Origin of the sequence: Mesorhizobium sp. M0074, from assembly GCF_040322975.1 — a bacterium.
GTDB lineage: Bacteria > Pseudomonadota > Alphaproteobacteria > Rhizobiales > Rhizobiaceae > Mesorhizobium.
The window spans coordinates 1-112,634 of record NZ_JAMYUM010000024.1; the positions used below are offsets into that span (position 1 = coordinate 1).

General features: G+C 59.7%; 105 protein-coding genes and 13 pseudogenes (1 of these 118 running past the window's edge). 61 read left to right on the forward strand and 57 right to left on the reverse strand.

The window, feature by feature from the left end; genetic code table 11:
- Window positions 1–165: 165 nt before the first annotated feature.
- Window positions 166–303: pseudogene (locus tag NKJ73_RS26765) on the forward strand (recombinase zinc beta ribbon domain-containing protein); the annotation flags it as partial.
- Window positions 304–399: 96 nt separating this feature from the next.
- A complete protein-coding gene (locus tag NKJ73_RS26770; protein ID WP_352571733.1) occupies window positions 400–1,293 on the forward strand; it encodes a helix-turn-helix domain-containing protein in 894 nt (297 codons plus the stop codon).
- A 331-nt stretch (window positions 1,294–1,624) separates the two neighbouring features.
- Here NKJ73_RS26770 and NKJ73_RS26775 read toward each other — a convergent pair whose 3' ends face one another.
- A complete protein-coding gene (locus NKJ73_RS26775; protein WP_352571661.1) occupies window positions 1,625–2,809 on the reverse strand; it encodes a glycosyltransferase family 9 protein in 1,185 nt (394 codons plus the stop codon).
- Window positions 2,810–3,127: 318 nt separating this feature from the next.
- Here NKJ73_RS26775 and NKJ73_RS26780 point away from each other — a divergent pair, with 318 nt between their 5' ends.
- Complete coding sequence (locus tag NKJ73_RS26780) at window positions 3,128–3,400, forward strand: hypothetical protein (protein ID WP_031212413.1); 273 nt, start codon at window positions 3,128–3,130, stop codon at window positions 3,398–3,400.
- On the opposite strand, the gene NKJ73_RS26785 is transcribed toward NKJ73_RS26780, so the two are convergent.
- From NKJ73_RS26785 to NKJ73_RS26795, 3 genes are all read right to left on the reverse strand, one after another.
- On the reverse strand, window positions 3,392–5,458 hold the full coding sequence (locus tag NKJ73_RS26785) for a carbamoyltransferase family protein (protein WP_023679092.1): 2,067 nt from the start codon (window positions 5,456–5,458) through the stop codon (window positions 3,392–3,394). The two genes, NKJ73_RS26780 and NKJ73_RS26785, sit on opposite strands and share 9 nt — an antisense overlap.
- 920 nt (window positions 5,459–6,378) lie before the next feature.
- Window positions 6,379–6,801, reverse strand: a complete 423-nt coding sequence (locus tag NKJ73_RS26790) for a type II toxin-antitoxin system VapC family toxin (RefSeq protein ID WP_352480554.1) — start codon at window positions 6,799–6,801, stop codon at window positions 6,379–6,381.
- Complete coding sequence (locus NKJ73_RS26795) at window positions 6,798–7,064, reverse strand: type II toxin-antitoxin system prevent-host-death family antitoxin (RefSeq protein ID WP_023679089.1); 267 nt, start codon at window positions 7,062–7,064, stop codon at window positions 6,798–6,800. The genes NKJ73_RS26790 and NKJ73_RS26795 overlap by 4 nt, the downstream gene beginning before the upstream one ends.
- Before the next feature lie 387 nt (window positions 7,065–7,451).
- Between NKJ73_RS26795 and tyrS the strand changes: the two genes are divergently transcribed.
- Window positions 7,452–8,711 carry a tyrosine--tRNA ligase gene (gene tyrS / locus NKJ73_RS26800; RefSeq protein ID WP_031212411.1) on the forward strand — a complete coding sequence of 420 codons (1,260 nt, stop codon included), beginning with the start codon at window positions 7,452–7,454 and terminating at the stop codon, window positions 8,709–8,711.
- 50 nt (window positions 8,712–8,761) lie between these two features.
- Here the strand turns inward: tyrS and NKJ73_RS26805 are convergent.
- Window positions 8,762–9,139, reverse strand: a pseudogene (locus NKJ73_RS26805) (IS30 family transposase); the annotation flags it as partial.
- Window positions 9,140–9,144: 5 nt separating this feature from the next.
- Between NKJ73_RS26805 and NKJ73_RS26810 the strand changes: the two are divergent.
- A pseudogene (locus tag NKJ73_RS26810) lies at window positions 9,145–9,462 on the forward strand (integrase core domain-containing protein); the annotation flags it as partial.
- Between the two features lie 977 nt (window positions 9,463–10,439).
- Here NKJ73_RS26810 and NKJ73_RS26820 read toward each other — a convergent pair.
- Window positions 10,440–10,827, reverse strand: a pseudogene (locus NKJ73_RS26820) (Tn3 family transposase); the annotation flags it as partial.
- Window positions 10,821–11,036, reverse strand: a pseudogene (locus NKJ73_RS26825) (leucine zipper domain-containing protein); the annotation flags it as partial. The pseudogenes NKJ73_RS26825 and NKJ73_RS26820, both read right to left, overlap by 7 nt.
- A gap of 140 nt (window positions 11,037–11,176) precedes the next feature.
- Here NKJ73_RS26825 and NKJ73_RS26830 point away from each other — a divergent pair.
- On the forward strand, window positions 11,177–12,838 hold the full coding sequence (locus NKJ73_RS26830; RefSeq protein ID WP_156937414.1) for a tannase/feruloyl esterase family alpha/beta hydrolase: 1,662 nt from the start codon (window positions 11,177–11,179) through the stop codon (window positions 12,836–12,838).
- A 254-nt stretch (window positions 12,839–13,092) separates the two neighbouring features.
- Here NKJ73_RS26830 and NKJ73_RS26835 read toward each other — a convergent pair whose 3' ends face one another.
- From NKJ73_RS26835 to NKJ73_RS26845, 3 genes are read right to left on the reverse strand one after another with little or no spacing between them, the layout of a single operon-like run.
- Window positions 13,093–14,226 carry a site-specific integrase gene (locus NKJ73_RS26835; RefSeq protein ID WP_352571662.1) on the reverse strand — a complete coding sequence of 378 codons (1,134 nt, stop codon included), beginning with the start codon at window positions 14,224–14,226 and terminating at the stop codon, window positions 13,093–13,095.
- On the reverse strand, window positions 14,223–14,609 hold the full coding sequence (locus NKJ73_RS26840; protein WP_352571663.1) for a type II toxin-antitoxin system VapC family toxin: 387 nt from the start codon (window positions 14,607–14,609) through the stop codon (window positions 14,223–14,225). The genes NKJ73_RS26835 and NKJ73_RS26840 overlap by 4 nt, the downstream gene beginning before the upstream one ends.
- Entirely contained in the window at window positions 14,609–14,866 is a 258-nt protein-coding gene (locus NKJ73_RS26845; protein ID WP_031195575.1) for a type II toxin-antitoxin system VapB family antitoxin, read from the reverse strand. The genes NKJ73_RS26840 and NKJ73_RS26845 overlap by 1 nt, the downstream gene beginning before the upstream one ends.
- Before the next feature lie 169 nt (window positions 14,867–15,035).
- Here NKJ73_RS26845 and NKJ73_RS26850 point away from each other — a divergent pair, with 169 nt between their 5' ends.
- Window positions 15,036–15,992, forward strand: coding sequence for a DUF1403 family protein (locus NKJ73_RS26850; protein WP_352571664.1), 957 nt, complete (start codon window positions 15,036–15,038; stop codon window positions 15,990–15,992).
- 2 nt (window positions 15,993–15,994) lie between these two features.
- Window positions 15,995–16,675 carry an SMC-Scp complex subunit ScpB gene (gene scpB, locus NKJ73_RS26855; RefSeq protein ID WP_352571665.1) on the forward strand — a complete coding sequence of 227 codons (681 nt, stop codon included), beginning with the start codon at window positions 15,995–15,997 and terminating at the stop codon, window positions 16,673–16,675.
- A 218-nt stretch (window positions 16,676–16,893) separates the two neighbouring features.
- Here the strand turns inward: scpB and NKJ73_RS26860 are convergent, their stop codons facing one another.
- Both NKJ73_RS26860 and NKJ73_RS26865 read right to left on the reverse strand, forming a co-directional pair.
- Window positions 16,894–18,045: an ImmA/IrrE family metallo-endopeptidase gene (locus tag NKJ73_RS26860; RefSeq protein ID WP_352571666.1), complete on the reverse strand. Its 1,152-nt coding sequence runs from the start codon at window positions 18,043–18,045 to the stop codon at window positions 16,894–16,896.
- Complete coding sequence (locus NKJ73_RS26865; RefSeq protein WP_224596501.1) at window positions 18,042–18,341, reverse strand: hypothetical protein; 300 nt, start codon at window positions 18,339–18,341, stop codon at window positions 18,042–18,044. Before NKJ73_RS26865 ends, NKJ73_RS26860 begins: the two co-directional genes overlap by 4 nt.
- Window positions 18,342–18,512: 171 nt before the next feature.
- On the opposite strand from NKJ73_RS26865, the gene NKJ73_RS26870 reads away from it, so the two are divergent.
- The 7 genes and pseudogenes from NKJ73_RS26870 (at window position 18,513) to NKJ73_RS26900 (ending at window position 23,945) form a co-directional block, all read left to right on the forward strand.
- On the forward strand, window positions 18,513–18,995 hold the full coding sequence (locus tag NKJ73_RS26870; RefSeq protein ID WP_352571667.1) for a hypothetical protein: 483 nt from the start codon (window positions 18,513–18,515) through the stop codon (window positions 18,993–18,995).
- Window positions 18,988–19,488: a DUF7665 family protein gene (locus NKJ73_RS26875; protein ID WP_352571668.1), complete on the forward strand. Its 501-nt coding sequence runs from the start codon at window positions 18,988–18,990 to the stop codon at window positions 19,486–19,488. The genes NKJ73_RS26870 and NKJ73_RS26875 overlap by 8 nt, the downstream gene beginning before the upstream one ends.
- Window positions 19,442–19,957 (forward strand): hypothetical protein, encoded by a 516-nt coding sequence (locus NKJ73_RS26880; protein WP_352571669.1) that lies wholly within the window; start codon window positions 19,442–19,444, stop codon window positions 19,955–19,957. Before NKJ73_RS26875 ends, NKJ73_RS26880 begins: the two co-directional genes overlap by 47 nt.
- Before the next feature lie 5 nt (window positions 19,958–19,962).
- Window positions 19,963–21,309: a BilD N-terminal domain-containing protein gene (locus NKJ73_RS26885; RefSeq protein WP_352571670.1), complete on the forward strand. Its 1,347-nt coding sequence runs from the start codon at window positions 19,963–19,965 to the stop codon at window positions 21,307–21,309.
- A gap of 128 nt (window positions 21,310–21,437) precedes the next feature.
- Window positions 21,438–21,626: pseudogene (locus NKJ73_RS26890) on the forward strand (metallophosphoesterase); the annotation flags it as partial.
- Window positions 21,627–21,708: 82 nt separating this feature from the next.
- Complete coding sequence (locus NKJ73_RS26895) at window positions 21,709–22,401, forward strand: metallophosphoesterase family protein (protein ID WP_352571671.1); 693 nt, start codon at window positions 21,709–21,711, stop codon at window positions 22,399–22,401.
- Window positions 22,402–22,568: 167 nt separating this feature from the next.
- A complete protein-coding gene (locus NKJ73_RS26900; protein WP_352571672.1) occupies window positions 22,569–23,945 on the forward strand; it encodes a hypothetical protein in 1,377 nt (458 codons plus the stop codon).
- Here the strand turns inward: NKJ73_RS26900 and NKJ73_RS26905 are convergent.
- The 4 genes from NKJ73_RS26905 to NKJ73_RS26920 form a co-directional block, all read right to left on the reverse strand.
- A complete protein-coding gene (locus NKJ73_RS26905; RefSeq protein WP_352571673.1) occupies window positions 23,942–24,664 on the reverse strand; it encodes a DUF7002 family protein in 723 nt (240 codons plus the stop codon). The two genes, NKJ73_RS26900 and NKJ73_RS26905, sit on opposite strands and share 4 nt — an antisense overlap.
- The gene (locus NKJ73_RS26910) at window positions 24,642–26,195 is read right to left on the reverse strand and encodes an adenylosuccinate synthetase (protein ID WP_352571674.1); all 1,554 of its coding nucleotides are present in this window, start codon (window positions 26,193–26,195) and stop codon (window positions 24,642–24,644) included. The genes NKJ73_RS26905 and NKJ73_RS26910 overlap by 23 nt, the downstream gene beginning before the upstream one ends.
- A 215-nt stretch (window positions 26,196–26,410) precedes the next feature.
- Window positions 26,411–26,938, reverse strand: a complete 528-nt coding sequence (locus NKJ73_RS26915) for a hypothetical protein (protein ID WP_352571675.1) — start codon at window positions 26,936–26,938, stop codon at window positions 26,411–26,413.
- 911 nt (window positions 26,939–27,849) lie between these two features.
- Entirely contained in the window at window positions 27,850–28,101 is a 252-nt protein-coding gene (locus NKJ73_RS26920; protein ID WP_352449758.1) for a DUF6074 family protein, read from the reverse strand.
- A 75-nt stretch (window positions 28,102–28,176) separates the two neighbouring features.
- Between NKJ73_RS26920 and NKJ73_RS26925 the strand changes: the two are divergent.
- From NKJ73_RS26925 to NKJ73_RS26940, 4 genes and pseudogenes are all read left to right on the forward strand, one after another.
- Window positions 28,177–28,356: pseudogene (locus NKJ73_RS26925) on the forward strand (transposase); the annotation flags it as partial.
- Window positions 28,357–29,040: 684 nt separating this feature from the next.
- The gene (locus tag NKJ73_RS26930) at window positions 29,041–29,202 is read left to right on the forward strand and encodes a hypothetical protein (RefSeq protein WP_352571676.1); all 162 of its coding nucleotides are present in this window, start codon (window positions 29,041–29,043) and stop codon (window positions 29,200–29,202) included.
- A 663-nt stretch (window positions 29,203–29,865) separates the two neighbouring features.
- A complete protein-coding gene (locus NKJ73_RS26935) occupies window positions 29,866–30,093 on the forward strand; it encodes a hypothetical protein (RefSeq protein ID WP_352571677.1) in 228 nt (75 codons plus the stop codon).
- A gap of 271 nt (window positions 30,094–30,364) precedes the next feature.
- Window positions 30,365–30,583, forward strand: coding sequence for a hypothetical protein (locus NKJ73_RS26940; protein ID WP_352571678.1), 219 nt, complete (start codon window positions 30,365–30,367; stop codon window positions 30,581–30,583).
- Between the two features lie 738 nt (window positions 30,584–31,321).
- Here NKJ73_RS26940 and NKJ73_RS26945 read toward each other — a convergent pair.
- The 4 genes from NKJ73_RS26945 to NKJ73_RS26960 form a co-directional block, all read right to left on the reverse strand.
- Entirely contained in the window at window positions 31,322–31,567 is a 246-nt protein-coding gene (locus NKJ73_RS26945; RefSeq protein ID WP_352479079.1) for a hypothetical protein, read from the reverse strand.
- 83 nt (window positions 31,568–31,650) lie between these two features.
- The gene (locus NKJ73_RS26950) at window positions 31,651–32,352 is read right to left on the reverse strand and encodes a Crp/Fnr family transcriptional regulator (protein ID WP_352571679.1); all 702 of its coding nucleotides are present in this window, start codon (window positions 32,350–32,352) and stop codon (window positions 31,651–31,653) included.
- A 647-nt stretch (window positions 32,353–32,999) separates the two neighbouring features.
- Window positions 33,000–33,212 (reverse strand): hypothetical protein, encoded by a 213-nt coding sequence (locus tag NKJ73_RS26955; RefSeq protein WP_352571680.1) that lies wholly within the window; start codon window positions 33,210–33,212, stop codon window positions 33,000–33,002.
- 588 nt (window positions 33,213–33,800) lie between these two features.
- Window positions 33,801–34,154 (reverse strand): hypothetical protein, encoded by a 354-nt coding sequence (locus tag NKJ73_RS26960; protein ID WP_352571681.1) that lies wholly within the window; start codon window positions 34,152–34,154, stop codon window positions 33,801–33,803.
- Between the two features lie 204 nt (window positions 34,155–34,358).
- Here NKJ73_RS26960 and NKJ73_RS26965 point away from each other — a divergent pair, with 204 nt between their 5' ends.
- Window positions 34,359–34,631: a hypothetical protein gene (locus NKJ73_RS26965; protein ID WP_352571682.1), complete on the forward strand. Its 273-nt coding sequence runs from the start codon at window positions 34,359–34,361 to the stop codon at window positions 34,629–34,631.
- Window positions 34,632–35,123: 492 nt separating this feature from the next.
- Here NKJ73_RS26965 and NKJ73_RS26970 read toward each other — a convergent pair whose 3' ends face one another.
- Entirely contained in the window at window positions 35,124–35,546 is a 423-nt protein-coding gene (locus NKJ73_RS26970; RefSeq protein ID WP_352571683.1) for a KTSC domain-containing protein, read from the reverse strand.
- Window positions 35,547–36,820: 1,274 nt separating this feature from the next.
- Here NKJ73_RS26970 and NKJ73_RS26980 point away from each other — a divergent pair.
- From NKJ73_RS26980 to NKJ73_RS27035, 12 genes are all read left to right on the forward strand, one after another.
- On the forward strand, window positions 36,821–38,848 hold the full coding sequence (locus NKJ73_RS26980) for a conjugal transfer protein TraG (protein WP_352495884.1): 2,028 nt from the start codon (window positions 36,821–36,823) through the stop codon (window positions 38,846–38,848).
- Between the two features lie 120 nt (window positions 38,849–38,968).
- The gene (locus NKJ73_RS26985; RefSeq protein WP_352541492.1) at window positions 38,969–39,382 is read left to right on the forward strand and encodes a CopG family transcriptional regulator; all 414 of its coding nucleotides are present in this window, start codon (window positions 38,969–38,971) and stop codon (window positions 39,380–39,382) included.
- Window positions 39,379–40,347 (forward strand): P-type conjugative transfer ATPase TrbB, encoded by a 969-nt coding sequence (trbB, locus tag NKJ73_RS26990; protein ID WP_352571684.1) that lies wholly within the window; start codon window positions 39,379–39,381, stop codon window positions 40,345–40,347. Before NKJ73_RS26985 ends, trbB begins: the two co-directional genes overlap by 4 nt.
- 11 nt (window positions 40,348–40,358) lie before the next feature.
- Window positions 40,359–40,667 carry a TrbC/VirB2 family type IV secretion system protein gene (locus NKJ73_RS26995; protein ID WP_023680310.1) on the forward strand — a complete coding sequence of 103 codons (309 nt, stop codon included), beginning with the start codon at window positions 40,359–40,361 and terminating at the stop codon, window positions 40,665–40,667.
- Window positions 40,667–40,939: a VirB3 family type IV secretion system protein gene (locus NKJ73_RS27000; RefSeq protein ID WP_352571685.1), complete on the forward strand. Its 273-nt coding sequence runs from the start codon at window positions 40,667–40,669 to the stop codon at window positions 40,937–40,939. The genes NKJ73_RS26995 and NKJ73_RS27000 overlap by 1 nt, the downstream gene beginning before the upstream one ends.
- A complete protein-coding gene (trbE, locus tag NKJ73_RS27005; RefSeq protein ID WP_352571686.1) occupies window positions 40,933–43,383 on the forward strand; it encodes a conjugal transfer protein TrbE in 2,451 nt (816 codons plus the stop codon). Before NKJ73_RS27000 ends, trbE begins: the two co-directional genes overlap by 7 nt.
- The gene (gene trbJ, locus NKJ73_RS27010) at window positions 43,380–44,105 is read left to right on the forward strand and encodes a P-type conjugative transfer protein TrbJ (RefSeq protein ID WP_023718720.1); all 726 of its coding nucleotides are present in this window, start codon (window positions 43,380–43,382) and stop codon (window positions 44,103–44,105) included. Before trbE ends, trbJ begins: the two co-directional genes overlap by 4 nt.
- 36 nt (window positions 44,106–44,141) lie before the next feature.
- Window positions 44,142–45,464 (forward strand): P-type conjugative transfer protein TrbL, encoded by a 1,323-nt coding sequence (gene trbL, locus NKJ73_RS27015; RefSeq protein ID WP_352571687.1) that lies wholly within the window; start codon window positions 44,142–44,144, stop codon window positions 45,462–45,464.
- Complete coding sequence (gene trbF / locus NKJ73_RS27020) at window positions 45,465–46,196, forward strand: conjugal transfer protein TrbF (protein WP_352571688.1); 732 nt, start codon at window positions 45,465–45,467, stop codon at window positions 46,194–46,196.
- Window positions 46,186–47,214 carry a P-type conjugative transfer protein TrbG gene (trbG, locus tag NKJ73_RS27025; protein ID WP_352571689.1) on the forward strand — a complete coding sequence of 343 codons (1,029 nt, stop codon included), beginning with the start codon at window positions 46,186–46,188 and terminating at the stop codon, window positions 47,212–47,214. The genes trbF and trbG overlap by 11 nt, the downstream gene beginning before the upstream one ends.
- A 10-nt stretch (window positions 47,215–47,224) precedes the next feature.
- On the forward strand, window positions 47,225–48,439 hold the full coding sequence (locus NKJ73_RS27030) for a TraB/TrbI/VirB10 family type IV secretion system protein (RefSeq protein ID WP_352571690.1): 1,215 nt from the start codon (window positions 47,225–47,227) through the stop codon (window positions 48,437–48,439).
- An 11-nt stretch (window positions 48,440–48,450) separates the two neighbouring features.
- Window positions 48,451–48,723, forward strand: coding sequence for a DUF2274 domain-containing protein (locus NKJ73_RS27035; protein WP_352483803.1), 273 nt, complete (start codon window positions 48,451–48,453; stop codon window positions 48,721–48,723).
- A 355-nt stretch (window positions 48,724–49,078) separates the two neighbouring features.
- Here NKJ73_RS27035 and NKJ73_RS27040 read toward each other — a convergent pair whose 3' ends face one another.
- Window positions 49,079–49,450 carry a helix-turn-helix domain-containing protein gene (locus tag NKJ73_RS27040; RefSeq protein WP_352571691.1) on the reverse strand — a complete coding sequence of 124 codons (372 nt, stop codon included), beginning with the start codon at window positions 49,448–49,450 and terminating at the stop codon, window positions 49,079–49,081.
- Between the two features lie 46 nt (window positions 49,451–49,496).
- On the opposite strand from NKJ73_RS27040, the gene ybiA reads away from it, so the two are divergent.
- Complete coding sequence (gene ybiA, locus NKJ73_RS27045; protein ID WP_352571692.1) at window positions 49,497–49,991, forward strand: riboflavin biosynthesis intermediates N-glycosidase; 495 nt, start codon at window positions 49,497–49,499, stop codon at window positions 49,989–49,991.
- A 7-nt stretch (window positions 49,992–49,998) separates the two neighbouring features.
- Here ybiA and NKJ73_RS27050 read toward each other — a convergent pair whose 3' ends face one another.
- The 7 genes from NKJ73_RS27050 to NKJ73_RS27080 form a co-directional block, all read right to left on the reverse strand.
- Window positions 49,999–50,961, reverse strand: a complete 963-nt coding sequence (locus tag NKJ73_RS27050) for a PfkB family carbohydrate kinase (RefSeq protein WP_352571693.1) — start codon at window positions 50,959–50,961, stop codon at window positions 49,999–50,001.
- On the reverse strand, window positions 50,958–52,898 hold the full coding sequence (locus tag NKJ73_RS27055) for a hypothetical protein (protein ID WP_352571694.1): 1,941 nt from the start codon (window positions 52,896–52,898) through the stop codon (window positions 50,958–50,960). The genes NKJ73_RS27050 and NKJ73_RS27055 overlap by 4 nt, the downstream gene beginning before the upstream one ends.
- Window positions 52,895–53,935, reverse strand: coding sequence for a hypothetical protein (locus NKJ73_RS27060; protein ID WP_352571695.1), 1,041 nt, complete (start codon window positions 53,933–53,935; stop codon window positions 52,895–52,897). The genes NKJ73_RS27055 and NKJ73_RS27060 overlap by 4 nt, the downstream gene beginning before the upstream one ends.
- A gap of 49 nt (window positions 53,936–53,984) precedes the next feature.
- Entirely contained in the window at window positions 53,985–55,898 is a 1,914-nt protein-coding gene (locus tag NKJ73_RS27065) for a hypothetical protein (protein WP_352571696.1), read from the reverse strand.
- Between the two features lie 4 nt (window positions 55,899–55,902).
- On the reverse strand, window positions 55,903–57,057 hold the full coding sequence (locus tag NKJ73_RS27070) for a phosphoribosyltransferase-like protein (protein WP_352571697.1): 1,155 nt from the start codon (window positions 57,055–57,057) through the stop codon (window positions 55,903–55,905).
- A gap of 631 nt (window positions 57,058–57,688) precedes the next feature.
- Entirely contained in the window at window positions 57,689–58,387 is a 699-nt protein-coding gene (locus NKJ73_RS27075) for a thermonuclease family protein (RefSeq protein WP_352571698.1), read from the reverse strand.
- 123 nt (window positions 58,388–58,510) lie between these two features.
- Window positions 58,511–58,780 carry a hypothetical protein gene (locus tag NKJ73_RS27080; protein ID WP_352571699.1) on the reverse strand — a complete coding sequence of 90 codons (270 nt, stop codon included), beginning with the start codon at window positions 58,778–58,780 and terminating at the stop codon, window positions 58,511–58,513.
- Window positions 58,781–59,699: 919 nt separating this feature from the next.
- On the opposite strand from NKJ73_RS27080, the pseudogene NKJ73_RS34335 reads away from it, so the two are divergent.
- Window positions 59,700–59,959 (forward strand): annotated as a pseudogene (locus NKJ73_RS34335) (integrase core domain-containing protein); the annotation flags it as partial.
- Between the two features lie 139 nt (window positions 59,960–60,098).
- Here the strand turns inward: NKJ73_RS34335 and gmd are convergent.
- The 3 genes and pseudogenes from gmd to NKJ73_RS27100 form a co-directional block, all read right to left on the reverse strand.
- Window positions 60,099–61,169 carry a GDP-mannose 4,6-dehydratase gene (gene gmd, locus NKJ73_RS27090; protein ID WP_352571700.1) on the reverse strand — a complete coding sequence of 357 codons (1,071 nt, stop codon included), beginning with the start codon at window positions 61,167–61,169 and terminating at the stop codon, window positions 60,099–60,101.
- 141 nt (window positions 61,170–61,310) lie between these two features.
- A pseudogene (locus NKJ73_RS27095) lies at window positions 61,311–61,627 on the reverse strand (nodulation factor ABC transporter ATP-binding protein NodI); the annotation flags it as partial.
- Window positions 61,628–62,056: 429 nt separating this feature from the next.
- Window positions 62,057–62,461, reverse strand: coding sequence for a hypothetical protein (locus NKJ73_RS27100; protein ID WP_352571701.1), 405 nt, complete (start codon window positions 62,459–62,461; stop codon window positions 62,057–62,059).
- Window positions 62,462–62,708: 247 nt separating this feature from the next.
- Between NKJ73_RS27100 and NKJ73_RS27105 the strand changes: the two genes are divergently transcribed.
- From NKJ73_RS27105 to NKJ73_RS27125, 5 genes are all read left to right on the forward strand, one after another.
- Window positions 62,709–62,864 carry a hypothetical protein gene (locus tag NKJ73_RS27105; RefSeq protein ID WP_352571702.1) on the forward strand — a complete coding sequence of 52 codons (156 nt, stop codon included), beginning with the start codon at window positions 62,709–62,711 and terminating at the stop codon, window positions 62,862–62,864.
- A gap of 379 nt (window positions 62,865–63,243) precedes the next feature.
- Entirely contained in the window at window positions 63,244–64,248 is a 1,005-nt protein-coding gene (locus NKJ73_RS27110; protein WP_502905404.1) for a nodulation protein NodZ, read from the forward strand.
- A gap of 123 nt (window positions 64,249–64,371) precedes the next feature.
- On the forward strand, window positions 64,372–65,787 hold the full coding sequence (locus tag NKJ73_RS27115) for a mannose-1-phosphate guanylyltransferase/mannose-6-phosphate isomerase (protein ID WP_352571704.1): 1,416 nt from the start codon (window positions 64,372–64,374) through the stop codon (window positions 65,785–65,787).
- Window positions 65,788–65,919: 132 nt separating this feature from the next.
- On the forward strand, window positions 65,920–67,023 hold the full coding sequence (locus tag NKJ73_RS27120; RefSeq protein WP_352571705.1) for an IS5 family transposase: 1,104 nt from the start codon (window positions 65,920–65,922) through the stop codon (window positions 67,021–67,023).
- Window positions 67,023–67,367 carry a hypothetical protein gene (locus tag NKJ73_RS27125; RefSeq protein ID WP_352571706.1) on the forward strand — a complete coding sequence of 115 codons (345 nt, stop codon included), beginning with the start codon at window positions 67,023–67,025 and terminating at the stop codon, window positions 67,365–67,367. The genes NKJ73_RS27120 and NKJ73_RS27125 overlap by 1 nt, the downstream gene beginning before the upstream one ends.
- A 1,078-nt stretch (window positions 67,368–68,445) precedes the next feature.
- Here NKJ73_RS27125 and NKJ73_RS27130 read toward each other — a convergent pair.
- The 5 genes from NKJ73_RS27130 to NKJ73_RS27150 all read right to left on the reverse strand — a co-directional run bounded on the left by NKJ73_RS27130 (window position 68,446) and on the right by NKJ73_RS27150 (window position 72,536).
- Window positions 68,446–69,216: a DUF3800 domain-containing protein gene (locus NKJ73_RS27130; protein WP_352571707.1), complete on the reverse strand. Its 771-nt coding sequence runs from the start codon at window positions 69,214–69,216 to the stop codon at window positions 68,446–68,448.
- A 1-nt stretch (window position 69,217) separates the two neighbouring features.
- On the reverse strand, window positions 69,218–69,946 hold the full coding sequence (locus NKJ73_RS27135) for a DUF4145 domain-containing protein (RefSeq protein WP_352571708.1): 729 nt from the start codon (window positions 69,944–69,946) through the stop codon (window positions 69,218–69,220).
- A gap of 836 nt (window positions 69,947–70,782) precedes the next feature.
- Window positions 70,783–71,967, reverse strand: a complete 1,185-nt coding sequence (locus NKJ73_RS27140; RefSeq protein ID WP_352571709.1) for a tyrosine-type recombinase/integrase — start codon at window positions 71,965–71,967, stop codon at window positions 70,783–70,785.
- Window positions 71,967–72,218: a helix-turn-helix domain-containing protein gene (locus NKJ73_RS27145; RefSeq protein ID WP_023680045.1), complete on the reverse strand. Its 252-nt coding sequence runs from the start codon at window positions 72,216–72,218 to the stop codon at window positions 71,967–71,969. The genes NKJ73_RS27140 and NKJ73_RS27145 overlap by 1 nt, the downstream gene beginning before the upstream one ends.
- A gap of 66 nt (window positions 72,219–72,284) precedes the next feature.
- The gene (locus NKJ73_RS27150) at window positions 72,285–72,536 is read right to left on the reverse strand and encodes a hypothetical protein (RefSeq protein ID WP_031212899.1); all 252 of its coding nucleotides are present in this window, start codon (window positions 72,534–72,536) and stop codon (window positions 72,285–72,287) included.
- Between the two features lie 293 nt (window positions 72,537–72,829).
- On the opposite strand from NKJ73_RS27150, the pseudogene NKJ73_RS27155 reads away from it, so the two are divergent.
- The 7 genes and pseudogenes from NKJ73_RS27155 to NKJ73_RS27185 form a co-directional block, all read left to right on the forward strand.
- Window positions 72,830–73,285, forward strand: a pseudogene (locus NKJ73_RS27155) (IS1 family transposase); the annotation flags it as partial.
- 55 nt (window positions 73,286–73,340) lie between these two features.
- Complete coding sequence (locus NKJ73_RS27160; protein ID WP_352571710.1) at window positions 73,341–73,520, forward strand: hypothetical protein; 180 nt, start codon at window positions 73,341–73,343, stop codon at window positions 73,518–73,520.
- 446 nt (window positions 73,521–73,966) lie between these two features.
- Window positions 73,967–74,863: an adenylate/guanylate cyclase domain-containing protein gene (locus NKJ73_RS27165; RefSeq protein WP_352571711.1), complete on the forward strand. Its 897-nt coding sequence runs from the start codon at window positions 73,967–73,969 to the stop codon at window positions 74,861–74,863.
- A complete protein-coding gene (locus NKJ73_RS27170; RefSeq protein ID WP_352571712.1) occupies window positions 74,863–76,428 on the forward strand; it encodes an ATP-binding protein in 1,566 nt (521 codons plus the stop codon). The genes NKJ73_RS27165 and NKJ73_RS27170 overlap by 1 nt, the downstream gene beginning before the upstream one ends.
- Window positions 76,389–77,345, forward strand: a complete 957-nt coding sequence (locus tag NKJ73_RS27175; protein ID WP_352571713.1) for a hypothetical protein — start codon at window positions 76,389–76,391, stop codon at window positions 77,343–77,345. Before NKJ73_RS27170 ends, NKJ73_RS27175 begins: the two co-directional genes overlap by 40 nt.
- 76 nt (window positions 77,346–77,421) lie before the next feature.
- Complete coding sequence (locus tag NKJ73_RS27180; RefSeq protein ID WP_023680039.1) at window positions 77,422–78,018, forward strand: 2-hydroxychromene-2-carboxylate isomerase; 597 nt, start codon at window positions 77,422–77,424, stop codon at window positions 78,016–78,018.
- 733 nt (window positions 78,019–78,751) lie between these two features.
- A complete protein-coding gene (locus NKJ73_RS27185; RefSeq protein WP_352458777.1) occupies window positions 78,752–79,213 on the forward strand; it encodes a hypothetical protein in 462 nt (153 codons plus the stop codon).
- 95 nt (window positions 79,214–79,308) lie between these two features.
- On the opposite strand, the gene NKJ73_RS27190 is transcribed toward NKJ73_RS27185, so the two are convergent.
- Window positions 79,309–79,530 (reverse strand): hypothetical protein, encoded by a 222-nt coding sequence (locus tag NKJ73_RS27190; protein ID WP_023680037.1) that lies wholly within the window; start codon window positions 79,528–79,530, stop codon window positions 79,309–79,311.
- A 551-nt stretch (window positions 79,531–80,081) separates the two neighbouring features.
- Here NKJ73_RS27190 and NKJ73_RS27195 point away from each other — a divergent pair.
- Both NKJ73_RS27195 and NKJ73_RS27200 read left to right on the forward strand, forming a co-directional pair.
- A pseudogene (locus NKJ73_RS27195) lies at window positions 80,082–80,847 on the forward strand (IS110 family RNA-guided transposase); the annotation flags it as partial.
- 410 nt (window positions 80,848–81,257) lie between these two features.
- Window positions 81,258–81,569 (forward strand): DUF736 domain-containing protein, encoded by a 312-nt coding sequence (locus tag NKJ73_RS27200; protein WP_023680034.1) that lies wholly within the window; start codon window positions 81,258–81,260, stop codon window positions 81,567–81,569.
- A gap of 82 nt (window positions 81,570–81,651) precedes the next feature.
- Here NKJ73_RS27200 and NKJ73_RS27205 read toward each other — a convergent pair whose 3' ends face one another.
- Entirely contained in the window at window positions 81,652–82,185 is a 534-nt protein-coding gene (locus NKJ73_RS27205) for a Ros/MucR family transcriptional regulator (RefSeq protein WP_023680033.1), read from the reverse strand.
- Window positions 82,186–82,634: 449 nt separating this feature from the next.
- Entirely contained in the window at window positions 82,635–82,805 is a 171-nt protein-coding gene (locus NKJ73_RS27210; RefSeq protein WP_245274835.1) for a hypothetical protein, read from the reverse strand.
- Here NKJ73_RS27210 and NKJ73_RS34340 point away from each other — a divergent pair.
- Window positions 82,804–83,205 carry a hypothetical protein gene (locus NKJ73_RS34340; RefSeq protein ID WP_245274834.1) on the forward strand — a complete coding sequence of 134 codons (402 nt, stop codon included), beginning with the start codon at window positions 82,804–82,806 and terminating at the stop codon, window positions 83,203–83,205. The genes NKJ73_RS27210 and NKJ73_RS34340 overlap by 2 nt on opposite strands.
- Here NKJ73_RS34340 and NKJ73_RS27220 read toward each other — a convergent pair.
- The gene (locus NKJ73_RS27220) at window positions 83,202–83,564 is read right to left on the reverse strand and encodes a hypothetical protein (RefSeq protein WP_352571714.1); all 363 of its coding nucleotides are present in this window, start codon (window positions 83,562–83,564) and stop codon (window positions 83,202–83,204) included. The genes NKJ73_RS34340 and NKJ73_RS27220 overlap by 4 nt on opposite strands.
- 527 nt (window positions 83,565–84,091) lie before the next feature.
- Between NKJ73_RS27220 and NKJ73_RS27225 the strand changes: the two genes are divergently transcribed.
- Window positions 84,092–86,230: a DUF3363 domain-containing protein gene (locus NKJ73_RS27225; protein ID WP_352571715.1), complete on the forward strand. Its 2,139-nt coding sequence runs from the start codon at window positions 84,092–84,094 to the stop codon at window positions 86,228–86,230.
- A gap of 43 nt (window positions 86,231–86,273) precedes the next feature.
- On the opposite strand, the gene NKJ73_RS27230 is transcribed toward NKJ73_RS27225, so the two are convergent.
- Together NKJ73_RS27230 and NKJ73_RS27235 are read right to left on the reverse strand one after the other, a co-directional pair.
- Window positions 86,274–86,504, reverse strand: a complete 231-nt coding sequence (locus tag NKJ73_RS27230) for a helix-turn-helix transcriptional regulator (protein WP_352457838.1) — start codon at window positions 86,502–86,504, stop codon at window positions 86,274–86,276.
- Between the two features lie 399 nt (window positions 86,505–86,903).
- Window positions 86,904–87,941, reverse strand: a complete 1,038-nt coding sequence (locus NKJ73_RS27235) for an IS110 family RNA-guided transposase (protein WP_352457839.1) — start codon at window positions 87,939–87,941, stop codon at window positions 86,904–86,906.
- Between the two features lie 178 nt (window positions 87,942–88,119).
- On the opposite strand from NKJ73_RS27235, the gene NKJ73_RS27240 reads away from it, so the two are divergent.
- Both NKJ73_RS27240 and NKJ73_RS27245 read left to right on the forward strand, forming a co-directional pair.
- A complete protein-coding gene (locus NKJ73_RS27240; RefSeq protein ID WP_352571716.1) occupies window positions 88,120–88,704 on the forward strand; it encodes a hypothetical protein in 585 nt (194 codons plus the stop codon).
- Between the two features lie 225 nt (window positions 88,705–88,929).
- A pseudogene (locus NKJ73_RS27245) lies at window positions 88,930–89,253 on the forward strand (substrate-binding domain-containing protein); the annotation flags it as partial.
- A gap of 126 nt (window positions 89,254–89,379) precedes the next feature.
- Here NKJ73_RS27245 and NKJ73_RS27250 read toward each other — a convergent pair.
- From NKJ73_RS27250 to NKJ73_RS27265, 4 genes are all read right to left on the reverse strand, one after another.
- The gene (locus NKJ73_RS27250; protein ID WP_352571717.1) at window positions 89,380–90,900 is read right to left on the reverse strand and encodes a sugar ABC transporter ATP-binding protein; all 1,521 of its coding nucleotides are present in this window, start codon (window positions 90,898–90,900) and stop codon (window positions 89,380–89,382) included.
- Window position 90,901: 1 nt separating this feature from the next.
- Window positions 90,902–91,873, reverse strand: coding sequence for an ABC transporter permease (locus NKJ73_RS27255; RefSeq protein ID WP_352571718.1), 972 nt, complete (start codon window positions 91,871–91,873; stop codon window positions 90,902–90,904).
- A complete protein-coding gene (locus NKJ73_RS27260) occupies window positions 91,870–92,910 on the reverse strand; it encodes an ABC transporter permease (protein WP_352571719.1) in 1,041 nt (346 codons plus the stop codon). Before NKJ73_RS27260 ends, NKJ73_RS27255 begins: the two co-directional genes overlap by 4 nt.
- A 132-nt stretch (window positions 92,911–93,042) precedes the next feature.
- Entirely contained in the window at window positions 93,043–94,068 is a 1,026-nt protein-coding gene (locus NKJ73_RS27265; protein ID WP_352571720.1) for a sugar ABC transporter substrate-binding protein, read from the reverse strand.
- Window positions 94,069–94,217: 149 nt separating this feature from the next.
- Between NKJ73_RS27265 and NKJ73_RS27270 the strand changes: the two genes are divergently transcribed.
- The 3 genes from NKJ73_RS27270 to NKJ73_RS34345 all read left to right on the forward strand — a co-directional run bounded on the left by NKJ73_RS27270 (window position 94,218) and on the right by NKJ73_RS34345 (window position 96,235).
- Entirely contained in the window at window positions 94,218–94,967 is a 750-nt protein-coding gene (locus NKJ73_RS27270; RefSeq protein ID WP_352571721.1) for a GntR family transcriptional regulator, read from the forward strand.
- Window positions 94,954–95,733: an SDR family NAD(P)-dependent oxidoreductase gene (locus NKJ73_RS27275; protein WP_352571722.1), complete on the forward strand. Its 780-nt coding sequence runs from the start codon at window positions 94,954–94,956 to the stop codon at window positions 95,731–95,733. The genes NKJ73_RS27270 and NKJ73_RS27275 overlap by 14 nt, the downstream gene beginning before the upstream one ends.
- Window positions 95,734–96,112: 379 nt before the next feature.
- A complete protein-coding gene (locus NKJ73_RS34345) occupies window positions 96,113–96,235 on the forward strand; it encodes a hypothetical protein (protein WP_502894702.1) in 123 nt (40 codons plus the stop codon).
- Window positions 96,236–96,354: 119 nt separating this feature from the next.
- Here NKJ73_RS34345 and NKJ73_RS27285 read toward each other — a convergent pair whose 3' ends face one another.
- Window positions 96,355–97,323 (reverse strand): oxygenase MpaB family protein, encoded by a 969-nt coding sequence (locus NKJ73_RS27285; RefSeq protein WP_352571723.1) that lies wholly within the window; start codon window positions 97,321–97,323, stop codon window positions 96,355–96,357.
- A gap of 131 nt (window positions 97,324–97,454) precedes the next feature.
- Between NKJ73_RS27285 and NKJ73_RS27290 the strand changes: the two are divergent.
- Window positions 97,455–97,532, forward strand: a pseudogene (locus tag NKJ73_RS27290) (short-chain dehydrogenase); the annotation flags it as partial.
- 84 nt (window positions 97,533–97,616) lie between these two features.
- On the opposite strand, the gene NKJ73_RS27295 reads toward NKJ73_RS27290, so the two are convergent.
- Entirely contained in the window at window positions 97,617–99,092 is a 1,476-nt protein-coding gene (locus tag NKJ73_RS27295) for an ROK family protein (RefSeq protein WP_352571724.1), read from the reverse strand.
- Between the two features lie 36 nt (window positions 99,093–99,128).
- Window positions 99,129–100,034 (reverse strand): tagatose-bisphosphate aldolase, encoded by a 906-nt coding sequence (locus NKJ73_RS27300; RefSeq protein WP_352571725.1) that lies wholly within the window; start codon window positions 100,032–100,034, stop codon window positions 99,129–99,131.
- Window positions 100,035–100,316: 282 nt separating this feature from the next.
- Here NKJ73_RS27300 and NKJ73_RS27305 point away from each other — a divergent pair, with 282 nt between their 5' ends.
- The 4 genes from NKJ73_RS27305 to NKJ73_RS27320 all read left to right on the forward strand — a co-directional run bounded on the left by NKJ73_RS27305 (window position 100,317) and on the right by NKJ73_RS27320 (window position 104,620).
- Window positions 100,317–101,222: a sugar-binding transcriptional regulator gene (locus NKJ73_RS27305; protein ID WP_352571726.1), complete on the forward strand. Its 906-nt coding sequence runs from the start codon at window positions 100,317–100,319 to the stop codon at window positions 101,220–101,222.
- A 491-nt stretch (window positions 101,223–101,713) separates the two neighbouring features.
- On the forward strand, window positions 101,714–102,691 hold the full coding sequence (locus NKJ73_RS27310; protein WP_352571727.1) for an ABC transporter substrate-binding protein: 978 nt from the start codon (window positions 101,714–101,716) through the stop codon (window positions 102,689–102,691).
- A gap of 119 nt (window positions 102,692–102,810) precedes the next feature.
- Window positions 102,811–103,872: an ABC transporter permease subunit gene (locus tag NKJ73_RS27315; protein ID WP_352457852.1), complete on the forward strand. Its 1,062-nt coding sequence runs from the start codon at window positions 102,811–102,813 to the stop codon at window positions 103,870–103,872.
- Complete coding sequence (locus NKJ73_RS27320; RefSeq protein WP_352571728.1) at window positions 103,865–104,620, forward strand: ATP-binding cassette domain-containing protein; 756 nt, start codon at window positions 103,865–103,867, stop codon at window positions 104,618–104,620. Before NKJ73_RS27315 ends, NKJ73_RS27320 begins: the two co-directional genes overlap by 8 nt.
- Before the next feature lie 84 nt (window positions 104,621–104,704).
- Here the strand turns inward: NKJ73_RS27320 and NKJ73_RS27325 are convergent, their stop codons facing one another.
- The 7 genes from NKJ73_RS27325 to NKJ73_RS27355 all read right to left on the reverse strand — a co-directional run bounded on the left by NKJ73_RS27325 (window position 104,705) and on the right by NKJ73_RS27355 (window position 112,163).
- Window positions 104,705–104,911 (reverse strand): hypothetical protein, encoded by a 207-nt coding sequence (locus tag NKJ73_RS27325; protein ID WP_352457853.1) that lies wholly within the window; start codon window positions 104,909–104,911, stop codon window positions 104,705–104,707.
- A gap of 446 nt (window positions 104,912–105,357) precedes the next feature.
- Window positions 105,358–106,203, reverse strand: a complete 846-nt coding sequence (locus NKJ73_RS27330; RefSeq protein WP_352457854.1) for a carbohydrate ABC transporter permease — start codon at window positions 106,201–106,203, stop codon at window positions 105,358–105,360.
- Between the two features lie 6 nt (window positions 106,204–106,209).
- Window positions 106,210–107,148 carry a carbohydrate ABC transporter permease gene (locus NKJ73_RS27335; RefSeq protein WP_023680290.1) on the reverse strand — a complete coding sequence of 313 codons (939 nt, stop codon included), beginning with the start codon at window positions 107,146–107,148 and terminating at the stop codon, window positions 106,210–106,212.
- Between the two features lie 98 nt (window positions 107,149–107,246).
- Window positions 107,247–108,500: an ABC transporter substrate-binding protein gene (locus NKJ73_RS27340; protein WP_023680291.1), complete on the reverse strand. Its 1,254-nt coding sequence runs from the start codon at window positions 108,498–108,500 to the stop codon at window positions 107,247–107,249.
- 626 nt (window positions 108,501–109,126) lie between these two features.
- Window positions 109,127–110,272: an ABC transporter ATP-binding protein gene (locus tag NKJ73_RS27345; protein ID WP_352457855.1), complete on the reverse strand. Its 1,146-nt coding sequence runs from the start codon at window positions 110,270–110,272 to the stop codon at window positions 109,127–109,129.
- A 148-nt stretch (window positions 110,273–110,420) separates the two neighbouring features.
- A complete protein-coding gene (locus tag NKJ73_RS27350) occupies window positions 110,421–111,359 on the reverse strand; it encodes a PfkB family carbohydrate kinase (RefSeq protein ID WP_352571729.1) in 939 nt (312 codons plus the stop codon).
- 3 nt (window positions 111,360–111,362) lie between these two features.
- Window positions 111,363–112,163: a beta/alpha barrel domain-containing protein gene (locus tag NKJ73_RS27355; RefSeq protein ID WP_352457857.1), complete on the reverse strand. Its 801-nt coding sequence runs from the start codon at window positions 112,161–112,163 to the stop codon at window positions 111,363–111,365.
- A 230-nt stretch (window positions 112,164–112,393) separates the two neighbouring features.
- Between NKJ73_RS27355 and NKJ73_RS27360 the strand changes: the two genes are divergently transcribed.
- Window positions 112,394–112,634 carry the 5' portion of a DeoR/GlpR family DNA-binding transcription regulator gene (locus tag NKJ73_RS27360; RefSeq protein ID WP_352457858.1) on the forward strand. Its footprint extends 521 nt past the window's final position, so the window shows 241 of its 762 coding nt (coding positions 1–241); it begins with the start codon at window positions 112,394–112,396; the stop codon falls past the right edge of the window.

The following is a 112,634-nucleotide window of genomic DNA, read 5'->3' on the forward strand; positions in this document are numbered from 1 at the left end:
AAAGTCACCATAGAGGCCGGACGCAAACGGATTTTGCGTGGGATCAGGCGCGATCGCGCCGACTGGGAGGTCTTGCTCATCGACCATCACGAAGGTTACCTGAGCTGGCACGATTTTGAGAGGAATCAGCGCCTGATCACGGACAATGCCACAAGCAAAGGCCTGGTGCCGCGCGGTGCTCTTCGCCGGGGCGAGTTGCTGCTCGGCGGTCTCTTGCGCTGCGGCCATTGCGGCCGCAAGCTGCATGTCTCCTATTCCGGCAGCAACGGCAATACGGGGCGCTATCATTGCCGCGGAGCGCAGGTCAACCACGGAACCGACCCGTGCATCGGCTTCGGATCGTTGCGGGTCGATCAGGCGGTCAGCGCGGAGGTTCTTCAACGCCTTCAACCGCTCGGCATGGAAGCGGCGATCAAGGCCATCGAGACCTCCACCGTGCAGGCTGGAGAGAAGCGGCGCCATGTGGAGCTCGCACTCGAACAGGCACGTTATGAAGCCGCCCATGCACGCCGCCAGTATGACGCCGTCGACCCGGACAACCGGCTTGTAGCAGGCGAACTGGAGCGACGCTGGAATGCCGCGCTCGTAGCCGTCCGCGAGCGTCAGGACGAGCTTGACGCGCTCGACCGCCACAAGCCTGAGGCTCTGGGAGAAGAGGAACGGCGGAGCCTGCTGCGCATGGGCGCCGATCTCGAACTGGCATGGCATCATGCCAACGCCACCGCCATCACGCGCAAGCGGATCATCCGTGCCGTGATCCGCGAGATTGTCGTCGCCATCGAAGACGACCACATCAAAATGCTGGTGCATTGGCAGGGCGGCGACCATACCGCGCTTTCGGTCAGGAAGAACAAGGCAGGCCATCACCGTTGGGGCGCCCCGCCGGACATCGAGGACCTGATCCGTGCCCTGGCACGCCAATTGCCGGATAGAGCGATCGCATCGCTTCTCAACCGGCTCGGCAAAACCACGGGTCGTCTGAACGGATGGACGCAGTCCCGTGTCTGCACTTTCCGCAACCAGCACGACATCGCCGTCTACAAAAAGGACGAACGGTCGGAGCGCGGCGAGTATACATTGCAGGAAACGGCTGCGAAGCTCGGCCTGCGGCCAATGACCGTGCTGCGCATGATCCGCGCCGGCGATCTGAAGGCCGAGCAGTATTGCAAGGGTACGCCCTGGATCATCCGTCATGAAGATATCGAGCAACTCGATATCCAGCACCATTCCGGCAGGAGCGGACACAGTCCATTATCACAATCACAGGATCAGCAGATCCAGCTTTTTCAATAACATAGCGAGGTGTGCATTATGTCGTGGGATCGGTCTGCCCGGTGATGACGAGGTTTTCATGCGCCTTCAGCCAGGCGCCTTGGGCCAGCTGTCGCTTGGCACTTAATTGGGGTCTCCCTCACTTTGTGTGGTTCATCTGCTGTTAGTGGCGCTGTCGCTATGGACGGGCATGCGAACGAAAACGAAATGGTCGCCCGGCCCAGGGGGTGACATCGCCACTGCGGTCCTTCGACCAAGTCGATTCAATTCTGAATTTCGGCCTTTAGATGTTTGTAGCGATTGAATCAGCGACCAAGATCCGGGCAATCGCGGTTATGGTGACCGCGAGCCACTAAGCTTGTGCCGTACCCTTACAATGATTCATCAAGGCGTTTACCTCGGCAATCACGAGATCCGGCGTGATGTCGAACTTGCATCGGACTTTGACCGGACAATGCCGCACTTGGTCCAGACCACACCCGCGACATTCAATAACACTCATAAGCATGCTGACCAGGGGACCTCGAAACCCCCAAATCTCCGGTAGATGTGACGCCGTGAAAATGCCGATAGTAGGGCGGCCAAGCTGGGCAGCGACATGCCCGGTGCCTGAATTGTTCGAAACGACGAGCGCGGCCGAATTCACGAGATAATTGAATTCCAATTCCGACAAGTCGACAGCCGTCCGAATGTTCGCGGCTCCACGATCCCGAGCTATGTTCGCAACCTCCTCAAGCGCTTCCAGGCATTCGCCACGGGCAACGAGGACCACCTCACCACGGGTCGAAAGAGCAGCGACAACTTTGCCAAAACTTTCAATCGGCCAATCTCGCAGGCTGGAATTGGAGAACGGAGCCACGACAATCGGGGCATTGCCTGTAGTCGAATTCTGTGGGTGACCCGCTCCGCTTTCGAAATAGGCAGCTGCCTTTGCGACCAGAAAGAGGAGGATTTCTGACACATGCTGGAGACGCACCTGCTTGCGGTCAATGAACCAATCAAGCCATCTACGAGGGATTTTGTTAGCAAGCCCTATTTTTTGGACCAGCTTGTAGAGGATGGTTCTGCGCAGTTTCAGATTGAATGGCGCTATCGCAATATCGATCTGATGCATGCTGTACGGATCAACTATCGCCGCACGGTGCCTGGCGGGGACTTCAAGCAAGATGGGCCTTGTTTCTTCCGGAACACGCATATCAATGGCAAGATCAAACTCGCCGGTCAGCAGCGGCCTTATGTCGGCGGCTTTTTTGCGCGTTTTGACTTTTGGGTTGCGAGGAAAAAAGTCAAAAGCAATGTGATCGTCGGCGAGGTCGAACTGTTTTGCAGTAGCGATGTTCCAGCTTCCCACCACCAGCGTAATGTGGGCATGCGCAAAACGCTGACGAAGGTCCTTTAGGGGCCCTAGAGACATCCAAAAGTCGCCGACATGATCAAGCTTGAGGACCAAAATTCTCATCCTTGCGCTTGACTGTTCCGGCTCTTCCCAGCTGCGGTATATAATTTGATTGCGGTCGTGCTTTGTAAAATATGCCATTGCCATTCCGAAGATTATACGGTCAACACTGATAGCCAGTGACGCGTGTGTAGGGTTGGAGTGCTCCCCACTTGTCCGCGTCTCCGCAAGAATTCTGCCATCAGATCCAAACCGCGCTCCAGCAGGAGCTGTCGGGCGAAGTCTGCATCTCTAGCGGTGGTAGCGCGCCAAGAAGCCAGCTATGTCCCGACCCGCAATGTGAAGGGCTTCGTCACGGTCTTGCATGCAGTGAGTTCGAGAAACGCCGAGTAGACGGCGATCGCCAAGCCGCCGTCCCCAGATCTCGAGCATAACGGCAGTGGCCTCGCTCTTTGGTCGATGCTGATCCTGAATGAGACCGTCGCCGCCGGCGACGACATCGCCGGCCGGATTGACCGTCTCCGGCACGCCCTGTCGCTGTGGTCCCGCATCATGGTGGTTAACAAAGGACCCGCCGCAGGCGCTTTTTTCTGCGCGTCCGGGTCGTCCAACATGAAGTGGACGAATCAACCCTGTGATGAAGTCGACCGCCTGCCAGCAGTGAGCTGGCAGGCGGCGTCGATGAACACGTTTATTCGCCGAGCTTGGATAGCGGCATCGCTATCACGCTGAGAGCCTGTTATGCTGGTCCAGCGTTTGATCGCAGTCTTGATCCGTGCGAGCAGCTTGTGAGGGATGCAACCGAACGAGGCGCTGCTCCCACAGTCGTCGCAGGCCCTCCATCACAGCGTCACGCTTAGCCTGATCCGGCGCAATTGTATTGAGGAGATCTCCCAACATGGCTTCGCCCTCAATCCGCATCAGCAGATTAAACAAGTCGTGTGAAATTCGCACACTGTCACTGTTGAAGTGGGTCGTGCTGATCTCGCAGTGAGTTTCCCGACGATCTGGCGCTTTGTAAGCGCGGGTTTGATGGAGGGACACATAGGGCGGCAACGAAACCGCAAGCGCAGTCCAATCCTGCAGCGTTGCAGCCCGCTTTTTTACCAGGAAGGGCCCGACCACAAGTCCATCCAGCTCTGTCGTCAGAAAGGTGGCAATCGCGTCTGCAACCGAATCCACGATCGGTTCGGCATTGTTGTTAAAGGACGTATTGAGCAGAATTGGAGTGCCTGTGCGCTTCTTGAACGCATTGATGACCTCCCAGTACGCGGGATTGGCGTTGTGCGATACTGTTTGCAGGCGAGCGGTACCGTCGACGTGCGTGATGGCACCGAGCAAGGCGCGCTTTGAGTCACGCACGCGAACGACGAAATTCATGAATGGAAATTCGTGCCTACCGTCCGGGAGGTCGAAAAATTCGCTCGCATCCTCCTCCAGCACAGATGGCGCGAAGGGCCGATAGCCTTCGCGCTTCTTGACCATCGCATTGATCCGGTCCTTGTTTGCGGCGGGCCGAGGGTCGGCAAGAATGCTGCGGTTGCCCAGCGCACGTGGCCCAAACTCCGAACGACCCTGCACCCAGCCGATCACGGCGCCGTTGGCGATCCAGTCGGCTGCACTGCTTGCCACGTCATCAGAGCGTTCAACCTCGAGATGTCCGGCCCATGCATTCAGTTCCTGTTGCACGGCGCGCTCGCTCCCGAGATCAGGACCCCAATAGACCTCCTGCAGTCGCTCACACGGCGCGGGGCGGCCCATCTCGTTAGAGACTATCAGCGCAGCTCCCAATGCGCAGCCAGCGTCGTGAGACGCGGGTTGCACGAAGATGTCTTCGAAAAGCCCTGAATACAGCAGCTTACCGTTCATCGTACAGTTGTGGGCCACCCCCCCCGCCAGGCACAACCGCTTCATGCCGGTGGCCTCACGGTGATGCCGGAGAATGTGGAACACGATCCGCTCAAGCGCTTCCTGCAGTGACGCACTCACATCTCGATGCTGCTGGGTGAAGGGCATTCCCTTTCGCCTGACCTCGATATTGCGGAGCAACGCCGGACCGATGCGGTCGAGGTGAACACGGTAGCCACCGCCGTTGGCGGAGAGCTCGTAGAACTGCTCGAAGAGCTCGCGATAGGGAGCGGGGTCGCCGTAGGGCGCGAGTCCCATTACCTTATACTCGTCGAACAAGCCGTAGCCGAGATAGCGGATCGTCTCGAGATAAAACAGCCCAAGAGAATTGTTCTCGGGGAAAGCCTCGAGTTGCGTAATTTCTGTGCCAGACCCTACCGCCAAGAGGCCCGATAGGAAATCACCAGAGCCATCAATCGCTAGAATGAGACTTTGTTCGAAGCCCGACATTGCAAAGGCGCTCACGGCGTGCGCCTGATGATGACTTACGAATGAAATACGCGAACTGTCCAACTTAGTGCCGAACTCACGCGTTAACAGATCCTGCACCAACGTTTTAGCATCCAACGGAATGGAGAGAATGTCCGGGTGGGATGCGGACATACCTTCAAGCATGGCGTTGGCATAGGGCTCGCTGGCGTAGAGCGCGACACGATCAATGTCGTTGAGCTGAACCCCCGCCGCTGACAGACAGTATTGAATCGAACGAATTGGGAGCTTGTTGGAGTGTTTCATCCGATTGAGGCGTTCCTCTTCGACGGCTGCTATCACCCGTCCGTCTCGGACGAGCACCGCGGCGCCATCGTGCATAAAGGCGTTCCGAAGCTCGAATCGGTTTTCATGGACTTGGTCAAGTCCGCCGCTAATTCCTAGACACAGCATTTCTTTCTCCACATAGTGACGGGCAAGCCAAATTGGCCTGCCTCCGTTTCCAACTAAATAGGCCGCATTGTCGCTTGCAGCTGCAACCGCCTGTCAGGCATCACCGGCATCAAAGAACGCCTCATAAGGGGTCCGCCTGAATCAACATGAGATGCTTCGATCGTGGCGCCTGCCGTTCCATGACGCCGAGAGCTTGGCTGGATCACCGCGCCGTGAACTGGCCCGATTTCATTCCCCGAAAGACCGTCGCACAGCGAGTGACACGTGCTGCACTGTCCACCTGCTTCCCGGTCGCACATCCGATAACGCCTTCGGCTGTGCAGGAGGCCGCATCGCGTCATGCGTCGGCCAAACATGGCACCGACTGGAAGCACGGCAATACCGCGTAGATGTAAAGTGCGCTGATGTTGTATGGTAGCGCTGCCGGCCGGGTCTCCAATCCGCTGCCCAGACGAGCCGACCGGATCTGCCTGCGGCAATAAGCCCGCCCACAAGCAGAATCGCGCTGGGCAGCGGGCTCGCCTGCAAGACTTCGCAGCTCAGGAACATTGGGGACGACTAGCGTCGAACCGCCGACATGGTCGGCCAGTTGCGACTCACTTCTCGGCACGACCTCCACTGCACGTCAGGGCGCATGGAAGATTTCTCCTTGGATGGGTGATCGGTGCGGACGTGCTTTTGTCCATGCAAGATTTCCGAAGAGTTATGAAATCGTTTGTTTCGATCAAAGTCATCCACGCTATGAATAGCTGACGGACATGCGCTTCAAAGGGCTTCAGGCTTCCTGGATGGCTACTCCGATTTGAAGCGCGTGGCATTCCATGCGCTCTGTCACAACATTTCAGCAAAGGGTATGAGAGCAAACCCACACTTCTTTTTCGAAATTCGCTTCGAGCATTCGGGATGAGGTGCTGGGCGATTCACGCAGTCCACGGATCGAAGAGCTCTATTCCGAAGCCTTCGAAATCCTTCATATTACGCGTTGCCAGAGTGAGCTCCTGGGCAATCGCTGTGGCTGCGATCAATCCGTCCATTGACGTCAGCCCGCGGCCGCGGCGCTTCGCAAGACCCATCAGATCGCCCCAGGCCAGAGCAACCGGCTCGTCGACGGGGAGGACTCTCTGCTCGAAACGCTGAGGCAGGTCTCGGGCAAGCCATTCGGCCAGCGCCTCACGCTTCCGACCCTCGCCCATGAGAGCAACGCCGCGCCGGATTTCCGCGATCGACACCACGCTGATGAACGAGCGATCCTCGTCGAGCTTGTCCAGCCATTCCAGAACGCGTGCGTCCGGCGCCGGCCTTGTCACCTCGGACAGGACATTCGTGTCCAGCAGTAGCCTCACAGCGGCAGATCACGCGGTTCATCGCGTTGACGCTCAAGGTCGAGTTCCGCGCCGCGTAGCGGCGACTCCAGCAGAAACTCCGCAAGCGTACCCTTGCGCACCGTCTTGCGTTGCCATTCCTCGGCGGAGACGACAACGACGCTTGGCCTACCGTTGCGCGTGATCGTTTGCGGCGCCGCCTGCGCACGCTCGATGACTTCCGACAGCCGCGCCTTGGCCCGAGCGACGGTCCAGTTGGCATCCTCTTTTGGAGCAGACTGCATTCTGGCCTCCGTGACCATTGTGACTACGGTGACTATATAAAAATGCATAGTGACCGCAACAGGGGAGGGGGACTTTTTTCTAGAGCCCGGACGCCTTGGTGAGATGTTGTCGCAAAAGTTGAGTTCTGCGACGGTGCAAAAGTCAGTTGCAAAATCGTCGCGACAAAGGCTCGGCAGCTCCCCGAAGTAGCCATTTCAGATTGCTTGCAGGTGCGGATAAAGTCCTTTATGCATCGGCACATGATCAAGTCCGCGCCCATCGCTGCAATCTATTATGCGACGCTTCCATAAGGAGCGGCGCGTTTCGATCATGCCTTGAAACAAGCCGCCGTCAGGCGGCTTGTTCATTGAGAGGACCCCCTGGCGGCAATACCAGGAGGATTCCCTATGGCACTTCCCGATTTATCAACCGGTCATTCCGAACCATGTTCGGCCGCTTTGAAGACGCTCATTGAGCGCGGCTATGTAAATCAAGGGACCGACCTGCCGGGTGTCGATGCCGCCTTTGAAGCAGGCGTCGTACCCGCTTACGCTGGTTTCGATGCGACGGCTGACAGTCTTCATGTCGGCCATCTTCTTCTGATCATGGCGCTTCGTCATCTTCAGCAGACTGGCCATAAACCCATCGTTCTCATTGGGGGTGGGACCACCCGCATCGGCGATCCCAGCTTCCGTTCGGAGGCGCGGCCGATGCTGACGGACGACCGGATCGCCGCCAACATTGAAGGGATCAGAAAGGTCTTTGACCGTCTCCTTGTCTTCGGAGACGGCCCGACGGATGCCGTGATGGTGAACAATGCCGACTGGCTGGACAGCATTCGTTGGATCGACATGCTGAGAGACGTCGGCAGGCATTTCTCCGTCAATCGGATGCTCTCTTTCGACAGTGTGAAGTCGCGGCTGGAAAAGCAGGAGAACCTGAGCTTCTTAGAATTCAACTACATGATCCTCCAAGCGTTCGACTTCCTTGAGCTATCCCGCCGGACCGGTTGCCGTCTGCAGATGGGTGGAGCCGACCAGTGGGGGAACATCATCAATGGCATCGACTTGATACGGCGGACGGATGGAAAGGAAGTCTTCGGAGTGACTACGCCGCTTCTGACGACTTCTTCAGGTGTCAAGATGGGTAAGACGGCTGCCGGAGCTGTGTGGCTCAACGAAGATCGCCTTTCGCCATACGATTACTGGCAATTCTGGCGTAACACGGAAGACGCTGATGTCGTTCGGTTCCTGAAGCTTTTCACCGATCTGCCGATGGACGAGATCGAGCGATTTGGACAGGCTGAAGGAACCGAGCTAAACGCCGTCAAAGAACGTCTGGCCAACGAAGCTACGGCCCTGGCACATGGAACTAACGCCGCCAAACAGGCGGAGGCCACGGCTAGCCAAGCATTTGGGCAGGGCGAAGCCGCAGAGGGGCTACCGACGCTTCATCTAAATGACGCCGAGGGCTTGGCCGGAGTAGCCCTTGTGGATTTGCTGGTACGCGCCGGATTGACCTCCTCCAAAGGGGAAGCGCGAAGGGCGATCTCGGGACGAGGTGTGCGGATCAACGGCAACTTCGTCGAGATTGATACAATGATATCGTCCCAAGACCTCCCGATCCGGCTTTCGCTCGGCCGGAAGCGCCACACTGTTGTAAAGTAGGGTTTCAGCAAATGCTGTCGCAGAAATTCTGCCCGCTTAGCGGGGTGGGTTCAACTGATCCCTGCAACACACTCCGCGAACTTTTCAGCTGGGGTTTGATAAAGCAAGGTCTTTCGCGGCCTCTCATTGAGCTGCCGTGCGATCGCGCTGAGCTTAGTCTGGCTGTGCAGGGATAGATCGGTTCCGCGCGGCAGATATTGGCGCAGTAATCGGTTGGTGTTTTCGTTGGAGCCGCGCTGCCACGGCGACCGCGGATCACAGAAGTAGACCTCGACGTCGGAGGCCAAGGTCAGGCGCTGGTGATCGGCGAGCTCTTTACCTCGGTCCCAGGTCAACGACTGGTACAGTTCGCCGGGGAGTTTCCGTGCCTGTTTGATCAGTGCCGAGACGACGCTTTCGGTATCCTTGTTGGCGACCTTGACCAGCATCCCTTCAGCACATCTTCGACGGCATCTGCGACGAACATGGCATCGAGCACCGGCTCACAAAGATCAACCATCCCTGGGCGAACGGCCAGGTCGAGCGGATGAATCGGACCATCAAGGACGCCACCGTCAAGCGCTTCCACTATGACGATCACGATCAACTGCGCCGGCATCTCGCCGACTTCATCTTAGCTTACAATTTCGCGCGCCGGCTTAAGACCTTCAAGGGCCTAACACCCTACGAGTTCATCTGCAAAATCTGGGCAAAAGAGCCCGAACGGTTCCGACTCGATCCCACCCATCAAATGCCGGGACTAAACACCTAGCCTCCACCTTCGTTGCTTCATTGCTAATGAGCTTAGCAGGTGTTCGATGGTAAGCTCGCTGGTTTCTGCGGGTATCGCCCCGAGCGGCTTGAACGCACACGCCACAGAGCAGAGATCGGTCCATTTTGTTACGAACGAACATCTTGCTTCCGGTAGAGCTTTCTCGAACCAAGGTCCGAAAAGGGTCGCGAGCTGTCCGGTTCCCATCTGTCTCAGTAGGGTGGACAACCGACATGCAGCGGTTACCCGCCCATGCTCGTGTGTTGTTGGTTTGAAGGCTGAGGGTCTGTCACTATCCACTTTCCAATCATACGAATCGGATCACTGTCTTCGTGGTCGATATGGCAGGGCTGCTCGTGTCGTCCTGCACACTCGCGATCGTTCCCAACTTGTCCCGGGGAGCCCGTCTTTACGGGGTAATCGAAAACGTCGTGACAGATGCCAACCATCGCCGGACTGGGCTACTGGGCTGGGCCGCGCCGTCCTTCATGCCGCGCTCGACAAAGCATGGAACGCCGATTGCTACAAGGTTCTGTTGGCGACTGGATCTCGGAGGGAGTCCACTCTGCGCTTCTATGAAGGTGCAGGGTTCCAGCAAGGCGGAAAACTTACTTCGAAATTCGCCGCTTGGAGGACGCTTTGGGTCGATTTTCCACCTTCCCTGACGGCCCGGAGGGGTGGGAATCGGCCGCTCGCGTCGTCCCGGCTGCCTAGCGTGGCGGATGAATTAACAGCCAGCGATTTGGCTCTTGCTCGACGAACTCTTTCTGGACGTGCCTGAGCACGTTCCGCTGCCCGGCAAACGGAACCATGTTGACCGCTTGATCGAAGGGGACCCACTGAAACTCGCTGTGTTCGGCATTCAGTCGCACCGTCTCTGTCGACCCCGCGAAACCCACGAAAACCGGCAGGAGGCTAATGGCGTCGCGGTCCGCTTCATAGAATTGCTCGCATATGTCGGCCGAATAGAGCCTCTGCAGCGTCAAGCCCGTTTCCTCCTTAGTCTCTCGCCAGGTCTTCCTTACGATCCGGTCATGGGTCTCGACCACGGCATCGGCGACCGCCGCCTCCCATTCCACGGCGCAAACGGCAAGGATCGCCCAGCGTCGATCCGAGCTGATATCGCGCAAGCCATCGGTGAACATAGCGCTCACCCTGCCGACGCAGGCGAGCGATGCGGTGTTGCGGATGCCGGCGAGCACTTGCGGATCAAGACCCACCGCGCAGGAACTCCAGTCGGTCAAGCAGCCGGTTTGCCGCCGCGGAATTGTTGCCGAGCTCGAACTTGCGAAGCAAGATGAAGCGGCTTATGTTACCGGCCAACATTTCGGTCAGAAACCCATCCAACCGCTCGCGCGCACCAGCGTCGGCCGGCGCAGCCGATGAGGGCGAGATGAGCGATCCCGCAATCCTGGCATTTCCTCGGCGCGATACCGGTCGAGCCATTTGCGAACCGTCCGCGGGCAGACGCCTGCGGCTTTGGCGACGGCCTCAGGCGTCTGTCCGCTCTCGACCTGCATTACAATTCGCTCTCGACCGAGCGGCGTCAGACGGGTACTCTTATGGATGTTCATCCGGTCCCACTGGAATCACTGAAGCTTCGACAACCTCAGCTTTCCCGGTTCGGACCGGATGGATAACCTTCTGAAAGCTCACAACTAGCTACCAATGCGATCAGCTTTCGGGCTATCGGGGGCATCCAGGGAGGATGGGTATGTTCTTGGCTAACGGGCTCAAGCTGCGGGACCGCGGGTGCACCCTGGCACTGATTTTGGCGATCATATGTGTATGTGCGCCTGCACTGGCGGCAAACGCGTCGGATCAGGCGTGCCGGTCCATCGCCAAGCTCACAATTCCAAGCGTGATCTTTACCGAGGCTAGCCTTCAAAAGCCGCAGGAGATCCCCGCAGATCCCTTCACTGCATTCACCGGCGCCTCGCCTCAGGCGGTAAAAGTGGGCGGGCACTGCCTTGTCCGAGGTGTTATCGGGAAACGCCAGGGGGTCGATGGTCAATCATATGGCACCCGGTTTGAGGTGCGTCTTCCGACGACCTGGAACGACATGTTCCTTTTCCAGGGCGGCGGCGCAGTTGATGGCTTCCTGGCGCCGGCCGTCGGGACCATTCCTTGCCGGAACTCGACCGCGGCTCCCGGGCTCTTGCGCGGCTACGCTGTTGTAAGCATGGATGGCGGGCACCCAAGCCCCGATCCGGCTTTCGGGGTCGATCAAGCCGCACGCATTGATTTTGCGTACGCCTCCATTGGCAAAGTCACTTCGGTCTCGAAGCAGGTGGTGGCCAAGTTCTATGGGGCGGCTCCGAAAAAGTCGGTGTTCATGGGATGCTCGAATGGCGGTCGTGAGGCGTTGATAGCGGCTCAGCGATATCCGCTCGAGTTCGACGGGATTGTTGCAGGTAGCCCGGGTTTTCGTCTCAGTGCCGCCAACATTGCCCAAGCCTGGGATACTCGCGAGTACATGAGCATCGCTCCCAAGGATGAGGCCGGCCATCCCATTCTATCCCGCGCCTTCTCCCAGCAGGATCTGAACCTCGTCGCCAACGCGGTTCTCGCTGCCTGTGATGCCCGCGATGGCATTGAGGATGGCGTCATCAACGCCTGGCAGCAGTGCCGGTTCGACCCAAAGGTCCTGTCCTGCCAAGGCGATAAGACGGACAGCTGCCTCACGGCTGGTCAAGTGCAGGCCATGAGCCGCGCGTTCGCGGGTCCGGAAAGCTCCGATGGCGAAAAGCTTTACAGCGATTGGCCATATGATACGGGCGTTGCGGGCGCGGACTGGAGAATGTGGAAGCTGGGCAAATCCCCCACTTCCCAGTCGGATGCAAACAACATCGTTCTGGGAGCCCGCTCGCTTCAATACTACTTCATGACGCCCCCGGCGCCGAATTTTGACCCCCTGAAGTTCGACTTCGACAAGGATCCGGCACGCGTTGCGGATACGGCCAAGCTCAATGATGCGACCGGCACGTATCTCGCCAGCTTCGCTGCCCACGGTGGAAAGCTGCTCTTGTTTCAGGGACTTTCCGATCCGGTCTTCTCGGCCAACGATCTGGTGCGCTGGTACAAGCAAGTCGTCGAGGTCACAGGCGGCGGCGATTTGGAAGCGACTCGCCGTTTCGTGCGCATGTTCATAATCCCGGGGATGACCCACTGCGGCGATGGCCAAGCCTTCGACGACTTTGATCCTTTGGCCGCCATCGAGGGCTGGATAAACCAAGACAAGGCTCCGGACTCTCTCGCGGCTGGCAGCAAGGCATTCCCTGGCAAGCACCAGCCGATCTGCGCTTATCCCACTCAAGCTGCCTATGACGGTAAGGGAAATCCCGATGAGATCGCGAGCTATTCGTGTCGGGGATAAGAGACCTCGTCATTTGTTCGCTTCAATCTGCGCGCATTCCCGGAACAGGTCTCCCGGACCAAGGATCGGTTGGAAAAGCTAAACCCGGAATTTGTGGGCCGTGCCATAACGCAGTTGATGATCATGCCTGACTACGAAGCGTCGGCCGCCGATAGTCTGGATACAGCGCTCGCTGTGCTCGATGAGGTATTGTTATCGCCTGAGATCTGACCGCCTCATCCCAGCGGACAAAACGGGGCAGGGGAGGGGGCTTTTCAGAGCCCGGACGCCTTGGTGAGATTGACGCGGAAACGATCGCGCCGGCGCTGATACTTTCGAGTCATCTCGGCCGAGGCGTGACCGAGCTGCTGTTGCACATAGCGTTCGTCGACCTCGGCCGACGAGGCGAGGCCGGCCCGCAGGGAGTGGCCGGCGAATTTCTTGGCCCGTTCGCCCTCCGACAGATCGCCGCGCACGCCGGCGGCCAGGGCCGCGCGCTTGACCAGGCGTGCGACCTCCTGGTCGTTCAAGCGATCGGCACCGAGGGCTCTGCCTTGACCAGCAACGCGCCGGAACAGAGGTCCGTGCGCAATGTGCGCCAGTCTTAGCCAGGTCTGCAGAGCGGCCACCGGGCAGGTGGCGTCGGAGGAGCCGCGGCCGACCTCGACCTCGCGCCAGCCGGTTTTGCCGCGCAGGGTCACCAGCACGCCCTTGTCAGGAAAAAACTCAATCCAGCCCGAAGAATCCTCGGTCTGGTCGCGACCAATGTCGAGCCCGACGATTTCGGATCGGCGAAGGCCGCCGGCAAAACCCAGAAGCAGCATGGCGCGGTCGCGCAGACCACGCAGCGTGCCGCGGTCGAGGGTCTCGAGCATGGCGATCAGATCCTCGGGCAGGATCGCTTCCTTCTGCCGGGGAGGGGAGGCGTGGGTGTTGCGAACGCCAGCCATCACCGTGGCGATATGCCGGTCCTTGCGGTCCAGCGGCTGGCCGCGCTGGGCAAAATTCCAGGAGAGCGACGAAAGCCGGCGCTCGATAGTTGAAACGGTGTTGGGCCTTTTGTGGCCAGTGGCCGTACCTGACGCGCAGGCGGTGATGTAGAGCCCGACGGTCTGCGGATCAGGTGGGAGCACTTCCAGACCCTGCCGGCGCGCCCAGGCGCAAAAGTGCTTCCAGTCGGCTGCGTAGGCGCGGCGCGTGTTGGCCGAACTCGCCGCCTCGATATAATCGCGCGCGCGGCCGGCGAGCGCCTCAAGATGCGCAGGCAGGCTGGGATTGGCAATGGCTGGAAGGGGAGGGGACGAGGCTAGGTCGGCATCGCCCATCTGCATGACGATATCGACGATGTCGGGCATGTCGTCCTCGCCGGAAGCAGCGGATGATCGTTGCGCGTCGCCAGCCATGCTCATGCCGCTTCGATATCCGTTTGAGAGAAGTCTTTGCCGACGAAAAGCAGCGGTTCATCTGCGCGCTTTGCCAAAGCATAGGACAGGCAATCGGCAAAATTCAGCGCCGCCGGGTGGTGGCCCTTGCCGTAGGTCAGCCAACCCTGGGTCGCCAGATCAACCAATTCGGAGTTGACAGGAATGATGTCGGCCTCGATTTTGCGCAGCCAAAGATCGATCTCGGCCAATGCGTGTTCGCCGCGCCTGCTGACCAGCACCATGCGTGCCTCGAGCACGCAGGTTGCCGGGACCAGACGGATTGGGTCCAAGACCAGCGCTCGTTCCAGCCTTGCTGCCTCAGGCTCGCTCCGAAGGATCGCTACAACGGCTGAGGTATCGATCACCATCAGTTAGGGATTCCATGCTCGTCATACCCGATGATCTCCTCGTCGCTGCGACTATCCAGTTCAGGCAATCGTGCAACTCTTTCTCGGATGGCGCGCAATTCTGCCAGCAGACGCTCCTGAGCGGTCTCTCCAAAGCCCAAGCGATGCAAGCGCTCGCTAAGGGCCTGATGAATGGCTGCTGTCTTGCTGATACCCTGGCGGCGCGCGAGTTCGTCGGCGAGAGCGACGGTGGCCGGATTTTTGATGTTCAGGGACACGAAAGACTCCAAAAATCTACCTTTCGGGTGTATTCTACCATGGTTCCCTAGGCTCGTAAACAACGAATGATAATGCAACATTATCATTCGTTTTATAACGCCGACAGCCTGTGCGTTTTGGTGCAAAGTTTGTCGCAAAAAGCGCACGGCTGCTTTACCCTCCACAATCATGATTCGCCTCGACCCCGCCGCCGCCGTTCCCGCTCTCTCGCCGGCCGTCCCGGCCTGGGCGCAGGAGAACGGCGCCGTCGTCACCGACGCCGACGCCGCCTTTTGCGCCGGCGCCGCCTTGGCTTCGCTCGACGTGCTTGCCCGCGCACTGCCTGCCTGGGCCGGCGCCTGGCGCCAGCGGCTGGCGCTGAAATGCGCTGCCGCCAGCATGCGGCTGGCCGGGCGCTCGGAGGACGAGGCCGCCTTGCGCGACGCCTGGCAGCTTTGCCCGGCCGGCGCCGATCCGGGCCCCGCCGGCGCGGTGCTTGGCGCATGGCGCCAGTTGGCACTGCAGCCGGTTGCCGCCAGCGCCGATCGGCTCGAAAGGATGGTCGACCAGCTCGGGCTCCATTGGGACGTTGAGGCGCTGGCCGCGGTTTGTGAACACATCGACGACCTGGCGCGCTCGGGGCGGCCGGCGCCGTTCGCCGCGGCGGCAATCGCCGCCCACGTCGTCGCCATGCAGTCCGACTCCGAGCTTTTGGCCTGGTGGCTCGCCGACCTGGTGCTGGCGCAAAACCTGCGCTGGCCGCGCCCGCTGCCGCTGCTGATGGCACACGCTTTTGGCCCGGCGTTTCGGTCCAAGCCTGGCTGCGGCAAGCGGATCCGGCCAGGCGGAAAAGGGTTTGAGCGGGCAGTGTGCCTGGCGCTGGCGCAGGCGGCGGCGGACGCCTGCCGGTTGGCCGCCGAGCTGTCGCGGCGGGCGGAGCGGCTCATCGCCGTCGCACCGAAGCTCAGGGCAAAGGGGGCGGGCGATGTGGTCCAAAGACTGCTCGACGACGACGCCCTCTCCGGATCGCTGACGACCAAAAGCCTGTCGCGGTTTGCGGCGCGCCGTCTGTTCGACCGGCTGCAACAACTCGATGCCGTGCGCGAGCTTTCCGGCCGCACCACCTTTCGTCTGTTTGGGCTGTAGGGATGAGCGAAGCGTCCACCCGCCTCAAGCCGAACCAACAGCCGGCGTTGCTCGACACCGAGCTCGAACATCTGCCACCGGAACTGCGCTGGCGCGAATGGATGGGCCGGGTCGAAGCGGTGATCTTTGCCGCCAGCGAACCGGTGACACGTAGTGTCCTCGCGCAGGTGGTGGGGAAGAACTGCAATCTCGAGCTGATCATCGACGACATCCGCGCCGAGCTCGCCGGCCGCCCCTATGAGCTGGTCGCGGTCGCCGGCGGCTGGCAGCACCGGACCAAAAAGGCGTTTGCCGACGTTATTCACTCAGCATTCGCAAGCACCGCGGGACAGGGGTCGAAAGAGCTGTCGCAGGCGGAGGCGCTCGTGCTGATGTGCATTGCCTACTTCCAGCCGATCACCCGCGGCGAGCTGTCGAGCTTCTTCGGCAAGGAGATCTCGCGTGACCTGATCGGCATGCTTCGCGCGCAGGATCTGATCGCCTCGGGGCCGCGCAGCCCGCAACCGGGCGCGCCATATACCTATGTGACGACGAAAACTTTTCTGTCGCAGTTCGGGCTTGACACGCTGCGCCAGCTACCGGATTTCGAGGCGCTCGAGGACGCCGGGCTGCTGTCGAAGGAAAAGCTGCTGGCCGGCGACATCATGCCCGAGTTTACCAGCGGCCAAAACGACCTCGAGTGAAGTCGATAGCCGGCTGCGTCCCCTGACGGTCGCTGAACTGCAAGGTGCCTATCGGCAACAACCTTCGTGAGCAAACAAGCAATAGAACAGCGCCTCAAATGTAATCCCAGGGTCGTCAAGCGCAAGACCGGTCGCACGAACGTAGCCGCGTCTTCCACGCATGCTGAGCCCGTTCCTGGAGCGCGTCAGAGGTGATAGATAGATCCGTCTTTGCCAGATTATTCCGCTGTCAGCGCTGCCTTCACCTGGCCAGGCCCCAAGAGCTTGGAGAACCGTCGATAATCCGAATATTGAAACCGCCATCTTCCGGCGGCGATTGCCGGATGAACTCCGGCTTCCTCCGCCACCGCGAGAAGGTCTTCCGAACGGCTCTCTTCGGTCACCCTTGCCCATATCTTTTCCGGAATGAGTGCGTCCGTCGCGAAGCGATCAGCCTGCTTTTCGACCTTGTCGTCGCTGGCCACATCCAGATCATCCAGAATTATCGGTGTCTCGCCACTGAGGTGACAAGCAACATGAGCGAACTCGTGGAGAAGCGTGAACCAGAAATTGTCCAGACGATCATGTCGAAGTGTAAGAGCAATCACGGGGGTTCCATCTGCCCTGCGCATGGCCGCGCCGTCCAGGTATGTTCCTGGCAAGTGCTCCAATATGATCAGGACAACACCAAATCCGTTGAGTGTTTTTTTCAGGTCATCGTGCCACCTATCGTTCGCGCTTACTTGAGCTAACTTCCTAGCGGCTGCTTCCCAATCGACTACCTTGACGTTTTGTTTAACAGAGACCTGTTCTGCGCGCAGCAGGACGGCCGCACACCATGCCTCCAGTGCAGATAGATCGGTTTTTGCGTTGGTTCGTTCTGTGCGCGTCTTGCGCAACATTGCTACCGCTGGCGCAACGATGTTGGCGCGCGAGACAAAGCTCGAGAGACTTTCAGTAGGTTTCATCATTCGAAGTGCGCGAAGCCTTTTGGCAGCTGCTAACGATGCAGATGATTGTCGCGTTGCCGGTTCATGCTTGGCCGATCCAACCAATGACCTAACCGGGATTTTCAGATGCTGATTTAGAGCTCGAATTTGATCTACCGTCGGCTGCCTCTGTCCATTTAGTATTTCGGAGACACGCGACTTACTCCCTAAATAAGGAATGAGATCTCGTGGACTCAAATTCAGGTGATTCATACGGAAGTGGATAGCTTGAGCTGGGGTCGCGCCCTCGATGCCGTGATGCTGCTTTTCCCATTTCTCAATCACAGCCTGGAGCACCTCCAGATCGTCAATTGATCGTTTATCATGGCGAACGATCAGTGAGTGAGCCTGTTCGAGCGCGGACTGGTAATCCTCGTCAGATCGAATTGGTCGTATCGTCATGCGGCCCTTCTCCCCTTTTTACGTACATGTTTGGACGCGGCTGCTGCGCCAGCGAATTCAATGAGCATCATCTCGGTTTCAAAGTTGACGATAAGGTCGGCGCAAAGCCCGTCCTCGATCGGGATATGAACGTGCGCGCCATCGACAATCGCTGACGGATAGGACCTGACGAGCTCGGCCGCGGTCGGCCATCGCCCATCTTCCAGTTCGGCGACGAGTGCCGACACCGCCCCGCTCACTTCTTCGCTGCAGGAGCAGGCCAGCTGCTTCAACTTCGATGTGCCCATCAGCTTCATGGCTACCGCCAACAAAGGTATCGTTCCCAAAAATGGAACCATCGCGGTTGCCAGCCGACGCAGCTTATGGCATATCAGACTCGTTCCACGGAATGGAACTATCATGTCACCGCGCCGGTGCCAAGCATCCGGCCCAACCCTCGATTATTGCCAACGAAAAGGAGGCGAAAAATGAATAACGACGACAAGAAGGTTCGCGTCGAGCTCGAGTTCGAGACGATCCCCGATGTAAAAACCGTCGAGATCGCCAAGGGCGATGTCGACGCTTTGCTCGTCATTGCTCGCGCAGTGGCCGGTTTCGAGCACGCACACGTGTTCGAACACGACAGCGACGACCCGTTGACCGGGATCGGCGATCGCCGCGCCATCGTGTTGCTGGTCCATCGCTGCCGCCATATCGCGGTAGAGATCCGCTATGACGGCGACACGAAGAAGCACAAATTCTCGCCTGCCGCGACCGTCCTACGCATCCTTCACTGGGCCACTGGCAAGCATGGTTTCAACCTCGACGCCAATGCCGCGGCCAAGGCAAACCTCATCCTGCCCGGAGCCGATCAGCCGCTGCCGAAAGACGCAATGATCGGCCGCTACGGAGATCACGCCGACTGCGCGGTCACGGTCGACTTGACGCTCAAGGACTTCACGAATGGCTGAGGAAAAAGAAGCTACGCCCTCATTGCAAACGCTGCTGAAGCAACTGGAGACGGTTCGCTTTCTCGCCGGTGTCGACCAGGGCCGGTGGACGGTGTTGAACGTCAATTGGCCGTGGCTCCTCGTCCGCGTTCAGTTCGTGACCAGTCCCGATAATTTTGCGTTCTCGCACGATTTCCGACTGGAGTGCTCGGGCTTTCCCGATCCGGGCCCGTATGTAGAGCGCTGGGCATATGCCGACGATGCCCAGGGCGGAGTGCGCCCGGCTCCGCCAACCTCAGGAGCCCCCGGCTTTGTCGAAGCCATGAAGGAATGGGGCAGCGCGCCGATAGGCGGCATCTACAGGGCCTGGAACCGCGGAGCAGCTCAGCACAACGACTGGGCAATGAAGCGGCCGGACGAAGCCTGGAATCGAACCCGCGAAATCTCGTTCATCATGGAGCAGCTCTATGCGTTGGTTGCTGAACAGGCTCTTTGGCTGGCTGCACGGGCCTGAGCCGCGAATCATATGCGATACGGCCGTGTGGATGGATGGGGCGGCTGAACTCGGCCGGCGCACCCTAGGGCGTCGTCGTGAGAGTGGCGCGTTTTTGATCGGCGAGGCTTCAGAAAGCGGTCCCAAGATCATCCGCGCCTTCATCTACTACGACGACATCGACGAGCATGCGCTCGACACCGGCATCGTGAAGTTCAACGGCAACAAGCTTCCCAGGCTTTGGGAAATATGCCGTGCGCGCGGCTATCGGGTCGTCGCCGACATTCATGTACACCCCTATGGCTACGGGCAAAGCCCTTCTGACAAGGCCGATCCAGTCATGCCGCGGGCCGGGCATTTCGCGTTCATCCTGCCGGATTTTGCCTCAGGGTCCGTTACGCCCGGCGGTATCGGTCAGTACGAGTATCGCGGCAACGGCGCATGGATCGACCATTCGCGCGCAAGCGCACCGTTTCTCATCTTGAGGTGACCTCGATGAACCAGATTCCCCACCTCGGCCGTTCCCGGATCGTGAAGGCCATCACCGATGCAAACGATTCCGACAAAGGCTTCGAGCAGGGTACCGCCATACTCGATGCGGTGCATTTTGCAGCTATCATCGATGCCGAACAAGCCGCGACGCCGGCCGGGCAGGCCGCCGTGCTGACGGCTGTCGTGACCGCCGTAAAGTGCTTCGGCAGCGCCACACTGGTGTGCGGCGACGATGTCGCTCTCACTCGTCGGTTTCGGCTGGACAGGACCCTTGTCGAAGCCGCTCGGCTGCACGGTGCGGAGATCGCGCAATCCATCCCCAAGGACGCAACTCACGTGGTCGCAATTGGGCAAGCCGACGCCGAAGAGGTGTTTGTCCGATGCTGGTGGAATGGTTGGATGTCTGGCGTCCTACCGGCCTTTGATGATGAGCCAATCGGTAATTCGGACAACCCACTCGCTGGCATTTTTGCTGGCGCACTTGCCGTGCGAGAGGTCTTTGCCAAGGCCCTTGGTCGGCGCCGTAGCATTGCGCGGCGTGCGACTATATCGCTCTGGAACCCCTGGCGGCTGAATGGCGATCAGAACCCGCCAACAACGCTCTCGCTGCCGGACAAGCTGTGGTTTGTCGGTCTGGGTCACCTGGGCCAAGGTTTCCTGTGGAGTCTCGGTTTCCTACCTGTTGCTGGTTGTCATGCGGTCCTGCAGGACGATCAGCTCGTGGGCAAGGAAAACGTCGCAACCGGGCTACTGACCAGTTCCCTCGACTTCGAGACCGAGAATCACAAGACCCGCGTGGCGGCCCGCTGGCTCGAAGCCGCGGGGTGGAAAACATCAATTCTTGAACGCCGCAACTTCGGCGATCTGCGGCTGACAAGTGAGGATCCGGTTATCATGCTGATGGGACTCGATGAACCGGCCGCTCGGATCGCAATCGCCAAAGGCTGCCACGACTTCGTGCTCGACGCCGGCGTCGGGTATGGCGCAATCGACTTCGAAATTGCCCAGATCCGCGTGATCCCGCGGGGCGTCGACCCAGAAACACTTTGGTCGCGCCCCGCTGCTCCCAAGAACGTCGACGCTGTGCTGGATAAGCCCGCCTACCGCGAGCATGCCCGCAAGCACGGCAATTGCGGCACATACAGCCTTGCTGAAGCCAGCGTGGCAGTGCCCTTTGTCGGCGCCGCGATAGGAGCGTTGACGATCGCACAGCTGTTGCGCCTTGCGGCCTTGCGTCCCACCAACCAGATCAGCCAGGTCGAGCTCGGCACGGTCGAGGCCGCGAGCGCTGGCGTCTTCAATCCGGTGCCTGGCAGGGGGCTGGGCGGCTTCGAGTTCTCCTTCGCGTAGCTTTGCCTTGTCCTTTGCCGGCAATTCTTGCTGAAGATCGTGGATGAAATACGCGCGGCGGCCGCCCGTCGTGATTTCATATGTCTTGCGACGGCGAAAGTCCTTTAGGCTCCACTGCGGAGGCATCAATGGTATTTCGATTCGTCCACACCGCCGACATTCATCTCGATTCGCCCCTGCGTTCATTGGCGATGAGAAACGCAACTCTTGCCGAACTCGTGGGAGACGCCAGCCGTCAGGCTTTCGTCGCAATCGTCGACCTTTGCCTGACGGAGGGCGTCGACGCTCTGGTCATTGCCGGCGATCTTTACGATGGCCGCCTGGAGACGGGTTCTTAAGCGTGCGTCTTGATCAATCAAGCCCGCGACGCTACCACTCCAAGTCCTGGCAGGAGACGGCATGTCCGGCAGTTCAGCCAGCCTGCTTGCCTTGCGTTTTATCTCCCCCAGGAGGGGCGCGGCGCGCGCATTTCGCTCGATCGTGGCGAGCCGCGCCGACAACGCCGCGCGTTCAGCCAAGCTGCGGTCATACTTCTCCTGGGCCTCCCCCCGTTCCATCGGGGTGCTGAACTCATGCACCATCGTTCAAACAGAATGGAGCGAGTACGGCTACATCGGCGACAGTGGAATCGACGCGTTGCGCGAACTCGGCGCCGAGCGGATCGATCGACCGACATACAAAATCATGGCCCTGCATCATCATTTATTGCCGGTAACCAATGTCGCGACGCTGAACAACAAGGGGATAACGCTTTCGGTAGATGCCCCACGAATTCTGGACGCTGCTCAGCAGGCCGGCGTGCAGCTAGCTGTTCACGGCCACGAGCATATGCCGCGGGTGGTCAAATATGACAATCAGCCACTCGCTGGTGCTCCGCAACAGGCGGCGATCTATGTCGTTTCACACGGCAGTACCGGCGTCTCGCCGGTGCGGCGTCCCGGCAACGAACGCAACACCTACTGTATCTTCCGCTTGAGCGACAAGGAAATGCACCTGACGATGCGCGAGCTGCGTCCCGATGGCAAAGTGGGTTTATCCCTCTTCAGTGGCAACTTAGATATCTCTCCCATTTTGCCTAAGGCGGCGGCCTAACCCTCATCCCTCGCGCGTCAAGGTGCGAATTTGAACCTACGGTGCAATTATTCGTAGTCTGTGCAAAACTGGCGGGAAAGCGGGGATCACTGGCTCGCCTATGTGGCGCGAAGGCCTAGTATGTGCCCATTACCGGGACGGCTTGCTGTTGCCATGAAGAAACGGGAATGGGTATCGCTTTGAATTTTCGCAAGGATGAATCGCTAGACGCGTTGGCTCGGGCGGGGAATGTTGCGCAATTTATCAGCTTCTTTCCCACGTCCGGTGGGGCCTTCTCTCAGAGCTACTCGCGAGTCTTCGGTTACCCTTCCAATCACCACTTCGGGGACGCCCAAGAGGCACTTGCCGCGCTGTTGGCCGCGAGTGTGGATGCCTCGATAAATCTGCGCAGCTACGCCCCGGACAGTCCGCGGAGCAAAGAGTTTGTCTACGGGGTACGCGACGTGCAGGAAGCCCTCGCCGGACTGAAGCGGCTTATTTCATTGGGCCTGTTCGTGATCGCCAATGAGACCATCGACATCAATGATGGTGGGGTTTCCGGGGTGATCCAGGGCGGCATTATGGAGTTCGCTCCTGATGACACACCGCGGTGCGTGGAGAAGCCCGGAGTGGCCTCCCTACCCGTGCCTTGGGCGCTTGATCTGCTCACGAAGGTCTATGGATTTCGACCTGAGCTAAAGATGCAGAGCAAGGGACGGCTCGAGTTCAGCATTCATCCTCGGCCACGCGGATGGAAGAACAGCCACACGCTATGCTGGGAGTCGGAGCCCGAAAATACGGTGGCGGCGACTGCCAGCATGAATTGGCCCAACCGCTTCAGCCGACATATCGGTGACAAGGCGTTCGGTCTGCTCATGGCCGAGCTCGTAGGCGCAAATGTGCCAGCTACCACTGTCTTCGGGCGGCGCGTTGCCCCATTCACCTTCGGAAAGCCGACGGGAAGTCACGAGGTCTGGACCCGCACCTGTCCGCATGAGCCAGAGCCAGGAAGGTACACAACCCTCAAGGGCTGGACTGACCCATTCAAACTTATGTCCGTGGAGGATCCCAACCACACTGCCATCGCTTCCGTAATTTGCCAGGCCGCGGTACCGGCTGCCTATTCAGGCGCTGCCATTGTCACGATCGACGGGACCCTGCTCGTGGAAGGTCGCTCCGGTGAGGGCGATGGTTTGATGCTGGGTATCGATCACCCCGAAGAGCTGCCATCTGCGGTCGCCGAGCAGATCGACGCGGTTTACGACATGTTGTCCCGCTCGCTTGGAGCCGTGCGCTTCGAGTGGGTCTATGACGGACAGACAGTCTGGGTGGTACAGCTCCATCGCGGTGCGACCCACACATCACAGGCTGTTCTGGTGCCGGGAGAGGCGGCCCACTGGCTGACCTTCGAAGCGGCCGAAGGGCTCGAGGCACTGCGAACATTCCTGCATGACATGCCGGCCGATGCGGGGGTGAAGATTCAAGGCGAGATCGGACTTACTAGTCACTTGGCCGACCTCGTCAGAAAGGCCAAGCGACCAGCCAGGTTGGCAGTGCCAGCCTAGAGGCCCTCGTGCGGATGGCTGCCTGGCTTCCGCCAAAGGTCCTCGATTTCGTCGCCGTTGACGCGTTGCGCTACCAAAAGGTGGCTGGCGGCATCCGGGACGCTGTAGGCGACCGTCAGCTCGACCAAGGCATTTTCCAACGGTCTCGTTTTCCTTCGCTCGGCAAACGGATAGTCGGCAATCTTCATGAACGTACTCTTCCCCCTCGGTTGGGGATTCATGATAGTGGACCCGCTGTTTATCGGGCTGAGGAGGATGCTGTCGCGGTGGGCGGCGACCAGGGACGCAGTGTCAAACGTCAGAATTGTGTGCGGCCGATCGCGGTATGCCTTGGCTGCCAGAAGCCTGTACAACCGCTTCTTGTGCAGCCAGAAGAAGGTTTTGCCATTGAGGATCTTGTACCACTGAAATGGTGTCAGCCCGTCCTGAAGGCACTTCTGGAGCGCGCTGTCGCTCATCGGCTTGTTGTCGCGGATGACGGCGTTGGGCAGTCCATCCTTTGCAATGTCGACGCTCTCGGGCCGAAGCCTCTCCTCAATGTCAAGTCGCTGATCGCCAGAAATCCCATAGGCATCGAGGAGCGCCGTCGCGCTCATCAGCCCGTGGTCACGGATCGACGGGAACGAACCGTCCTCCGCCATGTGGTACAGCCGCGGATAGATGCTGATCAATTCGTTTTCCTGCACCGGCAGCTCCTCAGTTCCACTGCCGCCGGTCAATGATGATGGCGTCCTTCCCGAAATCCTTGGAAATCAGCGACACCCGGGCGTTGGTGACCTTCTCCACCCGCTCGATGAAGTCCCTAGTGGTCGCGTTGAGTTCCTCGAAGGTTTTCGCCTTGCGATTGTCGATTCCGAGATAGTCGGCGAAGGTCAGCGCGATATCGGTTACCCCGTTGATGCTGGCGGCGCGCCGCACCTGCTCCCAGTCAAACTCGGCGATGCGGCGTTCCTTCCCGGAAACGGTGCCAACTTCGATCTTATGCAGGTCCGACGCCGGAATATCGCTCCGCGCGGCAATGTCCTCGACCGTAATCTCGTGCATCATCGGCCCCGACGTGCCGCCAACGCGGATAGGGTAGGTCCGCATAACCATTATCACCCGTCGGACTCTCGTTGGTCCTATGCCAGCATCGGCGAGGCAACCGGATGCTGTTGTCTCGCGCGAGGTTACGAATGGGTATTCCCCGTGATGCAGGCTGAGATCGGTTCCCTGAGTGCCCTCGAGGAGGACCGACTTGCCGGCAGCATAAGCCTTCTCGAGCTCGACCTTGGTGTCACGAATGAACGGCTTAAACTCCGCTATCTGTTTGGCGAGGCGGACGTTGCTGCCCCAGTACTCGTTGCCGTCTCGCCCTAAAATTTTCCGTGCCGTAGCAACTCCGACACCCTTTTTCGTCGAGCCGATCACCTCGAGGGTGCCCGCTTCCCGCGCGATGTCGCTGTCCTCGATGATGATGGCCTGCGGATCGATCGACAGCCTGTCTTCGGTGAGCTTGAGGTCAGTAATCTCCTTGAGCACCTGCTTGACTGAGAGGGTTGCGCCGGCGCCGATCAGGATCTTCGCACCAGGGTTGCTTTGCGTTCCTGATGGCAGCTGGATGTAGTCGTATTTGGGATCGGCGACCTTATGCCCGGCATTAGGTCCGCCTACCCGCACCAGAACATCGTAATCCCTGGCGATGAAGGCGCAGATATTGCCCTTCCCCTCGCTTCCGTACTGAGCACCGACCAAAACGTCGACACACCGGGCAACCTCGCGCGGAAACAGGCCCAGTCCCGCAGTTGCCTGGGCTAGCAACGATCGGGGGCTGGAACGGTGGGTTTCCAAAGCCACGTTAGCGACTTCCGCGAGCGCCTCGATCTTGCTTTCCGTCGCCCCGTGCTCGCGTGCCTCGTCGTAGCTGTTGAACTCCCGGATCTCCGCCTTGCGTGCTAGGTAACGCTCGCGCAACACACCAATCGGCGCGGTGAGGTGGACGTGAACGACCCTGTCACCGAATTCGTTTCGGAAGTGCTTAACTTGGTCCAGCGTCCGGACCGCATCCACCAGCCAGATCCGATCCGCCGGAGCCCCGTTCGTTTCAGCCAGAAACTGATCGAGGACCCACTTTCCGTTCGTCTCAATGTCGAGCTTGTCGCCAAGCTTGATCAGTGCGTCGCGCTCATCGGTATCGCTAGCGCGAAGCAATAGCGCCCGTGTAGATACGCGCTTCGCGTCGAAACGTGACGTCAATTGCTCGGTAAACATCGATTTTCCGACCGCAAGCGGACCGGACACCAAGAAAATTGGTTTCAGCGCAACCTCCTGCCACTAGAGAACCAGATCCTTCCCCGATTTCCATCGGCCCTAGGACTCAGGCTCTGCTTGTCGAAGAGATACGCATCGATTTCAATTCAATCTATAGCTCACGCGAAGTTTTCTTGTTGAGAAATGCCTGACTGAGTTTGTTTCTGCTGATAAATCTATTGCAAGACGTCATATCGCCGAAGGAACGCGCTCTTTGCTTCGCGCGGCGAAAGGAAGCGTACCTTTACTAGGGCGGGCGCAATCCGTTCGCGCTTAGCCCATTCGTCCGTGCCTGCCGGCATGATCTGAGCTTGCTCGGCGGCCAGCACACGCAGATCGGCTTGCTTGATTGCCGGGCTTGACTGAGTGCTAATACCAAACCGCTCAGCGATCGCGCGCTGCATCTCAGCTTCAATCTGCCTGTAATCCGGAAGCATCTGTTTGAGGGGACGCGTGATATCGCCGAGGAAAGCTTCCGCCGCATCGTGCAGCAAGGCGGCCAATGGATCCTCTTCCACAAGGTCGCTGACCAGCAGGCTGTGCTCGGCCACAGAATAGAAATCCAGACACTGGCCCGCGTAACGACACTGAAGCGCCAGGCCGTGGGCAATATCCTCGATGGTAAAGTCGCTAGTATGAGGCGACAGCAGGTCCAGCCAGGCGCCACTGTGCAACATTATCGAGGGTCCGACATCGACCTTCACTGCTGTTACCCGCTGCCTGCTCCACGCCATCCCCATCTCCCCTAAACTACCGCTCTGCTATCACAGATCAATGAACTTGCAAATTTGCAATTTCTATCTTATCCGAGATGGATGAGGCTGACAACTGAAGAAGCATCGAGAATAGCGAGAGACCTCAGGATTGCCTTAGCTGATCGGCGCCTCTCTGCAGCTAATGCAGCACGTCTGAGCGGGATGCAGCCCAGTCGCCTCAGCCGCATACTACGTGGGCAGTTTGCAACAGCAAATCCCAATGTCGTTCAAATTTGCACGTTCTTGGGCGTGACGCTCCCGCGGAGCCAGTACGCCGAGGGCGCTGCACGCATAATTGGCAGCGCTCTAGAGGTGTGGAACGGAAGTCTGGATGATGTCGAGGACGTGGTTAAGCTGTTTAATCAGATTGCCGCCCTGCGCCGTCGCTAGCGCAGCGCAAATGCAGCGCGAAATATTGGGGCTAGGGTTGAGCGCGGCGGGCAGTCCGCAATGGCCCCCCAATCGCGGCCATTGGTAATGCTCGCCGGAGCTGCGGAGCGGGCAGGGCTACTGACGACGAAAACACACGCCGTTCGCCTTTTGTGCTTCGAAAGTCGCATAAAAGGGCAGTGTGGAACTCAACGGCGGCTCATTGGTTTTGCGGGTTCAGCTCGTGGAAAAGGTCCGTCGGCCTTCATGAACGCGGGTTTCGGCATCGCCTACCTCGATTTGGTCGATGAACGCCGGACAGGCGAGGCGGAACCGTATCTCGCCCGAGAGCACATTCGCGCGCATGATTTCGACGAACGCGGCTATCTTTTCATCCGCAGTGAGAAACCTGCGTTTGACGGATGCAGTGGTGCTACGCTTGTGGAGCCCCGGGGCGTCTCTATGCGGCAATCCCTCATCGTGAGCCGATGCTATTGTGCAAGTTTCGCAGCACTGCGGGTGGCGATATCGCCTAAGACAGCATGAAGAAGCGTTCCAACTTCCTGTTCGGCGACCCCGGGTGCAATTCCTGATTCGGACAGTTGAACGAGAATTGCCTTGGCGGTGTTGCGCCAGAAGGCGTTCGCGTCCTCCCCGTTCTTGGATTCCAGGACCCGGGCGATCCCTTCGACCAACTTCCGCCGCCGATGCAGCGGAAACGCGCTAATGTTTGAATCACACATCGATCACCTCACCCCTTCAGTCGCGCGAATAAGCATTGGCGGGTGAGAAAATTTGGTTAACAGCGCTTTTGGACAATGGTCCGCAATGGAATAAAGCGTCTACCCAACAAGCCACGAGGTGTGCCGCGTGTTGATGATCGGCGCGTGCTGAACGGCATCTTCTGGGTGCTGCGCTCCGGTGCTCCATGGCGCGACCTGCCTCAGCGCTATGGGCCGCGCACCACCTGTTGCAACCGCTTCGTCCGATGGCGAAAGCAGGTGTGTGGCTGCGCAGTAACGAGTCTAAGGCCTAAGGTTTGCGGAGCCTCACGCCGGCGCGGCTGCCGTTCTGCGGGATGAACTCGACGCCGGCGGCCTAGAGGGCGATGCGCAAGGCAGCAACGGTTCGCTCTTGTGTGGGGCTCTGTCGGGCCGCGACATCTACTTAATGTCTACTTTAGACAGTCGCCGCGACCACTTTTGATAGCAAGTCAGGGTCGCGGGATGCCGAGCCGCTTGAAATACCGAGTTAGGTCCGGGTGCTCGCGATCGTCCTGCCTCAACCGCGTCGTCATCGCCGGCGAGCGCCATAACCAAACCGGGAGCGCTTATTCTCGACGGAGCACCGGGCATTCTCTGGTTGTGAAGACGGTGCTTGATCACCTGCCGCCTGAGTGTGTCTTCGCTTACGTTGTAGTCGTGTCTGAACAGATCAATGGCCCTCTGGACCGCGATCGCCTCTGCCCGTGGGATGTAGAGCGGCCGAAGCCGTTCGGCTGTTTCTGGCGCTGTTTTGACAGGGAGCGCATTGGTCATGCGGCCCATCGCGCTTTTCTGCGGCCCGCCGTTTCGCCCGACATCAGGGAACGATATCGCCTCCCATGTATTAGAAACCGATGGACACTCTGGAACCCCACGGCCACGGGATGGCGGCCGATCTTTTGACATCGGAAGTTGCCAATGCCAGGCAGCATCCACCGGACCGAGCTCGCGCTTCAACGCACTGAAGAAATGCTGGCCGAAAATCTCGCGCTGTGCAGCAGGATACGAACTGCGGTGGAGGCCGCAGACCGCTTGATGAAGATCAATCCCCCCAGCTTTGATGGAGGTCGCGCGGGTTGAACTGGGCCGGCGTTTCATTTTCGCGGCCTTGCGGCACCCTGCCGCAAGAGCCTGCCCTGTTGGCATCACAGCGTGAGCAAACATTGGACAGAAGCATTCCAACGTTCACGATGTGCAACACCGACGCTAGATCGACACGAATCTTCAGTTCAAAGAGCGAGGATTAATGCTGCGGCAAACGAAGGGGGCACGGGGGGCCTTCGCGCGAGCCAGCTATCCGATCTCCCGCTCAGAAATTTCTCCAAATATTCCGACCTCCTGATGGAACCCATTCGTTGCGGGCGAGTTGCGGCTCATTGGTCGGACTTCCCGAACATGACAACGAGCAACAAAGCAGACCATCAGTCTGTCTCCGAAGCGTTTCGGAAACTGATCCGTTCCGATGGCTATCGTCATCACGTACAAACGTTCTTAAATCTGGAGGTCGAACCAGAACTGCCGCCAACCCTCGTCATTACTTGCGGCTATTGATCGGGCCAAACAGGGCCCGACGGAAGAAGGTCCCTAGCCGCTGGCTGAGCGTCAGGTCAAAGAATATAGAAGCTCGCTTCGTGGCTTCTCCCCCTGATTCCCACTCAGAAGTTATCAAACATTCTGCTTGATTTTTCTCGACAGAGGATCATGAATGTTCCCTTGGGTTCTCGCTGAGGTGGGAGGCCTTGTATGAACGTTTGGACGAACTGCCGACCCGACAAAGTGACTGCCAAACACCTTGTTCACGAGCTGATCCTACAAGCCCGTCGCGGCCCAATCATCTCCGTCAAAGAGACTATCGCAGCGGTGCGCCGAGACGGGCCACATCTGGCGGAAACTGACTGCGAGCTGGTGGAGCTTATTGTCAATGTTGCCCCAGCCTTTGGCCTGTTCGTCGGGTTCGATCTTCGCGAATAGCCTCATGGCAACCCATTGGTTCTCGCCTGCGGTGTACGTCAGGACAGACCGACCTGGGATTATGGGAGAAAGGCGGCTCGAGGCGCGTCAATAGGATCGAGGAGGAGCATGAGGGTCTTCGCGAGCTGGTGTCCGATCCCCACCACAGAATTCTACAAAGATTCCTGACTGTCGCGGCCTAGCACCGTACAATTGTACGATTCGTACATGGCGTTGATGTCCGTCAGGAAGTGAGTAGATTCCCCTTCGGCGTGTCCCTGGGGAGGGCTGGATGAGCGTCGCGCAAAGGGTCGGTCCGCTTCTAGAGCAAGCAATCACTGTACTCCTCAACAGGGCGGACCGTCGCGACACGGTCTCGATAAAAGCGGCACTACGCGAAGCGCGGGAGACTGCGCCTTATTTGGTGGCCTCCGATGAAGAACTGACCGAGGCGATCGTCGAGGCAGCAACTGCCATGGGCCTCTGCGTGGCTTTCGACGGTCGCGAGTAGCTGTCAGGCAAGTTCGGTCACTATGGCATCGCAACGGAAGCGCGCCGTCCTGCGCCATTTTCCCATTTTCAAAAGTTAGAGGTAATCCGCAATTACCTTCGCAACCTGCTAAATCTGCCTGTAGAACGGGAGCTGCCGGCTGAGCGAAGGTATTTGCTGGAGGAACTTGATAAGGTCGACAAAGAGTGACCGCATGGCCCTCCACTGGTTCAACCCTTCCCCTTTATATAGGTCCCGATTGTCGGCAGCGATGAGCCGATCGCAAAGCCAATATGAGTTCTAATCCGCCAGCGGTCTGAACCACGAGGCCTAAAGGCGCAACCACGATTGTTAGCGGGGCCGTTTGCAACTTCGGCTAAAAGGAAACGGCAGAGTTGATCTCGAAGTGCTATATCAGGCGCGTTGCCGCCTGGCGGCTGTACGTGGGCCACAACCTGACCGCCCGTGATTGGGAGCCACATGGCTAAAGCGGCTGTTCCGCTATTGAGTCTCGACATGCGTTTTCGGGACCCACCCCGTCGGATTCAATCGCGAATCCCGCATCGATCGCGCTTCGCGCAATGAGATCGCCAAGTTGCCAGTCCGTGAGTTCGCAAAAGGGAAGCATTCTCCTCACGGTGTGGCTAACCTCGGATATCGAAATGCTCGGGCTGCCGATGTTGTCGATCAGGTGGCGGACAATCGCTTGGCGAACGTCCGATAAGGTAGGCGTCTGCGCGAGCGCATGCATCACCGGCCCTATGAATGGAGCCGTGGTTCTGCGGCCACGGCTGTTTTTAAGTCGAACGCGACTGGCACACCGTGAATAATGGATGCTGCCGCCAAGAGCTCCTCCAGCTCGCGGTCGGTGGCCCTGCATGCGGGCATGAGTGTTCGGATGGCGCGGATTGCCTGTGCTATCGAAAGGAAGTGGGCCTTGCCTCTGGAGAGAACATAGGCTTCGGCGGCTCTTTCAACCGTGACTGTGTCAAAAGTGGTGGTCATCGAGAATTCCTCCCTGAACCCTGACCCACACGATTTACGGCACGAATTCGGTAGCTTGCAAGGGTTTGTCTGATTTAGGACAATTAGGCGGAGGCTAGGCCGAAGTGACTTTGCTCCTCGTCGCCGTAGGCACCATGTGTGAGTTGTATCATTCCAACGCGGTCGACAATTGTGATCTCGCCGCGCCTGGCGTGAACCAGCCCCCGATACTCAAGCATTTGGAGGGCGGTGGTAACGCCCGGGCGCCGAGCGCCAAGCATGGTCGCCAGAAACTCATGCGTCAGGTAAATCTTGTTCCCTTCGACGCGGTCTTGGACCATCAGCAACCAGCGGGCCAGCCGCTCCTCGATTTTGGAGTGGCCGTTGACCAGTGCCGTCCGGGACGACTGGATGAGGAACGCGTGGGCATAGCGAAGCAGTGACTCGCGAAGGGATTGGCTCTCTGCAATCGCAGAGCGAAGAGGTTCAACCGGGAGGATCCAGCCATTACCTGCGACTTGGATATAGGTTTCATTGGGCGACTTGTCCTGGCCGAGAATAACGGCAACTCCTGTCATGCCGTCGTGGCCGACGATGCCGACCTCGCTTTGCCGCCCTCCGGTCATCGTAGCGACCACCGACGCGATGCCCATCTCTGGAAAATACACACGCTCGATCGGCTGATAAGAGACTTCCAGCTGGTCTTTGATGTTGAGTTCGACGTGATGCAGTGACGGCCTCAAAAGCGCGAAATCCTCCGAGGAGAGGGTTTTCAATACATGGTTGCGAAGAAGGGATTGGGGCATGGCTCTCTCTCCCATGCGGGCAAGAGCACGTACCTCTTACTGTCGGCTGCGTCCGACGCGCTGGCGGCCGATGTGGGAAGCATAGGCTTCAAATGTGCGGTTGGCAAAGAGTCCGTGCCTGGCGAAAGGCTCGGGGAATGTCGGCTTGAGTCCCGTAGGTGGTGGGCGCTTCTTATGACTTATGAGCCCGGTCACGAATGTCCGGAACCGGCCTAAGCAGATCGGCAGGTTTCGAGCATCGAGTTGGCAAAAGCAGTCGTTCAGCTCACGTGATGAGTTTCGGGCGCCGTCGCCTTGCGCTTACCGACATTGTGCTTCACCCGTTCCGGCCCTCTTCTTAAGCGCAGTAACTTTGAAACAAATCCTGCCGGCAGGCGTTCCAGCATGGCGGGCGGCGTTGCCGTTGCCGGAGGACCAATGCCCGGCGAATACAATGACATCGTCATCCCCCAAGACCACGATGCATCGCCACTTCGGGAGGAGGAGTATTTCGTCCTCTGCCCGGCGTGCGGCCAAGCGTTCGACATCAGGTGTATGGCAGAGGCGCTTCATCACAACGAGCTAGGCCACGAGCCATACGACCTCGACTCGTAGTCGGCAGTGATCGACGACCGTGGATGAGCGTTTGGAGATGTCCCTTCAGGCCTCTATACGAGCCGGGTCGAGACCAGCACCGAGGGTAAGCTCTCGCTCATCTGGCCGGTCGCGTTGCCGACCGATCGGCCTGACGAATCCCTGTCGCGAGGGCGGATCTTCGCCGGCACGCTATGTCTTGACGATACCTTGCGGGCTTTCAGCAGCGACTTGATGCCGTTGTGGTCGTCGTCGATGCGGCCGCGGCCGACCGAAAGCTTCGACAATGTATGCACCGCATGCGACAGTTGTTGTTCATCCAGGGCGACGGCGCCTACTCCACCGCAACCATGTCGCCCAGTTCTGTCACGACGCTCTGTTGCCGGCATCGGGTGCCGGGACCAACATGTGATCTCCATAATGCGTAAGAGCCGAAGGCCGATCGCCGGCAACAAGGCGCTCATTGCAGAGAAAGGTTAACGATCGATCGGATGCCCGCGTTGCCTTCACGCGCAATGTTGCTGGGCGCCTCCTTCGACAGCGCGCACATGCGACACGTCCTGGCCGCGCGCGCCGCCTGTTGCCGAGAGCGACGATCGCGAATGCGCGAACGGCTGGACGGCAGGTGAAGCGGGGTCGCGATAGGCGCACATCGGACTTGCTTCACCGGTAGTCCGAAGACGCCAGCGACGCTATCTGACCGAAAGCAAACAGAAGCGAGGCGTGCCCCACTGAAAGCACAAGCAAGCGCAAAGGTTACTAGACTGATGCTCGGCTGGCGGCAACTTGCTCGCCAGCCGAGTTGAGTTCACGCGGTGGTCGGGGGAGACTGGCCAGCCACACGCTAGTGATTCCAACCTGAGCCGATGTGCCAATCAGCAACCGTCGTCGGTCTTTTTCACCTGGCCTGGCGCCGCGGTATTGGCTGTCGTGTCCTGCTGACCAGGCGCAGCCTGCTGAGCGCTGCCAGTCTGCTGGCCGGGCGCGCAGTCCCTGGCCGAGTTCGGATTTGTGGTGCCGCTGGTGGTGGTCGTGTCGGTGCCCTGATCGCCGGACATGTTGGTCCCGCTGCCCGTCGTGCCGGTGCCCTGATCGGTCGTGCTGGGCATGGTTGTCGTGGTCGAGGTTCCGCTGGTCGAGGTTCCGCTCGAAGTTCCGCTGGTCGTCTGGGCAAAGGAAAGCCCGGCCGACACCGCCAGCACGGCCGAAGCCAAAAGGATGCGTTTCATCTTCTTTCTCCTGTCTGAATGCGCGGGGTGCGCTGGCAAATCGAACAGGCAGACAGAAAGAGCGTTCCCCGATGAAGTTCAACTTTTGTAACTCTGGTCGTAGGTCAGCCTTAGGATGGCGGGCGTATATTAGAAGCCTCTTGAAGAAGACGCTGCCCGCACCAGATCCATGGCATGGCTCGGGGAAGAGGCATTGGTGACCAAGTGTCGATTACTGCCACGGTTCGAAGGCGGATAACAGAGGACCGCGTAAGCGTCTCAATCCCAGGTTACGACTTCGCACATTCCATCATCGACCACACCAAGGTGAACCGAGGCCAGCAAATCGACCTGAAAGGCGAGGTCACGCGCATCGACGAGGACACCGTGACGATCGACCTCGGGCCATTGGTCACGGTCGACCGTGACAAGGTCCGGCTAATGGAGAAATATCGGCCGCCAAAACGACGAAAGGCACTTGTCGTTGCCCCGGATTAGAACCGACAACATCGCGACAGGCTATGAGGGCAGGCCGCATGACGGGCCGGTAGAGGACGAGTCGAAGCACTTTGTCTACTGCCCAGTCTGCGGCCAAACGTTCGACGCACGCGATCTTGGACAGGTCTTCCACCACGCTGAGCCGCAGCACCAGCCGCTTCCGGTCGAGCAATAGTCCAGCTAGTTGAGCTCCGGCGGCAGACCGACGTTTGAGACCCTTCAGCGCGCCACCGACGTACGTTGGATGAGAAAAGGGTGCTGCGTGCACCGCACCTTCCCCGCGCGCCGATGCTCCACCTGGACCGCAAAAAAGTCCCGCCGCACTGCCAGAACGGCGGGACCGATCAAACGCTTTGCACCAGGCGGGGGGATGCGGGGGGGTGGGCTTGCCAAGTGAGCGCGGACCGTAACCAACCCTAAGCGCCACAGCGGCAACGCGTCCACCAACCGCCGGTTGGAGCGACAGGACGATTGAGCCGCCGGCAGGTCAGGTCATCCCGGGTCGCTATCGCTCGCGACCAGACGGTAGCGGAAATTGTTGCGGATGTGGTCGTTGAAATAGCGGCCCTTGGCGAACGCGGCCCGGAACGCGGCAAAGGTTTCCGGCGGTACCCCCTCAAACTCGTACCGCTTGCCGCTGGCGACGAACCACACCGAGAGGGTCCTTCTATCCAGATCATATTCCATCTTGCGGATCGAAGTAGATGGCATGAGCACCACAGGCCGAGGCCCGCGCCTTGCGGCGAGCGCGGGCCGATCGGTATACCGATCTGCAGCAATACCTGGAGGGGAGGATTTGCTGCGTGCACCGAACTTTCGCGGCGGTCCCGTGTTCCCAATCGAGATACACAAAAAGTTAGCTGCACCTTTCGGCATCACGCGGACGTTGGATTTCTGAGAAAGCGCGAGCGTCAATACTGACTTCTGGTGATGGAATTTTCCCGTGAGATAGGCACGCTCCACGGCGAAAGGAGTGCCCCGCCCTGACCGTCCTCGCCTACGACCTTGCCAATGATATCAAGGGGTCGTGGAAAGTCGTCTTTGTGCCTGACGAACTGCATCTGTATGTCCAATTCAGTCCGCCAGGCGCCGACACAAACCCGGCTGATTGGATGAGCGTTGATGATTTCCTTGCATGGCGGCCGAAAGGCGCACTCCACGAGCGAGCGCGCGACAGCTTGGTTTCGCTCATTTGCAAGGCGCTGACAGGGCGATGAGACACGGGAAACCCGCACCGAGATCGAGTGCGAGCGCCGCGAGTGGGCCTAGGGCCCCACAAGCCAGTGCCACCCCGCCGCCGGCAAACCGCGGCGGGCGAGTGCCTCGGGACACGATGGTAGATTGCCAATGCGTTCGCGCGTGTGGCCTTAAGTCGCAAATTATTGGCTTCAGAAGCAGGGCGTAGGGCTTCATTGACGGTGCTACCAACACCATATGGTGATCCATAGCCCTCCAAAACGAGACAAGCTCGCCCCGACGGGTCGCACTGCGGCCGTCAGCCGGCAATTGCCATGAACTAGGAAACCATCATGCCTGAAAATATCAGATTAACTTCGAGAGATGTCCCCCTCATTCAGCTAGGCCTCTATCAGTGCCGCTTCCCGGTGAGCGAAGACCCGTCAGTACCCGGCGGTTATCGTTTTTGTGCTGGGCCAACTTCGCCGGATCGCGTCTACTGCGATCACCACCACAACATTGTGACCGCCGTGGACCCTCGTCGAGCCCGTTCGGGTCTTCACCTCGCTCAACGACGCGCCGCGTAAATCTGGCTGGCGGCGGCCTCCCGGCCAGGCGCTATGCGCTCCAAGGCCATGGCTACGACCTTTCCGTCGGCTCGGTCTGGCCCATCCTCCCTTATGCCGTCTTCGCCGATGTATCCCCCGTCGCCCGATTGAGAACGACGACTTCTCGCCGAGCCTTTCAGCTCGCTACTCGCACAAACGCGTCGGCTCCAAAGGTTTGTCTGTCAGCACATCTTCAATGTGCCCGCGCCTGAAGCCCCAACATCTTCTGCGACCAAACCGCGTACCTGGCACCGCCGATCGGTTGCTGCGGCGGATTTTCGCTGTTCGCAGCTGAACAATGCCTATCAACCTTGTCATCGCACCTAGTCGCACATAGCGGCCGTTCGAATTCTCATCGCTCGGCGCGATGTTTGGTCCGTCTGGCCAGAAGAGCGGAGCAAGCCATTGACACCCACGAAGTTGCTGATTGGGCAGATCGCTGTCGTATTCGCAATTGTCATTCTTGGCGTGTGGACTGCAACCCAATGGTGCGCCCACATGCTCTCCTATCAGCCGCCACTCGGCGCGCCATGGTTTGTGACAGTCGGCTGGCCGATCTACCAGCCGTGGAAACTGTTCGAATGGTGGTTCCAATTTGACGCCTATGCGCCTGAAGTCTTCGACAAGGCTGGCATACTTGCCGGAGCCAGCGGGTTCCTGGGCTGTGCCGCCGCGATAGCTGGGTCCCTCTGGCGCGCACGGCAGCGGGGGTTGGTCACCACCTATGGGTCCTCACGATGGGCCATGAAGCTGGAAATCGAGAAGGCGGGGCTGTTTCAGCCGGCCGGCGTTTTCCTTGGCGGACTGAATTATCGCTATCTGCGCCATGACGGACCAGAACACGTCATGGCCTTTGCGCCGACACGTTCGGGCAAGGGCGTCGGACTCGTTGTTCCAACCCTTCTTTCCTGGACCGGCTCGGCCGTCATTCACGACATCAAAGGCGAGAACTGGCAGCTGACCTCTGGCTGGAGGTCGAAGTTCTCGCACTGTCTCTTGTTCAATCCGACCGATCCGAGATCGGCGCGGTACAACCCGCTGCTGGAAGTGCGCAAAGGTCCAGATGAGGTCCGCGACGTTCAGAATATCGCCGACATTCTCGTCGATCCGGAAGGCGCGCTGGAGCGGCGGAACCATTGGGAGAAGACCAGTCATTCACTCCTAGTTGGCGCCATCTTGCACGTGCTCTACGCCGAAGAGGAAAAGACACTCGCCCGTGTCGCCACCTTCCTGTCGGACCCGCAACGCTCATTCGCTGCGACACTGCAGCGGATGATGACCACAAACCACCTCGGCACGGTGGACAAGCCCCAGGTCCATCCGGTCGTGGCCTCGGCGGCTCGTGAGGTGCTGAACAAGTCAGAGAACGAGCGCTCAGGCGTTCTCTCGACCGCCATGTCGTTTCTCGGGCTCTATCGTGATCCAACGGTGGCCGCGGCAACATCGGCCTGCGACTGGCGCATTGCCGACCTTGTGGATGCCGAGCGACCGATGTCGCTGTATCTGGTCGTGCCGCCGTCGGATATCTCGCGCACTAAGCCCCTGGTGCGATTGGTGCTCAATCAAATCGGCCGGCGGCTGACCGAGCGCCTGGAGGGCGATCCAAAGAAGAGCCGCAAGCATCAGCTCCTGATGATGCTGGATGAATTTCCGGCGCTCGGTCGGCTCGACTTCTTCGAGACTGCGCTCGCCTTCATGGCAGGCTACGGCATCCGCGCTTATCTGATAGCGCAATCGTTGAACCAAATCTCCAAGGCCTATGGCGAGAACAACGCCATTCTCGACAATTGCCATGTGCGGATTGCCTTTTCCTCAAATGACGAGCGCACGGCCAAACGCATCTCGGACGCGCTCGGTACCGCGACGGAACTCAGATCGATGCGCAACTATGCCGGCCATCGGTTGGCGCCCTGGTTGTCCCACGTCATGGTAAGCCGCCAAGAGACCGCTCGCCCCCTGCTGACGCCGGGTGAGGTGATGCAGTTGCCGCAGGCTGACGAACTAATCCTGGTTTCGGGATTGCCGCCGATTCGCGCCAAGAAGTTGCGTTATTACCAGGATCCGAATTTCACGGAGCGAGTGCTGCCTTCGCCGGTGCTGCGCGACGGTGCCTACGCGGATCGGCCCACGTCGCGCCCGGACGATTGGAGCGGACAGGTGCGCGGCGTGGATCGGCGTCTTGCTGGCGATGACGACAGTGCCGGCGCGGCAATCGAAGACGGAGGTGTCCAGCAGCAGCGCCATCCGGGCCTGCGCGAAGAACGGACCCTCGTCGTCCAGGAGCCTGATCAGGGCGATCTGTTCACGCCCGCAGACGATGACTGCGAGACGCTCGCCGACAAGCGCGTCATGGATCGGATTTCCACCGCCGCACGTGCGTACGGCCTCAACGAGGGAATGGGCGACGACAAGGACATCGTGCCCGGCTTCTGAACGGCGCGCCATACGCGGGCGCATCTCAGCGTAGATAACGGCCGTAAGCGATTTCGAGGATCTCGACGATGCTCGTTCCCGTCGCCGGTGCATCAGCGCCGGTCAGAGGGAACGAGCAGCATGAAGCCCCACCGCATTCGTCACCAGTTTTTGCTTGAACCCGAGTTGAGCGAGAAGCTGGAGAACCTCAGCCGCAATCCATCGACCACCAAATCGGCCATTGTGGCGCACGCGGTCGAGACCTTTATCGAGCGGCGTGGGGAGAATGAACTCGACCAGCGCTACGGCAAGAGGCTCGACCGTCTTTCCCGCGACCTCGGACATGTCAGGCGCGATGTCGAGATGATCCTGGAGAGCCTGGCGCTCTTCATCCGCTTTTCGATCACGCTTCATGCTCACACGCCGGTGCCGGACAGGGCCACGCAAGCAATTGCCCAGGAGCGCTTCGACAAATTCGTCGAACAGGTCGGCCGCCAAATCGCTTCCGGGAAACGGTCACTTGGCACCGACGATCGCAGGGGAGGGGAAGGATGAGTTCTAATCCGGAAGCCGACCATCGCCGCCGCGTCATGCTGCGCACCGCCATGGGTCCGGCGATCACCGAAGCCCTTGCCGATCCGACCGTCATTGAGGTGATGGTCAATCCCGACGGTGCGCTGCGGCTCGACCGGTTGGGTGAAGGCCGGGTCGACACCGGCGTGCACATGCATCCTTCTGAGGCCGAACGCATCATCCGCCTGGTCGCCTCCCACGTGCGCGCCGAGGCGCATGCTGACAATCCGATTGTCAGCGCCGAATTGCCATCGGGCGAGCGCTTCGAGGGTCTGCTGCCGCCTGTCGTGCTGGGGCCATGCTTCGCCATCCGAAAGCCTGCGGCGAAACTCTACACGTTGGCCGACTATGTCGCCGACCGCGTCATGCTGCCGCTGCAGGCCGATGCGCTGAAGAAGGCGGTCCGCGAGCGGCGCAACATCCTGGTCGCCGGCGGCACGTCGTCGGGCAAGACAACACTTGCCAATGCGCTGCTGGCACAAGCCGCCGATTGCGACGAGCGGGTGATCCTGATCGAGGACACGCGCGAACTGCAATGCGCGGCGAAGGATTGCGTTGCCTTGAGGACGAGGCGGGGGTCGGTCACGCTCGCCGATCTCGTGCGCTCGACCCTGCGGCTCAGACCCGACCGCATCATCGTGGGCGAAGTCAGGGGCGCGGAAGCCCTGGACATGCTGAAGGCATGGAACACCGGGCATCCCGGCGGCATCGCGACGGTTCACGCCAATTCGGCGCGCTCCGCTCTCTACCGTATCGAGCAGCTCGCCCAGGAAGCCGTCGTCACCGTTCCCCGCCGCCTCATCGCTGATGCGGTAGATCTGATCGTCTTCATCGCTGGGCGCGGATCCTCGCGCCGCATTGACGCGATCGCTGAGGTCACCGGTCTCGACAGCAGCGGTGATTACGCCGTCACCCCGCTCACGCTTCCGCAACTCCAGCAGTTTTGAAAGGTCACCTCATGCTCAAGAAGCTTCGCTTCCTTTCGTCCACCGCGCTCGCGTTTCTTCTCACCGTCCCGGCCCACGCAGCGGGCTCCGGCATGCCTTGGGAACAGCCGCTGCAGCAGATCCTTGAGTCGGTGCAGGGACCGGTCGCCAAAATCGTCGCGGTGATCATCATCATCACCACCGGCCTGACCCTTGCTTTCGGTGACACGGCAGGCGGTTTTCGCCGGCTGATCCAGATTGTCTTCGGCCTGTCGATCGCCTTCGCGGCATCGAGCTTCTTTCTCTCCTTCTTCTCCTTCGGCGGCGGGGCACTCGTCTGATGGCCACCGGAGAGCAGCATGTCGAGGGTTTCGAAGTCCCCGTTCACAGGGCATTGACCGAGCCGATCCTGCTGGGCGGCGCGCCGCGAGCGGTGGCGATCCTCAACGGCACGGTGGCCGCGGCAATAGGCCTTGGCCTGCAGCAGTGGATCGCCGGACTGGCGCTCTGGATCGCCGGCCACACCCTCGCGGTCTTTGCCGCTCGCCGCGATCCGGACTTCGCCAGCGTGCTTGTCCGTCATCTTCGCCTGAAGGGGTGGCTTGCATGCTGAACCTTTCGGAGTATCGCGGCAAAGCCGATCGGCTTGCCGACCATCTGCCCTGGGCCGCTTTGGTCGCGCCCGGCATCGTGCTCAATAAAGACAGTAGCTTCCAGCGAACCTTCCGGTTCCGTGGCCCCGACCTTGAAAGCGCGACCGAAGCCGAGTTGGTCGGCATCTGCGCACGAGCCAACAATGCGCTACGAAGGTTGGGCTCCGGATGGGGGTTGTTTTTCGAGGCCGAGCGCGTTGAAGCGCTGGGCTATCCGAGCTCGGCTTTTCCCGATGCTGCCTCATGGCTGGTCGATGAGGAACGGCGCGCGGCCTTCGAGGGCAAGGTCGCGCACTTCGAGAGTCGCTATCATCTGACCTTGGTCTTCATGCCGGCGCCAGATGGCCAGGCGCGGGCGGAAAGCGCACTGGTCGACTCGCATCACTCGGGAGGGGCTAGAGACTGGCGCCAGGAGCTGGCGTGGTTTCGCGACGAGACCGACCGCGTCCTGGATTTGCTGTCCGGCTTCATGCCGGAAGTGCGCGCCCTCGATGATGCCGAGACGCTAACCTATCTGCACGGCACAATCTCGACCTACCGCCATCCGGTCGCCATGCCGGGAACGCCAATGTATCTCGACGGTGTTCTGGTTGACGCGCCGCTTACCGGCGGCCTGGAGCCGATGCTGGGTGAGCAGCATCTGTGCACCCTCACCATCCTTGGTTTCCCGAACGTCACCCGGCCAGGGATCCTCGACGCGCTCAACCATCAGGATTTCGCCTACCGCTGGATGACGCGCTTCATCCCGCTCGACAAGACGGAAGCCACAAAGACACTGACCCGGTTGCGCCGTCAGTGGTTTGCCAAGCGCAAATCGGTCGCAGCCATCCTGCGCGAGGTCGTGACCAACGAACCCGTCCCTCTCGTCGATAGTGACGCCGACAACAAGGCGCTCGATGCGGATGCCGCCCTTCAGGCATTGGGCGGCGATCACGTCGGCTTCGGCTATCTCACCACAACGGTGACGGTATGGGACCAGGACCGACAGGCCGCCGCGGAAAAGCTCCGAGCGGTTGAGCGCATAGTCAATGGGCTCGGCTTCACCACGATCCGTGAAAGCATCAATGCGGTCGAGGCGTGGCTCGGCTCGTTGCCCGGTCATGTCTACGCTAACGTTCGCCAGCCGCTCGTTCACACGCTGAATCTTGCCCATGTCATGCCGCTGTCGTCGGCGTGGGCCGGTCCGGTGAATAACGAGCATCTCGCCAACGTGACTGGGACCGAATCCCCGCCGCTTCTCTTCGCAGAGACCAACGGGTCGACACCGTTTCGGCTTTCCACCCACGTTGGCGATGTCGGCCACATGCTGGTCGTAGGGCCGACCGGTGCCGGCAAGTCGGTTCTGCTTGCGCTAGTCGCTCTGCAGTTTCGACGCTATGCCGGGGCGCAGGTCTATGTCTTCGACAAGGGCAATTCGGCTCGTGCGGCAACACTGGCCGTGGGCGGAGAACACCACGCGCTGGGCGCGGATGGTGCGCTTGCCTTCCAGCCACTGAGCAATATCGGCGACCAGGCTACTCGCAGCTGGGCGGCGGAATGGATCGCCGGCCTCGTCGCCCATGAGAATGTCACCGTTACGCCGGAGGTAAAGGAGGCGATCTGGTCGGCACTCATCAGCCTTGCCACTGCGCCGGTGCAGGAACGCACGCTGACGGGCCTGTCGGTTCTGCTTCAGTCCAATGCGCTGAAATCCGCGTTGATGCCGTACACGCTCGATGGCCCGTTCGGGCGTCTGCTCGATGCCGATGAAGATCGGCTGGCTTTGTCGGATGTGCAGTGTTTCGAGACCGAAGAGCTGATGCACAGCCAAGGCGCTGTGCTCCCGGTGCTCACCTATCTGTTCCATCGTCTCGAGGAGCGGTTCGACGGACGGCCGACGCTGCTGATGCTCGACGAGGCGTGGGTCTATCTCGACAACCCTCTCTTTGCCGCCCGCATCCGTGAATGGCTGAAGGTGCTGCGAAAGAAGAACGTGTCGGTGATCTTTGCCACGCAGTCGCTTGCCGACATCGCTGGCTCTTCAATCGCGCCGGCGATCATCGAGAGCTGCCCACAGCGCATTTTTCTTCCCAATGACCGTGCCGTGGAACCGCAGGCGCGGGCAGCCTATGAGCGCTTCGGCCTGAACGAGCGGCAGATCGAATTGGTCGCCCGTGCCACACCGAAGCGCCAGTATTATCTGCAGTCGCGCCGCGGCAACCGCCTCTTCGAGCTCGGGCTCGGCCCGATCGCTCTTGCGCTCTGCGGCGCCTCTGATCCGGCCACGCAAGCTTTGATCGACAGCGTCCTGTCAGAGCACGGGCAGGACAGCTTTGCCTCCCGGTTCCTGAGTGCGCGCGGCCTCGATTGGGCTGCCGAGCTTCTTCAGCAATTCCCTCAACTAGACAAGGAGCAATCGTCATGATGCGGCGCCGCCTTCTCACCAGCCTGATCACCGTTTCCCTAATCGCAAAACCGATGGCCGACTACGTCCAGCCGGCCCACGCCCTAATCGTGTTCGATCCGTCGAATTATGCGCAGAACGTGCTGACAGCGGCACGTTCCCTGGAGCAGATAAACAACCAGATCCAGTCGCTTCAGAACCAGGCGACCATGCTGCAGAACATGGCGCGCAACCTTCAGCGCCTGGATTTTTCTTCCGTCGGCCAGCTCACCGGCTCGCTCCAACGGATCGACGGCCTGATGACCCAGGCCAGCGGCCTGAGCTTCGATCTCGACAAGCTTCAGAACCAGTGGCGTGTGCAATATCCGGAAAGCTACGACGCCACAATCAAGGTCAGCGATGTGGCGAGCGCCGCGCGCGAGCGCTGGCAAAACGCCATGCAGGCGTTCCGCCAAACCATGAGCGCGCAGTCGCAGATCGTGGAGAACGTGCGGGCCGACGGCGACCTGCTTACCGATCTCGTCAACCGCAGTCAGGGCGCGGCAGGTGCCCTTGAGGCAAGCCAGGCCACCAATCAGCTGATCGCGCTTTCGACCAAGCAGCAGATCCAGATCCAGACGCTGCTCGCGACCCAGTTCCGGGCTGAAGCCGAAGATGCTGCCCGCAAGGCGCAGTCCGAGGAAGCCGCCCGCGAGACGACGAAGCGTTTCCTGGGCACCGGAACGGCCTATCCCGGCAACTGATCAGCAGTTCTTGAAGACAACGAGGAAGGCGGCGACATGAATGACCTCGGCGTCATTGATCGCTTCATGGAGACTTTTACCCGCTATATTGATAGCGGGTTCGGTCTGCTTTCGGGCGACGTCGCCTTTCTCACCACCATCCTGATCGGCATCGACATCACGCTGGCAGGCCTCGTCTGGGCGTTCGGCGGCGAGCCCAATGTTCTTGGCCGGCTTGTCCGAAAAGTGCTCTATGTCGGCGCCTTCGCCTTCATCCTGAACAATTTTAGGAACCTCGCCGACATCATCTACCATTCCTTTGCCGGGCTCGGCATCAACGCATCGGCCGGCAATCTGTCCGCCGACAGTCTCCTGCGGCCAGGCCGCATTGCCGCGGCCGGCTTCGAGGGCGCCTGGCCGCTGCTCAATCAAGCGAGCCAGCTAGTCGGCTTCCCCGAGATCTTTGGCAACGCGCTGACCATCTTCGTGCTGCTTCTCGCCTGGTTTCTGGTCCTCATCGCCTTCTTCATTCTTTCAATTCAGCTCTTCATCACCGTCCTGGAGTTCAAACTCACCACATTGGCCGGTTTTGTTCTGGTGCCCTTCGCGCTCTGGAACCGCTCGGCGTTTCTGGCCGAGCGCGTGCTCGGCAATGTGATTTCGTCCGGCATTAAGGTCATGGTGCTTGCTGTCATCGTAGGCATCGGCTCTACGCTCTTCGGCGAGTTCGCTTCCGCGCTGCAAGGCAAGGAGCCGGACTTGGCCGCGGCCATGTCACAGGTACTGGGCGCGTTGGCGCTGCTTGGGCTCGGCATTTTCGGGCCGGGAATTGCCTCGGGTCTTGTCTCGGGCGCGCCGCAGCTTGGCGCGGGAGCCGCACTCGGAACCACCGCGGCGGCTGGCGGATCAACGCTCGTTGCCGGAGGTGCGGCGCTTGCCGGCGCGCGCATGGCAACCGGCGGCGGTCTCGCCGCCGTTCGAGCCGGCACGGCCATGGGATCGGCTGCTTCCACAGCTTGGCAGATGGGGCGTGCAACATCGCCCGAGTCCGGCCTCGCCGGCGTAGCTGCTGGACTGCAGGGCGTTGCCGGCGCAGCTGGCGGCGCCGCGATGCGGGGAATGCGATCTGCAACAGAACCATTCCGGCGCAGCGCCGATGCCGGCCGCGATGCCGCTTGGACCGCGACGGGCGGCACGCCGACCGCATCAATGACCGGAAACCCTGCCGCGTCAGGTGCCAATGCCGCGCCGGCGTGGGCGAGGCGCTTGCGTTCCCAACAGACCGCGCGCGCCCATCGCCACGCCGCCACGCAGGCCGTCCGCGATGGCGATCGGGGTGGAAGCGGGGCCAACCCCTCTCTCAACGATAAGGAAGACTAGATGCTCTTCAAGCGACCTGTTCAGCGTTACGGGAAGACGCCCCACCCCGTCACACCATACCAGAAGGCCGCCCAACTTTGGGACGAGCGCATCGGCGCTGCGCGCGTGCAGGCAAGGAACTGGCGCCTGATGGCCTTTGGCTGCCTCGCTCTGGCCATCGGGCTCTCTGGTGGACTCTTGTGGCAGTCGATGCAGGGCCGCGTCGTGCCTTATGTTGTCGAGGTCGACCGCTTCGGTGAAACACGGGCTGTCGCGCCGGCAATCCAAACCTACGAGCCCGACGATGCCCAGATTGCCTGGCATCTCGGCCATTTCATCCAGAATATCCGCTCCGTCTCCACCGATGCGGTGCTGGTGCGGCAGAATTGGCTCTCGGCCTACGACTTCGCCACCGACGGTGCAGCCCTCTTTCTCAATGAGTACGCTAAGGCCAATGACCCGTTCGGCAAGATCGGCACGCGCAGCGTCTCGGTGCAGGTGACGAGCGTGGTTCGAGCGTCCGACAACTCCTTTCAAGTCAAATGGACCGAGCAGGTCTTTGAGCGCGGCAGCCTCGCCAGCACAACGCGTTGGACCGGGATCCTCACCATTGTGATCCGGCCGCCGAACAATACCGATCAGCTGCGCAGAAACCCGCTCGGCGTCTTCATCAATGCCATCGACTGGTCGCGCGAGCTGGACAGCGCCGCGCCGACAACCGTTTCCCCGAAGGAGCCCGCCAATGACAAATAGAGCCCCATCGCTCCGCACCGTCCTGATCCTGTCGGCGTCGACCGCGGTACTTTCGGCCTGTGCCTCGAAGCCGGTGCCGCCACCGCAGATTTCCTATGACCATGCTGACTTCAAGCCGGCCGCGATTGAGAAGGCGCCGGAGAAGCCCGTCAAGGTCGTGGAAGTGCCGAAACCGCTGCCGCTGCCCGGCCAGTTGCAGCCCGAGCCGGGCAAGGCTGCTGAGGACAAGCGCTCGCCTGAAGAACGTGTCGCCGATGCCAACAAGGCGGCGACGCAGCAACCCACCAAATATGGCTATGTGAATGCGGTGCAGGTTTACCCTTTTGCCGAAGGCGCGCTCTACCAGCTCTATGCCGCACCGGAGCGCGTCAGCGATATCGCTCTGCAGTCAGGCGAGAAACTCCAATCCGTGTCGGCCGGCGATACAGTGCGCTGGGTAATTGGCGACACCGTCAGTGGCTCCGGCGATGACCAGCGCACCCATGTGCTGGTGAAGCCCTTCGCGCCAGGACTTGCCACCAATCTGGTGATCACCACGGACCGGCGAAGCTATCACCTGCAGCTTCAAAGCACGGATAAGACCGCCATGGCGGCCATCTCCTGGACTTACAGCGAGGACCAGATCATCGCGCTACGCCGGCGCAATGCGCAGGCCGAGGCTGCTATGCCACTGGCGTCGAATGTGGCTCTCGAAAATATTCGCTTCCGCTATTCGATTACGGGCGACATGCCGCCCTGGAGGCCGACGCGCGCCTTCGATGATGGCAGCAAGGTCTATATCGAGTTTCCGCGCCGCATCGATCAGGGCGAGGCTCCGCCGCTCTTCATCGTCGGTGCTGACGGGGACAACCAGCTCGTCAACTACCGCATACGGGGCAACTATTACATCGTCGATCGCCTCTTCGCCGCAGCCGAACTGCGCCTCGGCGCCAAGCAGCAGCAGGTGGTGCGCATCACGAGGACCGACGGCAGGCAAGCGCCGAGGCGGATATTGCTCTTTTCGCGTTCCAGCAGGTGAGGGACGGCCCATGACGGATACTTCCCGCTCCGATGCTCCACCGAAACTCGATCCAGAACAGCTGCAGCTGCGGGCCTCGCCTCGCCGCGCTGTGCGCTTCAAGCGCAGCATTATTGTCGCCATTGCTGCTGTTGGTTCCGGGACCGTTCTAGGCGTCACCATGATGGCGCTGCAGGGACCGGCGCTGCGCATCAAAGAGCAGGCTGAAGAGCTTTACAATACTGAGCGGAAGCCGACCGCAGGGGCTCTTGAAAGGCTGCCTAAGGACTATTCCGGGATCAAGCCGCCTCCGGTGCTTGGACCACCGCTGCCCGGCGACCTCGGCCGCCCCATCCTTGAGCACCAACGCCAGCTGGGCATCGCGCCGGGCCAGGAGGTCTCGGCGGAGGAGCAGCGCCTTGCACAGCAGGCGATCGAGGCGCGCGAATCGCAAGTCTTCTTCCGGATCGAAAATCGACCCCGGCAAGCGGATGCCGCCGGCAACGGGCAGGGCGGGCGTCCACCCTTTGAGGCAACTGCTCCAAAATCCGATGCCGCACGCGATTCAGCTTCCGTAGCACCGGCCGACGGCGACCAAAACAATCAACAGCGCAAGCTCGATTTTGTCAGCCAGCGGAACACAAGTGGAATCTACAATCTGCATGCACTGCAGACGCCGGCTTCGCCGTATCAGCTGATGGCCGGCAGCGTCATCGCAGCGAGCCTGATCACTGGCATCAATTCCGACTTGCCCGGCCTCGTCGTCGCACAGGTTACCGAGAATGTGCACGACACAGTCACCGGCAGCACCTTGCTCATTCCGCAAGGCTCTCGCCTGATTGGCACCTATGACAGCGTTGTTGCCTTTGGACAAAGGCGCGCGCTGCTGGTCTGGCAACGGATACTGCTGCCCGACGGCTCTTCGATCGAAATCGACAATCTGCCGGCGACGGACACCGCCGGCTATGCCGGGCTTGAGGACAAGGTGGATTTCCACACCTGGCAGCTGATGAAAGGCGTTGCGCTGGCCACGTTGCTAGGGGTCGGCACCGAGCTGAGCCTCGGGGAAGACGAAAGCGACCTGGTCAAAGCAATCCGCGAATCCGCTCAGCAGAACGTCAGTCGAGCTGGCCAACGCATCACCGAGAAGAACCTCAATATCCAACCCACCATCACTGTCCGGCCCGGTTGGCCACTGCGCGTCATCGTGCACAAGGATCTTGTGCTGCGGCCGTACCCGGATTGACTGGAGTCATCATGACCAATCTGAAACTCGGCAAACTTCCGGATCGGACACCTTCGAAGATCACCATAAGCGTAAGTGCAGACATGAACCAAGCACTGAAGGACTATGCGGCGCTCTATCGTCAGACCTATGGCGAGTCCGAATCGGTAGCGGAACTGATCCCGTTCATGCTGGCGGAGTTCCTGGAGAGCGATCGAGCGTTTGCCAAGGCCAGAAAGGAAGGGCTCCCTGTCGTCGACAAGTCAGAGAAATCGCGGCGGCAGCCAATTTCAGGGTCCGAATAAGTGACAGCGACCATTGAGTCCGAGGGGGCACCTTTCTAGGCGGGCAAATGCATTGAAGCAATTTGCCGGCGGCAAGCCGAAACATAGGGCACAATAGACGAGCTGATCTGCCCCGAATCAATGCCGGCTCTGCGCCCATGGTGGTCGTTCTGAAACGAGAGGCAGGATCCTGAAAGCTGCCATCCAATGTTTGGGCGCGAAAGGTCTGACAGGTTGGGACGCTCGGATGGGCCTGCAGACAATGCATAACCGCCGGTGCAGTTACCTTCAACGATCAGAATTTATCCAATTTCAGGCGTCGGCGTCTATCGGCCAGCAGGCTGACCCGGTCGCCGCCGCGCACTGCGGACGAAGGTCACCGCAATGGCCCAGCGTCATTCGGGGAATGAGAAGCGCGTAAATCAGCAATGGCGTCCAGCACTCGCCTGATGGTCATCGCGCCTTCCGGGGTCTCATCCCATATCCGACGAAGGCTGGCGTGGGCCTTCGCCCATTCCGTGTCCATATCGATTTCCTCCTCAAGGCGGGGAACTTTGACCTTCAGAACTTTGCATATTTGCACGACGTTGTTGCTGAACGTCTTGAAGTCACCCGCGCAAATTCTGCTGACCTGACTGGCATGTACGCGCGCCATCTTAGAGAGATCGGCATAGCTCAGATTCCTTTTCGCCCGAGCGCTTAAGATTCGCTTCTGGACGCCGCTTATTTGCTTGCTACTTGGTTTCATGCAAATTAGCATGCTATATGAAATGTGAATTTGCAAGGACGCAGCGATGCACGAAATCCACTTCTATCGGGCGAGTGAGAAACCCTACGGCGCGCTCAGCAACCTCTATCGGCGAGACATAGTATTCGAGGGGGAGGTTTTCGCTACCAGCGAGCATGCATATCAAGCGGGCAAGGCTCGCAAGCCGGCCGTGCGGAAATGGCTTATGGAGGCTCCGTCGCCCGCGCTCCTCGCGATGGCAGCTCACGGCCTCTACTACTGGGATATCGCGCCGGGCTGGTCGACGACCAAGTTCGACCGCATGCGGGCGGTCCTCCGAGCCAAATTTACCCAATACCCCGACCTGCGGGAACTGCTCTTATCCACGCGCGACGCCAGGCTCGTGGAGAGCGCAACCGTCGACAGCGAGGTCAATCGGCTGTGGGGCGAGGTCAACGGCGTAGGCCGGAACATGTTAGGCGTGCTGCTGATGGAAATCCGCGACGAACTCCGCCTCGCCGGTGCCGACGAAAGCAAAGCGCGTCTGGTCGCCGCTGAGTGATTGGCGCTTAAAACCTCGCGGAGCGCGTGCTCAGGATCTCGCGGACGTAGTTCGCGCCACGCTTCTTGAAGAGCCCGCGAGCGCCTGCAAAGGCGCAGTTTTCTGCGGCGAGACGCTGACCGGCGACGATGCCTTCCATCAGATCCTTCGCCTTCAGGTAAGCGGTCTCGAACTGCTTGGTCAGCAGCCAATCGATCACGCCCACGCTAACCATGTCGCCTGATCCGCAGGTGTCTAGGACCGCTGGCGCGTCAATCGCCTCGCACCAGATCGACTCGCCACGGTCGCGGACTTCAAGGCCGGCGGCGCCGTAGGTGACTATGCGGACGCAATCGGTCAGGCGGCCTGCGAGCCGCTCTCCCAGGCGGTCCTCAGAATATTTAAGTATGGTGGCCAGCCGGAGCGCCTCATCGAAAAGCTCACTCTCCTCGAAATCCGATGGCTCGAAGAATATGATGGCGCCCGCTTCACCCGCTGCCCTCATCGCTTCGAGGATGTTGTCCGATAGACGGTCGGAATAGAAGACGCTGCAATGAACCAGCATCGGTAGCGCGAACGCGAGCTCTGTCTCGCTGATCGGCTGATAGCGTGGCAGGTCCTCACAGGTCTCCGGGCAGACGAAGCTGAAGTCGTGGCGACCCGACTCGGTATCCAGCTCTTGTGCCAGGACGGGAGACCGTAAGTCGGCGCGCCGTGTGATGTAGCGGATAGTCGCTCCTGCCTGCATGAATTCGTCGATCAGACGCTTACCCGTGTCATCGTCACCGAGCGCCAAGACCGGTGCAACATGACGATGCAGCATGGCCAGCGAGACTAGAACGTTGCCGCAAGATCCACCTAGTGCTTCTTCCGTGAGGTCGCCATTGGCATAGACGCGGTCGAGGACCGTGAAGCCGGTCCCGACAACGTCGACACGATGTTCGTGATGGCAGGTTGAGTCTGGCATGTACCTTGTGTATCCGCTTTTCATCGCCTGTCGAGCCCAAGTGATGCAACGTCGAAGCGAATCCTGCCATTCTCGGATGGTACCAGGGCGCGAAGGATCTTGAGAAGGGCATCAGGACCGATCGGGCCTGCACCGAACAGAGACCAGCACCCGTTCGCCGCTCCGCAGACTTCACCGACGCTGATCCCGAACCGATGGGAGAGAAGTGCGTAATCATTGCCAGGGTGTGATCCGCTATCCCCGAAACAGAGCACTTCCGCCCAAGCCGGCAGTTGGGCCCGTAGGGCATCGACGACGACGAGCTTGCTCGAGGTCGACGGAATGATATCGTAGCTGTGGCCCGACCCAGTAACGCGGATCCGATCAGCGGCGAAGGGTGGGCAGGCCTCCATGTCGATGGGAAACCGGTAAGGGTGGCAGAGACGGTCCATGTCGACAGTGATCTGGACCTCGCGGTGCTTGAACTCATGCCGGAGAAAGAGTTCACCACGCTGGCGCAGCCACTCTGCGGTCTCTACAATCGCCGGATCGGCCAGCGGATGATCCTGGCCGATGTCGACGTCCGCTGTCCGGAGATAGCCTCCATTGTAGTAGCCGATCGGGATCGAAGGCAGGATTTCGGCCGGAAGGACCTTCCGAAGATCTTCGCCAGCCGAGCCGCCGCGGCCAGTCGCGAACCCGATCGCGAGACCTGCGCGGTGGAGGCGCACCAGTTCGTCGACGATAACCTGATCGGGAACCGACCAGCGACCGGCGGTGGTGACGATGGTGCCATCGTAATCAAAGACGGCGCCGCCGATATCGGCCTGCGACAGGAACTGCAAGCGGTTGCGTCCGATCGTGTCCAGGGAATCATCCGCAGGGTTGTGGACGTCCGACTTTGCGATCGCTGCGCGCTTATGGCGAACGTGCGCAGGCATCGCTTTGGCGAGGTCGGCAAGGGATCGGTCTTCATATATCGATCGCCCGAAATCGCCGATGCCTGGCTTGCCGGGATCGATCCCGAGGACCACTCCCATAGCCTCGATCATGCCCAGCCCGTCAACCAGCGACAAGACGTTATCGAGACGGCCGCCTGATCCGAAATCAAGCGTGAGACGGTGAAGCGAGGTCGGGAGTAAAGTTTCCATCGCCGCCCACGTCGCGCGGGAGTCGGTGCCGGTGAAGGCGAGGATGAGAGTCTCGTCTAGACGATGGTGAAGCCAGGCATGCCGGCCGTGGGCCAAGTTCCGGAAGTCGGCCGTCTGCACGTGGCATAGCGCGGCCTCCCAGATCGAGGTGTCGAATAATACCGCAGTCGGCCTGAGGAGGGGATCAGCAGTGACAACGACGGTGTCCGTGCGTCGCAGGTGTGACATTGCGACGGTGCGTGACGTCCTCGTGGCTGGATCGCGCATGTCCGTGAGGCACGAGGAGAGCGCATCTAGGAGGTGTAATGTTCCACGAGGATCCCGCGAAACTTGGTCGCAGGCGAGGAGTAGGCCGACGACGGAAGACAGAAGGGAATGGGTGGCGAGGTATCCGTCCTTAGGCTCGGCGACAGGCACGACATGCAGGTAGCCGCCGCCTTTTTCGACGATGTCGGCGGCGGCCCCGTCGGGATTGCGTGTGACGAGATGTATGCTCCGGGCTTTGCGATCAAGCGCTGCTCGCGAGGCGGCTGCAGCGTCGGGATTTTCGCCACCAGCGCTGAACAGCCAGACGTCGCTCTCGGTCAGGTCATGCTGATCCAGTACCACCTGCATCGGGGTCTGCACGGTCGTGGGGCCCAGACCAAGCGTATCCCGGCATCGAACGAGGTACTCCGCCGCAATCGCGGATCCGCCTGACCCGATCGAGAGCGCGTGGCACCGGGACCCAGCTGCCAAGGCCGTGGCCAGACCACCGGCGTCATATTCACGAAAGAGTTCGAGTGTAGCAGGCAGCGCGTCCAGCTTTGCGCTAAAGATCGGAGTCGTCATGACGGTCCTGCCGCTCGATCGTAGCCAGCGTAGAGCGGTCCGGAAAGGATTAGGTGGACTGTCATGTCCGGTAGGTCGGTCGGCGTCGGCTCGGGACGGAAGACGTAGCTCTCAGTCTCGAGATATTGCACGGCCATCTCGTGTTCTATGGCGGCCATCAGGGCACCGGCAGCGAGCACCTTGCTGCCGACGGGCGAGAGAACCATACGGGGTTCATAGGTCCCTTTCATAGTAAGGTCAAAACGAGTCTTCAAGGTCGACAGCGTGCGGAAGCAGTCAAGCGGGTTGCGCTCGGAGGCGTAAACGACATCCCTCGGATCCACCTCCCACTCGTCGACTAGCGCGGTCCGGTATTCGGAGAGCAGGTCGTCGGCGCGGCGCGGATTACGTGCCGGGAAGGGCAGGAGTGGGCAGATCTTATAACAGCGCCCGATTGCCGCGCCGATCTGGGTGAGCGCCGAGGTGCATCCGCGCGTGAGCTGCGGGATCCAGACTTGCGCCAGTCCTTGGTCGTCGGCCTCAACCGGAAGCGAGAAGCCCTTGACCGCCCCGGCTCGGCTCGACGGCACGCTCGAGATCTTGTCGTCCATTTCTGGGTTCGAGACGATCATGAGGTGGAAGGCGCGATTGCTGGCCGCTTCGCAATCCTCAAGAAGCATCCTGGCGACCGGAAAGCCGATCCCGATGGAAAGGGCGCTGAGGTCGAGGATCACGTCCGTCACATCGCTGGCGACTGGCTGTTGTCCGAGCAGCGATACGATACGCGAACCGCCGACCGGCGCTCCGTCGTCGGCGAAGACATCGACCTTTAAGACCGCGCACTTCTGGACAATAATCCTGAGGGCGCTCTCGTTTGTATCGGCCTCCTGAATCAACGCGTCGGAAGCTCCGGGTCGCTCCTCTCGGATGAACACCGCCGACAAGCGGTCGCCGAGAGTGTCGGCTAGCATCTGGGAGACGCGGCGCGACCGAGGGTCGAAACCCGCCGCCGCCACGAGCAGGACGCGGCGTGATGCGTCGGCAAAGTAGTCGGCCACGAAGGCATCTACCGCCTCGTCAAAATTGGCGATGCAGTTGTGCCAGTGCCTACGCATTCACAAGCCCCGTAACCCTTCGTAGATAGTCAATCTTCTGCGGCAGGAAGCCACCACGATTGAAGGTCAGGCCGTATACCAGTCCGACAGTGCCGCTGATTTCGATCAGCGCCCAGAGTTTGTTGCCCTGCCCGTAGTTGCGCTCGATAGTAATCGCGCCGTTGGCGATCGCGTATTTCAGTACCGAGCCAAGCTCGTCGTCGAAGGATAGCGCCGCCATTTCCTCCTCAAGGATGGCGATGGCGTTGGCCCCCGCCCCGAGTGGGGCATTGGGAAGAAGCGACTCCTCTCGGCAGTCATGGCCGATGGCATCCACCATGGCGCGCACACGCTGAGCGTGAGGAAACGCCCACGCGTCCATAATAGACTTCGCCTTATCGATCAGGATCGATTGCTGGTCGCGTGCTGACAGGGCCAGGGGATTGTTGCGGATCGCCCGGGTCTCGACGTTGGCAACGAGGGCGCCGGCGAACTGCAGGAAGACCTCGGCATTTTCGTTGCTAGCGTCGCAGACATCATCGACGCCATAGTGGAGTGGTCGACCGTATTCGTGATGAAGATGCAATCGAGCGCCGTGTGCGACGTCGGCATCGGCTTTGAGAGGCGTCTTAGGATCCGGGTCGATCTCTTCGAACAACGAGGGTGTCGAGCGTGCGACGCGAACCGAGTAGCGGTGCAGTAGTATGCGCTTCATCGCAAGCGCGACCTCAGGACCGTCGTCGTAGGATTTCGTGCGTCTGATGAAGTCATCGACGATTTCGTTGATTTCGTTGCGCCGCGTTGGTCCGATCTTTAGCTTGTTCTGGTCTCTGGCGACGCGGCCCTCGAGTTCCTTGATCTGGCCGGAACTCAGCTTCGGCGGTTCGCTGGGGACGAGACGGTCGATGTCAGTGGCGTTGCGATTGCGAAGACCCTCGACCATCGGCAGGTATCGCTTGGCCATGTCGCGCGCCATGGTCCGAAACTGGCGACGCGAGGCGTCCTTCTTCTCGTCGCCCTGCATGAGGATGTCGACGAAGTCGCGCCCGGTTGCGCGGTTGTGCGTCGGCTGGATGGCCGGCGAGCGCATGACTGCGCCGGGACTGAACGCGTCGAGCCGCATCATCATCCAACGGCCGAACTTCATCTCCCGGTGCGAGAGCATGCCGAACATGGCCTCAAGCTGATGATGGTGCAGCGCGTGGACGTCGTCGAGCATGACGAGCGGGCTCATCTCGATGGTCTCGCCATTCCACTCAATGCGAATTCGGCTGATAGCGTCAAACGGCGCGTAGGGAGCGGTGGCGTCGACCGGAAGATCCTCGAGCTTTGGCGCCCGCAGGCCCGCGCCGACGGCGTAGATGGCACGCTGGACAGCGAGCGCCCGGTCGCGGATGCCTAGGGCGGACAGGCCGCCAATCTGTTCTAGGTGGGCTTCGTAGTTGGCCCGCGGGATGAACTCGATGGCGTCAATATTCCGCGTCCTGTTCGCAGTAAGATTGCGGATGAGGCCGAGCATGGCTCGCGCCTGTACGAGCCAGAAGGCGAGCTTGGTTTTGACGATGGCATCGTAGGGGAGTTCCCAGAACTCTCTGTATTCGGATTCCATGGGGACCCGTACGGCGGCGACATGAGGCTTTCCATTCTTTAGAAAGCCTGCCTGTGCAAGGGCATCCGCCAGTGTGCGGTTGGTGGCGTTGGTCTCGTCCTTGAGAATTGTCTCAACCATCCGGAACTCGGCCAGCGTAGCGAGCATTGTCTTGCCGCTGCCCGGGGCGCCGATGATGCGGACTGGCACCTCGAACATGTCGTCCTTATTCCGGCTGATAGCTAGAAAGGTCGTAAGCGGGGCGGGACTAACGATCGAAAGGAAGGACTCGTCTTCCCGGACATATTCGGTCGCGCGGCGAAGGAAGGGATTGGCCATCGCGTCAACCGTGTCTGTCGCGGCGGAAATAGAGCGGATGCATCCGGTGCCCGAGCTTGCCGTCGGTCTCCGCCCAAAGGATCGGGATGGCATTGTTCGGTGTATTGTGCTCAAGGATTAGCGGCAGCGCGCAGTCGGCATAGCCGTATTTCATGTCGGTTTGTCCTGCCTCCGTGCAGTGCTTTTCGAGACGCATGTAGAGGTCGTGATCGTAGTAGCGCCCGCATAGATCTACGATGGGCTCATCGGCTTCGTAGGTCGGCGTCGCGACCCTAGTCGCTTTGTCGATCGTGGCAATCTTTAGGTCGCTCGGCAGCAGCATGCCCTCGGTGATAAGGGCGCGCCCAAAGCTCTTATTATCGAGCTTCTCGCTCGCCTCGGTAACCCGCTCGACGAGGGCGTCATGCGCTTGGTTGGTCGATACGTAATGGTGGATATGGATCGTGTAGCCCTCCGCCAAAGGGAAGTCGTCTTTGAGGCGTTTCTTGGCGTCCTGGACAATTTTCTCGAATTTGTGGAGCTTACCCTTGGGCTTGCCCTCTGGGAAGCGGATGAAGGTCGTGCCCGAGGCGGTGAAGTCGTCGATGAGGTAGACGTCGCTAAAGCGCGCGTTGCCCCCGAGCGCTTCCTTCAGGTCGTCGGCTAGGCTCTTCCACTTGTCGTGGTCGACGTTCATCATCGGGACGACCTGTTCTTGCGAGAGGCGCCCGGCGTTGGCTCGCCGGAGCACGTCGATCCGGCTGCCGTCGCTGAGTCCGACGAAGAGGCAGCCGCGCAGACGCCTCCTGAAGGCCGCCGCAGCTTCCGCTGTCTTCCACACCTCGTAGGGCTTGATGCCAAGCTCGTCGCCGACGGAGCCGCGTAGGTAAGGGGTTACCGTCTCGGGGATGAACGTTTCGATCACGCGCTGCATCTCGAGCGTCGAGATGTAGACAAGGCGGGTCTTAATAAACCGGTAGGCAATGGGACGATCGGCCTCAGCGAAATGGCGCAGCCATGACACGAGGCTTTCGAGGAAGCGGATTCCCGCGCGAAAGTCCGAATAGCCGTCGTATTTCATCGTCGAGATGAGGCGCAGCCATGCGTACTCTTCGGTGGCGACCTCGTTGTCCCATTTCATCACATCGGCTACGAGATTCAAGGCAAGCGTGTTGATCATCGAAATGATAATCTTTCGAGGCAAAATATTTGTTTTTCTTGGATCTTTCGAGAATCAGTCGGGATTCTTGCGCTCATACGTCACTTATAGGGCCGGGAACTGCCGTTCGACAATTCTGTCCAGGCATTTCGGAAGGCATTGGGCTAATCAATGGGTGCGACTGGCGTGCCGAGCAGGCCCGCGTCCTTCCAGATACTGCCGTTTTCTGCCCAGTAGAAATGTTCCGTCCGCGATACCCGGACCGGACGAGACCGTGCGGGTGATGAATGTCCGCTTATGGGGATGCCGGCATCAAAGCTGTCGGTCGGGAAACGGCCCCCTTTTTGGCATTCAGTCAGACGGTCCCGCAATGCGCGCTGCGGCCGAAATCTCTAGGGCCCAGGCACCACGGTAGGTCCACTGGCCATAGCTTGCCAGCTTTTGACTCATCACAGTCTGCATTTTACTCGCCCCCGACAGGGCAACATCACGCCTTGATCGCCTGTCAGCATACACTGAAAGATAATTATGTTAACGATTTTGAAAGTCTTGGTTAAGGCGTCTTCTCTCTATTGTCGCAATAGCTTTTTCTGCCCTTCAGATGATAGAATACCCGAACAGGCCGTAGCGCGCTTAGTCCGTTACATTTCAGCTAGCAGAGTGTTTCGCATGGGATCCCATCCTTGTCGCGATCGAGTTTTCCGCCCCATGAGCAGTTTTGCAGGTACCAGTTGGCTTCGTCGCAGGAACCGATCTGCTTGCACGTTCTCCGCGGCTCGCAAGAATAGCCGCTCTGCGCGACCAGCTTACGGCTGATGATGCCCAGCGGGCGACTCGACGGCGCCGCGCCGTCGGCGTGCGCAGCGCGCCATTCCCAGGGTGCCTGAAACGTCCCGGCCCACAGGCCGATCTTTGAGGCTTGGGCTTGCGCCTGCTGCCACGCATAGGCGCCCTGGCTGTAGTGAGGCCAATCCAGCGCCTGGCCGTGCTTGACCATCCAGGCGGCCACGCCCGCGCCGTCGGCGCGCCGACAATCGCCGATAAAGCGGTGGTAGCGATCCCACGTCACGAATGTGCATTCGAGCGGCCTCGACGCGGCCAGGAAAGTGTCCAGCGCTTCGGCCGATCGCCGGCCGCAAGGATACTCGGCGCCATTCGCATCGCGGCACAGCTGCCGGCTCTCTGGCGCGTCGATGCCGTTGAAGCGGACGCGCTGGCCGTGGATTTCGATCGTATCGCCGTCAATGACGGAAGCGACACCGGTAAGCGAGGCGGGCGCCGCCCTTCGTGGGCTGGCCTTTGATGCATCGTCGCTACGTTGCGCGCCCGACGGCGCCAGGCAGGCGGCCACTGCCGCCGCTGCCGTAAGACCGAGCATTGCCGGCACGCTCGCAAGTTGGCGCCGCCACAGCTTGGCACCGGTGGGTCTCTGCCACGGATTGAATCGATATTTGCGGTATGGCCTGCTCACCCGCTACGCCGACCAGCCCGGCCATGCGCTGTCGACCATGGGCAGGCCGGCGCAATAGTAGTCGTCAACGAACCGCCCGGTGGACCGGTCGCGGCAGCGCCAGATAACGCTGTAGTTCTGGCCATAGAATTGGTCCCACGCGACGCCATAGGTTTGTGGTGGCGGCCGGTAATATGTTCCGCCTCCATAGCCGTTGTTGGCAGCGACACCCACAGCTGCGCCGCCGACAGCCGCGATCGCTATGCCTGTCGCGACAGCATTGTCGGTTTGCACAAGCCTGGTGCACTTCTCTGCTGTTGCGCCCCTGCGCACTAGAAGGGCCGCTACCCGACTACGATACTGTTCGTCCGTGCTGCTGGCGAGAACGTGACATAGCGCAACGGTATTCATTGCCGTGAGACCGCTGTCCGACACGACAGTGCTCGTAGAGCAGCCGCTGACGCACAGGGCTGCACTTGCGACGAGTGCTCCAATTTTCATGTGAACTCCCCCAAACAAATATTGGGGCGAGTCCGACCTAGAAGTCCAGAGTTTTGTTTTTCACATTGCTACGATTCACAGCATGCTGCGGCTAGCTGGTATCCACTGCAACCAACCCTTCCGCCGGTCGTTGACTGATGCTGGGTTGATCTCAGCCACTCCAGAACTTGCCCGCTGGCTCAAAACCGGCGGGCTTTTTTTCCGCGACGCCGGAAGGCTCTATCTCGCCGCATGTTGTGGTACATCGGCACGCCGTCATCGGGCCGTGCCGTTGACCAAGGTGGTCCCTCCGCCATGGTCGGCCGGCGCAGCCTTGACCGTCCGCGCGGGCCATCCCAATCAAGCCCGCTGGCTTCGGTCGGCGGCTTTTTATTTGATCCCCGGCGCCGCCGGCTTGGTTCTAGATCCTCGCCAGTGCCGGATTTGAAGGTAAGCTGCGGCGGTAAGATGGCACTTCGCGCGGGACGGACCATTGGTGTGCAGCAAGAGTGCCGAGTTCATTCGGCCAAGATTCTGCACTAGGCCGAGGTAGGTGAAGGCAGATAGCTATCTGGTAATCGTGAGATATTGGAGATATGTTCCGCCATGGAGGTGTGTACCCGTATTATAACTTTCCAAACTTCAGTACGAACGCCGTGGACGAGCTGGTGTGTGCCCTTGCCGTAAATCGCTTCCGCGAGTTACAGTCAGAGGTTGGCTAGGACCCTAACGCGAGAGCTTCAACGGCCCCCTTCGCGATGAACTCCTCAACGAGACGCGGTTCACGTCCCTGGCCCAGGCCCGCGCGAGGCTCAATGTATGGCGCGCCGATTACAACGGCGCGCGTCCGCACTCGCACATCGGATGGCCAACGAATTTGCATCGACCTTCAACCCGCGACGGTCGCTCGCGCTGCGCAACGTGAAACGCTCCGCGCCAGCACCCGTCGCGTCCACCGCCCATCAGGGCAAATCCACCCCCGGAAACGAACTCACGACTGAAATAAAATTTGGGGGAAACGTCGGGGCGGCCATAACTTTGCAGTCTTCAGACGCGAGGCGGCGTACAACAGCGCTGCCCACCATGCTTGTGGCCCGCGACCCACACACGGCTTTTCCCTTCAGATCGTACATTATGCTTCCTTCATTATTACTGATGTCTGCATGACCTTGAGGTCTTCCCGCACCATTTCCGCGGCAAGCTCGCGCACGGATGTTTCATGCACCCAGCCGAGCTTCTCCTTCGCCTTGGTGGCGTCGCCCAGGAGAAGATCGACTTCCGTGGGGCGAAAGTAGCGTGGGTCTACCTGGACTAGGCATCTGCCGGTCTCGACATCATAGCCCTTTTCGTCGACTCCCTCACCACGCCATTCGAGCTCGACGCCGACATCTTCGAAAACCCATTCGACGAATTGGCGAACAGGGGTCGTCTTGCCCGTCGCCAGCACGTAATCATCCGGTTGATCCTGCTGCATCATCATCCACATACCACGCACGTACTCACGCGCATGGCCCCAATCGCGTTGAGCATCGAGATTGCCGAGATAAAGCTTGTCCTGCTTGCCGAGGTAGATAGCAGCGGCGGCGCGGGTGATCTTGCGCGTCACAAAAGTTTCGCCGCGCAGTGGGCTTTCATGATTGAAGAGAATGCCGTTGGAAGCATGGATACCATAGGCCTCGCGATAGTTGACCACGATCCAGTAGGCGTAGAGCTTGGCGGCGGCGTAAGGGCTGCGCGGATAAAAGGGCGTTGTTTCGTTCTGCGGTACGGATTGCACGAGGCCGTAGAGCTCTGAAGTCGAGGCCTGATAGAAGCGGGTCTTGTCCTTCAGACCGAGGAGGCGGATCGCCTCAAGAAGTCGCAATGTTCCGATACCGTCGGCGTTTGCTGTGTATTCCGGCGTTTCGAACGACACCTGGACATGGCTCTGAGCGGCCAAGTTGTAAATCTCGTCTGGCTGGGATTCCTGAACTACTCGGATGAGATTAGTCGCATCAGTGAGGTCACCGTAATGCAAAATTAGGCGCGGATCGGGATCGTGCGGGTCTTGGTAGATGTCTTCGATGCGACCCGTGTTGAAGGAAGAGGAACGTCGCTTAATCCCATGAACGATGTAGCCTTTTTCCAGCAGAAGACGCGTGAGATAGGCACCATCCTGTCCCGTTATGCCCGTAACCAGAGCAACTTTCCTGTTCTCGCTCATTTTCTTCCTGCTCTATGGTAGTTGAAGTTTCGAATCTGGCTCGCCACACCGCCAGCAAACTGCGGCCCGCCTCATACCCTATGGTAGGATTTCGACAGATGCGGCGCGGAGCTCGTCATTGACAGTGTCAGCCAGCGAGCACACCTGCTCCTGCTTGGAGGCATAGCAAAACAGAGTCTCGCCGCTAACCTGCCTAAGTCGCACATGCGGCCTGAGTGCCGAACTCAGCTCACGGGGTGAGCGACATAGATTTCAATCACGTCGCACCCGATTTGCTCATCAATCAGCGAGTTAGGACGCCCTTCTGGGGTTCTACATCCGTTCTCAAGCACGCACAGTCGGTTGCATAGCCGCTCCGCTTCTTCCACGAAGTTGGTGGCCAGTAGAATCGTATTGCCCTGCGCCAGCAGGGCACGTAGCCGTTCCCAGATAAAATGGCGAGCATGTGGGTCCAAGCCACACTAGAACCACCATCCCTCTTTTGCGCTGACAAGTAATCTTTGCCTGCTTCAGCGTCTTCTAATGGAAATTGTTTTGATCAGTGAAATCGATTGTTTGGATGAGGTGCATCCATAAAATGGATTGTTTGACAGGGGCGGCGCGGCACATCGGCGGCACAAAGTCGTGGGCGCGAGGTTTCGCTCCGCGTGAAGACAAAGTTCGTGGCAGTCGGGGGCTTTGGGCGAACCGCACATCTGAGACGGCGGCGAAAAGCCGGGTAGGGCATTACTCCAAGGAATTTCGGGCGCGCTAGCCCGAAAAAACGGTGGCTGGGCTTCAACGATGGGCGGGACGAGGCGACCATCAAACTGTGTTTCATACTGTAGGCGATCGCAGTGCGTCGAATTTGAACGGCCGCCTTTGCCAGCCCTCGCCATCGCATCCGGCTACAGGTGCCGAAGATCTTCTCGATCCGAGTACAAATTCTGTGGATCGGTTGATTCCAGGCGTCGAGCTTTCGGCCTCGTCGCGCTCCCACATAGCGGTTGCGACGATGCGTGGCCTTCCACCCTTGGCGCGCACCGCGTCGCCGAGATGATTGCCTCGGTAGGTGCTGTCGGCAAACACTTCGCCGGAATTGTCGGGCAGAGCATCAGGAACGGCGTTGCCGTCCTGGGTGTGGGCGCCGTGACCGCGATCTCCTCGACAAGGGCCGTATCGGCGTAGACACCGAAATGGGCTTTGAAGCAATGAAACGCTGGTCGGCGCTTGTACTTGACCCAATGGCCCTCTTCATCATCTTCGCTGGCCGAGGCGATGATCGCCGCATCGACAGGCGTGCCGATCTTCACCTGGATCGCTGAACTGGCGGGTGATCTCGGCGAACAACAGGGTCATGAACCTCAAGGGCCTGTCGAAAACGGACGAGAGCGGGTTCGCACAGGTGTCGGCTCTGACACCGAGAACCCGCAGAACCGTCGGAACGATCCTCCACATGGCTGCAGACGCCAAAATTCCTCTCTCGGCCATCGTCGCACAGCATCGCGTGCCAGTCGCTCAGTCCAGCCGGCTCGAAAGCTATCCGGCAGGAGTTGCGCCATGTTGGCGCACTTGAAAGCGCCAGAGGGCGCCGTGTCGCATCTTTCGATGGGACCGGACGCCATGATGGCCATAAATGACGTGGATGGCCTGCGCCTGACATTCGACGGCTGGCGGGTCCTGCACATCCGTCCTTCAGGAAACGCCCGCAAATGACATGTTACGTTGAGGCAGTTAAGAATTGGACTTGAAAAAGGGACTTTGTGGACTGCCTCGACCGGCTGTTTCGCTTAGCAAAGCCCAGCCCCACGTCAGCAGAGGCTCATGGTCAAGGAACGCCTTAGTATCAATCACATGGATGGGCCACATTCACGCAATCAATTTTACACATGTCGCCGGGCGCATTAGAGAACGCTGAATTTAAACCGGAAGCGAGTGTACCCGGCGTCAAGATTTGCGAGCGTCACAGAGATAAGGATAGGCAGTGCTGAGGGAGCTCTTCTGCCCCACGCGCAGCCTCTACCAAATCGCCCGGCGTAACGGTCGACTAGTATCGATTAAGAGATCCCAAGCCAGATGCAACCTCGTCTCTGAAATGAGATTTCCGAAAATGCAGGTCAGTGGATTGGTAAAGCGCCGGTTCGTCGTCTCTCAGAGGCGTACGGGGTTCGGTGATTGTCTGTGGTCGCTGGCGGCCGCTTGGCGCTACGCTCAGCGGTCGGGACGAACGCTAGCCGTCGACTGGCGCGGGTCCTGCTATCTCGACCAACCCTTCACAAATGCCTTTCCGGTGTTCTTCCAACCGATCAATGACATCGCTGGCGTACCGGCTATTTGCGACGACCGGATCAACGACTTTTCCTTCCCGGGTCCATTCTTCCCGGAGTGGTGGAATAGGCCAGCGATCGACTGCCTTTACCGCCCAGATGAGCAGATTTTCCAAGAGCGCGACGAGTTGGGCGAGCTCTTTCAGGCCGAACACGATGTCGAAGCGAACACAGTAGTGTGTGACGCTTGTTTGATGTGGCGCTGCGATGAGGATGCCGAGCGGCAGGTCTTCCAGAGTGTCAAGCCTCGGTCTGAAATTCAAACACGCATAGATGCCATTTACCAAGAATGTTTTGAGGGGCACAGCATCATCGGGGTTCATGTTCGACATGGTAACGGTGAAGACATCATGGACCATGCGCCCTACTGGGCCGATCCGGAGTTCGCCGTTCGACAAGTGTGCACTGCGGTTGATAAGGCTAAAGCGTTACCGCACCCCAAGCCTGTGCGGCTGTTCTTGTGCACGGACAGCGCGCAAATCCTGGATCACCTGTCGGCCAGGTTTCCCGATCTTCTCACCGTCCCCAAGCGTTTCCGATCCGATCAAGATGGCCCCTTGCACACCGCAGCACTCGGGATTGACGGCGGAATTTCCGCCCTCGTTGAGATGTATCTTCTCGGGCGCTGCGATACCGTAATTCGGTTTCCTCCGACGAGCGCCTTTACACGATATGCACGCCTTTTCGTACCGCGGGTAATTGAGTTCGATCTGAAGGACCCAAGTCGTTTGATTTTGATAGAAGGCAGCCAAAGAATCTCTCATCTTGATTAGGACCCGCTACCTGGGCAATTCGGCAGATGCAACGAACAGGCATAGAGACATCGACCGCAATTCACGAGAGGCGGGCCTAAGGGCGCGGGAAATGACGTCCAGAGACGAAATCGAGGTTGTTCTATGAAAGTGGTTCCCGTCATCATCAGCGGCGGAGCCGGATCGCGGCTATGGCCCGCCTCAAGGCAATCGCACCCTAAACCTTTCCTCAAAGTGGCAGACGAGCATTCACTGATGCAGCACACTGTGTTGCGCGCCGGTTCGATAAAGGGCGTAGTGGAACTCGTCGCCGTGACATCTGGGGAACACCTCTTCCTTACCAAGGACGACTTCGACGAACTAGAGTCCGTGGTCCTGCCACGCACCTTTCTGCTGGAGCCTGAAGGCCGGGATACGGCCGCAGCCGTTGCGGCAGCCGCCATCCATGCCAAGGCAACGCAAGGCCCTGACGCGATTCTATGCGTCTTCCCAGCCGATCACATGGTTGGCAACCTGCCTGCATTTTTAGACGTCATGTGCCGGGCCATCGAACATGCGAAGCTCGGGCGGATCGCCACATTGGGCATCACCCCAACCAGACCGGACACGGCATTCGGCTATATCGAAGCGGATGGTGAGAAAGTCGTCCGTTTCGTTGAAAAACCGGATCTGGACACAGCCAAAGCCTATATCGCGTCCAAGCGCTTCTTCTGGAACGCCGGCATTTTCTGCTTTAGCGCACAAACAATGCTCGACGAGATGGCATCGCATTGCCCCGCGGTGATCCAGGCCGTCTCCGACAGCTACGAGAACGGCCGCTTCAGTCAAGGCGAAGGCTTTGCCAAAATCGAACTCGCGCCTGAGCATTTCGGCTCCGCCCCGCGAATCTCGCTCGACTACGCTGTCATGGAGAAGACGAACAAACTTGCCGTGGTTGCCTGCGACATGGATTGGAACGACATCGGATCCTGGAACGCAATGGCCGATTTGATCGCCCCCGACGAAAGCGGGAACAGGATACGCGGCGATGTGCATATGATCGACACGACCGGCAGCTATGTGAGCTCCGAGAAGCGCGTCATCGGCACGGTCGGCGTCAGCGATCTGGTGATCGTCGATTCCCCGGACGCGTTGCTTGTCGCATCCCGCGACCGCGTTCAGGACGTCAAGAAGCTGTTCGAGGGCCTCAAGGCTTCAGGACATGAAGCTCACCTGGTCCATAGCACGGTACACCGGCCGTGGGGTACCTACACGGTTCTTGAGGAAGGCGAGCGCTTCAAGATCAAACGCATCGAGGTGAAGCCCGGTCGGCGGCTGAGCCTCCAGATGCACTATCATCGTTCGGAGCACTGGGTCGTGGTCAGCGGCTCCGCGAAAATCGTCAATGGCGAGCAGGAGTTGTTCCTGGCGACAGACGAATCAGCCTACATCCCCTGCGGCCATAAGCATCGGCTGGAGAACCCAGGCAGAATTGACCTGGTGATCATTGAAGTGCAGAGCGGCGATTATCTCGGCGAGGATGATATCGTTCGCTTCGACGACGTATATGGTCGAACGTAGATTTCACCCGCGCATAACGAGAAAGGTCAACGTGTCGCTGGCTAATTACCACTAGCAGGCTGTTGAAAAAGTGGCTCGCAGCGAGGCTGTGAGCGTGATTCAGTGTCTCCGGAGAGATTCGGAGAACGAGGCATGCGCGGCGGAGACGAACGGTCTGGCGAACTGTTCAGTTATGTTGATCTCGAGGCTCGGGTGCGGCGCGATCATCCGTTGCGCCGCATTCGGGCGATTGTGAACGAGGCGCTGGCGGCGTTAGAGCGGGATTTGGCGGCGCTGTATTCGCCGATGGGGCGGCCTTCGATCCCGCCGGAAAAGCTGCTGCGAGCGATGCTGCTGCAGGCGTTCTACTCGATCCGCTCGGAGCGGCTTTTGATGGAACGGCTGGAATACGATCGTCTGTTCCGCTGGTTCGTCGGCATCGGCGTCGATGACGCGGCCTGGGACCATTCGGTGTTCTCAAAGAACCGCGACCGGTTGCTGGAAGGTGATATCGCGGCGAAATTCTTAGGCGCAGTGCTGGCGCAGCCCAAGGTGAAGAAGCTTCTGTCTACGGACCACTTCTCGGTCGACGGGACGCTGATCGAGGCGTGGGCATCGATGAAGAGCGTCAAACCGAAGGACGGCCCAAGCGGTGGTCATGGCGAGCCGCCGGCTGAAGGGGGCGGGCGAAACGCGGAAGCGGACTTCCATGGCCACAGGCGCTCGAACGACACACATGCCTCAACCACCGATCCGGATGCCCGGCTCTATCGCAAGGGCAAAGGAAAGGAGGCCAAGCTGTGCTTTATGGGACATGGCTTGATGGAGAACCGCCACGGCCTGCTGGTCGACGCCTGCCTGACACTGGCCGACGGACATGCTGAGCGGGTGGCCGCACTGCACATGATCGAACCTCGAGCGGAGCGGCCACAGGCGATCACGCTCGGCGCCGACAAGGCCTACGACGCGGAAGACTTCGTCAATGAGCTGCGCTCGATGAGGGTGACGCCGCATGTAGCGCAGAACACGAGCGGCCGCAGTTCCGCGATCGACGGGCGCACAACGCGGCATGGCGGCTATGCCGTCAGCCAGCGCATCAGGAAGCGCATCGAAGAGGCATTCGGTTGGATCAAGGTCGTGGCCGGCCAGCACAAGACCAGGTTCCGCGGCCGCGATCGTGTCGGATGGGCCTTCACCTTCGCAGCCGCAGCCTACAATCTGGTGCGACTGCCAAAGCTCATGGCGGAGACCGGCTGATGGCCAAGGTTCCCAGCTTCGCCAAGGCCTTTGCCGGCCGCTGGCGCATCGTCGAGATGGATGTTTGGGATAACGACTTCCTCGATCTCGTCGAGGAAGCGCATCTGACATTCAAAGGCTCGGCGGATGGCGAGATCGCCTTCGGCGCACTCAAGGGCTTCCTCGATGTCCGATATGGCACCCGCGATGGCTCAGCCTGCGCGGAATTCTCGTGGGAGGGACATGATGAGAACGACCCAGCCTGTGGCCGCGGCTGGGTTGTCTTTGGCACTGCAGGCCGCCTCGTCGGCCACTTCTACATCCACAACGCCGACGATTCAGGCTTCGTTTGCGAAAGAGCCTGACTTCTTCAACGGCCTGCTAGGAAGGCCGTCTGCCCACTCAGGACCGGATGCTTGTGGAATCGGGAATTGACCAAGGCAGCGGCGAATGACCGCAATCGGCATCAGGGTGGGACAGCATAGTAACGCAACACAGTCCCACTGTCGAATAAGCCTTTGATATTTCTGACTTTCCAAGCACCTTCCGCGCCCACCAAAATGTTTAATGTCATGGCTTATGGCCGACTTCGCTCTGAAGTGGGCCAAATCGGCCTCGCTATCCCCGCAGCACTCAGTTGATTATTTTCGCATGACAACGAGCAAGGACAGGGGGAGGGCGATCTTGTGCTGGCTTCTATGTCTAATCTTGCTCCTGTTCATCGTCAGGTTGTGTGCAGCCACACATAGAGCGGCTATCGCGAGGCTGGAAGGCCTCCGATCGATAGGTACGGCGAACGGCGGCAACGACGCGCGAATAGGATGGCTGAGCATATGATCGAGAATACCGCAGCTGCGGTCTAGCGCGAAATGCAGCGTCTGTGACTCATCGGTCATTGCAGCGCGATGAACCGGAAATCATGACCCTAAGCCGCGCTTCACCAGCCCATTTCGCTGCCCGATAGCCGACGTTCACCGCAACCAGCGTTCCTGACCCTAGGCAGACATTCGCAGCCTGATTTTGCTCCCGGATAGCGGACGTTCGCCGGAACCGGTATTCATGACCCGCAGCAGACTTATGTTCCGCGTGTCGCCGATGCCCGCTTTGCGCCTCAATTCCAGCCGTTAGCTCGTCGCTCTCTGACTCCTGTAAGCTGACAGTCTGCTGGCCCGATAAGGAGGTCGGTGGCCGAGGTAACATCAAGGACTACGGCTGGCGCTTCGGATGCCGCTTCGGCTACGAAGAAAAGGAGGACTTCATGGTCTCAGCCTCCGAATTCGGAGTCGGGTTCGTCAGGGTCTGCATCAGTGGCTCGATGGCGAAAGGCCGCGAGCGAACCCGGCAAACGAGATTCAGACGATCTTCCCCGCTCCGGACAGAGCCGCTGCCGCAAAAGAAGCAGAGAAAGCTGCAGCGGCGTCCAATGGCTAACCGCCGCCATTTCTAGCGTGGCCAATACGGCTCGCTAATCGCGGCCAGCTCCGGCAGAGAATCCCGCATCTGGTCGGCGCTGACGAAACCGCCATAGGGCGGAACACGCTTGAGCCTTTGAACCACGGCGCCCGTAAGCACGGACGCCTCCCCGCCTTCTGCGACATGCCGAACTGACCAGGCTAGTAGGTCGGCCGCTTGAAGCGGAAGCTGGCGCTTGTCCGAGCCGAACGAAGGCTGCTGAACGAGAAGTTGCACCTGCTCAGGTGCGAGCGCCTGTTTCAGCACTTCCCACCAACTCACCGCATCCTCTCCGAGCAACCCTTGGTCGTCGAAAATGAACTCGACCGTTGCTCCGCTGATATCGAGGGAGTGCTTACCCAATTCGCCGATGAAGTTGACCGTTAGAACGACTACCTGGTTGTAGAGCAGAAAGTAGGGGCTATCGAGTTCGCGCCACGGCGACGCGCATTTGATATGAGCGTCGAAGTCCTGCTTGTAGACCATCGCCGATATACGCGCGACCGCGTGCTTTTCGGCAACTTCCGCCAGCTCGAAAACTTTCTGATCGCGCAGCGCAGCCGGCCAACGTGCGAACTGCCCGCGCAGCGATATGGCCTCGCTCATCTTGAAGTAGTCGATGGCAGGCTCTTTCGCGAGCGCCTGTTGCCACTCAGCGCTGAACCGCGCCCAGCTTACATCGGGCGCGAGAAAGCCACCCAGGACGTATAGCCCGTCTCCGCCGTGGCTTCCGCTGTCGTCAAAATAGCCTTGCAGCAACATTCTAGGCCTTGATGCGCTTAGGCTTACCCCGTCTGGCAACCAGGTCCCGGCCTCGCCTTGCGAGGTCTTTCTTGTAGTGACTGCCGTAGAGGTCTTGCAGCGCTAACTGCATCAGCTCAAACGCAGTCAGGACGTCATCCCTGGCAACCTCTCCGGAATGACTCCCATGGTTCCCGACCCAGCGCAGGGCATCCAGAACCTCTTTGTGTCCGGCGTTGGTTTGCGAGTATAGCTCGATACGTTTGGCGAACGTCAGAGGAACCCGCTTGCCCGTTCGGTTGTACTGCTTGACCCCTTGATCGTTTAGCGCCCGCTCGGCCGCTACACGCAGTTTGTTGGCTGTGGCCCCCAAGTCGGCCCAGAACAGGCTGAAACTCTGCTGAAGCGCTTCTCTGACCGCGTCTGGGGTATTGTCGGGCATTTCGCAAAGGGAAGGACCCGGATACATGAAGGTCGGCCGGAGTCGCCTTTCTGCAAAAGTACCGTTCGGTTTGTGAACTTCCTCAGCCTGGTAGGTCCCAACCGCCGACACGATTTCACCGCAGGTTCGCACGCTGCACTTCAGCACAAGGGTGAACCGACCCCAGTCCTCGTCGGGCGAGTAACCCCCACCTTCCGGGGCAGCGTAAAGCGGTCTTATCGCGGTCAAGCCGTTTTCGATCATGTTAAGATTGCCGCGACCGCACGTTGGGCAGTGAAAGGGAGGGATTTCGTCTTCGAGAAAACTCATGCGCCAAAGATTTCTTATTTCTGCCACCCGAACCTCCTAAAGCCGACGGCATTCATACAGCGACCGTCAGATCTGTGACAACTGCCCTCTCGCTCGAAGAGACATGTCCGCGTGACTGCCCGCACTTCGCCTCCCACGCACGCCTGGCGATGCGACGAAACTCCTCATGGCAGGCGAAGCAGAGCGGGATGACGGTGGTGTGCGGCGCCTTCAAGCCCATCCGGCGCCCTGCGCGAGGCTAGCCGCCGGGACCGGTCGGCCGGTTGGACGTTATCCGAGCTCGGAGCCGCCCGCGTCATCCTCCGGACCGAAGTGGTGGCTCCGGTGCTCGGTGAGAGCGCTCCAGTCGTCCGGACGGGGTGATCGCAGGACCGAGCGGTTTCGACGCCACCAAACGGCCGCTTCCTGCCTCACGGCACCCAGAAGCCGTCGGTCGGCAAGCGGCCCCATAACAGGACGTTGATTGTCTTCGCGCTGAGCGTCAGCAGTTGGCACTACCGTGTCCTTTCTCAGGAAGGCTGCACACCGACGCGATCTTCCTTTCGCCTTGCGCAAACCTCCCTTCCGAGGCGTTCAGTGCGTCGGCTTGGTGGACTGAGGCACTTCTGAGTGGGACAACAACATCGAAAAACATTGGAAAAGATTTGAATACTCTGAAGTCCCACTGATCTCTAGCCAATTGATTTTTACGGCTTTCTGAATACCCTCCGGGCCCACCATGACCATTGATTTTGTTTATAAAAAGTGGCCTCGGCCCAAAACGTTTTGGGCCCGTTATGGGCCCAACAAAAAGGGCGGCCGATAGGCCACCCTGCATGTGGTCGGTTTGAAACCGCTCATTTGATGACGCGCAGCGGTGTCCGTTGCTTCATGGCGTCGCGTTTGGCCTCCCGCTCGTTAATGGCGCGGGCGATATCGACAGCCATCCGTTTCTTATTGGCCTCTCGCACATACTCGTCTGTTACCGTCATTGAAGAATGCCCCATCGCCTCCATGATAGCGCGCGCTTGGATGTTGCATTCGGCGAGATACGTACCGAAGGTACGGCGCAGCCCGTGCAGGGTGTAGCCCTCCGGGATGCCGGCTTGCTTGTTCCAATGTGCCATCATGCCGGTGAGGCTCTTTTCGGAGAACGGACGCCCATAGCCGTTCTTCAATACCGTGCCACCCTTAGAGCGATCTAGTGGTACTAAAGCTTGCGCCAGCTTGTCCACAACAGGGATGAACATCTCGCGCCCGCCATGACGATTTTTCTGCTGTCGGAAGTCGAAGGCTTCGATTGTTTCCAAGGAGCCATCGAACAATTCGATCTCCTCGAAGACCAAATCGTCCCACTCCAGTGAGGCGATATCGCCGCGTCGGTTGCCGAGCCAGAAACCGAGCGCATAGCAGGTGCGCGGCGCTGAGCCGATTGGATGGTGCGCCTCGAACTTTTCACGAATGGCGATCGGCCAGGCGGGATTGGCAGTCGATTTTGGAATGCGGACGCGGATCGACAGCGAGGGATCGTCCTGCGGTTTGATCCATTTCTCAACTTCGATCGCCACCCACAGGAGCTTCTTGATTGCCACCAGCAGGTGCTTGGCAACCGTCCGGTTGGTGGCAAAGACACTTTCGATAATCGCACGCAGATGGTCGGCATCGAGATGTTCCACCGGCGTGTTGCGCCAAGTCAGCGGATAGGCAGGATCGACCTGCATCTGAAGGAAGCGCTCAATAAGCCGAGCATTCTTCTGCTGCGTCGCTTCGTCGAGGTCCAGCCATTCCATCGTCGCTTCAAGTCGGCGCGCAGCATGACCAAATGTCTTTGGCAACGCCCGACCGGGCAAGTCAATGATGACGGCCTTTTGACCTTGGCCTTGCGTTGCCTGTTCATAGGCGGCTTCGAACTCAGGATCGCCTGGTCCGCCAGGAAGCCGAATTTCGGGCATTCCTTTGCCGCGATAGCGATAGACGAGCTTTCCGTTCTTGATGCGCGACGAAACGCCGGGGTAGCGGATATCTTTGAATGGCCTGGCCATTAAATCTCCCTTTGAGTTTTCCGCTGCCGTTGCTCAACAGGCGGGGAATCCTCCAGCATTGCCTGAAGCGAAAGGGTCTTGCTTTCTATAGCAACGCGCAGGAGTACCGGGTAAGGGAAGCCCCGACCTTGCTCTATGCCTTCAAAAGTGCGTTTCGGTATTCCCAAGACCTTGGCTGCACTCTCGGCGGTGAATCCTCCCTTCGCCCGCCAGGCTTTCACTTCTCGCGCGAGCTTTTCATTGTCGTTCACGTCATCTCATCCGCTCAGGCGATGACTGTACTACGCCTGCAGCGTATACGCAATGTGCGTAGTTGCTTATCTCCTTGTCGGCTCTCGTTTGCTCCGCTCCAATAGTTGTTGGAGACCATTGTCTTTGTCTGGCAGGGCGGAGAAAGCGATATCGAGCGCCACACGATCCCAGATCGCGCGACTGTTGACGTGCTTAGGCCTCGGCATGCGGCCGTCAGCAACCATGTCGTCGAATAGTGTCGATCCGACGCCGACATAGCGCGCTGCTTCCTCACGAGAGAGGCCGCGGGGCGGGTACGAAAGCGCGTCACTCTTCATAGACGCGGCCTCGAGAACGTCGGTACTGAAACAGCACAACGATATCAAATCCAGGCGGTTGACTGTTTCGACAAGCCTCGGTCCCGGTAAACGGGGCCATATTGCACTCGGCACAACAAATCCACATCCCGCACATCCGGTAATGAAGAGACCGTGTTGCCCAAGATAAGAGATGTTGCGTGGTGCGGAAGCTGCTTGGCCGGCTCGTTCGGGAAAGGCGAGTAGCGACGTGCAAATCGGACAGGGTAAGATGCGGCAGAATGTTTCGGTGCTGACGTCGGGGGTTCAACTCGCTAGAGGCTGTTGAAGGTGCGTTCGGCGGCGATATCGACTATGCCATGCTGATCAAGCTCTATGGCACTTCGCCTGAGAGCGCCAAGGGCCGCTATAGCCCCGCCGAATGCACTGGCGCGCGGAAAGAACGGATTGAAGGAAATCCTGACATCAAGCATGTCAGCACGTCATTTGCGGAACGCCAGAACCTGACCATGCGGATGCACATGCGCCGCTTCACTCGCCTGACCAATGGCTTTTCCAAGAAGGTGGAGGCTCACGCCAATGCGGTGGCGTTGCATTTCATGTACTACAATTTTGTTCGCATCCATGCCACGTTGCGCATGACGCCTGCGATGGCCACTGGCGTCACTGACAAGCTTTGGGAGATTGGTGACATCGTTGCGCTGATCGAAGCGAGAGAAGCCGAGAAACCGGCTATTCGCGGCCCTTACAAAAAGAGCCTTTCAAGCTAGCCGTCGCCTTCGGACGTTGGCTCATACTGCTTAGCGGAACGCATGGGAGGGAAGGATGCGTGTCACAAGCCTGTTTTTCCTGTTAGCCGGTCTCACGATGCCAATTGCAGCCTTCGCTCAAGGCGAAGTATCGGTCGAACGAGGGTTGCAGGTATCAATCATCGGCGGGTGTCACGATTGCCATACCGAAGGCTACCGGGAACAGAAGGCAAGATTGATCCTGAAAAGGCTTTAATGGGCAACTCGGTCGGTTGGCGCGGTCCTTGGGGCACGACCTATGCGACCAATCTTCGGATAGATGCTTCGGTAATGACCGAGCGTGGATTTGTAGGGATGCTGAAGCGCATTAGAACGTCTCCACCGATGCCTTGGTACAATCTTCGAGCGATGGACGAGAGCGATATGCAATCGCTCTATCAATACATTAGGTCGCTCGGCAAACACGGGAAGCCGGCCCCCAGTCGCATTCGCCCTGATAAGGAACCGACGACGCCATACGTTCAACTTGTGCCACCCCAAATGCCGAAGAACTGACAAATATGCCCAGAGCTGAGCGAAGAACGGCGCCCCGGCAAAAAGCGCAGCGTCAGATTTCAAACTGACCCACTACCCGGAATTCTCTTCACTAGACATCCGGCTCCCGTTTGAGGACTATTGGTCCAATCGGGCTGCGATACGTCCATGAATTTAGGGAAATGGCTGCAGAGCCTCGGTCTTGTTCAATATGAAGCTTCGTTCCGTGAGAACGGGATAGACAGCGAAGTGCTGCCTGACCTTACGGACGCCGACCTGGAAAAGATCGGCGTGCTTCTCGGGCATCGCAAGCGGTTGTTGAAGGCAATCGAACGCCTTGGTGCGCGGCAATTGGAACCCGAGCCCATAGAGCCGACGACGCCGCATGTCGACACAGCTGAGCGACGTCAGATTACAGTTATGTTCTGCGATCTCGTCGGCTCGACGCAAATGTCGACACGGCTGGATCCGGAGGAGATGCGCAGCGTACTGCGCGCTTACCAAGAAGCCTGCTCCGTCATCATCGCCCGGTACGGGGGGTTTGTTGCGAAGTTCATGGGTGACGGCGTGTTGGCCTATTTCGGCTATCCGCTTGCCCATGAAGACGACGCGGAGCGTTCCGTGCGTGCCGCTCTGGAGATCGTAGCTGCGGTTGCCACGATTGAAACGGCGGCAGCAGGCACACTCCAGGCGCGCGTCGGAATTGCGACTGGCCTGGTGGTGGTGGGGGACGTGATCGGCCATGGTGCGTCGCGCGAGCATGCGGTGGTCGGCGATACGCCGAATCTCGCGGCCCGGCTTCAGGGTCTGGCGAACGCAGGCCGCATCGTCATCGCGTCTTCGACGCGCCTACTACTTGGCGAGGTATTCGAGCTCAAGGCCCTGGGCGTCCACGTCATCAAAGGCTTTGATGCTCCGGTTTCGGCCTGGGAGGTCCTCCGCGAGACGGAGAACGTCAATCGGTTCGAGGCGTCCCGGTCGAACGCGCCCCTGGTGGGACGTGATCAGGAAATGGCGTTGCTTGCCGACCGCTGGAGCGACGCGTGCGGGGGGAAGGCCAAGTAGTGTTGCTGACCGGCGAGGCAGGCATCGGCAAGTCACGCCTGTTGGAGGCACTGCGCGAACGGATCGTGGGTCGACCTTATGGCCTTGTGCGTTACCAGTGTTCTCCGCACCATCGCAACGTCTCGATGTATCCGGTCGTCCGACAGATATCATCTTCGCTGGGTCTTAGGTCCGGCGAGCCGCCGACAGCGCAAATCGAAAGGCTCGAAGCTTTAATCGCCCGCTCGGGCCTCGGTGGCCGGGGCGTCGCATCCTATCTCGCCTCGCTTCTGTCGATCTCGACCGAGGGACACTTTCAGGACCTCGGAGTAGTGCCGAGCGAGGCAAAGGAGCAGACGATTGCCGCGTTGATTGAGCTGTTCGCCGGGCTGACGCGAGAGGCGCCCGTGTTTGCCGTGCTGGAGGACGCGCACTGGATAGACCCCACCTCGCTGGATTTCTTCAGCGGCATCGTCGAGCGAGTACCGGGATTGCGGGCGCTGTTGATAGTGACCTCTCGCCCGGAGTTTACAAATCCCTGGGTCGGTCAAGGCCATGTGACAGGGCTGGCGCTCAACCGATTCGGACGGCGTCACGCTGCAGCCATGATCGATCGCATCACCGGCGGCAAGGAGATTCCTGCAGAAGTGCAAAGCGCGATAATCTCTAAGACTGACGGCGTTCCCTTATTCGTTGAGGAGCTGACCAAGGCGGTCCTTGAATCGGGGCAACTGCGCGAGCAAAGCCAGTGTTTTATGCTGGCCGCGCCGTTGACGGCACTGGCGATTCCATCGACGCTGCAGGACTCCCTAATGGCGCGGTTGGATAGGCTCGGGTCGATCCGGGAAATCGCACAGATTGGCGCGGCGATCGGCCGGGAATTTTCGTACCGTCTGCTGGAAGCGATCTCGCCGATTACCGGAACCGCGCTTAAGGAGGCGTTACACAAACTGGTCGAGTCGGAGCTGGTATTCTCTCGCGCCGCCATAGGTGACACGATCTATGTTTTCAAACACGCGCTCGTGCAGGATGCAGCCCACAACTCGCTGCTTCGCTCCCGCAGACAGCGCATCCATGCGGACATCGCCCGGTCAATTGTCGAGCGCTTTGCTGATAGCAGCGAATCCGCGCCGGCGGTGATCGCCCATCACTACACTGAGGCGGGACTCTCGGAGCCGGCGGCGCACTATTGGCTGACTGCTGCGGAATTGGCCCTGTCGCGGTCAGCTCTTGCCGAGGCCACTCAGCACACCGGGGCCGGATTGACGGCAGCCCGGCAAATCGAAGACGAGCAGGTGCGTCGACCACTTGAACTGGCTCTATTGGTCGCCCGCGCCAACTCGCTGCTGCCGTTCCAGGAAACAGTTGCGGCGTTGACTAGTGCCAAATCACTGCTTGACGCAGGCGTCGGTTCCGACTTGCAACGCTTCTCGGTTCTGCATGGCCTTTGCGCGAGCAGCTATTTCGCGGGGAAGATGGAGGATGCGTTCGCCCTAGCGCGGCAGATTGTAGAGTTTGCGGACCGCCAGTCGACCCGACATTCAAGTTGGTCGCCTATCGGCTTCTCGGGACGACCCAGGTCCTGACCGGACGTTCTCGCGAGGCTCTGGAAAATCTGCAGTCGGCTGAAAGATATCGTGACCCCGACCGCCAGAAGGTGTTGAGCTCCTGGTTTGGCATCGACCCCGGCCTGAACGTCCTGTACTGGAAGACAATGGCGTTAGCTCTGCTGGGACAGTACGAGGGCGTCGCGAAATCCAGTGAACAGGTGCGGTCAGAGCTGTTAAATCATGGCAACGCTCACACCGTCGCGGCAGGCAACTTCTACACGATCGTGTGGCCACAATTTCTGTTCGGCAATCTCGACGCTTGCGAGAGCGATGCTGTTGCGCTCGTCACCTATTGCGGCGAACGGAAGGTCGAGCACCTGAAGCGAAACGGCGTTCTATGCCATGCATGTGTGCGAGCCCGGCGCGAGCCAACCGACGAGAACATAGCGACGATCCGTCAGGCGCTCGATTCCAATCGAACGCGCGACGCTCACCTATTCGAGTCAGTGTTCGTCGCGCAGCTTGCCGAATGCCTTCTGAAGGCCGGCAATACGGTGGCAGCAGAGGCTGCGGTGCGGGAAGGTTTCGCCTTCGTTGGCCGGTCGGGCGAGCAGTTCTGGCTGGCTGAACTTCATCGGCTCGATGGCCTGGTGGCACTGAAGCAACCACAGCCGGACCTCTCCCGGGTGGAAACCAGCCTCCTCGCCGCAATGGAGGTTGCGCGGCAGCAGGACGCCCGAATGTTGGAACTTCGAGCCGCGACAGATCTCGCGCGTTTCGCACACGAGGCCAGCCCTGGGCTCTATCCCTGCTCGATGCTGGAGCAACTCCTGGTTCCCTTTGCAGATGCAGAGTTCTCTCGGGACATACGCGACGCTCGCAATTTCCTGGCCTCGCAGGTTTCCGGTGACGTATTGGTAACCACAATGGCAACGAAGCCAGGCCTGCCTTAATGTCGGGAGCGGGATCGCCGCGTTGGGAGCACACCTCGCTGGCGACAAGGCGGGTCATGCTCTGGAGTTTTAGGTAATGCCAATCATCGACTTCTGGTTCTCAATAGGCAGCACCTACACATACCTGTCGGTCATGCGCATCGAGCAGGTCGAGAAGCAGACTGGCGTTCGTTTCGTCTGGAAACCCTTCAATGTGCGGGTGGTGATGATCGAGATGAACAACGTCCCCTTTGTGAACAAGCCGGCAAAGGCCGCCTATATGTGGAGGGACATCGAGCGGCGCTCGCAAATGCGCGGGCTCTCGCCGAAGCTCCCGGCGCCGTACCCTCTAGCGGAGCTGGAACGGGCGAACCGTGTAGCGATCGTGGGGGCAGCAGAAGGCTGGTGTCCCGCCTATGTCCGGGCAAGCTACAGGCGATGGATCGAAGAAGGACTTCCTGCCGGAAATGAGCCGAACATCAGCCAGAGTATCACGGAGGCCGGCGCCGATGTGGAGGATGTGCTGGCACGCGCGGACGCGGAAGAAGCCGTGGCGGGGCTTGTTGACGCGACGAACCAAGCCAAGAGCCTCGGCATTTTCGGCTCGCCGACTTTCGTCGTCGGCAAGGAGATTTTCTGGGGTGACGACCGGCTTGAGGACGCGATCTCTTGGAAGAATCGCCAGGGGAAATAACACCGGTCTATGCGGCGTGGATCATACTCTCACTGGAGCAAAATCTCTCAAACCTGTCGATGGGCGTTCGCGTTCGTCGTCGGGTTCTCTCGCTCCAGCGCAGCAGGCCGCAAACTCGATGCTAGGCGCTATGCGCCAAGCACTTGAATTCATTGAGATCGCCAACCTGTGTGCTCAATAGCGTAGCACAGAGGTATGGAGAAGAACGGCTTTCTAGAGAGCAATTCGGCTGATTTGGCGCACGGCCCAGCAAACAGCTTTCGGCGCCATCCTGGGCTTCAGAGCGCGCTGTATTCCAACAGAGAATTGTTTGGAATTTGAGGGTGGGAGACCGCTACATCGCAAGACCCACTATTGAGGGGGCGTTCTTTTGCTATCGCCGGCATGCGGCCTGACAGCACCCGGGATCCAGCGTCACGAGCTCGAAAGTACGAGTCGGACGATGATGAGGAAGCCGCGTAAAGTCACCCGGGAAGGGGAAGACGTTCTCGTAGGCATATCCGTGGACGTGATACATTCTAGCCACCCGTCAGCACTTTTAAGTCTGCCGCCGACCAGGATCATTGACCGTAGCGGCGAACTGGGCTGCATCAACGGCTCGGCTCTTTCGATGTCGCCGACATCATCCGAGGCCGTGGCGGCAACGATGCGCTGAACGGCGCTGGCACGATGTTACATAAGTCTCGCAAGAACAACCGATTAAGGACCAGCGGAGTCACGAAGAAGCGATATCATGACCCAGCGCAGCTCGATCTACTCGACTGGGCAGCGAGCGCCCGATCGCCAAGATCATCAGCGCCATCCCCGGCACCGCGAAACGGATGTGGAGGGAACGCCACACGAACAACCCGCCGCACATCGTGCCGATGCGGGGGCGGGCATGAGCGTGGCGGCCTTACTGATGCAGCGTGAGCCGGTCCATGGGCGCGTTTGCTTCGGCCAACCTAGCCAGCGCTTGCTCGACGTTTTGAGCCGAGGTGTCAGTGCGCTTGATGTGCCGGATCATTTGCCGCGTCAGTCGCGCGAGCCTGGCGGCGCGATATACATCGCCGTATCTCGCAGTTTCAAGGTGGAGGGTCGCGAGCCTCATGGGCGACAATCCAATTGTCTAGCGGTAGAATTCGCGAATCCGCCTTTGGTTCCGCTGTCCGATCTTACGCTCGCAAAGAGCTGGCCGGAGGGCCGTGACGAATGAGAGGCCGGTCCTCACATATTGCTGCGCGGTCTGAGGCGCTAGCCGTGACGACATGGGGCAGCGGCGGATCGGAAGGCTTTCACGGCCCGGATGGTTCAACGTGTGCGAACTCCGTCAGCGCTGGTGGGATCGATCTTCGTCAACCGCGATCTGGCCTCCACCACGCGCCGTTGCGCAGCCCGTATCCTGCTGCACAGCGCGATATTGATGCCGACGCCGCAGTCTTCATCCAGCATTTCATTCGCACGTTTAAGGGAAAGCTGCGCTCCGTTGAGCCGCTGTCGGGCTCTAGCCAGTTCCATATCCAAAAATTCCATTATCCTGCATCCATTGCAGTCCCTTCGATTGGTAAACCGCTTGTGGCCGCCGTTGGTTCCGGCTGGCGCGAGCGTCCAACCCAAGCGTCGATATGGAATCTCCGGACTTGGTTCAGTCGGCGGAGCTGGCTGCAAACTTGCCCGAAACATTCGTTCAACCCTCATGAGGCCATACAACTCCTCCGCCACCCGCACGGCGGGCGCTTGGAGGAGCGACCGAACCGTAGTGATGTTCAAAATGCTGCGTCAACGACATGAGTGTCGTGGCCTTCTGCTTCCAGAACTCGGTGGACCCAGAAGCCATCAAGGCCGGCCCCTTGAATGATGACGAACGGATAGTCGCGGCCGGTTCGGCTACGAGCCTTTGCTTCAACTGAGCGAGGCGGCCAAGAAGCCCGGCAATATCCGCGCCGGGGATGGTATGGCGCGATAACTTCTCGCCAGCTTCCGGCGAATCGAGGTGACCAGCCAGGACTTCTTGCTCAACTCCACCGAAACAAAGATCTCGTCCAGCTCTTTGTGCGCTGCCTTGCTTTCAAAACCACTCGGCGTCGCTGCTGGCGTTCAAGCGTGGCGAACCGCGAGTCTGCTCCATGCTACGCGTGCCGAGCCCTTATGAGGAGGATCGCCGCCGCATCGTCCGGGAGCGCAAGGTGTTGATGGAAGAACGCATCCGGCACGGCAACCGGATCAAGGGTCTGCTCTTCTCGCAGGGGCATCACCGGCTACGATCCTTTGCGGCGTGATCGTCGCGATCGGCTGGAAACTCTTCACACCGGCGATGGACGGGATCTGCCCGCAAATATGAAGCGCCAGGTTCTGCGTGAGGTCGACCGAATGGAAATGCTGCTCGATCAGATCAAGGCAGTCGAGGCGGAACGGGACGCCATGCTCGCCGAAGAACGCCAATCGGCGCGTGAAGTGGTTATGCTGTCGAAAGTCGTCGGTATCGGACCAGAGTTTGCGGCCGTGCTGTGGGGAGAGGGCTTGTTTCGGTGCTTCGACAATCGCCGGCAGCTGGCGGCCTATGCCGGCCTTGCGCCGACGCCATGGCAAAGCGGGTCGATCGACCGGGAACAGGGGATCGGAAAGTCCGGAAACCCACGCTTGCGATCGACGCTGCTGGAAATGGCGTGGCTCTGGTTGCGGCACCAGCCCGCCTCGGCGCTCAGCCGCTGGTTCAACGAGCGAGTTGCCCAGAATGGCGGATGCTTCAAGAAGGTGATGATTACCGCGCTGGCCCGCAAGCTGATCGTGGCTTTGTGGAAATACGTCCGCGCCGGCGTGGTGATCGAAGGAGCGTTTGTAAGACCATGACGATCTGACCGCATTCCAGTTCGGCCAGGGCCTGATCAGCCCCGCCGGAACCAGGTGGACGACCGCATTGCGGCATGGCTTTGAACGCCGTCATCGAGACTGGTCTCGTCCTCCTGAGCCCTTGCCGCCGCAGGCGGGATTATGGTGCGGCCGCTCGAGCGGCGACCGGATGTGAGGTTGATACGTGCAAACGCGCGGATCAGGAATGGGCTCAGACCTCAGGTTCATGTGGCGGTAGGGATCGCGCTGCTTGTGCCGAATGCGATTGAGCACCCTTGACAGGACGCCTCGCACCGAGCGGAGCGTCCTCCAGAAACGACCACTCAGCAGATCAGAGCCACAGCTTGACGAGTGGTCCCTCATGTGAGGCCGCAATGGGCGCGGCCCGAGAAACAGAAGGAACCACCACAATGGCGACGATCGGCACATTCTCCCGCACCGCGAACGGCTTCTCCGGCTCAGTCAAAACCCTCAACCTCAACGTCAAGACAGTGTCGTTCACCCCGGTCGACGGCGACAATGAAAAAGGTCCGGACTTCCGCATCTTCGCCGGCGCCATCGAGTTCGGGGCGGCATGGAAGAAGACCTCGCGCGAGGGCCGCGACTATCACTCAGTCAAGCTCGACGATCCCAGCTTCCCCGCTCCGATCTATGCGAGCCTGGTCGAAACCGACCCCGGGGGCGAGTTCTCGCTCATCTGGTCCCGCCGCGCCGCCGAGTGATCCGAGCTAACACGAAGCCCCGCGCAAGGCGGGGCTTCGCCATGTTCAGGTTCGCCACTGCACCTCTATCTGGTGCAGCACGCTATGCTTTGACGGGTGTTTTGCGCGCCTTCTTCACCGGCGATTTGATTGCCGTGGCAATTGCTGCCGCCGCTGGCGCGCGAGCAGCTCGTTTTGGTTTTTCCGCCGCAGCTGTCGCTGGCGCTGCCGCCTTGCGGCCCAATCCTATTGATTTTGCCAGGGCCGAGCGAGTCGCCGCGTAGTTCGGCGCAACCATAGGATAGTCGGAGGGCAGGTTCCATTTCTGGCGGTATTCGTCCGGACTCAGATTGTAGTGCGTTCCGATATGCCGCTTCAAGGATTTGAACTTTTTCCCGTCTTCCAGGCATATGATGAAATCAGGTGACACTGACTTCTTGATCGACACCGCCGGCTCCAGTTTGGCTGCGGTCGGAGCCACAGGTGTGCCGATCCCTTGCAAAGCGACATAGACATCCCCGATCAGCTTCGACAACTCGCCGACCGGCAACGGATTGTTCGAAACGTAGGCGGAAACGATGTCGGCGGTGATTGATACGAGATCAGCCTGGTCGCTTGGGTCTGGAGAAACGGTCATCGAATTTCCTCTTGTCCAAAGCGCGCTTTGAAAACGGATGGTCTGTCTATTCGCCAATCCAGGCAAATAATTCGTTACTCCGCCAACAAACCTCATTCCGTGTAAATATCAAGCAGGCAAGTGTCGCTGCGATCGTTCGGTCCGGCTGCAGACAAGTTGCCGATCGCGTCGGGGAAGCAGGAAGGCTTTCCCCCTCGCTTCTCCGCGCGCCAAGCGCACAGCCCAACGCAAGCCAGCGCCATGAATCATGGCTCCTGCGTCGCAGGATTGAGCCATGAACAATTGTCGTCGCGACACTCTGTGCCGCGGTCCTGGTCTCGCCCCGGCATGAATTGGCCCTCGCGTGTACCTCTTGTGGGACTCATTCAGGTGGGCTGCACCGCCTCGCGCCGATCGGCAGGATGGATGTTGCTGACATGGCAGCCGGCATGCGCCCGAACGGCTGCCGCCTACTGGCTCAACGAATATCTGATGAACGGCGTGCTGCTTTTGAAGCGCTTGCCACCCCGCAGCTGACAACTCGTTTGACACCACGGCGCCGCGAGCCCATCGAGCCCCTTGCGCATGTCGGTATGACCGAGCGCCAGATGCACCTTCACCCCCGTCGGAACGACGATCATGATGCGTTCTTCCTCGCCGCGAGATGCTGCTGGACTGCATCTGCATTGTGCCGACGGATGCAAAGACGCGCCGCCCGTCGTCCAGTTGGGCTGTCATCACGCCGTCCGGCGGTCGTACGAGATTGCGCAGGGCAGTCAGTACCGGCGGTTCGGTTTCCGTCCCATGGATGAGTGCAACCGTTGCCAATTGCGGCGCCTTGCGAGCGGTCACGCCGAACTGGACACGCCGGCCGAAGGCATGCTGGTGGCCATCCCATGGCGGCGGCAAACCTCCGCCACACTGACGCCGGGCTTCTCCGTCTCCTGCACGATCGCCTGCTTCTGTGCGTCGCTGAAGCGGCGCCGGTTCGACCGCCCGTCAACGGCGGTGTCAAGTGACATTGGCGCCGTACGCAATTAGCAGCGCTGCTGAATTGAGCCCGCGCACTCGGATGCAACAGAGATCGCCAGTCCACTTCGGCCTCGAATTCCTCGGGGACGAGCGCGCCATTTGCGCAGCGCATGGGGCGAAAGTCCGAGCGCCGCGGCATATTCGGCAAGCCCCAACCCGCTCCAGTTCATCACCTCCACATGCTTGCCCCAGAACGCCTGCAGGGCAATCGGACCGGTGTCCGTACGCACGCTGTAGCGGTAGCGGCGCGGGCTCTTGCGTCGCTTCGGCGGCCCTTTCTTGCCCCGCTTTTCCGGCTTTTCCTGGCGCAATTTCCGCAGATATTCCGCACGTTTGCGCCGATCTTCCGGGCTCACCAGATGGCGCACTCACAGCTCAAAAGTCTTCGTCGAAAGCTTGCGCCGGCGGCAATATTCCTCCGCCTCAAAACGGCCCGATACCAGGTCGCGTCATGCGTCGACCAGCACGGGTTGTTGGCCTTGTCCCAGGAACGTTGAGGCACCGCCGGAAATCTCTCAATAGCAAGGAACGTCACATGTTGCGAGATTGCACGACCCGAAAGATGTGCAGGATCCGGACGGTTACCGAGGGTGGTGGGGGACAGCGAGGGTGGTGGGGGACGGCAAGATAAAGCGAGCTGGCGCTCGCCCTCGCTTCGCTCGTAAGCGTCTGTCTGCACATTGTTTTTTCCGGCGCGTGCGGACACCGAGCGGCACGGCGCGAGGTGCGAAGGGTGCTGGTTGGTCCGTTATCCCACTGATCTGAACAGGAAAGTTTAGGTGCCGCAGCGATGTGCGATCCGCCATCCTACGCCACAGCAAGTCATTGCAGTCCATAGCATGCTCAGCGCTCCGGCCGTCTTGAAGCACCAAATCCGACTCCCGATGCTGTCGTCATGGCAGATCGTGACAGCGACAGGTTCCAGGTTCGCACCGGCCGGACGCGGCATGGCGGCAATTCGCGGACGCTGCCCTTTGTGCGCCAGGTCGAGATCGCTGTCCGCAAGCAAGGCGGCAACCCCAATCGCTTTGGCGCAAGCAGCGGCGGCGGAAAGGGAAGTGGCCGCTTCAACGCCCGTGGTCGCGGCGGCAAGGTGGCGGCAGGGTTGCCAAAGGACGCCGGCGGGTGGCGGCAGGACGAGAGCGGCGTCCGCTTTCGTTCCCGCCGCGTCGTGGTGAAGGCGCGCGTCGTCAAGCTGCCGGGGCGAGGGAAGGGGACCACCGGGCGCGGCCAAAAGTTCGTGACGACGCACAAGGCCGTTAACGCGCATCTGCGCTATCTCCAGCGCGACGGCGTCACCAGAGACGGCGAGAAGGGCAAGGTGTACTCGGCCGATGACGACGAGGCCGACGGCAAGGCCTTTGTCGAGCGCGGCCGCGGCGACCGACATCAGTTCCGTTTCATCGTCGCGCCGGAGGATGCCGCCGAGATGGAAGACCTGCGCTCCTTCACCCGCGATCTCATGCGGCAGATGGAGACCGACCTCAACACACGCCTCGGCTGGATCGCCGTCGACCACCACAACACCGGTCATCCGCACACCCATATCCTGGTGCGCGGCGTCACCGATGACAGCAAGATCCTGAACATCGCCGGCGACTACATCGCCCATGGCATTCGTCACCGGGCAAGCGAGCTGGTCGAACGGGAACTCGGCCTGCAAAGCGAGGTCGAGGTCGCCCGCAAGCTGGCCAACGAGGTGGACGCCGAACGGCTGACCCGGCTCGACCGCATGCTGATCGCCGAACAGCAGGAGCACGATGTTGTCGACCTCCGTCCCAATGCCAGCGACAGCTACACCATTTCCAGCAATCGCTATCTGCTGATCGATCGGGCAAAGAAGCTGCAGCACTTCGGCCTGGCGAGCGAGATCGAGCCCGGCCGGTGGTTGATCTCCGACAAAGCCGAAAGCACGCTGCGCGCGCTTGGCGAGCGCAACGACATCATCAAGACCATGCACCGGGCACTCGAGGAGCACGGCCTCGCCGATGAACGGGGCGCGGCGCAATATGTCATGCACCGGCAGACCATCACCGAGCCGGTCGTCGGCCGTGTGCTCGCCAAGGGTCTTGCCGGCGACGAGATGAGCGATAAGCTGTCGCTCGTCATCGACGGAGTCGACGGGCGCACCCACTATGTCGAGACCGCCGATGCGGCAAAGCTCGAAGACATCCAGCGCGGCCATATCGTAGCGCTTGATCCGATCCCGCCGAAGGAGGAGCCGCGCGCCGCCGACCGCAACATCGGCGTCGCAGCCGGCGAGGACGGCGTCTATCGGCCGAGCAGACACCTGGAGGCAATCCGCGAAACATTTTTGGAGCGGGGCAAAGACCCGGATGCCTTTGTCCGCTTCCATGTCCGCCGCCTCGAAGCGCTGCGCCGGGCCGGCCATGTCGAGCGCATCGACGAAGACCACTGGCGCATTCCAAAAGACCTGTCCGAGCGCGGCATCGCCTACGATGCCCGCAGCCGCGGAAAGGACTTCTCCGTCCGCCTGCTTTCGACGCTTGACCTCGACGCGCAGATCGGCAGCGACGGCGCCACCTGGCTCGACCGGGAGCTTACGGCCAGGATCCCCATGCCGCTGGTGAGGTCAGGCTTTGGTCTCGACGTCGACAACGCGCTCGACAGACGGGCTGCCCAGCTTGTCGGGATGGGCCATGCCGAACGCGACGCGACGAGCCGCACCATCACCTTCTCGCGTGACCTTGTAGCCACGCTGGAGCGCCAGGAGGTTACGCGGGTCGGCAAGGAAATGGCCGCTGCGCGCGGCCTTACCTTCGCGCCCGTTCAGCCCGGCAATCATGTCGGCGGCACGCTCCTCGGCTCGGTCCGTCTTGCCAGCGGGCGCTTCGCCATGCTGGACGATGGTTTCGGGTTTCGGCTCGTGCCCTGGCAGCCGATGCTCGACAAGCGCATCGGCCAGCACATTACCGGCTTCGTGCAAAACAGCGGCGGCATCGACTGGAGCTTCGGCAGAAAACGCGGCCTGGGCTGTGAGCGCGCTCATCGGCGGGGCACTCTTGGCTCTTAACAATTCCCGGCAACGCTTAGCCAAGCCTATTGCCAAACAGTTGTCAGATGCGGGGTCTTAAACGGATACCATTCTCGGATAAGAACTCGATTCCGGCCCTCTCGAACGCATGCCTTATACTTATGAGGTTGTTGGCGATCGGAATGCGCGCCCCACGCTCAAAATCCGCAATCGTCTGCCGAGCCACATTTGCGGCTTTAGCTAGTTCGTCTTGGCTCCACCCAAGCATCGCCCGAGCGCCGCGACACTGCTCTATCGTTAGCGCACTTTCCATGGGCTACAATCCGATTGACGGTCAATCAATTTGTATGATGAGCTTCCCTAAGCCGGCCGAGCTGAGCGCTGACACGCTTAGCCCGACCTAACCACAGCCAAGCTGTTAGGAGCTCGGGTCATGGCTTCTCTATTCGGCGGCTTGGGGTCAAGCGCTTTTGTCATTTTCTGCCTTACCAGCTTCTGACATCATTCGCGGGTTCGTGCTTCTCTCCGGGATCGGCCCATTGGCCCTCCCTTGATGGGATTCAGAGAATAAGGCGGAACAATCTGATTCGCGTCCTGGCCAGCATGACATGACCGGTGCGCCCATGATCGCGAACTCACCTCATCCTTCGTCCCGCGAAGGACGTGCTTCCGCGCTGGGCGGAACTCTCTACCTCTTCTTCCCGGCCTTTTGTCACACGGCTGACGCCATGGTTTCCCGCGTCCAGCGGAACTCGCTGTTGTCCAGCCACATGCGGTGCATGACGACCGCCAGGCGACGTGCGAGCGCGACTATCGCCCTGCGCAAGCCGCGCCGCTTGGCGACGTTCATCGCCCAGGCCTTCAGCCATGACCATTTCTTCACGTGCGTCAGCATGACTTGGGCTGCTTCATAGAGCAATGTTCGCATCATGCCGTCCCCGCAGAGTGAGATGCCTCCAACGCGCTTGCTTTCGCCGGACTCGTCGAGCTTCGGTGTCAGCCCCAGGATCGGCCCTACCGCCTTGGAGTTTCTGAACCGTTGTGGAATGTCGATCGTCGCGGTGTACGCGAGCGCCACTATGGAGCCGACACCAGGGACCGTCATCAAGCGCCGGCAGGTAGCATCGCCCCTGGCGATCGCCAGCACTTGTCTGTGCAGGTGCGCAAATTCCTCGCGCAGCTTCCGCCTGGCGGCCAGCAGTGGCTCCATGATCTGTTCGAGATCGGGCATGCATTCGACAAGCTCACGGATGCGGTCCTCGAACTTCGCCGTTCCCACGGCGCCGACCTTGAGCCCGAAGTTGCGCAGAAGACCGCGGATGTCGTTCTCGATCGCGATCGCCTTTTCCTGCAAGATCTTGCGGGCCGTCAGCAGCACCCGGCGCTTCTGGCTCGTCAGCGTCTTGATGTGCACCGGGCGGAATAGGTTGACCCGCATCATCTGGGCTATGCCGCGCGCATCATTGCGATCTGTCTTGTTCGGCTGCGCCTTCAGGAATGCTTTCACATGACGTGTTTCGATGCAGATGACCGGCAGCCCGGCCCTGGCCAGCCCCTCGAATAGCCACTGCGACAAGGGCCCTGCTTCGAGCCCGACCCGTTCGACGTTCCAAGTCGAGTCCTTCAGCACCGCAATGATATCGTCAGGGTGGCTGACCACCTTCACCTCACGACAAATCCTGCCGGTTTCGTCGACAACGCAAACGGCGGTTTCCTTCACCGAGATATCGAGGCCAACAAAATGCTTCATGTTGCGCTTCCTTTCCCGATGCTTGTGGCTGTCTGGACAGACCAAGTTATCATCAGCTCGAAGCGCAACACCTCTTTGCATCACCTTTGAAGATGGGCTCGAGCCGAATACCCCATCTGATTCCGACAATACCACGACTCTGCCTTTCGTCACCCGTAGGCAAGTGCTTGCGGGAGGAATGACCGCGTCCACCGCTTCAATGCTTGAGAAAAGTACTCTTACCGGCAACGCTACCGCGACGAACATGTCCCTCTTCGACCCAGCGCTGGCGCTTTGGCGGGAATGGCAGACAGCCCACAGGCTGAGCGAGCGGCTTTGCCGCGAGCAACAGCGCCTGGAGACGAGGCTTGTCGAGAGCGTCGGCTTTCCTCGCGCGACCGTCCGCCTGCCCGAGGGTGAGGACGTGACGGTCCACTCGATCGAGATGCTCAATGAAGTACTCGGCAAAGGGCCGGACATGGTGGCTCTCCGCAAGAAGGCCGAAGCTGATTTCGCGGCGCATCAGGCACGCTGGGATGCGGCTGCCGAGGAGACCGGTTACACCGCAGCGCTCAGGGCCGAGCGCGAGGCTGGTGACCGGGCGGAGGATCTGCTGGAAGTGATCTCGTCCACCCCCGCCACGACGCTCGCCGGTGTGGCGGGCAAGCTCGACGCTATATTGCGTGAGGGCGAGGCCTGGGAGGAATGCTCCGAGTTCCCTTGGCCGCAGATCCGCTCGGCGCTCAATGATCTGGTGCGCATCGCCCAACAGATGATCCCGTAGGAACAGCTCTTCACGGCAAGCGGCATTCCCCGGACGGCGGGCTGGCTGCTGTTTCCGAGCCTGAAAGACTAAGATGGGGGCGAGATATGAAGACCCGTCCAACACAACTTCGGCTGCGGCGGAGAACCCATCAACTTGCAGCGAAGCGTCCGCCGTGGCGCTCGCCCATCGCTATCGCTTGGCGCATCGTTCGCGGCGCTGGCGCAATAGGCCGGCAAGGTCGGCATCGTCGTGAAGATTGGTGGCATTCCGTGGTTCAACGCGATGGAGGCCGGTGTCAAGGAGCGCGGTCAGAAGCTCGGCATCGATGCGTTCATGGTTGGCCCGACCAGCGCCGATCCTGCACTTCAGGTTCGCGCCATCGAGGATCTCATCGCTCAGGGCGTAAAAGTCATCGGCGTGGTGCCGAACGACGCCAAGGTGCTCGAGCCGGTGCTGCAGAAGGCCAAGGACGCCGGCATCATCGTCATCACGCATGAATCGCCCGGCCAGAAGGGGGCCAATTGGGATTTCGAGTTTACCTCTGCCAAGGGTTTCGGCGAGGCTCATGCCCACACCTCCAGAGAGGACGCACCAAAGCTCAGCGCGGATACCTGCAATCCAGTCCTGCCGAACTCACGCCTGTCCACGGGATCCTCTTGGCCGATGGTGAAAAGTCCTGAAAGTGTGAGGAGCTTAGGCGGCCTCAGCCCTATGGATCAGATTCATGATGCCCTCGCTCATGCCGGCATAGGATCCGTCATTGATTAACTGGCCCTGAAGCCGGTAGTCGTTCATGACCAGAATCCTGTCAGCGAGCAGGATCATTTCGGGCATGTCGCTCGTGATCAGCAAAATGGCAGTGCCGTTGTCGGCAAGTTCTCGCAGCAAATCGTGCAGGTAAGCCTTGGTCTTGATGTCGATGCCGACTGACGGCTCGTCAACCAGCAAGATCTTGACGCCTGCTGCCAGCCATTTGGCGACGCTGATTTTCTGCTGATTGCCACCCGAAAGGTTGGCCACCGTCTGCGCGAGGCTGGGTGTTTTCACCTCAAGCTTCTCGATGTATGGCGTTACCTTGTGTCGCACGAGGCGGTCGGTGAGGAATCCGAGAAGTGCCGAAAGGGGGCGCCACACTGCAATTCCAGCATTTGACAGCACCGAATGCATCAAGACCAGACCTTCGCCCTTTCGATCTTCGCTGACGTATCCCACACGATGCGTGTGGATGGCTTCGCCGACCGACCTGATCTTAACCGGCTTCCCGTCGATCTCGACGGTACCAGCCGTCAGCGGAAACTGACCCAGGATGCATTTTGCAAGCTCGGTCCTTCCGGCGCCCACGAGGCCATAGAGGCCCACAATCTCGCCTTGTCGGACATGCAGATTGACGTCCGAATGGCCTAAAGATGTTTCAATGTTCTTGAGCTCGATGGCCGGAGGAGCCCCAGTCGAGTTGCGCTCCCGCCAGCCGCCTTCACCCTCGGCCCGGCCGATCATCAATCGGACAATGTCTTGCCGCCCCAGGCCCTCCATTGGCCGGCTTTCACAGGCATTCGACCCATCCCTCAGCACTGTGACGCTGTCGCAAAGCTCCTGCGCTTCTTCCAGCTTATGGCTGACAAATAGCAGGCTGGCGCCTTGGTCTCGCAGCTTTCGCAAAAACGAGAATAATAGATCAGTTTCACTCGAGGTAAGTGATGCGGTTGGTTCATCCAGGAGAAGCACTCGCGAGCGCAGAGACAAGGCCTTGGCGATTTCGACCAGCTGCATCTTGGCGACGCTAAGGCGCGATACCGGGGTTCTTGGGTCGATGTCTAGGCCGAGGGCCTCAAGCCAACGCGCGGCCTGATTGTTCAAGTCGGCATAGTCCACCGGCTTTAGCAACGAAGCCCCAAGTCGCTCGAGATGGATATTTTCCGCAACAGAAAACCTCGGGATAAGATTCCGTTCTTGATGTACGACGCCAACACGATGAGCGATGGCCTCGCGCGGCGAGCCGAAATGAACCTCTTGGCCCTCCAGGATGAGGCGGCCGGCATCGGGGTGGTGAACACCGGTAATGATCTTGATAAGCGTTGACTTCCCTGCGCCGTTTTCGCCGAGCAAAGCATGTATGGAATGAGTTTTAAGTGTCAGGAAAACGCCCTTTAGGGCCTTTACGCCTGGAAAGGACTTCTCAATGCCCAGAGCCTGGAACGCTATCTCGCTCGCCATTTCAGAGCCTCTTGAGATTTCGTGACAAACGACTTTCGCGAAAACGATTGGCGCCGACTGCCGCCAAGATCATTGCGCCCAGCACGACCTGCACGAGGAACGGGTCGATGTCGAAAAGCACTAGGGCTTGTGTGATTATTGCAACGATCACCACCCCGAGCAGCGTAGCGGGCACGCTGACGTGTCCGCCGGCCAAGACCGCGCCGCCGATCACGGGCGCGGCAAAAGACAAAATTAGCCAGTCGTCGCCGATCGTCGGTTGACCCATTTGTAAACGGGCAACAAGGAGAAGACCGGCAAGCGCTGCAAGAAACCCCGAAAGGGCGTGCGCGATGACAACTGTATTTGCAATCGATATTCCCGACAATTCTGCGGCATGTTGATTGCCGCCGACTGCCAAAATAAACCGCCCTATGGGTTGCCGATTAAGCATGAACCACAAGGCTAGCCCGACAGCCATGGTCGGGAGCATCAACCAAGGAATGATCCCGAAGATCGCGCCCTGTCCGATGGATTTCACGCCGTCTGAGATATCATAAAAGGGTTGGGCATGTGTGATGCCCAAATTGATGCCCTTGTAAACGGACAGGCTGGCGAGGGTAATTACGAACGCCGAAATGCCAGTTCGGGCGATCAGAAATCCGTTTATTACGCCGCATATGACCCCGAGCGACAGCGCGGTTAAGGCGGCAAGGGATGCGGGCACGTACCACGCGTCCATCATGCCGGCGAAAACAATAGCGCAAAGACCGCCGATAGCCCCGACAGACAAATTCATCTGACCGATAGCGATGATGAGCATTTGCGAAAACGCGATCAGGCCATTTACTGCAATTGCGAGCAGCAGCACCTGAATATTCAATGGCGATAGGAATGATGGGTTGAAGCCCCCCACGATCGCAACGGCGACGATCGTAACCAGCAGCGGCCCAAACCAGTCGCTCCGCACGGCGTTGGCGAAGGAGCCGTTCATGCCATGTTCCTCCGGGCCAGAAAGGTTCGGCGTGTTTTGTCCATCAATACCGCAGCCAGCAAAAGCAGACCCAAAAAGCTCTGAATCCAGAAATCGCCCAGCTGTAATAGAAGCAAACCACTAGTCAGCATCGTCACCAGAAACGCACCTAGGCACGTCCCCAGCACCGATGCCTTGCCGCCCGCCAAAAGTGTTCCCCCCAACACAGGACCAAGGAACGCGATGAGCAGCCAGTCCTGTCCGAGTTGTCCCGCCATTGATGGGATCGCCGCTCCATTGCGTGCGACTAGCATCAGAGCCGCGCAGGCGGCGAGCGCGCCAGACAGCATGTGGCAGTATATGAAGATGCGCCCGACATTTATGCCGGACATCTCCGCCGCTTCGGGCTTGGCGCCAGCAGCCAGCATCTCCCGCCCAACCGCTGTCAAATTATAAAGATATCCTAGAACCAATGCAGCCATGAGGCTAACCAGGAGGAGCGGAGAGAAAAAACCCAACAGCTTGATGCGTCCGAACGCTGCAAAGACGGGTGGCAGAGCGCGATAGGATTCTGCACGCGTCAGGAAGATCATTACGCCGAAGAAAATGCTCATTGTCGCGAGCGTGATGATGAAGCTGTGCAATCCTGTGCGAACGGAAGTCCATCCGTTGATAAAGCCCAGCAAGGCGCCAAGGGCCACGGCTGAGAGAATTGCGAGTGGCCACGGAAGCCCGACGACCTCAATGAGATAGCCGCAAGTCATTGCGGCACAAACGCCGATCGCCCCTACAGCAAGGTTCAACCCCCCAGTTATAACGACGACCATCATGGCCAAGCCGATCATGATGTTGACGGCTGCGATACGACCGAGGGTGAACAAATTGAAGGCCGAAAAGAAACCCTCTGTTGTGAATTTGAAGCCCAGCGCAAAGACCACAATGAGGGCAATGAGCCCAAACTCATTGGTCAGATAGAATCGCGTCTCGGTGGCATTCCTGCGCGGCTTGCCGACGATATCGCCACCGGGACCCTTCGCCGGCACATCTGAATAAGACATGGTTTCGCACCTTCAATGGCTAGGCCGCCATGTTATCAGGGTAGCTCTGGGTCACGACAGACACCGTGCAATTTGATTGGACGACCGCCGGGTCTGCTTGAACGCAGCCCGGCGGCATTGGTGGAAATCTGGTTACTTGCAGGTCAGATAAGTCGCCTGGAAGGTTTCAAAGAGCTTCTTGGTCGTGTCGCGCATAGCGTCAACATAAGTGTCGATTTTGTCGGCCGCGACATAGACGGTTCCCGAGTCGATGAACTTGTCAGTGAGGGCATTCTTCTTGAAAGGCGCATCGGTCTTGACCGCGCAACCCGAACGAAGCTTGTCGAGAACGAAAGTGCCGATATAGCCTTGGCCATACGGGTTCTGCAGCATTGTGCCATTCACAAAGCCATCCTTGATCGCCTTCAACACAACTTGATCGTGATCAATGGCTACCATCTTGATCCGCTTGTCGCCGATCTTTCGGACTGCGTTCGAGGCTACAACCGCAGGGACCCAAGCGGTCGTGATGATGCCATCGACGTCGTTGGCGTGAGCTGCCAGGTAGGCATTGATCTTTTCCTCTGCTGGCTCGGGCGCATCAATGTCAGCGATGACCTGGACGACCGTTGCGCCTTCTTCCTCCGCCGCTTTTTTGACGGCGTCGATGCGAAGCTGGGTATTCGGATCAACAAGGAAGCCGGTGAAATGAGCAATGCGCTTCTTGGTGCCCGTCAGTGTTTTCAAAAGCTCCTTGGTTCCGATGTATGCTGAATTGCCAGTGTCGGTGCCGAGGCAGAAGGTTGCTGAAGAAGGATCCTTGAAGCACCCTGCGCCGCCGATGACAGGCGCGCCATTGGACACGAGCTCGTCGACGGTACTGACCGATCCGACGGGGTCACCCGGGAAAATCAGAAAGCCGTTGTAACCCTGGGTCAAAAGGCTCTCGAGCAGCTGGTTCTGCTGGCTGAGTTCCCACTTTTGCGGCACCTTGTAGTCTGCTGCGGCCAGGTGAAAATCCTTGGCAGCATCCTTACCAGCTTGCTCCCACGCCGCGAAGTAGGGGTGTGGACCTCCGGGAACCAGCGCAATTTTTGAATCTCCGGCGGCGAAGGCGGACCCCACGCCTATTGCGGATAGCAGTCCAATCGCGAGCACGCGACGCAAATAGTTCGACATCAAAACTCCTCCCGTTGAGAGCGCCGCCTTCCCGCTTAAAATTGTCGAGACCGCCAGCGCAAATGCCTTGCATTCACCGCAGAAGTTCTAGTACACTTGTATACAAGGTGCAACTGCTTTTTTGTTGATGGCATTTTTCGGAGGACATTGTGCAAGAAGGCGAGCGGAACGCGATATCGCGTTTCGACCAGAATGGAGCGAAAGCCATGTCTTCCGGATTGGCTGAACTAGACGTGTTTTTGAACCGGCGCAGTTCGGCGAGTGAGCAAATTTACTCCGTCCTGCGCGAGGCAATCGTGCGTGCGAAGCTCTTGCCGGGCGAATCGATTAGTGAAAACGCGGTGTGTCGCCAGTTCAATGTGTCTCGCACACCTGTGAGGGCAGCGATCCAAAGATTGGCCGAAGACGGACTTGTAAGTGTCTTTCCGCAGCTCGGCAGTTTTGTTTCGCAAATTGATATCGTCAGCATCCAAGACAGCCATTTTGTCCGCCGTTCTCTGGAAACTTGCCTTCTTCGCGAAGTTGCGCCGCGTTGGACGCCAGCGATGAGCGCTGAAATGCGTTCACTGGTGGCGGCTCAAGAACGGAGTATCGCTGAGGGCGATATTGACGGATTTCACGACAATGACGAGAATTTTCACCAATTGTTTGCGTCTTTCGCGCAGCGACCGGGAGTTTGGACGACCATCCACGCTGCTAAAGCCAAGCTGACTCGCTTTATTCGTTTCTCCGGCAATGCCGCACGATTTGCGGTTGTGCTGCAGGAGCATTTGGCAATTCTGGATGCGCTGGATGCCAATGACGGACCCGGTGCGGAAGCCGCATTGGTCGCCCATCTCGATAAAATCTTTGTCCTTTTCGACGCGCATGCGTCGGACACACGCCATGCCGCCGTCTGACCAAGCAATGGAGAATTCCCGCTTGCAATCGCTAGAAGGAAAAACCGCTGTCGTAACTGGAGGCGCAGGCGCTATCGGCTCCGCAATCGCAGTGGAACTGGCGCGCGCCGGCGCTCAAGTAGCAGTCCTGGATCTGCTCCCCAAGGCCGCAGAGGCGCTGGCGTCGCGGATAGGGCATGGCGCCGTTGCCGTCGGTGTTGATCTGGCAGTTGAGAGTTCAACGCGCGCGGCGGCGGAGAAGGTTCTTCAGCACTTCGGTTCGGTCGACATTTTGGTCAACAATGCTGGCATTCTGTCGAACCACAAAATGGCAGATACCTCGATCGAGGAATGGCGAAGGGTCAACATAGTCAACGTAGAAGCCGCATTCCTTCTCGCCCAGATATTTCTTCCAGGGATGCGGTCGAAACGGTGGGGTCGGGTGGTCAATATCTCCTCCTATGCCGCCAAAAGCGGAGGCTTGACCGCAGGGACGGCGTATTCAGTTTCGAAAAGCGCGATGATAGGGCTGACCTTTTCGATTGCCCGCGAGACCGCTGGCCAGGGCGTAACCTCGAATGCAATTGCCCCCGCCTACGTAATGTCGCCGATGGTTTCCGAACAGCTCAACGACGAACAGCGCGCGGCCCAGCTTGCTCAAATCCCGGTCGGGCGATTTTGCGAACCTCAAGAAGTCGCCCACACCGTTTCATTCCTCGCGTCACCTCTAGCCGGGTTCATCACGGGTGAGGTTATCGACATGAACGGTGGTCTCCATTTCGATTGAGCTGCATACAATGGAAAATCGTCGTTCTTACGCCAATTTGGCGCTCGCATCGGCCGGTGTCCAAATTCATCGGTACGATCGACGGAGTGTGACGCCCGGAATCGTGCATCTCGGTATCGGCAACTTCCACAGGGCCATCAGGCAATCTATACGGTGATTGCTTGGCCGCGGGACAACTCGATTGGGGCATCATTGCAGCCTCCCCCGGAGTTCGGACACGCGGGACGCGCTTGCTCCCCAAGATGGTTTGTACACAGTTGTCAGTCGTCAAGATGAACAGACGAGCCTTCGGATAGTCGGTTCTATCGGCCATATTCTTGTCGCACCGGAGGGCCCCGCTCAGCTGCTGGAGGCGCTCTTTGACCCGCGGATCAGGATCGTGACTTTGACAGTCACCGAGAAGGGCTACACGGTCATCTCGGGCGGCGGCTCCGGCCACGAGCCGGCCCATGCCGGTTTTGACGGTACGACGGCTTCACTGTTGCCGGCAGCCGTCCGGTAGTTTGTTCGCATCTGCTTGGCGGGCCTCCGTCACGCCCCACCGTCCAGTGGGCTATCGAGTTCGTGCCTTCAAGACGCGTTAACTAGAAGCTGAACGTCTGCACGACGCGGGCCTGACATTTAGGTCAAGGAACACTGTCCGGTTCTGTGTAAGTTTTCGGATGCCGTTCGGCGATAGAGATAGCTCTCGGAAAGGCCGAGGCGGCGGCACGACTGGACGGCTGGTGATGAATGAAGCGCGGTGCTGTCGCAAATTGCAGCCGTCGTCTTCACAACAGCACGCTCCCACGGCTTCAAGGTCCAGCGGTCGCCGAGTTCCAACCGCTTGCGGACCCATTGGCGTAGGATCTCGACGGCCGCCTTCAGAAGCGGCCGCTGAAGGGGTCGAGCAACTCCCGGCAAGGCGGGAACTTCTTCCATGATCTGCAGGAACTCCGAGACGATCGGCGACGCGACGAGTCTTTGCCTCATCACGTCGAACAGCGCGTAAAGCTCGGCCTGAGACGTGGGCGCGCCGACGGCCCCATAGAGAAGTGCGACGGGGCGAGCCTCAGCAAACATCGCGTCCCGTTCGAAAAAATGCAGACGATGCACATAGATGTGATAGGCCTCCATGAAACCAAACCCGGCCGTCGCTTGCACCCAGTCCAGCAGCTCCGGGTCGGTGGCGTGGTATGGCTCGCCTTCGCTGGTTCGACCTGAAACGCGCCCATGCATCCTGACCACATCTTCAATCATGGCCTTAGCCTTGGATCGGGGGCCGTAGACCGTGACCAAGGCAGCGAGGCCCGTACGCTGTAACCGTCGGAGCGCGAGAGAGCGGAAGCTGCTGTGCTGCCAAATGGCGTCGCGAACCCGCGGCTCTGCCAATTCGAGCAGCACCGCCGTTACCCCGCCGATGAACACCGCAACAGGGTTCTTAAAAATGCGCCAGGACACCGAGTTGGGTGGTAACAGCGCCGGCTCGCCTTCCGGAGTCGAGAAGTCCATCTGAGATCCGAGCCGCTGGCGCATGAACGACTGGGCAAGAGTGTCCACACGACGCTCAAGCGGGCGAGGCAGAGAAATGATGCCCGAGTTGCGAAACATGGTACGCCTCGAACTACTGAGAATAGCAAGCGTTAGACCTGTGGCTGGCGGATGCAATATGCACGAACGTCTTTGGTCTTCCCGTCGTTCCAAATCATCCTCGCGCGAAGCCGATGAACCCTGCTTGATCTGCCCTGTTGCCGATGATGGAGCAAGGTTCGGGCGTGGTCATCCATGTCACCTCGATCCAGCGCGAGCTTCCGCTCCCAGCATCAAAATCAAGAGCACGAGTGAATCACGCCGCGGACAAGTCGCGCGCGGATCATCATTTCAGGCGCGCAAGCTTCGCCTGCCTATGTGTCAATCGTCGCCCGCAGCCATTGCGTGATGGCATCGAAAGCGATTGGTTTCGTCGTATCGACATCAAAGAGCGGTCCACGCCGCAGCGGCTCGGCGCGCTTGGCCAGCTCGATCAGCTCGGGGACATAGGCCGCCCCGGGGTGGCCAGCGGGACGCTGGTCGAGCCGTGCGCGATAGCGTTCGGCAAGAACCTCGCCGGGTGCATGACACCAGATTTCCGCGGTCCGCTCGACACCAGCCCTTCGCAGGTGATCCTCGAGCACCTGGCGCGGCTGGAAGCCGAACCAGGCATCGACGACAACTGTTGTGCCCGCGGGAGCTTCGCCGACGACCGACCAGATGGCTTCATAACTGGCGCGACCGAGCGAGCGGTTGAATTCACGATCGCCGCCGCCGAGCACTTCGAGGAACGGGTTCTTAATGGTATCGAGCGTAAGCAATGGCCACCCTAGGCGGTCGGCGACACCGCGCGAGACCGTGCTTTTGCCGCTGGCGGGGATGCCGTTGACGAGCACGGCGCGCTGGCCGGGCACGGCACGCCGGCCCGGGTTGAGTCCAGCGGATGGCGAGGTCACCGGCGAGGCCGTAACCGCCGCCTCCCCTGCCAGCGCTTGCAGACCGGCGCCGATGACGCCGGCGTCGTCGCCGAGTTGCGCCGGTTCAACAGGGCATTGGTACCAGGGAGCCAAGGCCGGAGCCTTGGCAAGCGCCTGATGGGCCGCCTGGCCAAGTCCGCCGCCGAGCAGCACCAGATCGGGGGCGAACATCGCCACCGCTGTATCGATTGCCGCACGCAACGGTCTGGCCCAGGCTTCCAGTATCCCGCGCACTGGCGTGTCGCCGCTCGCATCCCGGGCGAAAAGCTGATCGACCGAGATATCCGGACCGAGGCCTGCGCGTGAGATGTGACGGCCAAGTGCTGTACCGGAGCTGGTGGTTTCAACGCAGCCGCGCCGGCCGCAGACGCAGGCTTCGCCGTTGATATCGACGGCGATATGGCCGAGCTGCCCCGCCGTCCCCTTGCCGCGCACGATCCGCCGGTCCTGTACGACGGCGCCGCCAATGCCGGTGCCGATGGTGAACATCACGATGTTTTCGTGACCCATGGCGGCGCCTCGAGCCATCTCGGCGACCAGTGCCATGTTGCAATCGTTGTCGATCACGACGGGCTTGCCCGCCAGGCTTTCCAACCGTTGTGCCGGGGAGACCGAGGCGAGGTTGACATAGCCTCCGGACAAGACGGCGCGACGCCGCGCATCGACGCGTCCCGGGACGCCGATGCCGATGGCGGCAACCTCTGGAGAATCGAGCCGGCGCGCCATCTCGGCGATCCGGGAGAGCATGAGCGCCGGGTCCAGCGCGCTCTTTTCCGACATGCGGTCAAGGATTTCGCCTGTGCCGGAAATGCGGGCGGCGCGCAGATTGGTGCCGCCGATATCGATCCCGATGGCCATCGAACTATGAGGCATGACGTCCCGTGTGTGCCCGGTGTGAACGGCGAATGGCTAAGCGGCTTTCTGCCGGTAGTTTCCGATCACTGCCTGAAGCTCGTGCAATCTCGACACTGCGATGGTCTTAAGCCTTTCACGCTGAATATCGCGGTCCAGCGAGATGCAGTCCTTCCACAGCGACCGGCCGGCGATCACGCCTGACGCGCCGTTCTTCATCGCGATCTCGACCTGGCCCAGGAAGGTCGTGTGGTTGACGCCGGCGGAGAGGACCGCCCACGGCACCTCGCCAGCCATGCTGGTGATCCTGGCGCAGGCTTCCGGCGTTCCGGGATAAGGAAGCTTGAGGACCTTTGCCCCACATTCCAGCGATATCCGTGTGCCCTCTTCGACAAGCCAGGGGATCTTGGCCGCATAATCTTCAAGGCTTTCGCCTTCGAGTTGGTAGGTCAGGAATTCGACGACGAGCAGCAGGTCCTCTTCCCCGAAGTCGGCGATGCACTGGCGCAGAATGGCGACGTTATGCTCGTTCGCCTCCGGTCTGTCGGCCCTGAGATAGACCATGATCTTGCCGCCGGTGCCACCGAGTTCGCGGACGCGGCGTGCGTCGATGTCGGGGACGAGGCGCGACAGGCGGTAGCCGGCGGGCGAGACGTCGAAGCCCGAGGCGTCGAGGCCGATGAGCAGAGCCGTATCTCGGTTCAGCACCCCTTCATCGACAACCCGCGGCACCGCGCAGAGCGGGTCGAGCAGCACGCAGGATGCCTGGCTGGCGAGGTATCGCGTGATGTCCGCCTTGGTGTCGCCGAGCATGTCGTTGGTGATCTTGGCCTGTTCGGCAGGGTCCGACGCCAACAAGGTCCGCATGCCGCCGCGCTGGTCACAGGCGATGGCCATCATGGCCCCGTCCTTGCCGCATATCTGCTGATAGCCCCGCAACTCCGCCGTCGTCATCTTTGTCATGGTCTTTTGTCCGATGTTGGCGCCCATTCACCAGGGCGCAGATCCGTGGAACAAGAAATGTTCAGTTTTTGCCTGCCTGCCGGCAGGAAGGTTTGCCGCTTTGATGCGCTATCGAACCGGGAAATCTGGCTTGGCCGCAACGTTCGGTGGAAACGAACCCGAGTTGCGAGTCTGCCGGAATTGCGCGATAACTCCCATCGGTTGATGGGTCTGTAACACATTGCTGAAAGGAATTGCAAGCTGTCTGTCCCTCCCGTACAAGACGCGGCCGCATCGCGGACGATGCTGCATACGGTCGCCAAAATGCACTACGAGGCGGAGATGCCGCAGGTCGATATCGCGCGCCGGCTCGGTGTCTCCACCGCCACCATATCGCGTCTGCTGCAGCGGGCGAGGGCAGAGGGCATCGTGCGGATCGAGGTTCTCGACCTTGTGACGCCCGAGGACATCACCAGGCAGTTGATTGACGGGTTGGGGCTGCGCGACGCCGCGGTCGTCGAAACGCCAGCAGCCGGGGCGCTGACGGCGCTCGCCGCACCGCTCGGCGCCTTGCTCAAGCAAGCGGAACTGACGGCCGGCTCGGTGGTTGCCGTTGGCTGGGGGCGAGCCATCCGCGAGGTGATCCGGGCAGGCCTACCGCGCATTCCCGGGGTCCTTACCGTCGCTGCCACCGGCGGCATGCAGCAGCAGGCGGCGCATTTCCAGATCAACGAGTTTGTACGGCTGGCCGCCGAAGAGTTCGGCGGGACACCGCATTTCATTCATGCGCCCTATCTGCCGTCCACCGAATTGCGTGAGGTCTTCCTTGGCGATGCGGCCATCCGCGACAGCGTCGCGCTTTGGGACCGGACCGACGTTGCGATCGTCGGCATCGGCCTGCCCCATGCCATCAACCCGCCCGAGGCGAGCGCGGCCACATTGAGCGAACAGGCCCTGTTTCATGCGGCTGGAGACGTCATCCGCCATTACTTCGACGCCGAAGGCACCCTTATCCCGTGGGAAGGGGAGGGCCGGATGATCGCAATGTCGCCGGCCCAGCTTCGAGCCGTCCCCTTGGTCATCGGCGTTGCCGCCTCGCAGGAGAAGGCGACGGCCATCATCGGTGCCGTCCGCGCGAGACTCATCAATGCCCTGATAACGGACACGAAAACGGCGCAAGCCATCCTCGTGGCTCTCGTGCCTCGATAGAAGGCGGATGCGCGACATCCGGCGCGCCTGATCGATCCTGAACCGATCGACGCCACGCGGTCCGTGACCCTGGCGCTGCGAAATCGCCTGTTGTCTCGTCAGGGACTTGGGGGCAATAGTCTGCCGTGCGGGCCCTGCGGAGCAGACAGATGTTGTCCGGTTTGAAAAGCGTTCCGGCCAGGGAAGTACCCGGTTGCAACTTCTTTCAGCAAAGTGTTACAACCTTACAGCTAGGCGCGCATGCGCGCCGAGCGGCGCGGTTCTCTGGACCTTGCGGATGTGAGGAAATGGGACTGCGGGCATCAGGGCTGGTCGGTTTCGACTGGCTGATCTAATGACTGGGGCGCCTTGGGAGGACCTGCCCGTAACAGCAAGCAGGCGAAACCCGTTTCCCGGCCGTCAGCGCATTACGATTTGTAGCCTGACAGATTGACGGCCATTCCCGATATCAATCGCAACGGCAAATCTGCCAACATTATGAGGAGGATGTTATGAAGAAGATCGTTGCCGCCCTGGCGGCTCTCGCCATCTGCGCAACGGCGCTGATCACGCCCGCTTTGGCGCAGGACAAGAAGTTCACCGTTGCTCTCGTTCCGGGCCTTACCACCGACGGCTTCTACATCACCATGCGCAAAGGCGCCCAGGCGGCGGCCGATGCCCTTGGCGTGACCCTGGTGTTCCAGGGCGCTTCGGATTTCAATCCGGTAACGCAAGTTCCCGTGCTTGACGCGGTCATCGCTAAGAAGCCAGACGCGATCCTGATCGCGCCAACCGACAAGGTTCAATTGGTCGAGCCGCTCCGCAAGGCCAATGATGCCGGCATCCCGGTGATCACCGTCGACACTTTCATCGGCAGCGGCGTCTACCAGACCGGTGCCGGTGAGGCGGATTTCCCGCTGTCCTATATTGCTTCCGACAACATTCTGGGCGGCGAGATCGCCGCGCGGGCATTGGTCAAGGCCATTGGCGGCAAGGGCAAGGTCTATGTTTCGAACGTCAAGCCCGGCATTTCGACCACCGATCAGCGTGAAGAGGGCTTCAAGAAGGAAATGGGGAAGCATCCGGACATCACCGTGCTCGAGACGCAGTTCAATGACGACGACGCCAACAAGGCTGCCTCGCAGCTCCAAGCGACGTTCGCGCGCAACTCCGATCTCGTTGGTGTGTTCGGTGCAAATCTGTTCTCGGCGATCGGCGCGGCGAACGGCGTAAAGCAGGCAGGGCAAAGCGGCACCATCAAGGTCGTCGCGTTCGACGCACCGGTGAGCATCGTCGACAACATCAACACCGGCTTGGTGGACGTTGCGATTGCCCAACATCCGGCCGAGATCGGCTATTTTGGTGTCGTTTCGGCCTATGCCCACCTGACCGGCCAGTCGATCCCGGTTGCGATCGGCACCGGCTTTACGATCATGGACAAGTCAAACATCGCGGACCCGAATATCTCGAAGTACCTCTATTCCGAATGAGATACCTCTATTCCGAATGATGCCAACCAGCTTGGTCTCCTTCCGGCTTGCCGGGAGGAGACCTGCGCCGGGTCTCTGGGACCTGTTGACGGAGACCGCGCTGCGGATCGGATGTATCCATGACTTCAACATCACCAACCGAGCAGAGCGAAACCCATGTCGCCCCTCAGGCCGACCATGGTGATCCGGCCAGGACCTGGCTCGGACGCATCGCCGAAGGGCGCGCCTGGCTGTTTCTCGCCGGCCTGATCATCTGTTTCGAGGTTTGGTCGAGGGCCTCCTTCGGCGCGACCTTCGTGCTCAACCCGTTCAACGTGCAATCGATTGCGATATTTGCCGTGGCGCCGTTGCTGCTTGCGACCGGACAGACATTCGTCATCATTTCGGGAGGCATCGACCTCTCGCTGGGCTTCATCATGGGCCTTGCTGCTGTTGTCGCGGCCCATGCCACGAATCTGGCTGGCGCCGCCATGCCGGTGCCTCTGGCCATGATGGTCGGCATTCTGGCGGCCGTGATCGTCGCGGGAGTCCCTGGCATGATCAACGGCTTGCTAATCTCGCGCCTCAGAATTCCGCCCTTCATCGGCACGCTTGGCATGTTTGGCGTGGCGCGCGGCGCTGCTTTCCTGCTCGCCGGCGGCACGACGGTGCCGGTCCAGAATTCCTGGTTCGCGCTGCTCGGCAACGGCAGGTTCTACGGTGTGCCTTATCTCGTCGTCATTGCAGCCGTTTTCGTCGTCGCGATGCACTACATCTTGAGCCAGACCCGGTTCGGCCAGCACAACTACGCCATCGGCGCCAATGTGCAGGCGGCTCGTCGTGCCGGCATCGACATCAGAGGCCATATCCTGCGCCTCTATGTGCTTTCGGCGATGTGCGCAGGCCTCGGTGGTGCCCTCTATGCAGCGCGCTTCACCGCTGGCGCGGCCCAGGCCGGCGAGCCGTTGCTGCTCGACAGCGTCGCAGCCGTCGTGATCGGCGGCGCCAGCCTGTTCGGTGGATCGGGCACGATCTTCGGGACGGTCGCCGGTGCGCTGGTGATCGCGGTCATTCAGTACGGGCTGGTTTTCGTCAATGTCGAGCCCTTCTGGCAGTTCATCGCTGTCGGCGTCGTCATCATCATTTCCGTTCTCATCGACCAGGCGCAGCGCCGGTTCAGTGGAGCCCGTCAGGATGAATAGCCCAGGCCAGACCACTCCCCTCCTGGAAGTCCGGAACCTTTCCAAGCACTTCGGCGCCGTCCGGGCGCTCAACGATTTCTCCATGGTCGTGCGGCCGGGCGAAGTGGTGGCCCTGGCGGGCGACAACGGCGCCGGCAAGACGACGCTGATCAAGGCGATATCGGGCGTCTTTCAGCCGACGGGCGGTGAAATTCTGCTGAGGGGTCAGCCGGTGACATTTGCGACGCCGCATGAGGCGCGCGAAAAAGGCATCGAAACTATCTATCAGGATCTCGCTCTCGCCGACAATTTGTCCATCGGCGCCAATATCTTTCTCGGCCGTGAACCCATGCGCAAGGCCTTCGGCTTCTTGCCGGTGCTCGATCGCAAGGCCATGGCCGTCGCCGCCAAGAAGACCATGGGGCGGTTGGATTTCCATGTGAGCCGGCTCGATGCCCCGGTCAGCAATTTCTCCGGCGGTCAACGGCAGGCTGTTGCCATCGGCCGGGCCGTCTATTGGGACGCGCAGATCCTGATCATGGACGAACCGACCGCGGCCCTCGGCGTACCGGAGCAGCGCAAGGTCATTTCGCTCATCCACCAACTCAAGGCGCAAGGGCGAGGCGTGATCTTCATCTCGCACAATCTGCAGGATATCTTCGCCGTTTCCGACCGCATCGTCGTACTGCGGCGCGGCGTCCAGGCCGGCGAGCGCAAGATATCGGAAACCAACCATGACGAAGTCGTCAAGCTGATGGTTGGCGGATAGACCGCGAGCCGGAAAAGCCTAGACCCGCCAGCCGGGAGCCAATGCAATCTCCTCGTACTATCTACCCTCAATGAAAGGGCAGCATCAGCGCATAATCCCCGTAGTCTGTTTCATGCGATCAATGATCTCCGCCATCAGCGCCAAGTCGCGACGAGAGTCCGCGAGATCGGTCAGAGGTTTGGTGCCGTGCATGATGTGGCGATGGAAGGTTTCGAGCTCATTGGAGAAGGCATCGCCATAGAGCGGCCCGTATGTCCGCGTCACAGGACCGCCGACGCCGGCTTTCGTCACTTCCAGCCGCGCTGATCGATGCCTTGTCAGCGTTTCCGGATGTTTTATAACAATTTGACACGCGTCAAGATTTAAAATGGTGTGCCGCGGGTTTTGATGTGCTGCATTGCAGCAGACCGGTGTCGAGCTATCGCGGCATCAGATGGCGGAATCGACAAGGCAGGGGATGCCGAGGCCAGGCTAGAAGCCGGCTTGGTCAGCAGTCGGATTCAACTTCCGAGTGCGCCACTCAGGTCGACGGCAGCGGCGTCAGCGCCGGGCCATCGGGGCGAAACAGTTGGGAAACCGCGGGAGAGATGTCGAGCGCGATCAGTCGCCGCCTTCGGCCTGCACGACCCTCGACGTGCAGGATTTGGCATAGCGCTGGCGCTGTCAAAGACCGGACCTTCGGGGCCGGAATGGGTTGATGTGTTCAGCAGCGAACAGCGAACTGGCAGTCAGTTTGCTCAGCTCTTCACCGACCCGGCGGCCAGGCCCGCGAGGAAGTAACGTTGTGCAATCAGATACAGGATCAGAAGCGGGAGTGATCCCAGCACGCTCATCGCCATCATCTCGTTCCATTCGAACGCATGTTGGCCCATAAGCAACTCGATACCGATCGGAACGGTCCGCATGTCCGTCGACTTCGTCAAAGTAAGCGCAAAAAGGAACTCGTTCCACGCCAACAGAAACGTATAGACCGCGGTCGCGACGACGCCGGGGACTGAAAGAGGGATAATCACACGCCACAGCGCTGTCCAACTTGACCCCCCATCGACCAGCACTGCCTCATCGAGTTCCTTTGGCAGGGTATTGAGATAGCCGGTCATCAGAAGGATTGCGTAAGGCAGGGTGAATACCATGTAGGTTAGAATCAGCGCGAAATAGGTGTTGAAAATGCCGAAGGCGACGACCATGCCGAAATAGGGGATCAGAAGCGTGATCGGCGGTACGGTCTGTGTGCTGATGATGAAGACGTTAAGGGTATTCTTAAGCCGGAATGAATAGCGGCTGAAGCCATAGGCCGTCAGAATGGCGATCAGCAACGTCAGAAGGGTTACCACTCCCGCGACCAGGTAGCTGTTGAGAAAGAAGCGCACCTTGGTCGGATCATTGAAGATCGAAAGATAGGCTACGTTCGTGAAATGGTCGGGCAGCAGTCTCGGCGGCAGGGCAAAGATCTCGGTGTTCGATTTCAACGAAGTGAAAAACATCCACAGGATTGGAAAGCCTGCAAAGACCAGACCGGCCGCGAGCCCGAGATATGTCAGTACGGTCGGCAAAACGGTGCTTTTGAAGGAGCGCTTTGCCATTGCCGGTCACCTGGCCTTCTGGTGTTTGATGTAGAAGTAAGTCGCGCCCATCGAGATGATCAAGATGAAGATCGCGCTCGCCGAAGCCTGTGAAAATTCGTAACTCGAAAACGCAAGCTTATAGGTATACGTGCTCAGCACCTCGGTCGAATGGATCGGTCCACCGCCCGTCGTCATCCAGACCAGGGGGAAGACTTGCATCGTCCAGATAAAATCCAGCAGGGCGATGCTGATGATGATCGGCATCAGCTGCGGGATCGTAATGTACCGAAACTTTTGGAACTCATTGGCGCCATCGATGCCGGCGGCTTCGTAAAGGTCCTTGGGGATGCCCTGGAGACCGGCGAGCAAGCTGACCATATATAGGGGGTATCCCGCCCAGATGTTCGCAAACGTCAACGCATGGATCGCGGTTTTCGTCGAGGAGAACCACTCGACCTTGGAGTTGACGATATGGAGCGTCATCAGAATGCTGTTGACCACGCCATTGGGATCCAAAAGCAGCCGCCAGATGATTGCGATGATCACTGCCGTAAAGAGCCAGGGCAATATGTAGAGAACACGCAGGATGCTTCTAATCATCGGATGGACGCGTTGGGTGTTCAGCAACAGGGCGAAGGCCAGGCCGATTAGAAGGTGGAAAATGACGCTCATCACTGTGAAATAGAGGGTCTGCCCGACCGACTGCCAGAAGACTGGATCTGTGAAGATCGTCTCGTAGTTCTGCAACCCTATGAAAGCAGCGTCCTTTTTCATGATTGCGCCGTCCATCAGCGAATAGCGCAGGACCGTGATCATGGGAAACAGCATTAGTAGACAAAACAAAAACGTGGCGGGTGCCACATAAAACAGCGGAGTGAGCCGCTTTCTCGTCTTGTAAGAAAGCATGCCACGCTTGCGCATTTTCGTTCGCGCGACGATCAAACCTTCGTTGGCGAGGCTCATGAGGTACAATCCGCTGGGTCATCGACCGTATGGTCCGGTTCCGATGCAGCGGCAGCGCGATAGATCTTATCGCGCTGCCGAATTGTCTGAAGCAGCGCCTACTTGGCGAAGTCAACCAACCACTGCTTTTGCGTGTTGGCAGCGGCCTCCTTTGCGGTTTGCTGGCCGTCGAACATCTTTTGCACTTCGACGTTCATGTCGCGCATCAGGTCTTCGGCCACCGGCAAGCCCACGAATTCATTGGCCAAGTGACCGCTTTGGAAGATCTTGAAGGCTTCCTCGAACAGCGGGTCCGATTTCGAGAAGTCAGGCTTCGCTTGCACGTTGCCCGGAAAGGCATTTGCGAGCGATACCAGGCGGCCGTTCACTTCCGGGCTCATCAGATATTCAACAAGCTTCCAGGCTTCTGCCTTATGCTCGGTGCTGTTGCTAATGCCGATGCCCCAAGAGGCATAGGGCAGTCCGCGCTTACCCGTATAGCCGTCGACCGCAGGAAGCGCAGAGATACCGAACTTGAGATTGGGGTTACGCTGGCGGATAAGATTGATATGAGCCAGCGAGTCGATCATCATTCCGACACGGCCGTTGACGAACTCTTCGACCTTGTCCTGTTCCTTCTTGGCAAAGATGCCTGGCGATATGACGCCGGCGTCCTGTAGCGACTTGACGTATTCGAGTGTACCGACCACGGCCTCATTTTCCACGTCGGGCTTGCCGTCCTTGAGCATCGATGCTCCGGAAGCCCAGACCCAAGACATCACGTCGTTCTGGATGCCGCCGGGGTTTTGCAGCGATAGCGGCAGCACCCACCCGTACTCGTTCTTGTCCGCATTGGTCATCTTCTTCGCGGCAGCGGCGAATTCTGTGCGGTTGGCCGGCATCTTGTCGACACCAGCAGCCTTGGCCAGATCGAGGTTGACGAAGACCGGGTATACGAACGAGGCGAGCGGGAACATGACGCTTTGGCCGTTGACCTTGATGATGTCAGCGATCTGGCTCTGATCATATTTGGCGTCAGCCATCAGGCTGTCCATGGAAGCGATTGCGCCCTGCTTTGCAAGGCCATTGACCCATGCTCCGTCCAGGCCGACGACGTCGCTGAGCGTCCCCGACGCGGCGCCGACTACGATCTGATCATGGGTGGCGGAATAGGGACCGCTGACGAGCGTCACCTTGATACCAGGGTTTTTGGCTTCGAAGTCGTCCATGATGCTACGCAGAGCACCGGCGGGCATTTCCGGCTCCCACCATTGGATGAATTCGAGATTGGTCTCAGCAAAGGCGCAGGTAGCAGACAGTGCCCAGACAGCCACAGCGGACGTGGCCGCAGCAATATATCTTCTGACGTTCATGTTTTCCTCCTAGGAGCGACGTTTGGCTCGATCCTCCCGATCGCGATCAAACTAGGTTCTTTTCCGGGTCTTTGTGTCAATCAAGAACTGCAATCGTGAAAAATGGGTAGGATGCCGGGACGTTATGACTGAATGTAAGCCATTGATTGGTATATGGTTTTCTTAAGTTCTCTGGCGGTAGTTTTTCCCTTGTGCACATTGCTTGTGCCGCTTTCTTTCTCTATTTTCGTAAACAAATGAAAGCCACTCCCCTAAAAAGAAAACAAATGAAAGTCGTATATTCGAAGAGAAAAAACGCCATTCGGTGGGGTCGCGCGCTCGCGTAGACGTCGCAATTCAGAGGCGTTCAGGCGATCGTTTTGGTTGTCGATGACAGGGTGCCGCCGGGCACAAGACGATCTCCACCTCCGGTGGAAAAATCGGCTGTCGCGCGCTGAACCGATGTCGAGCAAAGTCTCACCAATTGCCAACGAAGACGGCCCGAGCTGTGATGGGCGAGCGAGAACTGGTCGGATTGCCCAGGAGAGCGAAGCCAGCGTCTACCGTCACCTACGCAAATGGACCAGAAGACGGAAGCGACATTTGCGCCTCCGTCCCTTTAGCCGGGTCAACCATCGCGGACCACGCTAGATTGTGAGGTGCGTCTGGGGATCGAAGAAGTGCAACTTGGCCGCATCGATCGCCAGATCAATCAACGCGCCCGGCCGGACCGCGCTGACGGCTTCAAACCTCGCTACGACATTTGCTGCGCCGCTTAGATCTTCAACAGCATCTGGGTCGCCAGAATCGATTCGAACCGCGTCGACCTTCAAATGAACGATAAGCTCGGATCCCAATTCCTCTGTCGTCTTCACGATGGCCGGTAGAGTGGCATGTCGCGATCCCGATTCCAGACTGCTGTCGTAAAGATCCTCGGGGCGTATGCCGAAAATGAGCGTCTTGCCTTCGAAGGCGCTCAGACCAGGAGAGCGCTCAAACGCACTCGTCGGCACCGGTATCGAAAAGGTCGGCAGGTTGATCCTGCCATTGTGCAAACGGCCTTCGAACAGGTTCATCGACGGCGAGCCGATGAAACCCGCGACGAAGGCATTGACTGGTCGATTATACAGCGTCTTTGGCGTGTCGACCTGCTGAAGGACACCGCCTTTCAAGACCGCAACCCGGTCGCCCATGGTCAAGGCTTCGGTCTGATCGTGTGTTACATAAATCGTGGTCACCCCCAGCTGTCTTTGCAGGCTGACAATTTCCGCGCGCATTTGCACGCGCAGCTTGGCATCGAGGTTTGACAAGGGTTCATCCATGAGAAAGGCTGCCGGTTCGCGCACCATCGCGCGCCCCATGGCGACCCTCTGGCGTTGTCCGCCAGACAGCGCGGCCGGCTTACTGTCGAGCAGCGTGTGCAGCTGCAGGGTCTTTGCTATTTCATGGACGCGCTTCGTCCGCTCGGCCTTGCTCTTCCCCGCAAGCTTCATCGAAAAGCCTATGTTGTCGAACACTGTCATATGCGGATAAAGGGCATAGTTCTGAAAGACCATCGCAATATCCCGGTCCTTCGGCGCTAGGTCCTCAACATTCTCTCCACCAATGGTCAGGGTTCCGCTGCTGATCTCCTCCAGCCCCGCGATCATGCGCAAGGCTGTCGATTTTCCGCATCCCGAAGGGCCAACGAGAATGAGGAACTCGCCGTCGTTTATCGTCAGGCTAAGATCCTTGATGGCTTGGAATTTCGTCCCGTAGGTCTTGCAAATTTTGTCCAACACAACAACAGCCACGTCACATCCTCCCTATTGTCAGCGCTACCTAAACATCGAATAGCCTCCGCGCGGCGCGACTGCAGATCGAACCGGCATTGCTATCTGCGCGGTTAACCGCGCGCCTCGGACGTCCCACCAGCAGCGGCAATATCCGAGTGATGAATTCTCAGTCTGGCGACGTAATCGGTATGGGCACAGGTGCATTTTCTTTCGCCATCCACGCGACACAGGCGTTGTGATCCGGCAGAGCCATGCGGCCACCCCGGCCCGTCACTGAGATCGCGGCCGCGGCAGTTGCATAAACAGCGCAGGCGACAGGCTGCTTTCCCTGCGTAAGGGCGAAGGCATAGGCGCCATGAAAACAATCCCCCGCGCCGGTCGTGTCCACTGCCCTGACCTTGTAGGCCGGAACGTGCCACAAAACGACATCGTCCTTTTGCCGGATATAGGCTCCTCGATCGCCTTCGGTTAACACGACCGCGGAGCGGTCATCTGACCACAGCTTGCGCAGGATCGCTGTCGCCTTGGCCTCGCCAGTATAGGTTTGGGCAAATTTCAGAGGCAATACCAGGTGATTTGACAGGCGGATCAATCGTTCGGTCGCAGGTCCGACAGTCCACTCAATATCGGCCACCACCGCCAGACCCAGCTTACGGGCACGAGCAACAATCATGTCAGCGTGCGTGGCGTAACCGTCGATCAGCAGCACCTGGGCTTGCGCAAGGACGCTATCGGCCAGCGCATCGGAGGTCCCGTGCGGCACATCATCATCATAGGCGATGAACCTGTCACCATCGGGCGCGACCGTAATAACCGACCGGATCGGCTTGGCATCGGCACGACGTGGCGCGAAAGATATGTCGACGCCGTGTCGTTCAAGCTCGTGGGCGCCGACATCCGTAAGTGGCTGATCACTCAGCCAGCCGATGAAACCGGCACGCCCCCCCAGCTTGGCGACAGCAACGAGTGCCGTCGCCACATTGCCGCCGTGGTCCTTCGTGCGATTTGTCACCTTCCCTTTGCCAGCACCCAGCGGGCTGTCGACATAGATGATGTCGTCAATCGCCAAGGCTCCGAAGCCCAAAACCTGCAGATTGCCGGTCACAGCTCACGTGCCCGCAGCCGCCAAAGCGTCTTGCGGTGCCATCCCATCGTGAATGACGCACTTGAATGCACGCGCTGCCATCGTGGTGTCACCGTGCCCCCACAGATTGCGCCCCACGACGGCACCCTTCGCACCGGCGCGCAGGGCTTCAGACGTCTGGGTGAGAGCGCCCAGAAGATCCTCGGTCTTCGGACCGCCGGCGATAACGATGGGAACCGGGCAAGTTGCCACGGTTTCCTTGAATGAGTCGAAGTCCCCGGTGTATCCGACCTTGATCACGTCAACACCGGTCTCAAAACCAATCCGCACTGCGTAGGCGATTTCGTCGGGGGTGAAGACGATCTTGCAGCCGTTTGAATAGTCGCGGGGATAAACATGTGCAACGACCGGCATTTCGAAACGAGCAGCCGCGTTGACCGTATCGGTAAGCCAACGAATGTAGTGACCCTCGGTATCGCCCCGCACCGGAATGGCGACCGCCAGCGCATCGGCACCATAGCGCACTGCATCTTCGGGCGTCGCGATCAACTGACTGATCCGATCGTCGGGCGTAAAGCATCCCGCCTGAATGACCAGCGCTGCCTTGCCGGCGTAAGCCGGCCACAAATGACGCGCCGCACCAGGCTGAATGCTGATGTAATCTGGCTCTCCGGCCATCACCCGCTTGAGCGCGCCGGGCAGATCCGCAAGGCCTCCCTCGCGGACGTTGCCGTACCCTACGAAATGGTCGACGGCACCACCGAACAGGTTCCCAGATCGATGCGAGAACAGCCGCGACAAGCGAATTTTAGTTCCAAGGCCCATATCAGTGCAGTCCCTTCGCAATTGTTGATCTGACGTTGAGGACCCTAACTCGAAAGCAAAACAATATTCAATATTTCGATTTCTTTCGTTTCGATATAGGTTGCAACTGCAACGGCTAGCGTTCGCTGCGGTGAGGCGGTATCCCTCGAATTCTCAAACGCAGGCCGGTTTCCTATTCGATTTTCGAAAGGTTGGCGTGCAGTTATCCAAACAGCAATTCGGGGTTACACATGCTTGCGGAACAACGGCGACATCAGATCATGCTCGCGCTTCAGCGGACCGGCCAGGCGCGTACCAGCCAACTGGCGGAAAACTTCGGCGTCTCCGAGGTGACCATCAGGTCCGACCTGGAAATTCTGGATGCAAAAAAGCAGTTGATCAAAACGCATGGCGGTGCGATCGCCTTGCCCGCTGATTCGCCCGCGGCGGCCTTCGAAGAGCGGATGTCTCGCAATTTCGATGCCAAACGGC

Bases quoted from the DNA above. Each gene is read 5' to 3' on its own strand.
- NKJ73_RS26880 (WP_352571669.1), top strand. From the start codon at position 19,442: ATGCGTTGGTTGCTGAACAGGCTCTTTGGCTGGCTGCACGGGCCTGAG.
- NKJ73_RS26775 (WP_352571661.1), bottom strand. From the start codon at position 2,809: ATGGCATATTTTACAAAGCACGACCGCAATCAAATTATATACCGCAGC.
- NKJ73_RS27140 (WP_352571709.1), bottom strand. From the start codon at position 71,967: ATGGCCAGGCCATTCAAAGATATCCGCTACCCCGGCGTTTCGTCGCGC.
- NKJ73_RS26935 (WP_352571677.1), top strand. From the start codon at position 29,866: ATGAACGTTTGGACGAACTGCCGACCCGACAAAGTGACTGCCAAACAC.
- NKJ73_RS27265 (WP_352571720.1), bottom strand. From the start codon at position 94,068: ATGTCGAACTATTTGCGTCGCGTGCTCGCGATTGGACTGCTATCCGCA.
- trbG (WP_352571689.1), top strand. From the start codon at position 46,186: ATGACAAATAGAGCCCCATCGCTCCGCACCGTCCTGATCCTGTCGGCG.
- NKJ73_RS26930 (WP_352571676.1), top strand. From the start codon at position 29,041: ATGCCAGGCAGCATCCACCGGACCGAGCTCGCGCTTCAACGCACTGAA.
- NKJ73_RS27115 (WP_352571704.1), top strand. From the start codon at position 64,372: ATGAAAGTGGTTCCCGTCATCATCAGCGGCGGAGCCGGATCGCGGCTA.
- NKJ73_RS27105 (WP_352571702.1), top strand. From the start codon at position 62,709: ATGTTGGCGCACTTGAAAGCGCCAGAGGGCGCCGTGTCGCATCTTTCG.
- NKJ73_RS26835 (WP_352571662.1), bottom strand. From the start codon at position 14,226: ATGAGCATGGCTGGCGACGCGCAACGATCATCCGCTGCTTCCGGCGAG.
- NKJ73_RS27035 (WP_352483803.1), top strand. From the start codon at position 48,451: ATGACCAATCTGAAACTCGGCAAACTTCCGGATCGGACACCTTCGAAG.
- NKJ73_RS26895 (WP_352571671.1), top strand. From the start codon at position 21,709: ATGTCCGGCAGTTCAGCCAGCCTGCTTGCCTTGCGTTTTATCTCCCCC.
- NKJ73_RS26785 (WP_023679092.1), bottom strand. From the start codon at position 5,458: ATGCTGTGTCTAGGAATTAGCGGCGGACTTGACCAAGTCCATGAAAAC.
- NKJ73_RS26860 (WP_352571666.1), bottom strand. From the start codon at position 18,045: ATGACGATACGACCAATTCGATCTGACGAGGATTACCAGTCCGCGCTC.
- NKJ73_RS27305 (WP_352571726.1), top strand. From the start codon at position 100,317: ATGCTGCATACGGTCGCCAAAATGCACTACGAGGCGGAGATGCCGCAG.
- NKJ73_RS27300 (WP_352571725.1), bottom strand. From the start codon at position 100,034: ATGACAAAGATGACGACGGCGGAGTTGCGGGGCTATCAGCAGATATGC.
- NKJ73_RS27165 (WP_352571711.1), top strand. From the start codon at position 73,967: ATGAATTTAGGGAAATGGCTGCAGAGCCTCGGTCTTGTTCAATATGAA.
- trbE (WP_352571686.1), top strand. From the start codon at position 40,933: ATGCTGAACCTTTCGGAGTATCGCGGCAAAGCCGATCGGCTTGCCGAC.
- NKJ73_RS26920 (WP_352449758.1), bottom strand. From the start codon at position 28,101: ATGTGTGATTCAAACATTAGCGCGTTTCCGCTGCATCGGCGGCGGAAG.
- NKJ73_RS26900 (WP_352571672.1), top strand. From the start codon at position 22,569: ATGGGTATCGCTTTGAATTTTCGCAAGGATGAATCGCTAGACGCGTTG.
- trbJ (WP_023718720.1), top strand. From the start codon at position 43,380: ATGATGCGGCGCCGCCTTCTCACCAGCCTGATCACCGTTTCCCTAATC.
- tyrS (WP_031212411.1), top strand. From the start codon at position 7,452: ATGGCACTTCCCGATTTATCAACCGGTCATTCCGAACCATGTTCGGCC.
- NKJ73_RS34340 (WP_245274834.1), top strand. From the start codon at position 82,804: ATGATGCGTTCTTCCTCGCCGCGAGATGCTGCTGGACTGCATCTGCAT.
- gmd (WP_352571700.1), bottom strand. From the start codon at position 61,169: ATGAGCGAGAACAGGAAAGTTGCTCTGGTTACGGGCATAACGGGACAG.
- NKJ73_RS27315 (WP_352457852.1), top strand. From the start codon at position 102,811: ATGACTTCAACATCACCAACCGAGCAGAGCGAAACCCATGTCGCCCCT.
- NKJ73_RS27070 (WP_352571697.1), bottom strand. From the start codon at position 57,057: ATGATCAACACGCTTGCCTTGAATCTCGTAGCCGATGTGATGAAATGG.
- NKJ73_RS26940 (WP_352571678.1), top strand. From the start codon at position 30,365: ATGAGCGTCGCGCAAAGGGTCGGTCCGCTTCTAGAGCAAGCAATCACT.
- NKJ73_RS26995 (WP_023680310.1), top strand. From the start codon at position 40,359: ATGCTCAAGAAGCTTCGCTTCCTTTCGTCCACCGCGCTCGCGTTTCTT.
- NKJ73_RS27120 (WP_352571705.1), top strand. From the start codon at position 65,920: ATGCGCGGCGGAGACGAACGGTCTGGCGAACTGTTCAGTTATGTTGAT.
- NKJ73_RS27160 (WP_352571710.1), top strand. From the start codon at position 73,341: ATGCGTGTCACAAGCCTGTTTTTCCTGTTAGCCGGTCTCACGATGCCA.
- NKJ73_RS26950 (WP_352571679.1), bottom strand. From the start codon at position 32,352: ATGCCCCAATCCCTTCTTCGCAACCATGTATTGAAAACCCTCTCCTCG.
- NKJ73_RS27275 (WP_352571722.1), top strand. From the start codon at position 94,954: ATGCCGCCGTCTGACCAAGCAATGGAGAATTCCCGCTTGCAATCGCTA.
- NKJ73_RS27230 (WP_352457838.1), bottom strand. From the start codon at position 86,504: ATGGAAAGTGCGCTAACGATAGAGCAGTGTCGCGGCGCTCGGGCGATG.
- NKJ73_RS27225 (WP_352571715.1), top strand. From the start codon at position 84,092: ATGGCAGATCGTGACAGCGACAGGTTCCAGGTTCGCACCGGCCGGACG.
- NKJ73_RS27190 (WP_023680037.1), bottom strand. From the start codon at position 79,530: ATGGAATTTTTGGATATGGAACTGGCTAGAGCCCGACAGCGGCTCAAC.
- scpB (WP_352571665.1), top strand. From the start codon at position 15,995: ATGAGCGAAGCGTCCACCCGCCTCAAGCCGAACCAACAGCCGGCGTTG.
- NKJ73_RS27180 (WP_023680039.1), top strand. From the start codon at position 77,422: ATGCCAATCATCGACTTCTGGTTCTCAATAGGCAGCACCTACACATAC.
- NKJ73_RS27200 (WP_023680034.1), top strand. From the start codon at position 81,258: ATGGCGACGATCGGCACATTCTCCCGCACCGCGAACGGCTTCTCCGGC.
- NKJ73_RS26780 (WP_031212413.1), top strand. From the start codon at position 3,128: ATGCTGATCCTGAATGAGACCGTCGCCGCCGGCGACGACATCGCCGGC.
- NKJ73_RS27285 (WP_352571723.1), bottom strand. From the start codon at position 97,323: ATGTTTCGCAACTCGGGCATCATTTCTCTGCCTCGCCCGCTTGAGCGT.
- NKJ73_RS27255 (WP_352571718.1), bottom strand. From the start codon at position 91,873: ATGAACGGCTCCTTCGCCAACGCCGTGCGGAGCGACTGGTTTGGGCCG.
- trbB (WP_352571684.1), top strand. From the start codon at position 39,379: ATGAGTTCTAATCCGGAAGCCGACCATCGCCGCCGCGTCATGCTGCGC.
- NKJ73_RS27130 (WP_352571707.1), bottom strand. From the start codon at position 69,216: ATGTTGCTGCAAGGCTATTTTGACGACAGCGGAAGCCACGGCGGAGAC.
- NKJ73_RS26885 (WP_352571670.1), top strand. From the start codon at position 19,963: ATGAACCAGATTCCCCACCTCGGCCGTTCCCGGATCGTGAAGGCCATC.
- NKJ73_RS27250 (WP_352571717.1), bottom strand. From the start codon at position 90,900: ATGGCGAGCGAGATAGCGTTCCAGGCTCTGGGCATTGAGAAGTCCTTT.
- NKJ73_RS26850 (WP_352571664.1), top strand. From the start codon at position 15,036: ATGATTCGCCTCGACCCCGCCGCCGCCGTTCCCGCTCTCTCGCCGGCC.
- NKJ73_RS27355 (WP_352457857.1), bottom strand. From the start codon at position 112,163: ATGGGCCTTGGAACTAAAATTCGCTTGTCGCGGCTGTTCTCGCATCGA.
- NKJ73_RS27340 (WP_023680291.1), bottom strand. From the start codon at position 108,500: ATGAACGTCAGAAGATATATTGCTGCGGCCACGTCCGCTGTGGCTGTC.
- NKJ73_RS27000 (WP_352571685.1), top strand. From the start codon at position 40,667: ATGGCCACCGGAGAGCAGCATGTCGAGGGTTTCGAAGTCCCCGTTCAC.
- NKJ73_RS26830 (WP_156937414.1), top strand. From the start codon at position 11,177: ATGTTCTTGGCTAACGGGCTCAAGCTGCGGGACCGCGGGTGCACCCTG.
- NKJ73_RS26770 (WP_352571733.1), top strand. From the start codon at position 400: ATGGAAGCGGCGATCAAGGCCATCGAGACCTCCACCGTGCAGGCTGGA.
- NKJ73_RS27320 (WP_352571728.1), top strand. From the start codon at position 103,865: ATGAATAGCCCAGGCCAGACCACTCCCCTCCTGGAAGTCCGGAACCTT.
- NKJ73_RS27040 (WP_352571691.1), bottom strand. From the start codon at position 49,450: ATGAAACCAAGTAGCAAGCAAATAAGCGGCGTCCAGAAGCGAATCTTA.
- NKJ73_RS27210 (WP_245274835.1), bottom strand. From the start codon at position 82,805: ATGATCGTCGTTCCGACGGGGGTGAAGGTGCATCTGGCGCTCGGTCAT.
- NKJ73_RS27310 (WP_352571727.1), top strand. From the start codon at position 101,714: ATGAAGAAGATCGTTGCCGCCCTGGCGGCTCTCGCCATCTGCGCAACG.
- NKJ73_RS27065 (WP_352571696.1), bottom strand. From the start codon at position 55,898: ATGGCCAATCCCTTCCTTCGCCGCGCGACCGAATATGTCCGGGAAGAC.
- NKJ73_RS27205 (WP_023680033.1), bottom strand. From the start codon at position 82,185: ATGACCGTTTCTCCAGACCCAAGCGACCAGGCTGATCTCGTATCAATC.
- trbL (WP_352571687.1), top strand. From the start codon at position 44,142: ATGAATGACCTCGGCGTCATTGATCGCTTCATGGAGACTTTTACCCGC.
- NKJ73_RS26945 (WP_352479079.1), bottom strand. From the start codon at position 31,567: ATGACCACCACTTTTGACACAGTCACGGTTGAAAGAGCCGCCGAAGCC.
- NKJ73_RS27260 (WP_352571719.1), bottom strand. From the start codon at position 92,910: ATGTCTTATTCAGATGTGCCGGCGAAGGGTCCCGGTGGCGATATCGTC.
- NKJ73_RS27055 (WP_352571694.1), bottom strand. From the start codon at position 52,898: ATGACGACTCCGATCTTTAGCGCAAAGCTGGACGCGCTGCCTGCTACA.
- NKJ73_RS26985 (WP_352541492.1), top strand. From the start codon at position 38,969: ATGAAGCCCCACCGCATTCGTCACCAGTTTTTGCTTGAACCCGAGTTG.
- NKJ73_RS26870 (WP_352571667.1), top strand. From the start codon at position 18,513: ATGAATAACGACGACAAGAAGGTTCGCGTCGAGCTCGAGTTCGAGACG.
- NKJ73_RS26840 (WP_352571663.1), bottom strand. From the start codon at position 14,609: ATGGTGATCGATACCTCAGCCGTTGTAGCGATCCTTCGGAGCGAGCCT.
- NKJ73_RS27335 (WP_023680290.1), bottom strand. From the start codon at position 107,148: ATGAGCCTCGCCAACGAAGGTTTGATCGTCGCGCGAACGAAAATGCGC.
- NKJ73_RS27295 (WP_352571724.1), bottom strand. From the start codon at position 99,092: ATGCCTCATAGTTCGATGGCCATCGGGATCGATATCGGCGGCACCAAT.
- NKJ73_RS27110 (WP_502905404.1), top strand. From the start codon at position 63,244: ATGAGATTTCCGAAAATGCAGGTCAGTGGATTGGTAAAGCGCCGGTTC.
- ybiA (WP_352571692.1), top strand. From the start codon at position 49,497: ATGCACGAAATCCACTTCTATCGGGCGAGTGAGAAACCCTACGGCGCG.
- NKJ73_RS26960 (WP_352571681.1), bottom strand. From the start codon at position 34,154: ATGAAACGCATCCTTTTGGCTTCGGCCGTGCTGGCGGTGTCGGCCGGG.
- NKJ73_RS26795 (WP_023679089.1), bottom strand. From the start codon at position 7,064: ATGCAGTCTGCTCCAAAAGAGGATGCCAACTGGACCGTCGCTCGGGCC.
- NKJ73_RS27030 (WP_352571690.1), top strand. From the start codon at position 47,225: ATGACGGATACTTCCCGCTCCGATGCTCCACCGAAACTCGATCCAGAA.
- NKJ73_RS26865 (WP_224596501.1), bottom strand. From the start codon at position 18,341: ATGAAGCTGATGGGCACATCGAAGTTGAAGCAGCTGGCCTGCTCCTGC.
- NKJ73_RS27235 (WP_352457839.1), bottom strand. From the start codon at position 87,941: ATGAAGCATTTTGTTGGCCTCGATATCTCGGTGAAGGAAACCGCCGTT.
- NKJ73_RS27150 (WP_031212899.1), bottom strand. From the start codon at position 72,536: ATGAAGAGTGACGCGCTTTCGTACCCGCCCCGCGGCCTCTCTCGTGAG.
- trbF (WP_352571688.1), top strand. From the start codon at position 45,465: ATGCTCTTCAAGCGACCTGTTCAGCGTTACGGGAAGACGCCCCACCCC.
- NKJ73_RS26875 (WP_352571668.1), top strand. From the start codon at position 18,988: ATGGCTGAGGAAAAAGAAGCTACGCCCTCATTGCAAACGCTGCTGAAG.
- NKJ73_RS27125 (WP_352571706.1), top strand. From the start codon at position 67,023: ATGGCCAAGGTTCCCAGCTTCGCCAAGGCCTTTGCCGGCCGCTGGCGC.
- NKJ73_RS27185 (WP_352458777.1), top strand. From the start codon at position 78,752: ATGACCCAGCGCAGCTCGATCTACTCGACTGGGCAGCGAGCGCCCGAT.
- NKJ73_RS27135 (WP_352571708.1), bottom strand. From the start codon at position 69,946: ATGAGTTTTCTCGAAGACGAAATCCCTCCCTTTCACTGCCCAACGTGC.
- NKJ73_RS27050 (WP_352571693.1), bottom strand. From the start codon at position 50,961: ATGAAAAGCGGATACACAAGGTACATGCCAGACTCAACCTGCCATCAC.
- NKJ73_RS27240 (WP_352571716.1), top strand. From the start codon at position 88,120: ATGACCGCGTCCACCGCTTCAATGCTTGAGAAAAGTACTCTTACCGGC.
- NKJ73_RS26910 (WP_352571674.1), bottom strand. From the start codon at position 26,195: ATGTTTACCGAGCAATTGACGTCACGTTTCGACGCGAAGCGCGTATCT.
- NKJ73_RS27330 (WP_352457854.1), bottom strand. From the start codon at position 106,203: ATGGCAAAGCGCTCCTTCAAAAGCACCGTTTTGCCGACCGTACTGACA.